The 112,096-nt window shown below is 61.1% G+C and carries 107 protein-coding genes and 1 pseudogene (1 of these 108 cut by a window edge); 63 read left to right on the top strand and 45 right to left on the bottom strand.

Annotated features, from left to right (window positions below; genetic code table 11):
• The 4 genes from kefC to N4Q37_RS18695 form a co-directional block, all read right to left on the bottom strand.
• On the bottom strand, positions 1-252 hold the 5' end (the start) of the coding sequence (gene kefC, locus N4Q37_RS18710; RefSeq protein WP_260961016.1) for a glutathione-regulated potassium-efflux system protein KefC. 1,575 nt of this gene lie to the left of the window's left edge; 252 of the gene's 1,827 nt are visible here — the first part of the coding sequence; its start codon is at positions 250-252; its stop codon lies off the left edge, out of view.
• 1 nt (position 253) lies between these two features.
• Positions 254-775, bottom strand: a complete 522-nt coding sequence (gene kefF / locus N4Q37_RS18705; protein WP_260961015.1) for a glutathione-regulated potassium-efflux system oxidoreductase KefF — start codon at positions 773-775, stop codon at positions 254-256.
• A 93-nt stretch (positions 776-868) separates the two neighbouring features.
• Positions 869-2,215, bottom strand: a complete 1,347-nt coding sequence (locus N4Q37_RS18700) for a sensor histidine kinase (RefSeq protein ID WP_260961014.1) — start codon at positions 2,213-2,215, stop codon at positions 869-871.
• The gene (locus tag N4Q37_RS18695) at positions 2,212-2,922 is read right to left on the bottom strand and encodes a response regulator (RefSeq protein WP_260961013.1); all 711 of its coding nucleotides are present in this window, start codon (positions 2,920-2,922) and stop codon (positions 2,212-2,214) included. Before N4Q37_RS18695 ends, N4Q37_RS18700 begins: the two co-directional genes overlap by 4 nt.
• A gap of 248 nt (positions 2,923-3,170) precedes the next feature.
• On the opposite strand from N4Q37_RS18695, the gene N4Q37_RS18690 reads away from it, so the two are divergent.
• Both N4Q37_RS18690 and N4Q37_RS18685 read left to right on the top strand, forming a co-directional pair.
• On the top strand, positions 3,171-3,947 hold the full coding sequence (locus tag N4Q37_RS18690; RefSeq protein WP_260961012.1) for an MlaA family lipoprotein: 777 nt from the start codon (positions 3,171-3,173) through the stop codon (positions 3,945-3,947).
• A complete protein-coding gene (locus N4Q37_RS18685; RefSeq protein WP_260961011.1) occupies positions 3,940-4,176 on the top strand; it encodes a hypothetical protein in 237 nt (78 codons plus the stop codon). The genes N4Q37_RS18690 and N4Q37_RS18685 overlap by 8 nt, the downstream gene beginning before the upstream one ends.
• A 56-nt stretch (positions 4,177-4,232) precedes the next feature.
• Here N4Q37_RS18685 and N4Q37_RS18680 read toward each other — a convergent pair whose 3' ends face one another.
• Complete coding sequence (locus N4Q37_RS18680; RefSeq protein ID WP_260961010.1) at positions 4,233-4,697, bottom strand: Lrp/AsnC family transcriptional regulator; 465 nt, start codon at positions 4,695-4,697, stop codon at positions 4,233-4,235.
• Positions 4,698-4,816: 119 nt separating this feature from the next.
• On the opposite strand from N4Q37_RS18680, the gene N4Q37_RS18675 reads away from it, so the two are divergent.
• The 4 genes from N4Q37_RS18675 (at position 4,817) to N4Q37_RS18660 (ending at position 7,267) form a co-directional block, all read left to right on the top strand.
• Positions 4,817-5,554, top strand: a complete 738-nt coding sequence (locus N4Q37_RS18675; protein ID WP_260961008.1) for an AzlC family ABC transporter permease — start codon at positions 4,817-4,819, stop codon at positions 5,552-5,554.
• Positions 5,551-5,853, top strand: a complete 303-nt coding sequence (locus tag N4Q37_RS18670) for an AzlD family protein (protein WP_260961006.1) — start codon at positions 5,551-5,553, stop codon at positions 5,851-5,853. The genes N4Q37_RS18675 and N4Q37_RS18670 overlap by 4 nt, the downstream gene beginning before the upstream one ends.
• Before the next feature lie 19 nt (positions 5,854-5,872).
• A complete protein-coding gene (locus N4Q37_RS18665; RefSeq protein ID WP_260961005.1) occupies positions 5,873-6,676 on the top strand; it encodes an alpha/beta fold hydrolase in 804 nt (267 codons plus the stop codon).
• Between the two features lie 111 nt (positions 6,677-6,787).
• The gene (locus N4Q37_RS18660) at positions 6,788-7,267 is read left to right on the top strand and encodes a VOC family protein (protein WP_260961004.1); all 480 of its coding nucleotides are present in this window, start codon (positions 6,788-6,790) and stop codon (positions 7,265-7,267) included.
• A 63-nt stretch (positions 7,268-7,330) separates the two neighbouring features.
• Here the strand turns inward: N4Q37_RS18660 and N4Q37_RS18655 are convergent, their stop codons facing one another.
• The gene (locus N4Q37_RS18655) at positions 7,331-7,732 is read right to left on the bottom strand and encodes a RidA family protein (RefSeq protein ID WP_260961003.1); all 402 of its coding nucleotides are present in this window, start codon (positions 7,730-7,732) and stop codon (positions 7,331-7,333) included.
• A gap of 134 nt (positions 7,733-7,866) precedes the next feature.
• Between N4Q37_RS18655 and N4Q37_RS18650 the strand changes: the two genes are divergently transcribed.
• From N4Q37_RS18650 to N4Q37_RS18640, 3 genes are all read left to right on the top strand, one after another.
• Complete coding sequence (locus N4Q37_RS18650; RefSeq protein WP_260961002.1) at positions 7,867-8,793, top strand: LysR family transcriptional regulator; 927 nt, start codon at positions 7,867-7,869, stop codon at positions 8,791-8,793.
• Between the two features lie 52 nt (positions 8,794-8,845).
• Positions 8,846-9,589, top strand: a complete 744-nt coding sequence (locus N4Q37_RS18645) for a CPBP family intramembrane glutamic endopeptidase (RefSeq protein WP_260961001.1) — start codon at positions 8,846-8,848, stop codon at positions 9,587-9,589.
• A gap of 63 nt (positions 9,590-9,652) precedes the next feature.
• The gene (locus N4Q37_RS18640) at positions 9,653-10,042 is read left to right on the top strand and encodes a GFA family protein (RefSeq protein ID WP_260961000.1); all 390 of its coding nucleotides are present in this window, start codon (positions 9,653-9,655) and stop codon (positions 10,040-10,042) included.
• Positions 10,043-10,047: 5 nt separating this feature from the next.
• On the opposite strand, the gene N4Q37_RS18635 is transcribed toward N4Q37_RS18640, so the two are convergent.
• Complete coding sequence (locus N4Q37_RS18635; protein WP_260960999.1) at positions 10,048-11,508, bottom strand: aldehyde dehydrogenase family protein; 1,461 nt, start codon at positions 11,506-11,508, stop codon at positions 10,048-10,050.
• A gap of 506 nt (positions 11,509-12,014) precedes the next feature.
• On the opposite strand from N4Q37_RS18635, the gene N4Q37_RS18630 reads away from it, so the two are divergent.
• From N4Q37_RS18630 to N4Q37_RS18575, 12 genes are all read left to right on the top strand, one after another.
• A complete protein-coding gene (locus N4Q37_RS18630) occupies positions 12,015-12,683 on the top strand; it encodes a haloacid dehalogenase type II (protein WP_260960998.1) in 669 nt (222 codons plus the stop codon).
• Positions 12,684-12,718: 35 nt separating this feature from the next.
• Positions 12,719-13,993: an NAD(P)/FAD-dependent oxidoreductase gene (locus N4Q37_RS18625; protein ID WP_260960996.1), complete on the top strand. Its 1,275-nt coding sequence runs from the start codon at positions 12,719-12,721 to the stop codon at positions 13,991-13,993.
• 86 nt (positions 13,994-14,079) lie between these two features.
• On the top strand, positions 14,080-15,723 hold the full coding sequence (locus N4Q37_RS18620; protein ID WP_260960995.1) for an ABC transporter substrate-binding protein: 1,644 nt from the start codon (positions 14,080-14,082) through the stop codon (positions 15,721-15,723).
• 107 nt (positions 15,724-15,830) lie between these two features.
• A complete protein-coding gene (locus N4Q37_RS18615; protein WP_260960994.1) occupies positions 15,831-16,787 on the top strand; it encodes an ABC transporter permease in 957 nt (318 codons plus the stop codon).
• Complete coding sequence (locus tag N4Q37_RS18610; protein WP_260960993.1) at positions 16,784-17,662, top strand: ABC transporter permease; 879 nt, start codon at positions 16,784-16,786, stop codon at positions 17,660-17,662. The genes N4Q37_RS18615 and N4Q37_RS18610 overlap by 4 nt, the downstream gene beginning before the upstream one ends.
• A 1-nt stretch (position 17,663) precedes the next feature.
• Entirely contained in the window at positions 17,664-19,508 is a 1,845-nt protein-coding gene (locus N4Q37_RS18605) for an ABC transporter ATP-binding protein (RefSeq protein ID WP_260960992.1), read from the top strand.
• On the top strand, positions 19,505-19,813 hold the full coding sequence (locus N4Q37_RS18600; RefSeq protein WP_260960991.1) for a (2Fe-2S)-binding protein: 309 nt from the start codon (positions 19,505-19,507) through the stop codon (positions 19,811-19,813). The genes N4Q37_RS18605 and N4Q37_RS18600 overlap by 4 nt, the downstream gene beginning before the upstream one ends.
• The gene (locus tag N4Q37_RS18595) at positions 19,795-21,186 is read left to right on the top strand and encodes an FAD/NAD(P)-dependent oxidoreductase (RefSeq protein WP_260960990.1); all 1,392 of its coding nucleotides are present in this window, start codon (positions 19,795-19,797) and stop codon (positions 21,184-21,186) included. The genes N4Q37_RS18600 and N4Q37_RS18595 overlap by 19 nt, the downstream gene beginning before the upstream one ends.
• Positions 21,183-22,349, top strand: coding sequence for an NAD(P)/FAD-dependent oxidoreductase (locus N4Q37_RS18590; protein WP_260960989.1), 1,167 nt, complete (start codon positions 21,183-21,185; stop codon positions 22,347-22,349). The genes N4Q37_RS18595 and N4Q37_RS18590 overlap by 4 nt, the downstream gene beginning before the upstream one ends.
• Positions 22,346-23,503, top strand: a complete 1,158-nt coding sequence (gene argE, locus N4Q37_RS18585; RefSeq protein WP_260960988.1) for an acetylornithine deacetylase — start codon at positions 22,346-22,348, stop codon at positions 23,501-23,503. The genes N4Q37_RS18590 and argE overlap by 4 nt, the downstream gene beginning before the upstream one ends.
• Before the next feature lie 290 nt (positions 23,504-23,793).
• A complete protein-coding gene (locus N4Q37_RS18580) occupies positions 23,794-25,251 on the top strand; it encodes an NAD-dependent succinate-semialdehyde dehydrogenase (RefSeq protein WP_260960987.1) in 1,458 nt (485 codons plus the stop codon).
• Positions 25,252-25,291: 40 nt separating this feature from the next.
• On the top strand, positions 25,292-26,371 hold the full coding sequence (locus tag N4Q37_RS18575) for a tartrate dehydrogenase (RefSeq protein ID WP_260960986.1): 1,080 nt from the start codon (positions 25,292-25,294) through the stop codon (positions 26,369-26,371).
• Positions 26,372-26,550: 179 nt separating this feature from the next.
• Here N4Q37_RS18575 and N4Q37_RS18570 read toward each other — a convergent pair whose 3' ends face one another.
• The 5 genes from N4Q37_RS18570 to N4Q37_RS18550 all read right to left on the bottom strand — a co-directional run bounded on the left by N4Q37_RS18570 (position 26,551) and on the right by N4Q37_RS18550 (position 31,565).
• Positions 26,551-27,258 carry a cupin domain-containing protein gene (locus N4Q37_RS18570; RefSeq protein WP_260960985.1) on the bottom strand — a complete coding sequence of 236 codons (708 nt, stop codon included), beginning with the start codon at positions 27,256-27,258 and terminating at the stop codon, positions 26,551-26,553.
• Positions 27,259-27,283: 25 nt separating this feature from the next.
• Positions 27,284-28,141 (bottom strand): GNAT family N-acetyltransferase, encoded by an 858-nt coding sequence (locus N4Q37_RS18565; RefSeq protein WP_260960984.1) that lies wholly within the window; start codon positions 28,139-28,141, stop codon positions 27,284-27,286.
• 254 nt (positions 28,142-28,395) lie between these two features.
• Positions 28,396-29,481, bottom strand: a complete 1,086-nt coding sequence (locus tag N4Q37_RS18560; RefSeq protein ID WP_260960983.1) for a DUF6161 domain-containing protein — start codon at positions 29,479-29,481, stop codon at positions 28,396-28,398.
• Positions 29,478-30,563 (bottom strand): hypothetical protein, encoded by a 1,086-nt coding sequence (locus tag N4Q37_RS18555; protein WP_260960982.1) that lies wholly within the window; start codon positions 30,561-30,563, stop codon positions 29,478-29,480. The genes N4Q37_RS18560 and N4Q37_RS18555 overlap by 4 nt, the downstream gene beginning before the upstream one ends.
• Before the next feature lie 75 nt (positions 30,564-30,638).
• The gene (locus tag N4Q37_RS18550; RefSeq protein ID WP_260960981.1) at positions 30,639-31,565 is read right to left on the bottom strand and encodes a 2-hydroxyacid dehydrogenase; all 927 of its coding nucleotides are present in this window, start codon (positions 31,563-31,565) and stop codon (positions 30,639-30,641) included.
• 198 nt (positions 31,566-31,763) lie between these two features.
• Between N4Q37_RS18550 and gabT the strand changes: the two genes are divergently transcribed.
• From gabT to N4Q37_RS18535, 3 genes are all read left to right on the top strand, one after another.
• On the top strand, positions 31,764-33,056 hold the full coding sequence (gene gabT, locus N4Q37_RS18545; protein ID WP_260960980.1) for a 4-aminobutyrate--2-oxoglutarate transaminase: 1,293 nt from the start codon (positions 31,764-31,766) through the stop codon (positions 33,054-33,056).
• A 64-nt stretch (positions 33,057-33,120) separates the two neighbouring features.
• Positions 33,121-33,777 carry a 2-haloalkanoic acid dehalogenase gene (locus N4Q37_RS18540; protein WP_260960978.1) on the top strand — a complete coding sequence of 219 codons (657 nt, stop codon included), beginning with the start codon at positions 33,121-33,123 and terminating at the stop codon, positions 33,775-33,777.
• A 45-nt stretch (positions 33,778-33,822) separates the two neighbouring features.
• Positions 33,823-34,311, top strand: a complete 489-nt coding sequence (locus tag N4Q37_RS18535; protein WP_003203167.1) for an Lrp/AsnC family transcriptional regulator — start codon at positions 33,823-33,825, stop codon at positions 34,309-34,311.
• Positions 34,312-34,462: 151 nt separating this feature from the next.
• Here the strand turns inward: N4Q37_RS18535 and N4Q37_RS18530 are convergent, their stop codons facing one another.
• Together N4Q37_RS18530 and N4Q37_RS18525 are read right to left on the bottom strand one after the other, a co-directional pair.
• Positions 34,463-35,416 (bottom strand): alpha/beta fold hydrolase, encoded by a 954-nt coding sequence (locus N4Q37_RS18530; RefSeq protein ID WP_260960976.1) that lies wholly within the window; start codon positions 35,414-35,416, stop codon positions 34,463-34,465.
• A gap of 237 nt (positions 35,417-35,653) precedes the next feature.
• A complete protein-coding gene (locus N4Q37_RS18525; protein WP_024777905.1) occupies positions 35,654-35,833 on the bottom strand; it encodes a PA1571 family protein in 180 nt (59 codons plus the stop codon).
• Between the two features lie 245 nt (positions 35,834-36,078).
• On the opposite strand from N4Q37_RS18525, the gene N4Q37_RS18520 reads away from it, so the two are divergent.
• Positions 36,079-37,860: an ABC transporter transmembrane domain-containing protein gene (locus N4Q37_RS18520; protein WP_260960975.1), complete on the top strand. Its 1,782-nt coding sequence runs from the start codon at positions 36,079-36,081 to the stop codon at positions 37,858-37,860.
• Between the two features lie 109 nt (positions 37,861-37,969).
• Here the strand turns inward: N4Q37_RS18520 and N4Q37_RS18515 are convergent, their stop codons facing one another.
• Positions 37,970-39,898: a transglycosylase SLT domain-containing protein gene (locus N4Q37_RS18515; RefSeq protein WP_260960974.1), complete on the bottom strand. Its 1,929-nt coding sequence runs from the start codon at positions 39,896-39,898 to the stop codon at positions 37,970-37,972.
• A gap of 213 nt (positions 39,899-40,111) precedes the next feature.
• Here N4Q37_RS18515 and N4Q37_RS18510 point away from each other — a divergent pair, with 213 nt between their 5' ends.
• Positions 40,112-42,028, top strand: coding sequence for an ATP-binding cassette domain-containing protein (locus N4Q37_RS18510; protein ID WP_260960973.1), 1,917 nt, complete (start codon positions 40,112-40,114; stop codon positions 42,026-42,028).
• Positions 42,029-42,040: 12 nt separating this feature from the next.
• Here the strand turns inward: N4Q37_RS18510 and N4Q37_RS18505 are convergent, their stop codons facing one another.
• Positions 42,041-42,481 (bottom strand): universal stress protein, encoded by a 441-nt coding sequence (locus tag N4Q37_RS18505; protein WP_260960972.1) that lies wholly within the window; start codon positions 42,479-42,481, stop codon positions 42,041-42,043.
• A 102-nt stretch (positions 42,482-42,583) separates the two neighbouring features.
• On the opposite strand from N4Q37_RS18505, the gene N4Q37_RS18500 reads away from it, so the two are divergent.
• The 7 genes from N4Q37_RS18500 (at position 42,584) to N4Q37_RS18470 (ending at position 51,007) form a co-directional block, all read left to right on the top strand.
• Positions 42,584-43,021: a hypothetical protein gene (locus N4Q37_RS18500; RefSeq protein WP_260960970.1), complete on the top strand. Its 438-nt coding sequence runs from the start codon at positions 42,584-42,586 to the stop codon at positions 43,019-43,021.
• 511 nt (positions 43,022-43,532) lie between these two features.
• Positions 43,533-45,680, top strand: coding sequence for a fatty acid oxidation complex subunit alpha FadB (gene fadB / locus N4Q37_RS18495; RefSeq protein WP_260960968.1), 2,148 nt, complete (start codon positions 43,533-43,535; stop codon positions 45,678-45,680).
• 30 nt (positions 45,681-45,710) lie between these two features.
• On the top strand, positions 45,711-46,886 hold the full coding sequence (gene fadA / locus N4Q37_RS18490; RefSeq protein WP_260960966.1) for an acetyl-CoA C-acyltransferase FadA: 1,176 nt from the start codon (positions 45,711-45,713) through the stop codon (positions 46,884-46,886).
• A 99-nt stretch (positions 46,887-46,985) separates the two neighbouring features.
• Complete coding sequence (locus N4Q37_RS18485) at positions 46,986-47,222, top strand: DUF1653 domain-containing protein (protein WP_025212748.1); 237 nt, start codon at positions 46,986-46,988, stop codon at positions 47,220-47,222.
• Positions 47,223-47,337: 115 nt separating this feature from the next.
• On the top strand, positions 47,338-49,947 hold the full coding sequence (topA, locus tag N4Q37_RS18480) for a type I DNA topoisomerase (protein ID WP_260960964.1): 2,610 nt from the start codon (positions 47,338-47,340) through the stop codon (positions 49,945-49,947).
• 195 nt (positions 49,948-50,142) lie between these two features.
• Entirely contained in the window at positions 50,143-50,667 is a 525-nt protein-coding gene (locus N4Q37_RS18475; protein WP_260960963.1) for a DUF6586 family protein, read from the top strand.
• Between the two features lie 106 nt (positions 50,668-50,773).
• The gene (locus tag N4Q37_RS18470; protein WP_047227208.1) at positions 50,774-51,007 is read left to right on the top strand and encodes a hypothetical protein; all 234 of its coding nucleotides are present in this window, start codon (positions 50,774-50,776) and stop codon (positions 51,005-51,007) included.
• A gap of 74 nt (positions 51,008-51,081) precedes the next feature.
• Here N4Q37_RS18470 and sulA read toward each other — a convergent pair whose 3' ends face one another.
• Both sulA and lexA read right to left on the bottom strand, forming a co-directional pair.
• A complete protein-coding gene (gene sulA, locus N4Q37_RS18465; RefSeq protein ID WP_260960962.1) occupies positions 51,082-51,555 on the bottom strand; it encodes an SOS-induced cell division inhibitor SulA in 474 nt (157 codons plus the stop codon).
• 10 nt (positions 51,556-51,565) lie between these two features.
• Positions 51,566-52,174 (bottom strand): transcriptional repressor LexA, encoded by a 609-nt coding sequence (gene lexA, locus N4Q37_RS18460; RefSeq protein WP_260960961.1) that lies wholly within the window; start codon positions 52,172-52,174, stop codon positions 51,566-51,568.
• Between the two features lie 241 nt (positions 52,175-52,415).
• Between lexA and N4Q37_RS18455 the strand changes: the two genes are divergently transcribed.
• Both N4Q37_RS18455 and nagZ read left to right on the top strand, forming a co-directional pair.
• Positions 52,416-53,123, top strand: a complete 708-nt coding sequence (locus N4Q37_RS18455) for a TetR/AcrR family transcriptional regulator (protein WP_260960960.1) — start codon at positions 52,416-52,418, stop codon at positions 53,121-53,123.
• Between the two features lie 182 nt (positions 53,124-53,305).
• Positions 53,306-54,304, top strand: a complete 999-nt coding sequence (gene nagZ, locus N4Q37_RS18450) for a beta-N-acetylhexosaminidase (RefSeq protein WP_260961030.1) — start codon at positions 53,306-53,308, stop codon at positions 54,302-54,304.
• Between the two features lie 96 nt (positions 54,305-54,400).
• On the opposite strand, the gene N4Q37_RS18445 is transcribed toward nagZ, so the two are convergent.
• The 3 genes from N4Q37_RS18445 to mfd are packed head-to-tail and all read right to left on the bottom strand — an operon-like array spanning position 54,401 to position 61,132.
• The gene (locus tag N4Q37_RS18445; protein ID WP_260960959.1) at positions 54,401-57,094 is read right to left on the bottom strand and encodes a DEAD/DEAH box helicase; all 2,694 of its coding nucleotides are present in this window, start codon (positions 57,092-57,094) and stop codon (positions 54,401-54,403) included.
• 11 nt (positions 57,095-57,105) lie between these two features.
• Positions 57,106-57,672, bottom strand: coding sequence for a peptidoglycan binding protein CsiV (locus tag N4Q37_RS18440; protein WP_260960958.1), 567 nt, complete (start codon positions 57,670-57,672; stop codon positions 57,106-57,108).
• Positions 57,673-57,682: 10 nt separating this feature from the next.
• Positions 57,683-61,132 carry a transcription-repair coupling factor gene (gene mfd / locus N4Q37_RS18435; RefSeq protein ID WP_260960957.1) on the bottom strand — a complete coding sequence of 1,150 codons (3,450 nt, stop codon included), beginning with the start codon at positions 61,130-61,132 and terminating at the stop codon, positions 57,683-57,685.
• Between the two features lie 169 nt (positions 61,133-61,301).
• Here mfd and N4Q37_RS18430 point away from each other — a divergent pair, with 169 nt between their 5' ends.
• Positions 61,302-62,765 (top strand): glyceraldehyde-3-phosphate dehydrogenase, encoded by a 1,464-nt coding sequence (locus N4Q37_RS18430; protein ID WP_260960956.1) that lies wholly within the window; start codon positions 61,302-61,304, stop codon positions 62,763-62,765.
• 83 nt (positions 62,766-62,848) lie between these two features.
• Here N4Q37_RS18430 and tcuC read toward each other — a convergent pair whose 3' ends face one another.
• The gene (gene tcuC, locus N4Q37_RS18425) at positions 62,849-64,147 is read right to left on the bottom strand and encodes an MFS transporter (RefSeq protein ID WP_260960955.1); all 1,299 of its coding nucleotides are present in this window, start codon (positions 64,145-64,147) and stop codon (positions 62,849-62,851) included.
• Between the two features lie 29 nt (positions 64,148-64,176).
• On the opposite strand from tcuC, the gene N4Q37_RS18420 reads away from it, so the two are divergent.
• The 3 genes from N4Q37_RS18420 (at position 64,177) to sthA (ending at position 67,111) form a co-directional block, all read left to right on the top strand.
• On the top strand, positions 64,177-64,395 hold the full coding sequence (locus N4Q37_RS18420; protein ID WP_260960954.1) for a hypothetical protein: 219 nt from the start codon (positions 64,177-64,179) through the stop codon (positions 64,393-64,395).
• 68 nt (positions 64,396-64,463) lie between these two features.
• The gene (locus N4Q37_RS18415; protein WP_260960953.1) at positions 64,464-65,453 is read left to right on the top strand and encodes an FAD:protein FMN transferase; all 990 of its coding nucleotides are present in this window, start codon (positions 64,464-64,466) and stop codon (positions 65,451-65,453) included.
• 263 nt (positions 65,454-65,716) lie between these two features.
• Complete coding sequence (sthA, locus tag N4Q37_RS18410; RefSeq protein WP_260960952.1) at positions 65,717-67,111, top strand: Si-specific NAD(P)(+) transhydrogenase; 1,395 nt, start codon at positions 65,717-65,719, stop codon at positions 67,109-67,111.
• A 42-nt stretch (positions 67,112-67,153) separates the two neighbouring features.
• Here sthA and N4Q37_RS18405 read toward each other — a convergent pair whose 3' ends face one another.
• Both N4Q37_RS18405 and N4Q37_RS18400 read right to left on the bottom strand, forming a co-directional pair.
• Entirely contained in the window at positions 67,154-67,876 is a 723-nt protein-coding gene (locus tag N4Q37_RS18405; RefSeq protein ID WP_260960951.1) for a glycerophosphodiester phosphodiesterase, read from the bottom strand.
• The gene (locus N4Q37_RS18400) at positions 67,873-68,469 is read right to left on the bottom strand and encodes a PilZ domain-containing protein (RefSeq protein ID WP_260960950.1); all 597 of its coding nucleotides are present in this window, start codon (positions 68,467-68,469) and stop codon (positions 67,873-67,875) included. The genes N4Q37_RS18405 and N4Q37_RS18400 overlap by 4 nt, the downstream gene beginning before the upstream one ends.
• Positions 68,470-68,563: 94 nt before the next feature.
• Here N4Q37_RS18400 and N4Q37_RS18395 point away from each other — a divergent pair, with 94 nt between their 5' ends.
• The 3 genes from N4Q37_RS18395 (at position 68,564) to N4Q37_RS18385 (ending at position 71,813) form a co-directional block, all read left to right on the top strand.
• Positions 68,564-69,814 (top strand): lipoprotein-releasing ABC transporter permease subunit, encoded by a 1,251-nt coding sequence (locus N4Q37_RS18395; protein ID WP_260960949.1) that lies wholly within the window; start codon positions 68,564-68,566, stop codon positions 69,812-69,814.
• Positions 69,815-69,821: 7 nt separating this feature from the next.
• Positions 69,822-70,505, top strand: a complete 684-nt coding sequence (lolD, locus tag N4Q37_RS18390; RefSeq protein ID WP_260960948.1) for a lipoprotein-releasing ABC transporter ATP-binding protein LolD — start codon at positions 69,822-69,824, stop codon at positions 70,503-70,505.
• A gap of 63 nt (positions 70,506-70,568) precedes the next feature.
• The gene (locus N4Q37_RS18385; RefSeq protein WP_260960946.1) at positions 70,569-71,813 is read left to right on the top strand and encodes a lipoprotein-releasing ABC transporter permease subunit; all 1,245 of its coding nucleotides are present in this window, start codon (positions 70,569-70,571) and stop codon (positions 71,811-71,813) included.
• Between the two features lie 104 nt (positions 71,814-71,917).
• On the opposite strand, the gene N4Q37_RS18380 is transcribed toward N4Q37_RS18385, so the two are convergent.
• Both N4Q37_RS18380 and N4Q37_RS18375 read right to left on the bottom strand, forming a co-directional pair.
• A complete protein-coding gene (locus N4Q37_RS18380) occupies positions 71,918-73,270 on the bottom strand; it encodes a heavy metal sensor histidine kinase (RefSeq protein WP_260960945.1) in 1,353 nt (450 codons plus the stop codon).
• Positions 73,267-73,947 (bottom strand): heavy metal response regulator transcription factor, encoded by a 681-nt coding sequence (locus N4Q37_RS18375; protein ID WP_260960943.1) that lies wholly within the window; start codon positions 73,945-73,947, stop codon positions 73,267-73,269. Before N4Q37_RS18375 ends, N4Q37_RS18380 begins: the two co-directional genes overlap by 4 nt.
• A 157-nt stretch (positions 73,948-74,104) precedes the next feature.
• Between N4Q37_RS18375 and N4Q37_RS18370 the strand changes: the two genes are divergently transcribed.
• Positions 74,105-74,686 carry a cupredoxin domain-containing protein gene (locus N4Q37_RS18370; RefSeq protein ID WP_260960942.1) on the top strand — a complete coding sequence of 194 codons (582 nt, stop codon included), beginning with the start codon at positions 74,105-74,107 and terminating at the stop codon, positions 74,684-74,686.
• Positions 74,687-74,747: 61 nt separating this feature from the next.
• Positions 74,748-75,578, top strand: coding sequence for an NADPH-dependent 7-cyano-7-deazaguanine reductase QueF (queF, locus tag N4Q37_RS18365; protein ID WP_260960941.1), 831 nt, complete (start codon positions 74,748-74,750; stop codon positions 75,576-75,578).
• 94 nt (positions 75,579-75,672) lie between these two features.
• On the opposite strand, the gene N4Q37_RS18360 is transcribed toward queF, so the two are convergent.
• Entirely contained in the window at positions 75,673-75,939 is a 267-nt protein-coding gene (locus N4Q37_RS18360; RefSeq protein WP_260960940.1) for a DUF4404 family protein, read from the bottom strand.
• Between the two features lie 109 nt (positions 75,940-76,048).
• Positions 76,049-76,669, bottom strand: coding sequence for an HAD family phosphatase (locus N4Q37_RS18355; protein ID WP_260960939.1), 621 nt, complete (start codon positions 76,667-76,669; stop codon positions 76,049-76,051).
• Between the two features lie 201 nt (positions 76,670-76,870).
• On the opposite strand from N4Q37_RS18355, the gene N4Q37_RS18350 reads away from it, so the two are divergent.
• The 3 genes from N4Q37_RS18350 (at position 76,871) to rssC (ending at position 79,560) form a co-directional block, all read left to right on the top strand.
• The gene (locus N4Q37_RS18350; protein ID WP_260960938.1) at positions 76,871-77,560 is read left to right on the top strand and encodes an MlaA family lipoprotein; all 690 of its coding nucleotides are present in this window, start codon (positions 76,871-76,873) and stop codon (positions 77,558-77,560) included.
• 336 nt (positions 77,561-77,896) lie between these two features.
• Positions 77,897-79,078: a two-component system response regulator RssB gene (rssB, locus tag N4Q37_RS18345; protein ID WP_260960937.1), complete on the top strand. Its 1,182-nt coding sequence runs from the start codon at positions 77,897-77,899 to the stop codon at positions 79,076-79,078.
• A complete protein-coding gene (gene rssC, locus N4Q37_RS18340; RefSeq protein ID WP_260960936.1) occupies positions 79,078-79,560 on the top strand; it encodes an anti-sigma factor antagonist RssC in 483 nt (160 codons plus the stop codon). Before rssB ends, rssC begins: the two co-directional genes overlap by 1 nt.
• 119 nt (positions 79,561-79,679) lie before the next feature.
• On the opposite strand, the gene tal is transcribed toward rssC, so the two are convergent.
• From tal to N4Q37_RS18295, 9 genes and pseudogenes are all read right to left on the bottom strand, one after another.
• Positions 79,680-80,606, bottom strand: a complete 927-nt coding sequence (gene tal, locus N4Q37_RS18335; RefSeq protein ID WP_260960935.1) for a transaldolase — start codon at positions 80,604-80,606, stop codon at positions 79,680-79,682.
• 176 nt (positions 80,607-80,782) lie between these two features.
• Positions 80,783-81,778: a tRNA dihydrouridine(20/20a) synthase DusA gene (gene dusA, locus N4Q37_RS18330; RefSeq protein ID WP_260960934.1), complete on the bottom strand. Its 996-nt coding sequence runs from the start codon at positions 81,776-81,778 to the stop codon at positions 80,783-80,785.
• Between the two features lie 128 nt (positions 81,779-81,906).
• Entirely contained in the window at positions 81,907-82,506 is a 600-nt protein-coding gene (locus N4Q37_RS18325; protein WP_260960933.1) for a putative adenosine monophosphate-protein transferase Fic, read from the bottom strand.
• Positions 82,506-82,676, bottom strand: coding sequence for a YhfG family protein (locus N4Q37_RS18320; RefSeq protein ID WP_260960932.1), 171 nt, complete (start codon positions 82,674-82,676; stop codon positions 82,506-82,508). The genes N4Q37_RS18325 and N4Q37_RS18320 overlap by 1 nt, the downstream gene beginning before the upstream one ends.
• Before the next feature lie 164 nt (positions 82,677-82,840).
• A pseudogene (locus N4Q37_RS18315) lies at positions 82,841-83,026 on the bottom strand (BrnA antitoxin family protein); the annotation flags it as partial.
• 241 nt (positions 83,027-83,267) lie between these two features.
• Positions 83,268-84,014: an SDR family oxidoreductase gene (locus N4Q37_RS18310; RefSeq protein WP_260960931.1), complete on the bottom strand. Its 747-nt coding sequence runs from the start codon at positions 84,012-84,014 to the stop codon at positions 83,268-83,270.
• A gap of 114 nt (positions 84,015-84,128) precedes the next feature.
• Positions 84,129-84,617: a hypothetical protein gene (locus tag N4Q37_RS18305; protein ID WP_260960930.1), complete on the bottom strand. Its 489-nt coding sequence runs from the start codon at positions 84,615-84,617 to the stop codon at positions 84,129-84,131.
• 237 nt (positions 84,618-84,854) lie between these two features.
• On the bottom strand, positions 84,855-86,345 hold the full coding sequence (locus N4Q37_RS18300) for a cytosine permease (protein WP_260960929.1): 1,491 nt from the start codon (positions 86,343-86,345) through the stop codon (positions 84,855-84,857).
• Complete coding sequence (locus N4Q37_RS18295) at positions 86,342-86,563, bottom strand: hypothetical protein (RefSeq protein WP_260960928.1); 222 nt, start codon at positions 86,561-86,563, stop codon at positions 86,342-86,344. The genes N4Q37_RS18300 and N4Q37_RS18295 overlap by 4 nt, the downstream gene beginning before the upstream one ends.
• A gap of 503 nt (positions 86,564-87,066) precedes the next feature.
• On the opposite strand from N4Q37_RS18295, the gene N4Q37_RS18290 reads away from it, so the two are divergent.
• The gene (locus tag N4Q37_RS18290) at positions 87,067-88,047 is read left to right on the top strand and encodes a helix-turn-helix domain-containing protein (RefSeq protein WP_260960926.1); all 981 of its coding nucleotides are present in this window, start codon (positions 87,067-87,069) and stop codon (positions 88,045-88,047) included.
• 83 nt (positions 88,048-88,130) lie between these two features.
• Here N4Q37_RS18290 and N4Q37_RS18285 read toward each other — a convergent pair whose 3' ends face one another.
• The gene (locus N4Q37_RS18285; RefSeq protein ID WP_260960925.1) at positions 88,131-89,012 is read right to left on the bottom strand and encodes an NAD(P)-binding domain-containing protein; all 882 of its coding nucleotides are present in this window, start codon (positions 89,010-89,012) and stop codon (positions 88,131-88,133) included.
• A 193-nt stretch (positions 89,013-89,205) separates the two neighbouring features.
• Here N4Q37_RS18285 and N4Q37_RS18280 point away from each other — a divergent pair, with 193 nt between their 5' ends.
• The 5 genes from N4Q37_RS18280 to N4Q37_RS18260 all read left to right on the top strand — a co-directional run bounded on the left by N4Q37_RS18280 (position 89,206) and on the right by N4Q37_RS18260 (position 92,742).
• Positions 89,206-89,652 carry a cupin domain-containing protein gene (locus N4Q37_RS18280; RefSeq protein WP_260960924.1) on the top strand — a complete coding sequence of 149 codons (447 nt, stop codon included), beginning with the start codon at positions 89,206-89,208 and terminating at the stop codon, positions 89,650-89,652.
• Between the two features lie 33 nt (positions 89,653-89,685).
• A complete protein-coding gene (locus N4Q37_RS18275) occupies positions 89,686-90,366 on the top strand; it encodes a type 1 glutamine amidotransferase domain-containing protein (protein WP_260960923.1) in 681 nt (226 codons plus the stop codon).
• A 42-nt stretch (positions 90,367-90,408) separates the two neighbouring features.
• Positions 90,409-91,200 (top strand): acetoacetate decarboxylase family protein, encoded by a 792-nt coding sequence (locus N4Q37_RS18270; protein ID WP_260960922.1) that lies wholly within the window; start codon positions 90,409-90,411, stop codon positions 91,198-91,200.
• A gap of 392 nt (positions 91,201-91,592) precedes the next feature.
• Complete coding sequence (locus N4Q37_RS18265) at positions 91,593-91,886, top strand: metal-sensing transcriptional repressor (protein ID WP_260960921.1); 294 nt, start codon at positions 91,593-91,595, stop codon at positions 91,884-91,886.
• 7 nt (positions 91,887-91,893) lie between these two features.
• Positions 91,894-92,742: a nickel/cobalt efflux protein RcnA gene (locus tag N4Q37_RS18260; RefSeq protein WP_260960920.1), complete on the top strand. Its 849-nt coding sequence runs from the start codon at positions 91,894-91,896 to the stop codon at positions 92,740-92,742.
• Between the two features lie 46 nt (positions 92,743-92,788).
• On the opposite strand, the gene chrA is transcribed toward N4Q37_RS18260, so the two are convergent.
• The gene (chrA, locus tag N4Q37_RS18255; protein ID WP_390897943.1) at positions 92,789-94,147 is read right to left on the bottom strand and encodes a chromate efflux transporter; all 1,359 of its coding nucleotides are present in this window, start codon (positions 94,145-94,147) and stop codon (positions 92,789-92,791) included.
• Positions 94,148-94,224: 77 nt separating this feature from the next.
• Positions 94,225-95,151 carry a LysR substrate-binding domain-containing protein gene (locus N4Q37_RS18250; protein WP_260960919.1) on the bottom strand — a complete coding sequence of 309 codons (927 nt, stop codon included), beginning with the start codon at positions 95,149-95,151 and terminating at the stop codon, positions 94,225-94,227.
• A 181-nt stretch (positions 95,152-95,332) separates the two neighbouring features.
• Here N4Q37_RS18250 and N4Q37_RS18245 point away from each other — a divergent pair, with 181 nt between their 5' ends.
• From N4Q37_RS18245 to N4Q37_RS18235, 3 genes are all read left to right on the top strand, one after another.
• On the top strand, positions 95,333-96,628 hold the full coding sequence (locus N4Q37_RS18245) for a dicarboxylate/amino acid:cation symporter (protein WP_260960918.1): 1,296 nt from the start codon (positions 95,333-95,335) through the stop codon (positions 96,626-96,628).
• Positions 96,629-96,638: 10 nt separating this feature from the next.
• Positions 96,639-98,156 carry an aspartate/glutamate racemase family protein gene (locus N4Q37_RS18240; RefSeq protein WP_260960917.1) on the top strand — a complete coding sequence of 506 codons (1,518 nt, stop codon included), beginning with the start codon at positions 96,639-96,641 and terminating at the stop codon, positions 98,154-98,156.
• A gap of 187 nt (positions 98,157-98,343) precedes the next feature.
• Entirely contained in the window at positions 98,344-99,393 is a 1,050-nt protein-coding gene (locus N4Q37_RS18235) for an NAD(P)-dependent alcohol dehydrogenase (RefSeq protein WP_260960916.1), read from the top strand.
• A 122-nt stretch (positions 99,394-99,515) separates the two neighbouring features.
• Here N4Q37_RS18235 and N4Q37_RS18230 read toward each other — a convergent pair whose 3' ends face one another.
• The gene (locus N4Q37_RS18230; RefSeq protein ID WP_260960914.1) at positions 99,516-100,004 is read right to left on the bottom strand and encodes a hypothetical protein; all 489 of its coding nucleotides are present in this window, start codon (positions 100,002-100,004) and stop codon (positions 99,516-99,518) included.
• A gap of 410 nt (positions 100,005-100,414) precedes the next feature.
• On the opposite strand from N4Q37_RS18230, the gene N4Q37_RS18225 reads away from it, so the two are divergent.
• From N4Q37_RS18225 to N4Q37_RS18215, 3 genes are all read left to right on the top strand, one after another.
• On the top strand, positions 100,415-101,986 hold the full coding sequence (locus N4Q37_RS18225) for a sensor domain-containing diguanylate cyclase (protein ID WP_260960913.1): 1,572 nt from the start codon (positions 100,415-100,417) through the stop codon (positions 101,984-101,986).
• Between the two features lie 162 nt (positions 101,987-102,148).
• Entirely contained in the window at positions 102,149-102,970 is an 822-nt protein-coding gene (locus N4Q37_RS18220) for an arylamine N-acetyltransferase family protein (protein WP_260960912.1), read from the top strand.
• A gap of 135 nt (positions 102,971-103,105) precedes the next feature.
• Positions 103,106-104,626, top strand: a complete 1,521-nt coding sequence (locus N4Q37_RS18215; RefSeq protein ID WP_260960911.1) for a nucleobase:cation symporter-2 family protein — start codon at positions 103,106-103,108, stop codon at positions 104,624-104,626.
• A gap of 75 nt (positions 104,627-104,701) precedes the next feature.
• On the opposite strand, the gene N4Q37_RS18210 is transcribed toward N4Q37_RS18215, so the two are convergent.
• Positions 104,702-105,052, bottom strand: a complete 351-nt coding sequence (locus N4Q37_RS18210; RefSeq protein ID WP_260960910.1) for a hypothetical protein — start codon at positions 105,050-105,052, stop codon at positions 104,702-104,704.
• 259 nt (positions 105,053-105,311) lie between these two features.
• On the opposite strand from N4Q37_RS18210, the gene N4Q37_RS18205 reads away from it, so the two are divergent.
• Complete coding sequence (locus tag N4Q37_RS18205; protein ID WP_260960909.1) at positions 105,312-106,130, top strand: shikimate 5-dehydrogenase; 819 nt, start codon at positions 105,312-105,314, stop codon at positions 106,128-106,130.
• Positions 106,131-106,137: 7 nt separating this feature from the next.
• On the opposite strand, the gene N4Q37_RS18200 is transcribed toward N4Q37_RS18205, so the two are convergent.
• A complete protein-coding gene (locus tag N4Q37_RS18200; RefSeq protein ID WP_260960908.1) occupies positions 106,138-106,782 on the bottom strand; it encodes a YceH family protein in 645 nt (214 codons plus the stop codon).
• 129 nt (positions 106,783-106,911) lie between these two features.
• On the opposite strand from N4Q37_RS18200, the gene N4Q37_RS18195 reads away from it, so the two are divergent.
• On the top strand, positions 106,912-107,421 hold the full coding sequence (locus tag N4Q37_RS18195; RefSeq protein ID WP_260960907.1) for a DUF1993 domain-containing protein: 510 nt from the start codon (positions 106,912-106,914) through the stop codon (positions 107,419-107,421).
• 91 nt (positions 107,422-107,512) lie between these two features.
• Here N4Q37_RS18195 and sstT read toward each other — a convergent pair whose 3' ends face one another.
• Positions 107,513-108,745 (bottom strand): serine/threonine transporter SstT, encoded by a 1,233-nt coding sequence (gene sstT, locus N4Q37_RS18190; RefSeq protein ID WP_260960906.1) that lies wholly within the window; start codon positions 108,743-108,745, stop codon positions 107,513-107,515.
• A gap of 282 nt (positions 108,746-109,027) precedes the next feature.
• Here sstT and N4Q37_RS18185 point away from each other — a divergent pair, with 282 nt between their 5' ends.
• Complete coding sequence (locus tag N4Q37_RS18185; RefSeq protein WP_260960904.1) at positions 109,028-110,188, top strand: MFS transporter; 1,161 nt, start codon at positions 109,028-109,030, stop codon at positions 110,186-110,188.
• Here the strand turns inward: N4Q37_RS18185 and nhaR are convergent.
• Complete coding sequence (gene nhaR / locus N4Q37_RS18180) at positions 110,185-111,081, bottom strand: transcriptional activator NhaR (protein ID WP_260960902.1); 897 nt, start codon at positions 111,079-111,081, stop codon at positions 110,185-110,187. The two genes, N4Q37_RS18185 and nhaR, sit on opposite strands and share 4 nt — an antisense overlap.
• Before the next feature lie 148 nt (positions 111,082-111,229).
• Here nhaR and N4Q37_RS18175 point away from each other — a divergent pair, with 148 nt between their 5' ends.
• Entirely contained in the window at positions 111,230-111,979 is a 750-nt protein-coding gene (locus N4Q37_RS18175; RefSeq protein WP_260960901.1) for a TerC family protein, read from the top strand.
• The last annotated feature ends 117 nt before the right edge of the window (positions 111,980-112,096 follow it).

Raw genomic sequence — 112,096 nt, 5'->3', positions numbered from 1 at the left:
GCGACGTAACGCCCAAAGCCGATTGGGATCGAGCTCGAGCCCGATGATGAACAGCATCAGCACCACGCCGATTTCGGCGAATTCCAGAATGGCTTTTACATCGGTCACCAGCTTCAGCCCCCACGGGCCGATTGCGCACCCGGCGAGGAGGTAGCCCAGTACCGGGCCCAGGCCGAACCTGACGGCAATCGGCACGATCAATGCCGCCGAGCCCAGGTAGGTGAGCATTTCAATCAGGCTATGCGTCTCCATATCAATCTTCCTTCCAGGAGGCCAGGCGGGCGCGATAGTGTTCGATTTGTGCTTGTTGGGTTTGCGACTCAGCGGCATAGGCGCCGTGGACGACGACCGGGCCCAGCCAGCGCATGCGGCAATAGACAGCCGTTGCGTGGAGGGGCTGGGCCAACACGGAGAAGCCCGGATGGGCGCCGATCTCGAAATGGTCCGGCTCGCCACCCGTGGTGACGGCCCACAGCAGGCTCTTGTCCTTCAGTACCGTGGCACCTCTGCCGTATGCCCAGCCATGGGTGAACACCTTGTCGATCCATAATTTCAGCAGGGGCGGCATGCTGTACCAGTACATCGGGTGCTGGAGGACGACCAGGTGTGCCTGCTCGACGGCGCGCTGTTCGGCTTCGACGTCGATGTCAAAGTCCGGGTAGAGATCGTAGAGGGAGCGTACGACCACGTCCGGAAGGCTGGAGGCCCGCTCGAGCATCTGCTGGTTGACCCGCGATTGGTCGGGGTAGGGGTGGGCGTAAACAATCAGGATCATCGGGGCAATTCCGGGTCCAGGCCGAAAGGCCGGACATCCTACCGAGGAAGGCAGAGGTTGTTTAGGTTTTGTTTGCCAACGGGCCCAGGGTGGTCAGTTCAGTGGCAGCGAAACCCTGGCTTCCAAGCCGCCATCGCGCCGATTACCGAGGGTCAGCGTCCCACCGTGCTCGAGCACGGTCGCCCGTGCCGCCGACAGGCCCAGCCCGACGCCACCGGTGTTCTTGTTGCGTGAGCCTTCGAGACGAAAGAACGGGGTGAAGACTTGTTCGTGATATCTGGCCTCGATGCCCGGGCCCCGGTCCAGAATACGGATTTCAACATGATCGCCCCAGGCCTTGAGCTGAACACTGGGTTGCGCGCCATATTTGATCGCGTTGTCGATCAGGTTCACCAACGCTCGCTTGAGCCCGATGGGGCGGCCTGTGTAAACGAAGCGTGGGGCGCCATCGAAGGCAACCTCGCTGCCGGCGTCCTTGAAATCATCGATGATGGTGTGCAGTAGCTCGGCCAGGTCGAAGGCGGTGGCATGTTCGAGCCGCGCATCGTCGCGAAAGAATTCCAGGGCCGAATTGACCATCGCCTGCATCTCGTCCACGTCCCTGAACAACCGGGATTGCTGCTCGGTGTCCTCGATGAATTCCCCGCGCAGGCGCATACGGGTCAACGGCGCGCGCAGATCATGGGAGATGGCGGCGAGCATCTGTGTGCGATCTTCTATGAAGTGCTTGAGCTGGGCCTGCATGGCATTGAAGGCGAGAATGGCCTGGCGGATTTCGTAGGGGCCGATGACCGGAATGGGCGGTGCCTTGTGGTCCACGCCGAAACGCCTGGCGCCTTCGGCAAAACGCTCCAGCGGCGCGGCCAGGTGCCGCGTGGCGACCAGTGCGACGACAAATGCCGACAGCAGTATCAGCGCGATGATGATCAGGTTGCGCTCCCATTCCTCCAGGCCCCAGTTGCGCGCGGGCAGGGAGAACATCACCCATGAGTGATCGGTCAACTCGATCATCGCGGCGTAGCGTCCGCCGGGCTGGTCGGCGGGCCAATCGCTCGGTTCATAGCCTTCTATCCTCGCGTCGAGCCTGCCCAGTTGCTGGCGCAGCAGGGTTGCGCCGTCGCTGTATTCCGGATCGTCGACCACCGGTAACCGGGCGTCTTCATGGTGCCGCAACCATTGCGTGCTGAAGATCTGGTCGCTGGCCGCCCTGGCAATGGCCGGCCGTTGTTCGGGCGCCACGGAGTCGATGATGCGGGTGATGGCGGCGATTTTTTCGATCAGGCCGGTTTCCATCAGGGGCGGGCGGGCCCAGGCTCCAGCCAGCAGGCTGAACAGCGCATTCAGGGCCAGCAGCGTCAGCATGGCAACCAGCGTGGTCAGGGCGATCCAGCGCGCCAGGGTATCCCAAGGGCGGCGGGTGCCTGGACGCTTCGGCTTCATCGCTTCACCACATGGGGACTGAAGAGGTAGCCGCCGTTGCGAACGGTGCGGATCATGGACGCGCCGCTGATGTCGGTTTCCAGTTTGCGGCGCAACCGGCTGACCTGGACATCGATGCTCCGGTCAAATGCATCGCAAGTCTCGCCACGGGCCATGTCCAGCAACTGCTGACGGCTGAGCACCCGGCGCGGGTGTTCAACAAACACCAGCAGCAATTCGAACTCACCGGAGGACAGCGGAATCATGACTTTCTCCGGTGAGCGCAGCTCGCGGCGGGCGACGTCCAGTTGCCAGTCTTCGAACTCCAGGATCAGGCGGGCGTTGTCGTTCAAGGTGCCGTTGGCTTCACCGGTACGCCTGAGGACGGCACGTACCCGGGCCAGCAGTTCCCGTGCGTCGAACGGCTTGGTCAGGTAGTCGTCCGCCCCCAGTTCCAGGCCTACGACGCGGTCACTCAATTCACCCATGGCGGTGAGCATGATGATGCCCACCGTGTGCTCGGCACGCAGCCGCTGGCAAAGCACCAGGCCATTGTCGCCGGGCAGCATGACGTCGAGGATGATGAGATCCGGCAGGCGACGTTCCACCGCTTGCCAGAGGGCGTTTCCGTCGGCAGCCACATCGACGCTGTAGCCATGTTGCTCGAGGAATTTGCGCAAGAGGGCGAGGACTTCGAGGTCATCGTCCACCAGTATCAGATGGCTCACAGTGGGCACGTCGGGTCATGAATACGGGGATCGATACTAGGGGCAATCCATGCCCCGAGTCATATATTTCAATCCTGCAATAAAGTTGCCGGCGGGCAATGTTGCGGAAATCTTCGGGCAAGAAAACCGCGGCAGGATTGCGCCGATGTCAGTCAGCCTGCGAACAGAGTGCCCTCGCCACGGGTGCGTATTGGGTTCCAACAGGCCATTCAGGTAGCACTCCCTCCATTCCTTCGAGACAGCCCCTTATGCCGCTCACCGATCCCGCTGCGCTTCGCGTTCGTCATTCTCTGGCCATCATGCTCGCAGCACTCGCCAGCGGCTGTGCCAGCACGCCCGCTGCAAAACCCGACAGTTGCGAACGTGCTCCATACACCGTTTACGATCCTGCGCAACCCATCAACCGCGGCATCTTCGCCTTCAACCGAACCGTAGACGACTACGCTTTGGCCCCCATCGCCCGTGGCTATCGCCATCTTCCGGAGGCCGTGCAGGCCGGCATGCATAACTTCGTGGCGAACTTCGGCGAGCCCAAGGTGTTCATCAACGACCTGCTGCAAGGCAATGGGCAGCGTTCGGTCAACACCCTGGGACGTTTCGTCATCAACACCACGGCCGGCATCGTCGGGTTGATCGATGTGTCGGGCAAACTTGGCATCGAGCGCCACAAGGCTGATTTCGGCCAGACCTTCGGCGTCTGGAACATCGCCCCGGGGCCGACGGTGGAACTGCCGTTGCTGGGGACGGCCAACCTGAGGGACGCCAGCGGCAAGGTGATCAGTTTCGTGGTCGACCCGTTTGGCGGCGACAGCAGCACCGTCGACACCCTGGGCACGATCAATACCGTGGGCGGCATCGTCGATGGCCGCGCCCAGGCGCTGCCGCTGACCGACCAGTTGCGGACCCAGCCGGATTACTACGTGTCCCTGCGCGATGCGGTGGCGCAGCAGCGCGCCGATTTTGTCGCGCAAGGCAAGCTGGGGGCAGTGACTCCCCAATGCCAGGGAGGGCAGGCCGATGACTAACGATGCCTTGATTCTGCGGCGAAGAATGAGGGCGCTCAGTCGGGGTGGTCTGCAGTGTCGTGAGGTTGAGCTACGGTTGGCGGAGGATGGCCATCATGTGGTGCTCAGTCGATACGTCGAACGCTACCACCATGAGCAAGGCGGTGAGTGCGTCATCCAGCAGCATCAGGTGTCGATGACGCACCTGATTCGCTGGATGATGGAGCAGGGGGAACGGGTGAAGGCATAGTCGTGGTGATCCGCCACCACGGCTTTTCAGTCAGCGGCGTCCGATCTCCCATGAGGTCAAATCGGTAACTCGGTCGTCAGCTTGATCTTCTGCATCGGGATTTCAGTCTTCAAGTTCTGGACCCCCTTGATGCGCGCCAGATGCTTGATCTGGAACTGCCGGTAAGCCTCCAGATCGGATGCCACTACGCGCAGCAAGAAATCGCAGTCACCCGCCATCAAATGACACTCCAGTACCTGCGGCAGCTCACGCACGGCATCGGTGAAGCGGTCCACCGTCTCTTCGTCCTGGCCGGTCAACCACACGCGTACGAACAGTGTGATGGCCGCATCCACCTTCAGCGGATTGACCAGGGCGACATAACGCTCGATGACGCCGGCTTCTTCCAACAGGCGCACGCGTCTCAGGCAAGGTGAGGGCGAAAGACCGACCTGTCTGGCCAGTTCAAGATTCTGCAAGCGACCGTCGCGTTGCAGGGCTCGCAGGATCCGGCGATCGATTGCATCGAGATTCAAGGGCATTAGATTCTGCTGCTTCTTTGATAAATGGCATCTGATGCTAATTGTTCTCCTGGTCATCCTGAGTTAGCAATCAAATTCTACCGAAGTGCTGGAATAATCAGCCTCTCTGGAGGTGGCTGATGACCGAACACAATCTGACGCTGTCGGCGACTGTCGGCAGTACACGAAAAAATGAACTGATGCGCGGTGCCAAAGCCGCTCGCCCCGTGTTGCTGGGTTTCGTGCCGTTCGCATTGGTGCTGGGAGCGCAGGCGTCGCAGAAAGGCTTGCGGGTATTTGAAGTGGCGCTGATGACCGGACTGAATTTTGGCGGCGGTTCGGAGTTTGCCGCCATAGAGATCTGGGCTTCGCCGCCGCAGGTGTGGGTGATTGTAGCTATGACGTTGCTGGTCAACAGCAGGCACTTGCTCATGGGGGCGACACTGGCCCCTTACCTGAAGCACCTTCCCCTGAAAAAAGCGTTGCCGTCGTTGTTTTTCATGTGCGACGAAAGCTGGGCCATGGGCCTGGACGATGCACAGCGCAACAGGGATCACCTCGGTCAGCCGCGTTTCAGCCTGGCCTATTACTTGGGGTTATCGCTGTGCCTGTGGCTGACCTGGATCATCTTCACGACCCTGGGCGCCGCTATCGGGCCCGTGCTGGGCGACCTTCATACCTACGGTTTCGACATGGCCTTTGCCGCGGTATTCCTGGTGCTGCTTCGTGGTATGTGGCGCGGCGTCCGGGCTGCGCTGCCCTGGTTGTTCAGCCTCCTGACCGCTGCGTTGTTTTACCGGCTGATCCCGGGTGGCTGGTACGTGCTTGCGGGTACTTCGGCCGGGTTGGTCACCGCTTATCTGTGGGCGAAATCATGATCGATCACCTGGTTTTGCTGACGATCGTGGCAATGGCGACTGTCACCTGGTTGACCCGGGTGCTGGGGTTCATCGTTCTGCGCAACCGCGTCATGAGTCCGGTGATGCACGAAGTGCTGCAGGCGGCGCCCGGGTGCGTGCTGATTGCCGTCATCGCCCCCAAGTTCGCCGACGGCAGCCCCGCGGACCTGATCGCCCTGGCGCTGATACTGTTCGCTGCCACGCGTTTTTCTATCCTGCCTGTCGTGCTGCTGGCCGTCGTCGCGACAGGTGCCCTGCGTTTTCTTCTGGCGGGCTGAAATGCCCGGCGAGGTTCCGATGCACCCACCTGTCAGTACCGAAACCCTCTGGATCGATACGCCCCATGGGCGTCTGTTCAGTTGCCGCTGGATCCCCGGCGTCGCGAGCGATAAGGCGCGAGTACCTATCGTGCTGTTCCATGATTCCTTGGGCTGTGTTGCGTTATGGCGCGATTTCCCCCAACGGCTGTGCCAGGTCACGGGACGTGAAGTGATTGCCTATGATCGCCTCGGTTTCGGGCGTTCCGATGTGTATCCCGGCCAGTTACCGCTGCACTTTATCCGCGACGAAGCCGAGCGTTTCTTTGCTTGCGTGAAGGCGGCATTGCAGATTGAGCGCTTTATCGTGTTGGGGCACAGCGTTGGCGGGGCGATGGCGGCAACGTGTGCCTCTGTGTTCGCGCAAAGTTGTACGGCGTTGATCACGCTTTCAGCGCAGGCGTTTGTCGAGGACCGGACGTTGCAAGGGATCCGTGTCGCGCAGGTACATTTCCAGCAGCCGGGGCAGTTGGAGCGCCTTGAGAAATACCATGGCGATAAAGCGTCCTGGGTGTTGTCCGCCTGGACGGGCACCTGGCTTTCCCAGGATTTCCAGGGCTGGAACATTGAGCATGGGGTCGACGTGATCCACTGCCCGGTGCTCGCCGTCCACGGCCAGCATGATGAATACGGATCGGCCCTGCATCCGATGCGCATTGCCAGGCTCGCGGGTGGCCGGGGTGACTGCTTGATCCTGGAAGACTGTTACCACAACCCGCATCGAGAGGCGCCGGAAACCGTGCTTGGGGCGATTGTCGATTATCTCGACACAGTCGCTCGATAGTCGCGCCGGGCCGGAGCGTCTTGTCAGCGTGAAGGGCCGTTCATCACTCGATCGATGCTGGAAAAAGTGCGCTGCTAGACTGCACCGACCAATCCCTCTCGGAGAAGCCGGATGAATAACAAGAACAGGATCTGTCTCTGGTACGAAGGCGATGCCCTGGAGGCGGCACAGTTCTACGCCGCGACGTTTCCGGACAGTGCGGTACAAGCCGTTCACCACGCGCCTGGCGACTATCCGTCGGGCAAGGAAGGCGATGTGTTAACGGTGGAGTTCACGGTGATGGGCATCCCCTGCATCGGGTTGAACGGCGGGCCGGTGTTCAAGCACAACGAGTCCTTCTCGTTCCAGGTGTCCACCGAGGACCAGGCCGAAACGGACCGTTACTGGAACGCGATTGTCGGTAATGGCGGTGAGGAAAGTGTCTGCGGCTGGTGCAAGGACAAGTGGGGGCTGTCTTGGCAGATCAGCCCGCGTGTCCTGACTGACGCCGTCGCGAGCCCCGACAAAGCCGCCGCCAAGCGGGCATTCGAGGCCATGATGCAGATGACGAAGATCGATATCGCAGCGATTGAAGCGGCGCTGAAAGGCTAGCTGGCCGGCGACTGTTCCATCGCTATCGCGAGCAAGCCCGCTCGCGATAGCGCCAGCACTGACTCACCGCACAGCGTCAGGCAACCTGGCAATTACCTTGATCTCGAACTGAAACCCATACAACCACGTCACCCCCACCGCCGTCAGCGTCGGGTGCGGTGCGTTGCCCCAGAATTCAGGCACCACTTTCCAGATGGTCTCGAATTTCGATTCGGGATCGACCATGAAAACGGTGACGTCCACCACATCGTCAAAGGTGCAGTCGGCAGCGGCGAGAATCGCCTCCAGGTTTGTAAACGCGCGCCGCACCTGAACCTCCAGATCGGGTTCCGGTGAACCGTCGTCGGTGCTGCCGACTTGGCCCGAGACGAACAAAAAACCATTGGAACGGATCGCGGGCGAATATCGATTGCGCTCGTAAAGCGCCTGGCGTCCGGGTGGGAAAACTACATCGCGCGGTGTCATGGGAACCTCCATCGGGAATCAGTGGGAAATCAACAATGAAGTCACTCTAGGGGCTTGTGTCCGAGCGATAAACGAGCAACCTTGGCGATCACTGTTTGTGAAATCCAAACAATCTGATCGATCACGGAGCTGCAATGGATCGTTTTGATGCGATGCAGGCATTTGCCCGGGTGGTGGAAGCGGGCAGCTTCACCAAGGCCGCCGAGACCCTGCACATGAGCAAGACCACCGTGACCCAACTGGTGCAGCAGTTGGAGGCGCGCCTGCGGGTCAAGCTGCTCAACCGCACGACACGCAAGGTCAACGTCACCGCCCAGGGTGCAGTCTATTACCAACGGGTGTTGCGTTTGCTCGCCGACATGGAGGATGCCGAAACCAGCCTGTCCGATGCCCAGGCCCTGCCCAGGGGACGGTTGCGGGTAGACGTCCCGAGCCCGCTGGCCGCCCTGATCCTGGTGCCGGCGCTACCGACCTTCCACGAGCGATACCCGGACATCCAGATCGACATGGGCGTCAGCGATCGCATCGTCGACATCATCGATGAAAGCGTCGATTGCGTGGTGCGTGGCGGTGAGCTGACGGATCAGTCGCTGATCGCCCGGCGCATCGGTGACCTTGAGCTGGGCGTCTTCGCGGCGCCGAGCTACCTGGCACGCGTCGGCATTCCCGCGTATCCACGCGACCTTGAAGACTCCCAGCACCGCATCGTCGGCTTCCTGTGGGCCCGTACTGGCAAAGCCGTGCCCTATGCCATGCACAACGACAATGAACACCTGCACATCAATGGCCGTTACGCCCTGGCCGTCGACGACGGTAACGCCTATCTCGCGGCGGGCCTGGCGGGGCTGGGGGTGCTTTGGCTACCCAAGTACATGTCCCGGCCCCACGAAGCGAAAGGCGAGTTGGTGCCGCTTTTTCAAACGTGGCGCATAGACCCGATGCCGCTCTACCTGGCGTACCCGCCAAACCGGCACATCAGCGCCCGGTTGAGGGTGTTCATAGAATGGCTGGTGGAACTGATGGCGCAACATGCGCCCGTCGCAGACCGCCGAGCTTTGTAAGTTGCCGGGACACCGTTGCGCATACTGACTTTCGATACCCAAGGAATGCCGAATGATCGCCGAAGGACTCGCTGTATTGCTGGACTATGCTCTTTACCTGTTACCGGGCCTCATCCTCCTGGGCCTCTGGTTCGGCTTGACGCCGAAGAGCCAGGTCGGATTGCGCATCGCGATCCTGATCCTGGCGTTCGTGCTGATGCGCGACGCAATGACGCCACTGCGCATGTGGTTGCTCAGTGACGACATGCAGATCGGCTTCCTGGCCAATCCGTTCCTGCTGGCTTCACTGGGAGGGTTGTCGCTGGCGTTGGTCGCGCTGATCTCGCGCCTGTCACCGGAGTTGTGGCAGCTTGTCGTTGTGTGCAAGGGCAACCGACTGGTTGGACTGATCCTGGGTATCGTCGCGGGATGCTTGATCGGTTTGCCCTTGCGGCTTTACCAAGGTGTCGAAGCGGGCATCATTCCAGGCTACTGGACCTGGCTGGCGGGCATGGCGGTACTGGCCTATGGCGCCAACGCGCTGGAGGAAGTGCTGTTTCGTGGATTGCTGCAAGGTTATCTGGAGCAGCACGTCAGCGCACTGCGGGCGGCGTTGTCCAGTGCCGTGGCGTTTTCGGCGTGCCATACGTTCCTGGCGCTGAGCGTCACCCAACTCGGTTGGCCCGTCCTGCTGTTCACCCTGGTCGAAGGGCTGGCGTGCGGACTCATTCGCATGCGTTATGGGGTCGTGGCGTCGACTGCCGCCCATGGGACTGCGATATTGCTGATTGCAGTGCCGCTGGTGGGGAGTCAGTAAGTTAAACCAGCAGCGACGAGGACGGTCGAAGGCTCATATCGCTCGATTGCAGAGGAGACACCCATGGACCGATTCACCGGCGGCTGCCTGTGCGGCAACGTTCGCTTCGAAGCTTCGGGGCGCCCGTACCGAGTCGGCCTTTGCCACTGCCTCGATTGTCGCAAGCACCATGGCGCACTTTTTTACGCGGCGGCCATGTTCCCCCAGGACGCGGTGAAGATCGAAGGCGAAACCCGTGACTACGCCGGCCGTTTCTTTTGCCCTCGCTGCGGCTCTCCGGTCTTTGCCCGCAGCGGTGACGAGATCGAAGTGAACCTGGGAAGCCTGGATGCCCCTGACCAATTGCTGCCTACCTACGAATGCTGGACCGTGCGTCGCGAGGCCTGGCTGCCGCCATTTCCGTTGACGCGATACGAGCATGATCGTGAAACGAAAGGTCGGTTCGAGGAGTAGGGCGATCAGCCAAACCCGACAATCGCCTTGACCTCGGTGTACTCCTCAAACCCATGGGCACCGAACTCCCGGCCATTGCCTGAGCGCTTGTAACCACCGAACGGCGCCAACGGGTTCCACGCTGGATAGTTCAACAGCACCTGTCCGGCGCGGATGCGCGAGGCCACGGCGCGTACTGCTTCGAGGTCCTGGCCCTGCACATGGGCACTGAGGCCGTAGACGGTGTCGTTCGCGATGGAGATGGCTTCTTCCACTGTGTCATAAGGGATGAGGCACAGCACCGGTCCGAAGATCTCCTCCTGGGCAATGTTCATGGCGTTGTCGACGTCCGAGAAAATGGTCGGTCGGGTGTAAAAACCTTTCTCGAAACCTTGCAGGCGTCCTGGTCCGCCACAGATCAGTTTTGCACCCTCAGCCAGGCCCATCTCGATCATGGCCTGCACGCGATCGAACTGAGCTTTGTTGGCGATAGGGCCGAGTACGGTTTTTTCCGATTGTGGATCTCCAACGACGATGGCGTTGGCCGTCGCGGCGGCCAACGCTTCGACTTCCGCCAGTCTGTTGCGGGGCACGATCATCCGGGTCGGCGCACTGCATGACTGGCCGACGTTACGGAACGCAGACATCACGCCGGGCGGTACGGCCTTGGCGAAGTCAGTGTCTGGCAGCAGCACATTCGGCGACTTGCCGCCCAGCTCCTGGGTGACGCGTTTAGCCGTGGGGGCGGCTGCCTGGGCTACCAGGGCCCCCGCACGGTTGGAGCCGGTGATGGAGATCATGTCGATATCGGGGTGTGCTGCCATGGCTGCACCGACTTCGACACCGCTGCCGTTCACCAGGTTGAACACGCCTGGTGGAAGGCCGGCGTCATGCAGCAGTTGGGCGAACAGCAAGGCGCTCAGTGGCGAGAGTTCGCTGGGTTTGAGCACCACGGTGCAGCCGGCAGCAATCGCCGGGGCGACTTTGGCGGTGATCTGGTAAAGCGGCCAGTTCCACGGTGTGATCAGCCCGCATACGCCGATGGGCTCGCGCTGGATGGCCGTGCCGTTTTCGACCTTCCGGAAGCTATAGGTAGACAGCAGGTCACGGGCGACCCGGACATGCTCGGCCGCCAGCGGCACCTGCATGGCCCGCGCGAAGCCGATGGCTGCGCCCATCTCCAGGGAGAGCACCTGGGCCAGTTGTTCTTTTCGTTCAAGAATCAGTTCATGGATCTTGTCCAGTACCTGTGCGCGGGACGCGGCCGGGGTCGCGGACCAGCCGGGAAACGCTGCCCGCGCCGCCGCCACTGCCCGGTCGACGTCCACAGAGGACCCTTGGGCGACTTCGGCGACAATTTCCTCGGTGGCCGGGTTGACCACCGGCAGCGTGGTCGGATGCGTTGGAGACGACCACGCACCATTGATGTAGAGCTGCTGCAAGGTCTGTGGGTCGGCGCGGTAGCTATTAGTCGATTGGGTTGTCATGCAACGGGCTCCCATAGAGCAGGTGAGGGCATTGCCAGCAGCGGATCGTGATGCTGTGTCTGCTCAATAAACTAACAAAGCGGTCCCACAGGGATGTGCCGTTCTTGAGGTTGGCAAAGGAGAATCTGCTGAATCTGGCGGGCTAACGGGGCGAAACGTGCGTTGGGGATCAGTTGTGGCGAGGGAGAGTTGCAAGCCTGAAACGACCGCCCTCCCTGCGCAGATTCTGCCGAAAATCAGTCCTTGCACAGCCGTTTGGCGCACCATAACTGCCCGCAAACCCACTGAAACAGGGGCGCAACGCCCGTGTCTGGAGCATCCCGCAAAGTCTGCTGAGGGAACCCTGCAAAACGGTGGTTTGTACCAAGCTGCCGCTATTTTTAACGGATTATCCACGGTCTCATGGTGTTGTAATGAAAACGTGGATGCAGCGTTGTGCCGGTGCTTCACGATGGTCTCAATGCTTGCCTCGTTCATGCTTTCAACAACAATTAAGGACCGCACTCATGAGCTTTCTTCGACCCAAGTACATCACCTTCGACTGCTACGGCACGTTGACCAACTTCCAGATGGGAAACATGACCCGTGAGCTGTTCGCCGATCGTGTCGGTGCCGGGCAGATGGATCAGTTCGTCAAGGATTTTGCCGCTTATCGCCTGGATCAGGTGATGGGCGACTGGCGTCCCTATGATGAAATCATCAAGACGTCCCTGGCCCGTGTCTGCAAGCGCTGGGGTGTTGAATACCGGGGCGAAGGCCAGCTCTATTACGACGCCGTGCCGACCTGGGGCCCTCACGCCGATGTACCGGCGGGCCTGTCGAAAATCGCCGACAAGATTCCCCTGGTGATTCTCTCCAATGCGATGGACGAGCAGATCATGTCCAACGTCGACAAGCTCGGCGCGCCTTTCCATAAAGTCTTCACCGCCCAACAGGCCCAGGCCTACAAGCCACGCCTGGCCGCCTTCGAGTTCATGCTCGATAGCCTCGGTTGCGGGCCGGAAGACTTGTTGCACGTATCGTCCAGCTTCCGCTACGACCTGATGTCCGCTCACGACATGAAGATCAAGAACAAGGCCTTCGTCGCCCGTGGTCACGAACAGCCAGGGAACGCGATCTACGGCTACCACCAGATCCCCGACATCGGTGGCCTGGCTGGCCTGGTCGGTCTCTGAGGCACGCGCGCTCTTCAAGGTGAAAGGGGTTAGACATGGGCAGTGAGTCCTATTGGCTCGATACCGCGCCGGCCTTCACCGGTGCCCAACTCGGCGGGTTGCCGGGGCAGGTCGATGTCGCCATCGTCGGCGGCGGTTTCACCGGCCTGGCCGCGGCGCGTGCGCTGGCCTTGAAGGGCGCCAGCGTGGCGGTGCTGGAAGCGGGCAGGGTGATTGGCGAAGCCTCGGGGCGCAACGGTGGGCATTGCAGTACCGGCGTCGCCCAGGATTACGCGGCGCTCACCGCCAGCCTCGGTGCCGACAGGGCGCGGGCGTATTACCAGGCGTATGAAAGTGCCGTGCAAAGCGTGGTCTCGCTGGTGGAGCAGGAACGGATTGCCTGCGACCTCAAGCGCAACGGTAAGCTCAAGCTGGCCGCCAAGCCGATGCATTACGAAGGGTTGGCACGCACCTGTGAATTGATCCGCCGGGAGGTGGACGCCGAGGTCGAGTTGCTGTCGGCCGAGCAGACCCGCCGGGAGGTCCATTCAGCCCAGTTCCACGGCGGTCTGTTGCAACGCAATGGCGTGCAGATGCACATCGGACGTTTTGGTGTCGGCCTGGCCGAGGCGGCGGCTCGCCACGGTGCGTTGATTTTCCAGGGCGTGACGGTGAAGGACTGGAAGGCCAGCGCCGGTGGCTATCAGGTCAACACCAGCAAAGGATCGCTGCATGCTTCGCAGATCCTGTTGGCAACCGGTGCGTGCCAGCAGGGCGGCCTGGGTTGGTATCGGCGGCGAATCGTACCGGTGGGCAGTTTTGTGATCGCCACCGAAGTGCTGTCGCCCGAGCTGATCGACAGCCTGCTGCCGGCGCGACGCTCGTACGTCACCAGCCGCATGATCGGCAATTACTTTCGCCTGACGCCGGACAACCGCCTGCTGTTTGGCGGCCGCGCACGGTTTGCCATGTCCGACAGCGTTTCCGACGCCAAGAGCGGCAAGGTGCTGCAAGCGGCGATGGTGCAGATGTTCCCGCAGTTGGCGAGCACCCGGATCGACTATTGCTGGGGCGGCCTGGTGGACATGACGTCCGACCGCCTGCCTCGGGCGGGCCAGCATGGCGGGGTCTTTCATTCCATGGGCTACAGCGGCCATGGCGTGCAGATGTCGGTGCACATGGGCCAGGTCATGGCCCAGGTCATGGCCGGCAAGGTCGAGGCCAACCCTTGGCGCGAACTGGACTGGCCGGCCATTCCCGGGCATTTCGGCAAGCCCTGGTTCCTGCCGCTGGTCGGTGCGTATTACCGCCTGCAGGACTACCTGCATTGAGTTTCAAGGTGTTGTTTGGCGTTACAACCACGTTGCGTTAACCGCACGTCATCGAGCCCTATCATTTTCCGAAAGGTAGAACTGACATGAGTGACAATAAAAACGGCATCAAAGACCAGTTGATCACCGGTACAGAAAGTCTGCGTGTTTTCGAAGGGCTCAATCGCGGCATGTCCCGCCGCCATGCACTGCAAATGCTCGGCCTGGCGGGTGTGGCCGCGGCGGGTGCCGGCAGCCTGTTCGGCGCCGCTGGCAAGCTGCTGGCTGACGACACCGTCAGCCCCGGCAAAGGCAAGCCCGGCGGGCGCATTCGCGTTGCCGGCATCTCCAGTTCCACCGCCGATACGTTGGACCCGGCCAAGGGCTCGTCGTCCACGGACTACGTGCGCCACTACATGTTCTACAACGGCCTGACCCGCTTCGACAGCCAGATGGTGCCGCAACTGGAACTGGCCGAACGCATCGACACCACCGACGCCACGCTCTGGGTGATCACCCTGCGCAAGGAAGTGACCTTTCACAACGGCAAGGGCCTGACCGCCGCCGACGTGGTGTTCTCGTTGTTGCGGCACAAGGACCCGATCACCGGTTCCAAGGTCCTGCCGCTGGCGGAGCAGTTTGCCGAGGTCAAGGCCAATGGCACCCATGAAGTGCAGATCCGCTTGAGTGGCCCGAATGCCGAGCTGCCCTCGATTCTTGCCGTTTCCCACTTGTTGATCGTTCCCGAAGGCACCAGCGACTTCAGCCAGGGCATCGGCACGGGCCCGTTCAAGGTCAAGGAATTCAAACCTGGGGTGCGTTCCGTTGGTGCGCGCAACACTAACTACTGGAAACCTGGCCTGCCATATCTGGATGAAATCGAATTCATCGGCATCGGTGACGAACCGTCGCGGGTCAACGCGTTGCTGTCGGGCGATGTGCAGATCATCAACGAGGTCAACCCACGCTCGACCACCCGTATCAAGGACAGCACCACCCATCGCGTGGTGGATTCTCCGTCGGGCAACTACACCGACCTGATCATCCGCCAGGACCAGATGCCCGGTCAGAACCCGGACTTCACCCTGGCCATGAAGCTGCTGCTGGACCGGGAACAGGTCAAGTCGGCGATCTTTCGTGGCTTTGCCAGGGTCGGCAACGACCACCCGATTGCCCCCGGTGCACGTTTCTATAATGCCGAGCTGCCACAACGGGCCTACGATCCGGAAAAGGCCAAGTTCCTGCTCAAGAAGGCCGGCATGGAAAGCATCAACATGCCGGTGATGTGCTCGCCGGCCGCTACCGGTTCGGTGGACGTCGCCGTGCTGTTGCAACAATCGGCCAAGGAGGCGGGGCTCAAGCTCAACGTCAACCGGCTGCCCAGCGACGGCTATTGGTCCAACCACTGGGCCAAGCACCCGCTGAGCTTCGGCAACATCAACCCTCGGCCCAACGCCGACATGCTGTTCTCGCAGTTTTTCCAGTCCACGGCACCGTGGAATGAGTCTGGTTGGAAAAACGATCAGTTCGACCAACTGCTGATCCAGGCCCGGGGCGAGACCGACGATGCCAAGCGCGGCCAGATGTACGCCGACATGCAGACCCTGGTGCATGATCACAGTGGCATCGGCATCCCGGTGTTCATCAGCAACATCGATGGCGTCGACCAGCGCGTCAAAGGCTACGGCACCAATCCGCTGGGCGGCTTCATGGGCTACATGTTCGCCGAGCAAGTCTGGCTTGAAGCGTGATGAGCGCGGTCTGTGGGACCAAAGCGTGCTCGCGATGCCGGCCACGCGGTCTGACTGCAAGGCCGCGTCCTCGTTCATCGTGAGTACATGGCACAAGGGGTAGGGTGATGAACAGCAACACAGTGTGGTTGATCGGACGCCGCGTGGGCGCCGCGATCGTGACCTTGTTGATTGTGTCGATGGTGGTCTTCGCCATCACGGCGGTACTGCCTGGAGACGCGGCGCAACAGTCCCTCGGACAATTCGCCATGCCGGAACAGGTGGCCGCCCTGCGGGTGAAGATGGGTCTGGATCAGCCCGGTGTGTTGCGCTATCTGCATTGGTTGACGAGCCTGCTCAGCGGTGACTTGGGCGTGTCGGTGTCCAACGCCGTGCCGGTCACCGAGTTGATGGCCGGAAGGGTGCCCAACACCCTGATGCTGGCGGCCGCCACGGCGCTGGTGTCGGTGCCGGTGGCGCTGGTTCTGGGCATCGGCTCGGCGATGGGGCGTGGGGGGCGAATCGACGGTTTCCTGAGCTTTGTCACCCTGACGATGGTGGCGGTGCCGGAGTTCCTGGTCGCCACCCTGGCGGTGCTGATTTTCGCGGTGAACCTGGGCTGGCTTTCCGCGTTGTCCTATTCCAGCGAGATCACCTCGCCGCTGCAATTCATGCGCACCTACGCCTTGCCGGTGATGACGCTGTGCTGCGTGATCGTCGCGCAGATGGCGCGCATGACCCGGGCGGCGGTGATCGATCAACTCGACAGCCCCTACGTGGAAATGGCCCGTCTCAAAGGCGTGAGTCCGATGCGGGTGGTGCTGCGCCATGCGTTGCCCAACGCCATTGGACCGATTGCCAATGCCATCGCCTTGAGCCTGTCCTACCTGTTGGGTGGGGTGGTGATCGTCGAGACGATATTCAACTATCCCGGGATCGCCAGCCTGATGGTCGATGCCGTGACCAACCGCGACATGGCACTGGTCCAGGCGTGCACCATGCTGTTCTGCACGGCGTACCTGACGTTGGTGTTGATCGCCGACCTGTGCGCGATCCTGTCCAATCCGAGGCTGAGAAACCAATGAACAATCTCATTGTGAAATCCCCGCCTGCGGCCCCTGACCTGGCCTATGGCAAGGTTTCCCCCCACAGGACGTCCTGGCTCGGCCTGGTCGGCGCCGCGATGTGCCTGTTCTGGTTGCTGATCGCGATCTTCGGCCCGTGGCTGGCACCGCACCCGGTAGGGGAAGTGGTCTCCGACAACGTTTTTGACAGTCTCAGCGCCGCGTATCCGTTGGGTACCGATTACCTGGGCCGCGACATGCTCAGCCGTATTCTCATCGGTGCGCAGTTCACCGTGGGCCTGGCGTTGGTGGCGGCGGTGCTGGCCAGCAGCCTGGGTACCACTTGCGCGTTGCTCTCGGTGGTTTCGCCCAAATGGCTGGACGAGTTGATCAGCCGCCTGATGGACGCGTTCATTTCGATTCCGAGCAAGATGCTGGCGCTGATCATGGTTTCGGCGTTCGGCTCGTCGGTGACCTTGCTGATCTGCACGGCGGTGCTCAGCTTCATGCCCGGCGCCTTCCGGATCGCCCGCAGCATGGCGGTGAACATCGAAGCCCTGGAGTACGTGCAAGTGGCCCGCACCCGTGGCGAGCGCCGCCTGTACATCGCCTGTGTGGAGATTCTGCCGAACATGCTCAACCCGGTGCTGGCCGACCTGGGCCTGCGCTTTGGCTTTATCGTCTTGCTGCTCAGCGGCATGAGTTTCCTCGGCCTGGGCGTGCAACCGCCGGACGCCGACCTCGGTTCGCTGGTGCGGGAAAACATCGGCGGCCTCAACCAGGGCGCACCGGCCATCGTGATTCCGGCGCTGGCCATTGGCACTCTGACCATTGGCGTCAATCTGTTCATCGACCGCTTGTCTTCGCGGCGCAACCGACGCAAGGGAGGCCATTGAGATGAGCCAGTTGATTCGAGTCGAGAACCTTCGTGTGGTCGCCTGTGGCGAGCGCCGCGAGGTGGAGATCGTCAAGGGGGTGAGTTTTTCCCTGGAGAAAGGCGAGGTGCTGGCACTGATCGGCGAGTCCGGCTCCGGCAAGACCACCATTGCCCTGGCGCTGCTGGGTTACGCCCGGCGCGGTTGTCGCCTGGCCGGCGGCGTGGTGCAGGTCGGCGAGCACGACATGCTGGCCCTCAGCGAAGGCGAGTTGCAGGGATTGCGCGGTAATCGAGTGTCGTACATCGCCCAGAGTGCCGCCGCCGCGTTCAACTCGGCGAAAAAACTCATCGACCAAGTGGTGGAGGGCGCGTTGATCCATGGCCTGGGCAGCCGCGCCATGCTCGAAGCCAAGGCCATCGAGTTGTTCCGCGACCTGGCGCTGCCGGACCCCGAACGCATTGGCCAGCGTTATCCTCACCAGGTCTCCGGCGGGCAATTGCAGCGGGTGATGGCGGCCATGGCGCTGATCAGCGATCCGCTGCTGGTGGTGCTCGACGAGCCGACCACGGCCCTGGACGTGACCACCCAGATCGACGTACTGCGCGCTTTCAAGCGTGTGGTGCGCGAGCGTGGCGCGACGGCGGTCTACGTGTCCCATGACCTGGCCGTGGTGGCGCAAATGGCCGACCAGATCGTCGTGCTCAATGGCGGCCAGATTTTCGAGCATAGCGCCACCGCGCGGCTGCTCAAGGACCCGTCGCACACCTACACCCGCAGCCTGTTGGCGGCGGCACGGCCCGACACGACGATTCGTCCGCCGTGCGGCGTGGCCGAGGACACGCCACTGTTGACCATCCAGGGCATGACTGCCGGCTATGGCAACAAGACTCCGCGAGGCCTGCCGGCGATTCCTGTGCTGGAAGACATCGACCTGACGGTGCGCCGGGGCCAGGCCATCGGTGTGATCGGCGAGTCGGGCTCGGGTAAGTCGACCCTGGCGCGCGTCGTGGCCGGGCTGTTGCCGCCGGCACTCGGTGGGCTGACGTTCGATGGCCATCCGCTGGGCGGCAGTCTGTCCGAGCGCACCGACGAACAGTTCCGGCGTATCCAGATGGTGTTCCAGAATGCTGACACCGCGCTCAACCCCATGCACAGCATCAGCACCCTCCTGAGCCGGCCGTTGAAGATGTATTTCGGCCTCAAGGGCGCTGCCTTGCGCGAGCGTATCGGTGAGCTGCTCGACCTGGTGCGCTTGCCCCGGGACATCGCCGAACGCCGCCCGAGCGAACTTTCCGGTGGGCAAAAGCAGCGGGTCAACCTGGCTCGCGCGCTGGCGGCCAAGCCGGACCTGATCCTCTGCGATGAAGTCACTTCGGCGCTGGACACCGTGGTCGGCGCGGCGATTCTCGAACTGCTGCGCGACCTGCGCCAGCAACTGGGGGTGTCCTACCTGTTCATCAGCCACGACATCTCCACGGTGCGGGCGCTGTGCGATGACATCGTGGTGATGTACAGCGGCCACATGGTCCAGTCGGGCAAGCGCCAAGCCTTTGCCCAGGCGCCGTTCCATCCCTACACCGAGCTGTTGATCCATTCGGTGCCGGAGCTGCGTCAGGGCTGGCTGGAAAGCTGCGGGACGACGACGTGCGGCACGCTCCCGCCGTTGGCCGACAACGCCCAGGTGCCGGGGTTGTGCACGTTCCTCAATCGTTGCCCGGTGCGCGTCGACGGGGTGTGCAATCGCACCGCCCCGCCCCGGCGAACCCTCGACGGCGGCAGCGAAGTGCTCTGTCACCGCGACGGCGCCGAACTGCTCAAGCACCAACAGGATTCAAACAGCATGATCGTGGGAGCCTACGCATGAATGCGCGTTTCGTGAGGCTGGCCGAACAGGGCCGGCCTGTCGTCAAGTTGAAAGTCGATGGCGTGCCTGTCGAGGCGTTGAAGGGCGACACGCTGATGGTTGCGTTGCTGACCCATGGTCCGGTGTTGCGCCAGTCGGAGTTCGATCCGGGCAGTCGTGCCGGTTTCTGCCTGATGGGCGCCTGCCAGGATTGCTGGGTCTGGACCCGCAGCGGCGAGCGCCTGCGGGCCTGCTCCAGCGAAGTACGCGAAGGGCTGGACATCATCACTGAGCAACCGGAGGCGATATGGCCACTGCGCGGCTGAACACATATCGCGTCGCCATCGTCGGCGCCGGGCCGGCGGGTATCCGGTGTGCCCAGACCCTGGTTGCGGCAGGCCTCAAGCCGATCCTGATCGACGAAAACCGTCGCGATGGCGGACAGATCTACCGACGCCAACCCGAAGGCTTCACCCGTGACTACGCCACGCTGTACGGCACCGAGGCCGACAAGGCCCGCGACCTGCACGAGAGCTTCGACCGCCTGCGCCCGCAGATCGACTACCGTCCGGACACCCTGGTGTGGAACCTGACGCCGGGGCAATTATGCTGCGTCTGCCAGGGCCGGCATTCGACGGTGGATTACGACGCGCTGGTCCTGTGCACCGGCGCCAGCGACCGCCTGATGCCCGTCGAGGGTTGGCAGTTGGGCGGCACCTACAGCCTCGGCGGGGCGCAGATCGCGTTGAAGGCCCAGGCGGTTTCCATCGGCCACCGCGTGGTGTTCATGGGCAGCGGGCCGTTGCTGTACCTGGTCGCCAGCCAATACCTCAAGGCCGGCGCCAACGTCGCGGCGGTGCTGGACACTTCGTCGCTGAGCCAGCGCATCAAGGCCTTGCCCAAACTCATGGCCCGTCCCGGGCTGTTGTTCACCGGCCTGAGACTGTTGGCGCAGCTGTACCGGGCAAAAGTGGCGGTGCACCTGGGGATTTCGCCGCTGAACATCCTGGGCGAGGCGACCTCGGGCGTCAGCGGCGTGCGGGTGCGTGGCGCGAGCGGGGAGACGTTGACGGTGGCGTGCGACGCGGTGGCGCTGGGTTATCACCTGCGCCCGGAAACCCAACTGGCCGACCTGGCGGGTTGTCGCATGCGCTTCGACGAGGCGTCGGGCCAATGGTGGCTGGACACGGACGAGTATGGGCGAACCTCGGTCGGCGGTGTGTATGCCGCGGGAGACGGTTCGAAGATCCGTGGCGCCGATGCCGCCGAGCAGGCCGGGCGCCTGGTCGCCTTGGCGCTGCTCGGCGATCTGCAACAGCCCGTGGATGCCGCGCTGGTTGCCGGGCAACGCCAGGCGCTCAAGGTCATGGACCGATTCCGCCTCGGTCTGGCCCAGGCATTTCCCTGGCCCGCCGCACAAGCCAAGGCCCTGCCGGACGAGGCCATTGTTTGCCGGTGCGAGATGATCACGGCTGGCGAGTTGCGCCGCACCGTCAGCGAAAAGGGCGCCTGCGAAGTCAACCGGGCCAAGGCGTTCAGCCGGGTCGGCATGGGCCGCTGCCAGGGCCGTTATTGCTCCCAGGCCGGCGCCGAGGTTATCGCCGCGGCGGCCGGCGTCGATGTCCAGGAGGTGGGACGACAACGCGGCCAGGCGCCGGTCAAGCCGCTTTCGATGCTGACTCAGGAGGTGGCGCCATGACGGTCGAAAAAGCCGATGTGGTGATTGTGGGTGGAGGCTTGATGGGTTCGGCGGCTGCATTTTTCCTGCGCCGACGCGGCCGCTCGGTGATCCTGCTGGAGCGCGACCAGATCGGGCAGTACGCCAGCGGCGTGAACTTCGGCAACGTGCGGCGCCAGGGGCGGTTTCTCGGGCAGCTGGAACTGGCGAACCGCTCCTGGGCCTTGTGGAAGCGCTTGCCGGAACTGATCGACGACGACCTGGAGTTCATCGCCAGCGGGCACATGCGTGTGTGTTATCGCGAGGATGAGATCCCGGAGCTTGAAGCCTATGCGGCGGCCCCGGAAGCGGCGCAGCTGGATTTGCAGATCTACCGCGGCAGCGAGCTGCACGCGCGTTTTCCGTTTCTCGGCAAGGACGTCAAGGGCGGCTCCTATGCGCCTCACGACGGTCACGCCAACCCGCGCCTGGCGGCCCCGGCCTTTGCCCGCGCGGCGCGGCGGCTTGGTGCACGCATCGAAGAGCGCACGGAAGTGGCCGACGTGCAGAAAGCCAACGGCGGCGAATTCAGCATCAGCACCACCGATGGTCGCCAGTTCAGCGCCGCCCAACTGCTGATCACCGCCGGCGCCTGGGGCCAGAAGCTCTCGGCGCAGTTCGGTGAGCCCGTGCCACTGGAGGCCAACGGCCCGCAAATGGCGGTCACCGAACCGGTGCCTTATGCCTTGCCAACCGTCATCGGCGTGTATACCAGGATCCCCGAGGAAGTGATCTATTTTCGCCAGATTCCCCGGGGCAACATCATCATTGGCGGCGGCTACCGCTGCAAACCGGACATGCTCAACCGCCGGGCTTATGTCGAGCCGCGCAGCACCCTCAACCAGTTGGAGCAGATGCGGCGCCTGCTGCCGGGTGTCGGCAACCTGAACATCATCCGCGTGTGGAGCGGCATCGAAGGCTACTTGTCCGACTCCCTGCCGATCATGGGGGCCAGCGGCAATGTCGACGGTCTGTACTATGCGTTCGGCTTCAGCGGCCACGGCTTCCAGCTTGGTCCGGGCGTGGGCGATGTCATGGCCGAACTGATCAGCACCGGCAGCACCGGCACGCTGATCGAGCCGTTCTCCATTCGTCGGTTCGCCTCTTCAGCCGAATCAGCCGAAAAACGGAGCAAAGCCTCATGAAGCCCCGTGTGCTAGCCATTTTCGAACGCCTGCTGGCGTTTGAAACGGTCTCTTCGGAGTCGAACCTGCCCTTGATCGAGTATGTGCGCGAGTTGCTGTCGAGCAAGGGCATCGAGTCGTTGATCGTCAAGGATGAAAACGGCAAGAAGGCCAACCTGTTCGCCAGTACCGGGCCGCGTGAAAGGCCTGGGATCCTGCTGTCCGGACACACCGACGTAGTGCCGGCGGCGGGGCAGGCCTGGACCGTCCCGGCGTTCCAGGCGACGTTGCGGGACGGGCGGATTTACGGGCGTGGCAGCTGTGACATGAAAGGCTTCATCGCGATTGCCCTCGACGCCATGCTCGACGCTGCCGAACATGCCCTGTCCCGACCGCTGCAACTGGCGCTGTCCCACGACGAAGAGATCGGTTGCGTGGGGGTGCGCCGTTTGCTCGACGTGCTGCACCTGGCGCCGATCCGGCCATTTTTGTGCGTGATCGGCGAGCCGACCAACATGCAGTTCGTGCTTGGCCACAAGGGCAAGGGGTCCTATCGCACCTACTGCCGTGGCCTGGAAGCACATTCGTCCCTGGCGCCGCGCTCGGTCAATGCGATCCACGTGGCCTGCGACTTCATCACGGCGCTGCGCCAGAGCCAGCAGCAGTTGCAGGAGCAGGGTGCCCAGGACGCCGATTACGACGTGCCTTACAGCACGGTGCATGTCGGGCAGATCGTCGGCGGCAAGGCGCTGAACATCGTGCCGAACCTGTGCACGCTTGATTTCGAAGTGCGCAACTTGCCGGCCGATGACCTGGGCCTGTTCCTGGAGCAACTGCGCGAGCGTGCCGAAGCCATTGTGCGCGAGGCGAAAAAACTCTCCAGCGTGGCGGACATCGAGGTCCAGACCCTGAACGTCTATCCCGGTCTCGACACCCACCCCAGCGTCGAGGCCGTGCGTTTTCTGAAAAACTTCGCCGCCCCGGACACCGGCACCGCCAAGGTCTCCTTCGGCACCGAGGGAGGCCTGTTCAAGCAACGCCTGGACGTCCCCGTCGTGGTCTGCGGCCCGGGCTCCATCGAACAGGCGCACAAGCCCGACGAGTTCATTGAAGTCAGCCAGATGGACGCGGCGGAACGGTTTCTGGAAGGGTTGCTCGGCTCCCTGAAAATCTAAGCCATACACAGAAAAAATGTGGGAGCACACCTGTGGGAGCACAGCTTGCTCGCGATGAACGATGACACGGTCTTGATCGATGTCGCCTGATCCACCGTCATCGCGAGCAAGCTTTGCTCCCACAGTGCTCAGTGCTCAGTGCTCAGTGTTCAGTGTTTGGTCGGGGGGCTCGGTAGAGCCTGCCGTCCCACCTCGAAACTTCAGCATCCAACACTGCCCCAACCCCGCTTTCAGCATCCTGCCCCGTGGCATCTCCCTAGACTGGAGCTACCTCGGAACAGGACGCGACCATGCTCAAGACTCAATTGAAAGACCCCAGCCTGCTGGCGGAGCGGGCGTACATCGACGGGCAGTGGGTGGCGGCGGACGATGCAGCCACCCTCGACGTCATAGATCCGGCCACCGGCCAGGTGCTGGCCCGTGTACCCGCGATGCAAGGCGTGGAAACCCGGCGTGCCATCGAGGCCGCCGAGCGCGCCTGGCCAGCATGGCGCGCGCGTCCGGCGGCGGAGCGGGCAACGCTGTTGGAGCGCTGGTATCAGGCCATGATGGACAACCTCGACGACCTCGCGCTGATCATGACCTGTGAACAGGGCAAGCCGTTGAGCGAAGCCAAGGGCGAAATCCGCTATGGCGCCGGTTTCGCCAAATGGTTCGCCGAAGAGGCCCGGCGGATCTACGGCGACACCATCCCCACGCCCAGCGGCGACCGACGCCTGCTCACGCTCAAGCAACCGGTGGGTGTCTGCGCCGCCATCACACCGTGGAATTTTCCCAACGCGATGATCACCCGCAAATGCGCCCCGGCCCTGGCGGCGGGCTGTCCGGTGATCGTCAAGCCGTCTGACCTGACGCCCTTGTCCGCCTTGGCGCTGGCGGTGCTGGCCGAGCGGGTCGGGATTCCCGCCGGGGTGTTCAACGTCGTGACCGGGCTGCCCGCCGGCATCGGCGAAGAACTGACCGGCAACCCGACGGTGCGCAAAATCTCCTTTACCGGCTCAACGGCGGTCGGTCGACTGCTGATGCGCCAGAGCGCCGAGCACATCAAGCGTTTGAGCCTGGAACTGGGCGGCAACGCACCGTTCATCGTATTTGACGACGCGGACCTGGAGCAGGCCGTGGCGGGCGTCATGCTCAGCAAGTTTCGCAACGCCGGCCAGACCTGCGTCTGCGCCAACCGCATCCTGGTGCAGGATGGCATCTACGAGCGCTTTGCCGAGCGATTGGTGGAGGAGGTGGGCAAGCTCAAGGTGGGCAATGGCCTGGAGGCCAACGTGACGATCGGTCCGTTGATCAATCCCGCGGCGGTGAGCAAGGTCGCCCGGCACATCGACGATGCCTTGAACCAGGGCGCGCACCTGCTCTGTGGCGGTGTCCCGGAAGGCGACAATCAGTTCGTGCAACCCACGGTACTGGGCGAGGCCCACGCCGGGATGTTGCTGGCCAGCGAAGAAACCTTCGGCCCCGTTGCCCCGTTGATGCGCTTCACTACCGAAGAGCAGGCCTTGTCCCTGGCCAATGCCACGCCGTATGGCCTGGGCGCTTATTACTTCACCCAGGACCTGCGCCGTTCATGGCGTTTCGGCGAGGCGCTGGAGTTCGGCATGGTCGGTCTCAACACCGGCATCATCTCCATGGAGGTCGCGCCGTTCGGCGGCATCAAGCAATCGGGGCTTGGGCGCGAGGGCAGCAAGTACGGCCTGGATGAATACCTTGAAGTCAAAGCCTTTCACATCGGTGGGCTGTGATGCGGCCATCGTTTGAACGCACATTTGGGAGCCACGCTTGATGAGCAAACCATTTCGAATAGCCGCTATCGCCGGCGATGGCATCGGCAAGGAAGTCCTGCCGGAGGGGCTGCGGGTGCTGGAGCAGGCCGCGAAAAAGTGGCAGTTGTCGCTGGACATCGAAGTGCTCGATTGGGCCCATTGCGATTACTACTTGGAACACGGGCAGATGATGCCCTCCGACTGGTTCGAGCAGCTCAAGGGCTTTGACGCGATCTACTTCGGCGCCGTGGGCTGGCCGGACAAGGTTGCGGATCACATTTCCCTGTGGGGGTCGCTGCTCAAGTTCCGCCGCGACTTCGACCAGTATGTGAACATTCGCCCGGTGCGGCTGTTTCCGGGCGTGCCCTGCCCTTTGGCCGGGCGTAAGGTGGGGGACATCGATTTCGTCGTGATCCGCGAAAACACCGAGGGCGAATATTCTTCGGTTGGCGGCAAGATGTTCGAAGGCACCGAGCATGAATTCGTGCTCCAGGAGTCGGTGTTCACCCGGCGTGGCGTCGACCGGATCCTCAAGTTCGCCTTCGACCTGGCCCAGACCCGCCCGCGCAAGCGTCTGACGTCGGCGACCAAATCCAACGGGATCTCCATCAGCATGCCGTACTGGGACGAGCGCACGGCGCTGATGGCAGAGCAGTACCCGCAGGTGAAATGGGACAAGCAGCACATCGACATTTTGTGCGCCCGTTTCGTCCTGCAGCCTGATCGTTTTGACGTGGTGGTGGCGTCGAACCTGTTCGGCGACATTCTCTCCGACCTCGGCCCGGCCTGCGCCGGCACCATCGGCATCGCACCATCGGCCAACCTCGACCCGCAACGACGGTTTCCGTCGCTATTCGAGCCGGTGCATGGCTCGGCCCCTGATATCTATGGGCAGAACATCGCCAACCCGATTGCGATGATCTGGTCAGGTGCCTTGATGCTCGATTTCCTGGGGAACGGGGATGAGCGTTATCGGGCGGCCCATGACGGGATTCTCAAGGCCATCGAGCGGATAATTACCGAAGGGCCAATCACACCGGACCTAGGCGGGCAGGGCTCGACCCAGGACGTCGGCGGGGCTATTGCAGCGGCGCTTTGAAGCCAGGGGTTACTACAGTCCTTTTTGCCCGCTCACACTGCGGGCTTTTTTTGCATGGTCGGTTGTGGGAGCGGGCTTGCTCGCGAAAGCGGTGGGTCAGTTGGAGGTGATGTTGATGTTGATGGTGCCGACGCCATCGCGAGCGTGCTCGCGATGGTGGTGCTACTACCTGAATCCAACTACCTGACGGCGTAGAACTTGCGCACGTAGACGCTGCTCTTCCAGGCACAACGCGCATGCAGAGGAACGAATACCGTGTCGCCCGTGTTGACCATCAGGTCGCTGCCGTCGGCTGTCTGCAAGGTGACGCTGCCTTCGATCAGGTGCATCAATTCATGCAGCTTGTGGGGCCGGGCCCTGCGGGTGTAGGGGGTCGAATCCCAGACACCGATACGCAGGTCAGTCGCTTGCTCGACGAACAGGTTGTACGAACGACACTGCGGCGCCGGGCTGATCAGAATCTCGGCGTCGGGGGCGGCGGAAGGAGAGAGCAGGGTGTGCGACGGCAGCGCGGTGAGCCCGGGGTTGCTCGCTTCGACGGGTTGGGTGTCGGCACAGAAGGCCCATAGTGACTCGGGTTTAGCGTCGACCTCCACCGCCATGCCGCGGGCAATGACGGCGCTTTCACCGGGTTTGAGCTGGAGCGTCTGCTCCTGGCTGCGCAGGGTGACGGCCCCGGCATGCACCACGATCATTTCGCTGAAAGGATAGCGATCGACGCGGGTCTGGCCGCTCATCTTGACCACGCCGGCAGCCATGCCATCCTCCCCGGCATAGGCGATCAGTCGGTCGAACGGATCGTTGGCGCCCAACGAGGCCAGGATGAAAGTCGTGGCGGCAGGACTGCCATCGGCGTGGGCCAGGAGCACCGCAGTAGGTTCAGGCATGAAGGTGACTCTCCAGAAATGTATGTTAGCCAATGGCTTGGGTCACCAGCGCGAACTGTTGCACCGCGCCAGTGGCTTCAGGGGGGGCGCCGAGTGCCATCTGGGCGACGGTGTCGATTTGCTTGAGCCCGGCTTCTTCCAGAAAGGCCGCCAGGTCGCTGTCGGAAGGGATATCGATGCGCACGAAAGTATCCGGCACCCGGGTCAGCAGCTCTGCGATCATGTGCCGAGCCTGCTCCGGCGTTTGCGCAACGACCGGGCCAATGCTGCGACCACGCCCGAATGGGCGCAGCATGGCAAAGCCGCACAGGTGGCCGTTCTGCTCTATCACTACAGCATGCTCGACGATATCGAACAGGTCGTTCAGCACGGCGCTTCGATCCAGGCCGCTTCCGGCATTGGCCAGTTCGATCAGCTCGGCCTGATCGGCTTCGCTCAGCGGCCGGCAGCGTTCGCCCGCAGACAACGGCTGTGGTGCAAGCGACAGTGCCTGTCCCTGATGTTGCTGGATATGCCCGAAATCGACGAAGCCCTGACTGGCATACAACGGCGCACCGGCCAGCGTCGCGTTGAGAATGGCAGTGCGCGACCCGCAGGCCTCGATCGCCAGTTCCATCAGCTTGCGACCGATCCCCTGGCCCTGGTATTCGTCATCGACGATTACCAGGCCAATGGTGGCATAGCGTCCCTGGGTGCAAGTGAAAGCCGTCCCGATCAGCCGGCCCTGGTCCTCCACGACGAAGCCCTGGGCGACGCGCTGCAACATCGCCCAGTCTTCCAGGCGATGAGGCCATTTCAACTGCACGGACAAGGCATGGGCCGAAGGAACGTCGGCGGCGGTCATGGCGCGATAAAAATAGAGGGGGCGTTGCGAACTGGACATGGCGAATCACCATTGGAAAGGCACTTGATTGGACGGCTTTTTAGGCGTTGCAAGTGGTTGTATCTCACCTGAAACGAGGCCTGGCAAGGGGCTTCAATGGATTCGGCAGGTTTGGCAAGCAACGACGTCGGCGACCACATTTCTTGCTCGAAACGACGACTTGACCAGCAGTAAATACCGGGCCATGAGTCATGGCCCGGCCCGCTACGAGCAGTACATCACCGGGTTGGGCGGGCTGCTTTTCAGGTGCACAGTCAGGTCTTCTTGAAGGTGGAGAGCAGGTCGGTCAACCCTGGCATGGTCGGCCCCGACTCGTTGGAGATCAGCCCGGTCTCCGAACGACTGAACAAGGATTGGAGGATGATTTTCCTCGACTCCTCGTCAACTTGCGTGTCCTGGCTGAGCGTCAGGTACAGGTGCGTAAGTTGCTCGCGTTCTTCGGCGTCACGTTGCAAGTGAAATGCACTGAAAATCAACCGGGACAGTGTCTTGGCAGTGAAGGCCAGGGTCGACAGAAGTGCCACGAAAATGAGCGCGCCCTCCACCTGGTTGAGGGCAATCGGCGTGCGATCGCCACTCAACCAGATGTTGAAGGAGGTCCACAGGCTGATGACAGAAAAGAACAGGGTGATGCCGAGGATGCCCGTCCAGATGTAGCCACGTGTCTGGTGTTCATTGGCCTTTCTTGCCCAATACGTCGCCGGGCCTTCCAGTCGCAGCTTTTCCTGATAAGTGGCTTCCAGGGTGGCGAGACGCCCTGTCCAGGCCTCTTCTTCGGTTTCCTGCCAGTTGGCAAAGTCATCCATTTCCTTTCTGGCTTTCTTTACCAGCCGGGCTTTTGCCTTGAAGAAATTTGAATGGATGTCACGCAATATCGCGGTTTCCGAAGCGGAGCGCTGGGTGAGCGTACTGCGTGACGGAAGCTTGAACTCGTAGGCCGCCAGGTACCCGGTGAGGTCGTTGAAGGAGTGGAGCTTGTCACTCTTGTTCAGAAAGGTCGCGTCGTAAAAGCCATTGGCAACCTCGGGTTCGGTCGAATGAATCTCCAGCCACTTCAGCGTGGCGGCCGATCCGCGATAGACCCAGACCTCAGAAAGCTTTTCTTCCGGTGCTTCTTCGTAGATGTAGTCAAACTCTTCGGTCTTCAGCTCATACTCAAAAATCGCGAGGGTGCTGCTGATGTTCTCCAACGCTTGATGGCGCTCGAATCTTTCGTTCTTGAGTTCCTTGGCGGTGGCCTTCCAGAAAGACAGTTCCTCCCGGATGAATTCGTTCCGTTCGGTGGAGGTGGCAAAGTCGAAGTGTTCGCCACTCAAGGCGCTCAGGCGATAGGTTGTCATTGCGGACCCGACAAAGAGACATTCAAGGCGTGGATATACAGGTCATCCGCGTCAATGGCGCGCAAACTGACGAGGATCAGCGACAGGTAGAAGTAGCCAAATAGAAAAATCCACGTGGCAGCGACAATGCTCCGGCTGTCCGAAAATATGCTGTTCACGCGCGACGCCACGTTCCCGTGGGCGTTGTTGTTTCGTGCCGCGTACAGGATGCCGAACACCAGGAACTCCAATCGCTGACTTTCCCCGGACAACGAGGGCGCTTGCATCTTGGGCTTGCCGAGGTTGTCGAACTGGTCAATGGCGGGTATCCGGACAAGGATTTTTTTGATCTCCTTTCCAAGCGCGTGGGTGATTTTCCGGGACTTTTCGCTGTCGGTTATTCCGTAGCTGACGTCCGTTTTGTCCGGGGTCTCGCTGAGGGTGCACAACGCCGAATAGGCTTGGCCAAAGGTCCAGTAGAAGTGGTTGAACATCACTGGGAATTTGCTTTTGAAGGTTTTGTATGAAGACGAAATATGGATTTTTCTTATCTGGTTCGCTTTCGTCGTGTCGAGCTCGTTGTGTTTCTCGATCGCCATGCCCTTGAGGATGTAAGAAGCGACGAAATGGAGGGTCTTGTCGGGCAGGCGTCCGATGAAGTCCAGGGTAATGTCTGCGGGCGTGCTGGAAGCGGCGGCCAAGCTTGCGTCCGGCGGCAATGCGATGTTCGCCTGCATGAACTTGTTGATTTCGGCCAGGGATTTTTCAATGGCTTTGGAGTCGCCAAGACTTTCCGCATTGCCGGACGACTTCATATACAGATCGTTGTAGCAGCTGTTCGTCGCGGTCCATAGGTAAGTAAACGCCATGTCCGGTCTGCGTGGGAGACAGGAGTAGCTGTCAATAAGGGCCGTGGCCGCGATGTAGGGGATCTTGTGGGGGTCGAGTGCCCAGCTGACTGGATTCAAGTAGTTGAACCGAGTGAACCAGGCGAGTGCGGCGTGATCGTTGGGCAACAGATTTTTTTCATGGGCTTCACGGGTGTAAGCGGTTACAAGCGTGTGAAGTGCCACCAATCGCTGTGTCCTGGTCGTTTGCTTCATGCATGCTGGTCCTTCAGATGGCTTGAAGGCCGGATGCTATCATTTTGCTATGTCCCTACGGTAGCAGCGGTTTCTTCAATAATTGCGTGCCCGATCCACCAAGCCCAGCATCGCCTCACCCCGTTGATGCCGGCGGATATTCTCCAGCAACACACCAAACGCGCTTTCGGGCTGGGTCATCGCTGCGATATGCGGGGTCAGCAGGATCTGCGGGTGATGCCAGAACGGGTGCTCCGGCGCTGCCGGTTCCTGTTCCAGCACGTCGAGCACGGCGGCGCTGAGTTGGCCGTCGGCGAGTGCTTCAAGCAGGTCTGCCTCCACCAGATGCCCGCCGCGGCCCATGTTGACCAACGCCGCGCCCCTGGGCAGGTACTGGAACAGTTGCCGATTGAGAATCCCCCGGGTCTGTTCGGTCAGTGGCAGGACGCACACCACGATGTCGCACTGACCAAGAAAGGCCGGCAGTTGTTTGTCACCGGCGAAGCACGCCACGGCGTCAATGCGATGCTCGCTGCGAGCCCAGCCCGACAAGGTGAACCCAAAGGTCTTCAAAGTGGCGAGTATCTGCCGCGCTTGCAAACCCAGGCCCATGACGCCGATCCGGCGTTGCGCCGCGGGCACCAGCCGGTGCGCCTGCCAGCGGCGCGCGGTCTGTTGCTGGCGATAACGCAACATGTCCCGGTGCAGGCTGAGCACGGCGAAACTGGCGTATTCGCACATGCCTTGGCTGATGCCGGGGTCGAGCAGGCGCACGACTGGTAACGTCGGCGGCAAACGGCTGAGGTCGAGTTGATCCACTCCCGCCGACAAGGCAAACAGCACTTGCAGGTTCGGCAGCAATGTTTCGAGGTCATCCGGTGCCTGCCAGGCTGCCAGGTAGCGAACGTCCTTCGGGTCGCCCATGTCCGGCCAGGCGCGCCATGGGATATCCGGCGCCTGTTCGGCGAACAGCCGCCGCCAGTGTTCGCCGCGTACCGGGTCAGCTTTATAGAGCAGTGCCATGGGTCATTTCTCGCCGGGGATTTGAGGAGCATCAAGCATGCCTCAACGGCTCTGGAGGATTCTGCTGTTTGCCGGGGTGTAAACAGTCGATCCGGATTTCTCGACGGCTAAGTTCGGCGTAGACCTTCGCGTCGAACCCTTAACCTGTGGACACACCGCAACCGCTTTTGGGTGCGAGGCTCACGACGGGAAATGCCAATGAACAGTAAAGTCGAAGAAACCCCCAGCCTGCTGCGTCAGCGTGATCGATTCGTGCCCCGTGGCCTGGTCACCGCGCACCCGCTGGTGATCGACCGCGCCCAAGGGGCGCAGTTGTGGGATGTGGACGGTAAGCGTTACCTGGACTTCGTCGGCGGTATCGGTGTGTTGAACATCGGCCACAATCACCCCAAGGTGGTCGCGGCGGTGCAGGCTCAACTGCAGAAAGTCTCCCATGCCTGTTTCCAGGTCGTGGCCTACCAGCCTTACCTGGACCTGGCCCAGCGCCTGTGCGAAATGATCGGCGGCCAGCAGGCCTATAAAGCGGCGTTCTTCACCTCCGGCGCCGAAGCGGTGGAAAACGCCGTGAAGATTGCCCGGGCCCACACTCATCGTTCGGCGGTGATCGCCTTTCGCGGCGGTTTCCATGGCCGCACCTTGCTCGGCACCACGTTGACCGGGATGAGCCAGCCCTACAAACAGAATTTCGGCCCGTTCGCGCCGGAGGTTTTCCATACGCCCTACCCGAACGCTTATCGCGGCGTCACCAGCGCGATGGCGCTCCAGGCACTGGACGAGCTGCTGGCCACGCAAGTGGCGCCGGAGCGCGTCGCGGCGATCATCATCGAGCCGGTGCAGGGCGACGGCGGTTTTCTTGCGGCCCCTGCCGAGTTCTTGCAGGGCCTGCGGGCACTGACCGAAAAGCATGGCATTGTGTTGATTCTCGATGAGATCCAGACCGGTTTCGGGCGCACCGGCAAATGGTTCGGTTTCCAGCACGCCGGCATCCAGCCGGATCTCGTCACAGTCGCCAAGAGCCTGGCCGGTGGCTTGCCCTTGTCTGGTGTGGTCGGCAAGGCCGAGATCATGGACGCGCCGCTGCCTGGCGGGTTGGGGGGCACTTACGGCGGTAACGCACTGTCCTGCGCGGCGGCGCTGGCGGTGATCGAAGCCTACGAGCAGGAACATCTACTGGCCCGTGGCGACGTCCTGGGTGAACGCCTGCGCCAGGGCCTGCTGCGCCTGCAAAGCCGTTACCCGCAGATCGGCGATGTGCGCGGCAGCGGTTTCATGCTGGCGATTGAGTTGATCAAGCCTGACGAGGCGCGCACCCCGGATGCCGATCTCAACCAGCGCCTGATCGATGAAGCCCGGGCCGGTGGCTTGCTGGTGATCAAGTGCGGGGTGTACCGCAACGTCCTGCGCTTCCTGGCGCCGCTGGTGACCAGCGAGGCGCAGATCGACGAAGCGTTGCAGATTCTCGACGCCGCCCTGGCACGCGTTTTGGGCTGATGCCTCAAGGGCTGTGGCGGTGTATGGAGCGTTGAACGATGGGACATCATCGGAGGTTGCACAGATGAGGCTGACTGAATATCAGGCGTTGTTGATCGACTGCGATGAGGTCCTGGTGGATCGGGACTCCGGCGTCTGGGCGGCATTGCAGCCGCTGTTGGAGAACCATGGCGAGTCGCCGGACAAGGCGCAGGTGCTGGCCGAGTTCGACCAGGTGCTGCAAGCGTTGTACCCGCGCTTCGGCGAATTGGGCTTCAGCGGCTTGCTGTGTTTCGCCCATCGCCAATTGGCCGAGCGCTGGCAATTCAAGGCCAGTTGGGAGGAGGGTATGACGTTCTCACGGTCGGCCGCCGGCTGGTCGTTGTTCGAGGATGCCCCGGGGGCGATGCTCTACCTGCGCAAGTTCTATCGCCTGCTGGTACTCGGTGATCGCGATGCCGAGGATCGAGGGGTGTTGTGCGAGCGTTTGGGCATCGAGCCGGACGATTTCATTTCGCGGGCGAGCGACCCATTGCAGGACCGCGAGTGGCTGGCGGCGAACAAGCTTGAGGCCGAAGCTATTCTTCAGATAACCCGTCCCGGTGCCGGTACTCGCAGGGTAGGGGCGGTTTGCCTGATCTGCCGCAACCTCGACACGCCGCCCCAGCCGTGCGCGGCAGACTACTGCATCAACAGCATGGCGGACCTGGTGGCTCAGCATCAGTTGTCTTTACGTCGCTGATTTTGTTAGAAGATCGTCCTAAGAACGGCAGGCAAGAGGTATGCGATGGAAGGTTTAGCGAAACTGGACCGGATCGACATCAGCATTTTGGTAGAGCTGCAAAAAGATGGCCGCATGACCAACGTCAGCCTGGCCGACGCGGTGGGCTTGTCCGCCAGCCCATGTCTGCAACGGGTCAAACGGTTGGAGTCGCTAGGGTACATCTCCAGCTACAAGGCCCATCTGAACCTGGCCAAGATCACCGATTCGGTAACGGTCTTCACCGAGGTCACCTTGAGCGACCACAAACGCGAGGACTTCGCCAAGTTCGAATCCAACATCCGCCTGGTTGATGAAGTGCTCGAATGCCACCTGATCAGTGGTGGCTATGACTACCTGGTGCGCTTCATGACCCGCAGCATCCAGGATTACCAGGACGTGATGGAAAGCTTGCTGGACAAGAACATCGGCATTTCCAAGTACTTCAGCTACATCGTCATCAAGTCGCCGGTACGCAAGGACGAGATTCCGCTGCGCAAGTTGTTGCGGCACTAAACCCCTGCCCCTCTGAAAACAAATGTGGACGCGAGGGTGAGCCGCGACCTTGCATCCAGCCCGGCCCCTCTGGGCGAGCTTGCTCGCGATGACAACGGTACATTCACCACCGCCTTCGCGAGCAAGCCCACTCCCATCAGGAATCAGGCTGTCATTCCTTGAGGAACGTCAGCAGATCCTGATTCAACCGTTCCTTGTGCGTTTCGGTCAAACCATGGGGCGCGCCGGGATAGACGATCAGTCGCGCACCCTTGATCAGCGCCGCCGAGGCCCGACCGGAAGCATCGATCGGCACGATCTGGTCGTCGTCGCCATGGATCACCAGGGTCGGCACATCGAACTTCTTCAAGTCGCCACGGAAATCGGTGGCCGAGAATGCAGCGATCGAGTCATAGGTATTCTTGCTGCCACCTTGCATGCCCTGGGCCCAGAAGGACTGGATCAAACCCTGGGACGGCTTGGCGCCCTTGCGGTTGTAGCCGTAGAAGGGGCCGGAGGCGATGTCCAGGTAAAGCTGCGAGCGGTTCTCCAGGGACCCCTTGCGCAAGCCGTCGAACACTGCCATCGGGAGGCCGCCGGGGTTGGTGTCGGTCTTGAGCATCAACGGCGGCACCGAGGACACCAGCACGGCTTTCTTCACCCGAGCGGTGCCGTGGCGACCGATGTAGCGGGCCACTTCACCGCCGCCGGTCGAGAACCCCACCAGGGTTACGTCCTTCAGGTCCAGCGCTTCGATGACCGCCGCCAGGTCATCGGCGTAGTGGTCCATGTCGTTGCCTTCCCAAGGCTGACTGGAACGGCCGTGGCCGCGACGGTCATGGGCAATGACGCGATAACCCTTGGAGGCGAGGAACATCATCTGCGCTTCCCAGCTGTCGGAGTTCAATGGCCAGCCGTGGCTGAAGGTCACGACCTGGCCATTACGCGGGCCCCAGTCCTTGTAGTAGAGCTGCACGCCATCCCGGGTGGTGATGTAGCTGGCAGACTGGACCACGCTGCCCACGGCGGAGACGCTGGCATCGGCCTGGACCGGCGAAGCGGCTTCGGCGCTGAGGGTTGCCAGGGCCAATGCGGTGACGGCCAGGGTGCGTTTGAATGTGTTCATCGTTGCTCTCTCCATAAGGTTGGTTTGTTCTGCGGCGACCTGTTCGATCGCGTTGGTGGGCAGATTAGAGAGAGGGGTGGGGATCGAGAACTGCATGATATCGATAGCAACTATAGGGATAACAGATACCTGGGTTATTTCGTCCAATCATGAGCCGTAGCGCGAAACACCGTGGCGAGGGGGCTTGAGGCACAAAAAACCCGACATCGAGGTCGGGTCCAATGAAGACGGGTTGTGTCACTTTTGTTCGGCAGGCTTGACCAGTCGCTTTTCCAGTTCGCTGCAGGCTTTCTGGATCATCTCTTCGGTGATCGGTACTTCGCGCCCTTGGGCATCGATGAACGAGCAGCCCAGGGACTGGTCCGGTTGCGTGCGGATCACTTGAATCTTGTCGTCGCTGCTATGTTGCAAGGACATGGCCTGTCTCCTCATCAGGTTGTGTGCCCACTTTAATGTCGCCAGGTGACCGAGCCATGACATTCCCTGTAGGTTCATGACGACACCTCCACTCAATCAGAAACACAGTTGCGTTTCCAGCCAGACTTTAGACCGATAACATCTACCCGCTAGTCGATGTGGTCATATTTAACCTGACTCATTCTGATTCAACAGGGTTGCGCCGTGCTTGGCGCTGCCGATCACTTTCCCCGTTGCATGACCGGATGCCATTGATGCTTTCTGCCCAACATCGCCGTGCCCTACGCCTGGCCAGCGGCTTTCTCGCTCCTTACCGCAAACAGGTTGTCGGCGCCTTGCTGGCCCTGGTTGTCACAGCCGGTATTACCTTGTCCATGGGCCAAGGCATCCGGTTGTTGGTGGACCAAGGCTTCATGACTCGCTCTGTGCACTTGCTCAACCAGTCCATCGGCCTGTTCATGCTGCTGGTGTTGGGATTGGCCATCGGTACCTTTTCCCGCTTTTACTTGGTGTCCTGGATTGGCGAGCGGGTGGTGGCCGATATCCGCCGGCAGGTGTTCAATCACCTGGTGTACCTGCATCCGGGGTTCTACGAGGACAACCGCAGTTCGGAAATCCAGTCGCGCCTGACCGCCGACACCACGTTGTTGCAGTCCGTGATCGGTTCGTCGTTGTCGTTGTTCTTGCGCAACGCCTTGATGGTGCTGGGCGGCATCGTGCTGTTGTTCGTCACCAACCCCAAGCTCACCAGCATCGTGGTCGTTGCCTTGCCGCTGGTGCTGGCGCCGATTCTGGTCTTCGGCCGTCGGGTGCGCAGTTTGTCACGCCAGAGCCAGGACCGGATTGCCGACGTGGGCAGCTACGTCTCCGAGACCCTCGGCCAGATCAAGACCGTGCAGGCCTACAACCATCAGGTTCAGGATGAGCGCCGTTTTGCCGTCACCGTGGAGCAAGCCTTCGACACCGCCCGCAAGCGCATCGCCCAGCGAGCGTGGCTGATTACCCTGGTGATCGTGCTGGTGCTGGGTGCGGTGGGCGTGATGCTGTGGGTCGGAGGCATGGACGTGATCGCCGGGCGCATCTCCGGCGGCGAGCTGGCGGCCTTCGTGTTCTACAGCCTGATCGTCGGCAGTGCCTTCGGCACCTTGAGCGAAGTCATCGGCGAACTGCAACGGGCCGCCGGTGCGGCCGAGCGGATTGCCGAATTGTTGCGTTCGCAGAACATCATCCAGCCGCCGACCTCGGGCCTGGTGACCTTGCCTGCGCGAGTGCGGGGAGACTTGCGCCTGGAGGGCGTGCGTTTTTCCTATCCGTCACGACCGGACAGCTTCGCCGTCGACGGCCTGGACCTGACCGTCAAGGCGGGAGAAACCCTTGCGCTGGTCGGGCCATCCGGTGCGGGCAAATCGACGGTGTACGATTTGCTGCTGCGCTTCTATGACCCGGCGCAAGGGCGGATTCTCATCGACGAGGTGCCGCTGACCCAACTCGATCCCTTGGACCTGCGCCGGCACTTCGCCCTGGTTTCGCAGAACCCGGCGCTGTTTTTCGGAACGGTCGAGGAAAACATCCGCTACGGCAATCCCGATGCTACCGCCGAACAGGTGCGCGAAGCCGCCCGGATCGCTCATGCCCACGACTTCATCGAAAAAATGCCCGGCGGTTACCAGACCCACCTGGGTGATGGTGGTCTGGGCCTGTCCGGCGGTCAGCGCCAACGGCTGGCCATCGCCCGCGCGCTGCTGGTGGACGCGCCGATCCTGCTGCTGGACGAAGCCACCAGTGCTCTCGACGCACAAAGCGAACACCTGATCCAGCAAGCTCTGCCCAACCTGATGAAAAACCGCACCACCCTGGTCATCGCCCATCGCTTGGCCACGGTGAAAAACGCCGACCGGATCGCAGTGATGGACCAGGGCAAGGTGGTGGCCGTGGGCACTCACCAGGAACTGGTCGCCAGCAATGCGCTGTATGCGCGGTTGGCGGCGTTGCAGTTCAATACTGACCGAGAATCGGCAGTCGACTGAAGGTCTGTGGGAGCCCTGTGGGAGCATTGATCAACTAGCCGACCAAAAAAATGCCCCTATCATTCGCTAGGGGCATTTTTTTCTTTCAGCAATAGCTAGCCGCTAACCCTCACTGATCATCAAAGTACCGCTCATGCCAGTCCACCAACGGTTGCGGCGAGTTGAGTTTCTGGCCGTAGATCACCGAGTATGACAACACGTTCTGCACGTATTGGCGGGTTTCGTCGAAGGGGATGCTTTCGACCCAGACGTCGAAGCTCAGGTGATCGGCGCCCCGCAGCCATTGGCGTACGCGACCGGGACCGGCGTTGTAGGCCGCCGAGGCCAGGACGCGGTTGCCGTTGAACTGGCTATGGACCTGGCTCAGGTAAGCGGCGCCGAGCTGGATGTTCTTGTCCGGGTCCAGCACCTGTTTCGGCGAGGCCAGTGGGATACTGAATTTGCGTGCGGTTTCCTTGGCGGTGCCGGGCATCAGCTGCATCAGGCCGGCGGCACCGACACCGGAGCGGGCGTCATCCATGAAGGCGCTTTCCTGACGGGTAATGGCGAACGCCCAACTTGGATGCAAGCCGCGGATCTTGGCTTCGCGCACCAGGGTGTCGCGATGGGCCATCGGGAAGCGGATATCCAGGTCATCCCAGTACTTGGCCTGGCTGATGGTTCGAATGGCCGGGAAATACCATTTCAGGTCATAGGCCAGCTTCGCCTGGGCAACCATTTCGTCGCGGTTGAAGTGACGGCTGACGTGATACCACTCGCGACGGCCCTCGACGATTTCCCCGCGGGCATGGAACTCAAGCGCACGACGCACGCCCGGTGTGTTGCGGACCTTATTGATCAACGCCTGGCTCATCACCAGCGGCTTATTGGCGAGCGAATAAGGGGATTGGGCGCGGTCGGCGGCCAGGAAGCCATAGAAGTCCCGCTCACGGGCCAGATGCTTGTAGAGCGTCAGCGCCTCGGGGTTCTGCGGTTGCGCCAACTCCAGCGTGCGGGCCTGCCAATAACGCCAGCGGTTGGTGCTGGACAGCGATTCGGGCAGGCGTCGGGTCAGTTGGTAGGCATCGTCCCAGCGAGCCAGGCGCAGCAGCAGGCGCAGGCGCCATTCGGAAACGGTATCGTCGCGCAGTTCCGGGTCGTATTTTGTCATCACGTCCAGGGCACGGCTGTCGAAGCGCTTGGCCAGGGCCAGGCCGATTTCCCGGGCAATCGCAACTTTTTCATCCCGGGAAAAATGCATGGTGCTGGCGTAGCCGTCCAGCAGCGTCATCGCTTGTTCCGGATCCTGGCGAGCCAGGCGGCGCAGGCCGAGGCTGACGATATCGGACATGGGCTCATCGGCCGGATTGAAGCGTGAGGGCTGGTTGAGCAGTTCGGGTTTTTGCGCTACGTCCACCAGCAATTTGCCGCGAGGGGCGAGGGTGGTCAGGCCGCTGACCAGGCTGTTGGCCAGGGGATAGTTGCGAGCCTGGGCGGCCAGCTTGGCCCGTTCCCAGCGCTTCTGTTCGGTCAGTTGGCCCTGGCTGGCCCAGAGACCGAACAATGCATCGCACGCCTGTGGCTGGGATTTGCCGGTGAGCCACAGCTTTTCGGTATTGGCATAGCCTTCGGCCTTCAGGCCATGGTTGAGCTGGTATTGCGCGTTGAGGCAGTCCAGCTCGGTGAAATTGAGCTTGGGGTCGTAATACTTGACGAAGGTGTCCCAGTCGCCGCGCTCGGTCAGCCACCGCAGCCAGCGTAGCTTCATCCAGTTGGCTTGGGGCAGGTCGCCGTGCTCGGCGAGGAATTGCTCGATTTCGGTGTTGCTGGCGCTCTTGAGGCGGGCGGTCAGTTCGTCGTAGGCCAGGTACGGCTCCAGCGGATAATCGCGCAGGGCCTGGCTGTAGCGCAAATAGGGGCCTGAATCGCCCTTGGCCAAGGCGCGCTTGGCCTCGTCGTAGTATTGGCGCTGAGTGGAGATATCCACCGCCTGAGCGGACTGGACGGCAGTGGCACATACAAAAAGACAAGACAAAACACTGAAAAGGCGACTGCTCATGATGCGTCCGGGCAGAAAAAACATGACAAGCCCAAGGCAAAACCCAGGGTAACTGTCTGTAGCTTAGCCTTTTGCCAGCAGCCGGCGAAAGCTTTGCAGGGCCGTCAGTGCAAGTTCGCAACATTTGTTGTGCAGAGTGCTTCGGCGACGAAATTGACGGCCTCCTGGTGCTGCATCTCAGGTAGAATGCGCGCCCGGTTTTTGGAGAAGCTCATGACCCTGCTCAAATTCAGCGATGTGTCCCTTGCGTTCGGCGCCATGCCGTTGTTGGACAAGGTGTCCTGGCAGATCGCCCGTGGTGAGCGGGTGTGCATCATCGGCCGCAACGGCACTGGTAAATCCAGCATGATGAAGCTGGTCAAGGGTGACCAGAAGCCCGACGACGGCTCGGTCTGGCGTGCGCCCGGCCTGAAGATCGGTGAATTGCCCCAGGAACTGCCGGCAGCCGACGAGCGGACCGTGTTCGACGTGGTCGCCGAAGGCCTGGACGGTGTCGGCGCACTGCTGGCCGAATATCACCACTTGAGCCAGAACATCGTCACCGATGCCGACCTGGACAAGCTGATGCATGTCCAGCACGACCTCGAAGCCCGCGATGGCTGGCGCTTGCAGCAATTGGTCGACAGCACCCTGAGTCGCCTGCAGCTGCCGGCCGACAAGACCCTCGCCGAGTTGTCCGGTGGCTGGCGTCGCCGGGTCCTGCTGGCCCAGGCCCTGGTGTCCGAGCCGGACCTGCTGCTGCTCGACGAACCGACCAACCACTTGGACATCGGCGCCATCGCCTGGCTTGAAGAAGCCCTGAAGGACTTTCAGGGGGCCGTGCTGTTCATCACTCACGACCGTTCCTTCCTGCAAAACCTGGCAACGCGCATCCTCGAGCTGGATCGTGGCGGCCTGATCGACTGGAACGGCGACTACGCCAGCTTCCTGGTACACAAGGAAGCCGTGCTGGCGGCGGAAGAAACCGCCAACGCCTTGTTCGACAAGCGCCTGGCCCAGGAAGAAGTCTGGATCCGCCAGGGCATCAAGGCCCGACGTACCCGTAACGAAGGTCGCGTGCGGGCCCTCAAGGCCCTGCGGGTGGAGCGCAGCGAGCGCCGTGAGCGCACCGGCAAGGCCAATATCCAACTGGAAACGGCGGAAAAATCCGGCAAGCAGGTCATGGTGCTGGAGAACGTCAGCTTCGCCCACCCGGACGGCCCGTTGCTGGTCAAGAATTTCTCCATGGTCCTGCAACGCGGTGACCGCATCGGCCTGCTCGGCGCCAACGGCACCGGCAAGACGACCCTGCTCAAGCTGATGCTTGGCGGCCTGGTGCCGACCAGTGGCACGGTGGAGGAGGGCACGAAGATCGATGTCGCTTACTTTGACCAGTTGCGCCATCAATTGGACCTGGAAAAGACCGTGATCGATAACGTGGCCGAGGGTCGCGATTTCATCGAGATCGATGGTCAGAGCCGCCATGTACTGAGCTACCTGGGCGACTTCCTGTTCAGCCCGCAGCGTGCCCGTACGCCGGTCAAGGCGCTGTCCGGCGGCGAGCGCGCCCGTCTGTTGCTGGCCAAGCTGTTCAGCAAACCGGCCAACCTGCTGGTGCTCGACGAACCGACCAACGACCTCGACGTAGAAACCCTTGAGCTGCTCGAAGAGGTGCTGCTGACATTCAGCGGAACGGTGTTGATGGTCAGCCACGACCGGGCGTTCCTCGATAACGTGGTCACCAGCACGCTGGTGTTCGAAGGCGAAGGCTTGGTTCGCGAGTACGTCGGTGGTTATCAGGACTGGCTGCGCCAGGGTGGTTCGCCGCGCCTCTTGGGCGTGACCGAGAGCAAATCCGGCAAGGCTGACCTGAACTCGGCGGTGGTCAAGGCCGAGCCCGCTCCAGTTGCCGCCGCCGCTCCGGCACCGACGAAGAAAAAGCTCAGCTACAAGCTACAGCGCGAGCTGGAGGCACTGCCGGGCGAGATCGACGCGAAGGAAGCGCAGATCGCCGGGGTGGAGTCTGAAATGGCTGACCCGGGCTTCTACCAGCGGCCCGCCGCCGAAACCGCCAAGGTCATCGCGCACCTGGAACAGCTGCAGGCCGAGCTGGATGCCCTGGTGGAGCGTTGGGCCGAGCTGGACGCCTGATCCGCGCAACCGTTACGTGCGCTTGACCAGGTGCACCGCCAGGACATCGCAAGGGGCGCCGTGCAGTACGTCGTTGGCGGTCGAGCCCAGCAGCAGCGCCAGGCCGTGTCGGCCATGACTGCCCACCACGATCAGGTCGCATCCCTGTTTCTTGGCCAGGTCATGGATCTCCTGGCGCGGCTGGCCATAGGTCAGGTGGCTGTTGTCCTTTTTCAGCGCCGGGTACTTGGCAATCAATCGTTCGAGGCGTTCCTTGGCCTGGTCGAATTGCTGCTGTTGCAGTTGAGAAAGATCCATCGGCACATCGCCGCCAAAGGCCATGGCCATCGGCTCGACGATATGCACCAGCGATAGTTTGGTTTCCCGGCTTTCGCACAGGGCGAGGGCGCGTTTGACGACGGGATCGCATTCTTCAGTGAGGTCGACGGCAACCAGGATGTGTTCGTAGTACATGGAAAGCACTCCAGAGAATTGCGATACGGTAAGTATGGCTGGTTTCAAGCGCATTGACGGCGATGCAGGTCAATGGACTCATCAGAAGCGGGGAGTACGAATATGACGGTCTGGATAGTGCTGTCAATCCTGTTGGTGGTCCTGAGTCCATTGGCATGGTTGCGTCCATCCCGTGTGCAGAACGGTCGCATGGCCTTGCGCCTGGAGGCGCGACGCCTGGGTCTGGCCATGCAATTGGCCCCTCAGGAGTGGCCGCACTGGCTTGGCCAGCCGGCGCCAAGCCCGTGCGCTCAGTACCATCGGCCTAGGCGAGGCAGTCAACCGGCTTGCTGGAGCTACTGGCAAACGGCGCCGGGCGTCTGGGTCAATCAGTGGCGCGAAGCCTGCCAGGATCAGTCGTTGCTCAATCATTTCGAAAAATTGCCGGCCAATGTCTACAAAGTCGAGGCTGATCGGCAAATGATCGCCTTGTATTGGGGCGAAAAAGGCGAGTCCAGTGTGTTGCAGGCCATTGCCGACGTGCTCAAGGCGCTGGCCTAGTACGCTGGGCTGGGTCGCTGAAGCACGCATAAAAAAGCCCGACAGTCTCATCGGGCGGGTTGGCCAGGCAGGCCGGTAATCGATCTCATCTCAGGGCGTGCGTTCGTGACGTCCCTTCTCCTGTCTTCAATCGCGTTCCTGACAGCGTAGTCGGTCGGATCCGACGTGCCCGCAATTAGGGCGACTTTTCTAAATATTGATCCTATGAATAGGTGCTCATGCGGCGCCGTGTTGCGGACCCGCACGGTACGGAAAATGACCGCGAAGTCGCGTTCATGCCGGTGTTTAGGGCGATTGACAATTGTCGGAAATTCCGTGAAGGTGACGTACCCAAATCAAACGGGCGTATGAATTGAGCGTTTGTATGTTCAGAACGTTCCTACAGACCCCGACTATCGCGTTGACGGGTGTGCCTGGCGGATTGGCGTAGCATCGACGGTAACGTCCATGTCGAACCAGCAGCCAGCGTTCAGCGTGTACTGTTCAGCTTCCATATCGTGGAGATCAGTTGATGATTTACGAAGGTAAAGCCATCACGGTTAAGGCTCTTGAAAGTGGCATCGTCGAACTGAAATTCGACCTCAAGGGTGAGTCCGTCAACAAGTTCAACCGTCTAACCCTGAATGAGCTGCGTCAGGCCGTGGACACTATCAAGGCAGATGCTTCGATCAAGGGTGTGATCGTCAGCAGTGGCAAGGACGTGTTCATCGTCGGTGCCGACATCACCGAATTCGTCGACAACTTCAAGCTGCCCGATGCCGAACTGATCGCTGGCAACCTCGAAGCGAACCGTATTTTCAGCGACTTCGAAGACCTCAACGTGCCGACCGTGGCGGCCATCAACGGCATCGCCCTGGGCGGCGGCCTGGAAATGTGCCTGGCGGCGGATTTCCGCGTCATGTCCAGCGCAGCCAAGATCGGCTTGCCGGAAGTCAAACTGGGCATCTACCCAGGCTTCGGTGGCACCGTGCGCCTGCCGCGCCTGATCGGTGTCGACAACGCCATCGAGTGGATTGCCGCCGGCAAGGAAAACCGTGCCGAAGACGCCCTGAAAGTGGGCGCGGTGGATGCCGTGGTTGAACCTGGCAAGCTCCAGGAAGCGGCGCTTGCAACCATCAAGCGTGCCATCAGCGGCGAGTTCGACTACAAGGCCAAGCGCCAGCCGAAGCTGGAAAAGCTCAAGCTCAACGCCATCGAACAGATGATGGCCTTCGAGACCGCCAAGGGTTTCGTGGCCGGTCAGGCTGGCCCGAACTATCCGGCGCCGGTCGAAGCGATCAAGACCATCCAGAAAGCCGCGAACTTCGGTCGCGACAAGGCTCTGGAAGCTGAAGCCGCCGGCTTCGTCAAGCTGGCCAAGACCTCGGCCGCCCAGAGCCTGATCGGTCTGTTCCTCAACGACCAGGAACTGAAGAAAAAGGCCAAGGCCTATGACGAAATCGCCAGCGACGTGAAGCAGGCCGCCGTGCTCGGCGCCGGCATCATGGGCGGTGGTATCGCCTACCAGTCGGCGTCCAAGGGCACGCCGATCCTGATGAAGGACATCAACGAACACGGGATCGAGCAGGGTCTGGCCGAAGCCGCCAAGCTGCTGGTTGGTCGCGTCGACAAGGGGCGCATGACCGCGGCGAAAATGGCCGAAGTGCTCAATGGCATTCGTCCGACCCTGTCCTATGGCGATTTCGGCCATGTCGACCTGGTGGTCGAAGCGGTTGTCGAGAACCCGAAGGTCAAGCAGGCGGTACTGGCTGAAGTTGAAGGCCAGGTCAAGGAAGGCACGATCCTCGCCTCGAACACCTCGACCATTTCCATTTCGCTGCTGGCCAAGGCCCTCAAGCATCCGGAAAACTTCGTAGGCATGCACTTTTTCAACCCGGTGCACATGATGCCGCTGGTGGAAGTGATTCGTGGCGAGAAGTCCAGCGAACAAGCGATTGCCACCACCGTGGCCTACGCCAAGAAGATGGGCAAGAACCCGATCGTCGTCAACGACTGCCCGGGCTTCCTGGTCAATCGCGTGCTGTTTCCGTACTTCGGCGGTTTCGCCAAGCTGGTCAGCGCCGGCGTGGACTTCGTGCGCATCGACAAGGTCATGGAGAAATTCGGCTGGCCGATGGGCCCGGCGTATCTGATGGACGTGGTCGGTATCGACACCGGTCACCACGGTCGTGACGTCATGGCCGAAGGCTTCCCGGACCGCATGAAGGACGACCGTCGTTCGGCTGTCGACGTGCTTTACGAAGCCAAGCGCCTGGGCCAGAAGAACGGCAAGGGTTTCTATGCCTATGAGGCCGACAAGCGCGGCAAGCAGAAGAAAGTGGCCGATCCGTCGGTGCTGGAAGTGCTCAAGCCGATCGTCTACGAGCAGCGCGAAGTCACCGACGAGGACATCATCAACTGGATGATGATCCCGTTGTGCCTCGAAACCGTGCGCTGCCTGGAAGATGGCGTTGTCGAGACCGCTGCCGAAGCCGACATGGGGCTGGTCTACGGTATCGGTTTCCCTCCATTCCGTGGCGGTGCGCTGCGCTACATCGATTCGATCGGGGTAGCCGAGTTCGTCGCCCTGGCTGACCAGTACGCCGATCTGGGCGCGCTGTACCACCCGACCGCGAAGCTGCGCGAGATGGCCAAGAAAGGCCAGAGCTTCTTCGGTTAAGCGCCCAACGACTAGAGCGAGAGAACATTTATGAGCTTGAATCCTAGAGACGTCGTGATTGTCGACTTCGGTCGTACGCCGATGGGCCGCTCCAAGGGCGGCATGCACCGCAACACCCGCGCCGAGGACATGTCGGCGCACCTGATCAGCAAACTGCTGGAACGTAACGTCAAGGTCAACCCGAACGAGGTCGAGGATGTGATCTGGGGCTGTGTGAACCAGACCCTGGAGCAGGGCTGGAATATCGCCCGCATGGCCTCGTTGATGACCCAGATCCCTCACACGGCGGCCGGCCAGACCGTCAGCCGTCTGTGCGGTTCGTCCATGAGCGCGCTGCACACGGCCGCCCAGGCGATCATGACCGGCAACGGTGATGTGTTCGTCGTGGGTGGGGTCGAGCACATGGGCCACGTGAGCATGATGCACGGCGTCGATCCGAACCCGCACATGTCCCTGTACGCGGCGAAAGCCTCGGGCATGATGGGCTTGACCGCGGAAATGCTCGGCAAGATGCACGGCATCAGCCGTGAACAGCAGGACGCCTTTGGCATGCGCTCCCACCAGCTCGCCCACAAGGCGACCGTGGAAGGCAAGTTCAAGGACGAGATCATCCCGATGCAGGGCTACGACGAGAATGGCTTCCTGAAGCTGTTCGACTACGACGAAACGATTCGTCCGGAAACCACCCTGGAAAGCCTGGCGACCCTCAAGCCAGCCTTCAATCCAAAAGGTGGCACCGTGACAGCCGGTACCTCGTCGCAGATCACCGACGGTGCATCGTGCATGATCGTGATGTCGGCCCAGCGTGCCCAGGACCTGGGCATCCAGCCAATGGCGGTGATCCGCTCGATGGCCGTGGCGGGTGTGGACCCGGCGATCATGGGTTATGGTCCGGTACCGGCCACGCAGAAAGCCTTGAAGCGCGCAGGCCTGGGCATCACCGATATCGACTTCTTCGAGCTCAACGAAGCGTTCGCCGCACAGGCCTTGCCCGTGCTGAAAGATCTGAAAGTGCTCGACAAGATGGACGAGAAGGTTAACCTGCACGGCGGCGCGATCGCTCTGGGCCATCCGTTCGGTTGCTCCGGTGCGCGTATCTCCGGCACGCTGCTCAACGTCATGAAGCAGAACGGCGGTACATTTGGCGTGTCCACCATGTGCATTGGCCTTGGCCAAGGCATCGCCACTGTCTTCGAACGCCTCTAAGCGTTGCGTTGATGGAAGCCGGGGCCAAGTGCCCCGGTTTTTGTTTTTGCGGGGCTGTTTTGTTTTTATTTTGAAAAAAATTTGAGAGAGGGCCGAAGCATGCCGATACAACCTGGGCTCTACCAGCATTACAAAGGTCCGCAGTACCGTGTATTCAGCATTGCGCGGCATTCCGAGACCGAGGAAGAGGTGGTCTTTTATCAAGCCCTGTATGGCGATTACGGCTTTTGGGTACGCCCCCTGAGCATGTTCCAGGAGTCCGTCGAGGTTGACGGGGAACAGGTCCCGCGCTTTGCTTTGGTGCAGGCCGAAGAGAGCATTTTTTCCAAGCCTTGAGGCTGGCATATGGGCAACCCTGCGCTTGACCTCACCTTGCAGCCACTATATATAGCGGTGCCGCGTCAGGCGCCAACCGCCTTTCACTTTTTAGAATTCAGGAATTTTCCGATCCATGGGCAAATCGCTGGTCATTGTGGAATCCCCGGCTAAGGCCAAGACCATCAACAAGTATCTGGGCAACCAATACGTGGTGAAGTCGAGTATCGGCCATATCCGAGACCTGCCCACCAGCGGTTCGGCCAGCGCCGGCAAAGAGCCAGCCGTCAAGCGCGGCAAGGCCGCTGCTGAAGCGCCAGCGCTCTCGCCCAAAGAGAAGGCGCGCAAGCAACTGGTGTCGCGCATGGGAGTCGATCCGGACCATGGCTGGAAAGCCAAGTACGAGATCCTGCCGGGCAAGGAAAAGGTCATCGAGGAGCTGCGCCGGCTCGCCAAGGATGCCGACACCATCTATCTCGCGACGGACTTGGACCGCGAAGGGGAAGCCATCGCCTGGCACCTGCGCGAAGCCATTGGTGGGGATGACAGCCGCTACAAGCGCGTGGTGTTCAACGAAATCACCAAGAAGGCCATCCAGGAGGCCTTCTCCGAGCCGGGCGAGTTGGACATCGATCGGGTCAACGCCCAGCAGGCGCGTCGCTTCCTCGACCGCGTGGTGGGTTACATGGTTTCGCCATTGCTGTGGGCCAAGATCGCCCGTGGCCTGTCGGCAGGTCGTGTGCAATCGGTCGCGGTGAAGCTGGTGGTGGAGCGCGAGCGGGAGATCCGTGCGTTCATCCCTGAAGAATATTGGGAAGTGCACGCCGACCTCGGCACCGCCAAGGGTGCCACCGTGCGCTTCGAAGTGGCTCGCGAGAAGGGTGAGGCCTTCAAGCCGCTCAACGAAGCCCAGGCCATGGCGGCGCTGGAGAAGCTCAAGGCCTCCAGCTTCAGTATCGTCAAGCGCGAAGACAAGCCGACCAGCAGCAAACCCTCGGCGCCGTTCATCACGTCCACACTGCAACAGGCGGCGAGTAACCGCCTGGGCTTTGGCGTGAAGAAAACCATGATGATGGCCCAGCGTCTGTACGAGGCCGGTTACATCACCTATATGCGTACCGACTCGACCAACCTCTCGGCCGATGCCGTGGCGATGGCGCGTACCTATATAGAAAGCGAGTTCGGCAAGAAGTACCTGCCAGACACGCCGAACGTCTACAGCAGCAAGGAAGGCGCACAGGAGGCTCACGAAGCGATTCGTCCGTCCGATGCCAACACCGAGCCAAGCAAGCTGTCAGGCATGGAGCGCGACGCGGAACGTCTCTACGAACTGATCTGGCGGCAGTTCCTGGCCTGCCAGATGTTGCCGGCGCAATACCTGTCGACCACGGTCAGCGTCGGTGCCGGTGATTTCGAGCTGCGCGCCAAGGGCCGCATCCTGAAGTTCGACGGTTATACCCGCGTGATGCCGCAGATCACCAAGCCTGGGGACGACGATGTCCTGCCGGATATGGCCCAGGGCGACGTGATGAAGCTGCTCAAGCTTGATCCCACCCAGCACTTTACCAAGCCACCGGCGCGTTATTCCGAGGCCAGCCTGGTCAAGGAAATGGAAAAACGTGGCATCGGTCGCCCTTCGACCTACGCGGCGATTATTTCCACCATCCAGGACCGCGGCTATGTGGCACTGCACAACCGTCGTTTCTACTCGGAAAAAATGGGTGACATCGTTACCGAGCGCTTGTCCGAGAGCTTCTCCAATCTGATGGACTATGGCTTCACCGCCGGGATGGAAGAGCACCTTGATGACGTAGCTCAGGGTGAGCGAGACTGGAAAAACGTCCTGGATGAGTTCTACGGTGACTTCAAGAAAAAGCTCGAAGTGGCCGAAAGTCCGGACAGCGGCATGCGTGCCAACCAGCCGGTCATGACCGACATCCCGTGCCTGACCTGCGGGCGTCCGATGCAGATCCGTACCGCCTCCACTGGTGTATTCCTGGGGTGCTCGGGCTATAGCCTGCCGCCCAAGGAGCGCTGCAAGGCGACGGTCAACCTGGTGCCGGGCGATGAAATCGCGGCAGACGACGAGGGTGAGTCCGAATCCCTGGTGCTGCGCGGCAAGCATCGCTGCCCGATCTGCAGCACGGCCATGGATGCCTACCTGCTGGATGAAAAGCGCAAGCTGCACATCTGCGGCAACAATCCGGATTGCGCCGGTTATGAGATCGAGGAAGGCTCCTACCGCATCAAGGGCTACGAAGGCCCGAGCCTGGAGTGCGACAAGTGTGGCAGTGAGATGCAGCTCAAGACCGGCCGCTTCGGCAAGTTCTTCGGTTGCACCAACCCGACGTGCAAGAACACACGCAAACTGCTCAAGAGCGGTGACGCGGCGCCGCCGAAGATGGACCCGGTGAAAATGCCGGAGCTCAAGTGCGAGAAAGTCGACGACACCTACATTCTGCGCGACGGTGCTTCCGGCTTGTTCCTGGCGGCCAGCCAGTTCCCGAAAAATCGCGAAACCCGTGCACCGTTGGTGCTGGAGATTGTCCCGCACAAGAGCGAGATCGATCCGAAGTATCACTTCCTGTGTGAAGCGCCGCAGAAGGACCCCGAGGGGCGCCCGGCGGTCATTCGCTACAGCCGCAAGACCAAGGAGCAATACGTGCAGACTGAAGTCGACGGCAAGCCGACGGGTTGGAAAGCGTACTACGACGGCGGTAAATGGACGGTCGAAGACAAGCGTTGATTGATGGGACGCTTGCTCACGCTTGATTGATCCGACGCTTCGGGTGCAGGCGTCCCCATAGCCTCAAATGAACAGAAAGGCCGCATGATAGGTTTTCATGCGGCCTTTCTGTTTTTGGCTTGCAGTGGCCTCGGTTGATCCACGACACTGTCGCTCTTGCGTGAAGCTTTTATTTCGTTGGGGGAGGATGCCGCCATGGCCCACGAACTCTATACCCGCACCAACCAGAAGATCTACTTTGCCGGTCTGTCGCTCGAAGCCCTTTCCAGGACCGAAGATGGGCGGGCGCTGAACTCCCCGGCGTTGCTCCAGGCAGGACGCGAAGCGGCGTTGTTTCACCTGTACGGCGCGTTGCTGGGGCTGTGCCATGAAATTGCGGGTTTCTATCGCTTGCCACAGGCCAATGCGCCGCGGGCCGAGCTGTTGTTGACGCGCGAAGTCCTGGAAACCATCGCCATTCCTGAGCTGGCCGAGATGGTTGAGCTGGCGCACAATCCGGAAACCTGGCTGGCCAGATTGTTGGCGGCCCATGCCGCGCTGTTCCAGCCACCGCGTGCCCCGCACAAGCCCAAGGGCGACGTGACCCAGCCACTGATCGTGGCGGTCAATCTGGACGAACCAGAACCTGAGCAGGAGTTGACCCGGGAGGAGTTGGAAAGTTGGCGCCAGAACCTCAAGAGCCTGGCGCTTCGCTTTCGCGAAGGATTGACTGAATGCTGAGTTTTCCGTCGGCCCAGGCGGTTGGTGGATTACGCTTGGTCAAGATCCCGAGCGAAGCCTGACTGATGACTATATAATCCTCGCCTTTCGTGGAGAACAGACTTTTATGCCTACGTCCTTTCTAGAAATTGTCGAACTTCCTGATGGCCGAATCGAGCTGCGAAGGGCTGAGGACGAGGGTTCTCTGGTTACCCTGAACTTTTCCGAAGATGCCAAGGCGTTCCTTCAGGGCCAACACGTTGAGGTCGCCAAGGCGATGCTGAGCGTCGGCGTTCAGATGGCGGGACGGCTGGTTGAAGGCGAATTCAACAAGGAAGAGGGCCCGCGGGTTCTCCATTGATCCCGTCTGTCGGCTTTTTGAAAGACCGTTTCTACTGACCGGCTTCTCTGTCCTGGAGAAGCCTCGTGTTTGTATCAACCCAATCGAATATTCAGGCTTTGTGCGTCCCCGGTGCGGGCGGCGCTGATCAACTGTTGCCGCGCGCTCGTGCTCAGCGGGTTGAGCCAGCTGACCACCGTGTGGCTGCGACCCAGGCGCAATGCCTCACAAGTCAGTTGCAGGGCGCTTTGAGTGCCGCGCGGTTGCAGCAGCAGGATACGCTCACGATTCAGTCCGGCGTCCCGTAGCCAGGCCTGGGTGACGCTGGCCGGTGGTGCAATCAGCGTCAACCAGCGTGCATCCTGATCCTGGCTGAGTTCGCGCAGGATCGGCGCCAACAGGTTCAAGCAGTTCCCGGCCGCACCACGTAACGACAGTTCGCTGAAGGGCTCGGGTTCGACGCCCCAAGGCGATTCGATGACCTCCTTCAAGGCCGGAACCAGCGGCTGGGCCATGAAAGCCTCGAACAGCGGAAGTTGTGTGTGTTGTGGGGTGTAAGGGATCTGCATAACGCCTCCTTTAACGGCGAATGACGCCGACGCTCAAGCCTTCGATGACCAGTTCCTGATCTTTCAGATTCACTTCGATGGGGGCGAACTCGGGGTTTTCAGCGATCAGCCAGACTTTGCTGCCTTCGCGCTTGAAGCGCTTGACGGTGACTTCATCGCCAAGACGCGCCACCACGATCTGGCCGTTGCGGGCTTCGCGAGTGGTGTGGACGGCCAGGAGGTCGCCGTCGAAGATGCCGATGTCCTTCATGCTCATGCCGTGCACGCGAAGCAGGTAATCGGCCCGTGGATGAAAGAACGAAGGGTTGATATTGCAGGACTCCTCGATGTGCTGCTCGGCGAGGATTGGAGCGCCGGCGGCGACCCGGCCAATGATCGGTAGGGTAGTTTCGTCGGCCTTGGCTTCGAAGCCGGGGATGCGAATGCCGCGGGATGCGCCCGGCGTCATTTCGATCGCGCCCTTGCGGGCCAGCGCCTTGAGGTGTTCTTCAGCCGCATTGGGGGACTTGAAGCCCAGCTCCTGAGCGATTTCCGCGCGGGTCGGCGGATAGCCGTTGTCTTCGAGGCAGCGTTTGATGAAGGCCAGAATCTCTGCTTGGCGTGGCGTCAGCTTTAGCATATTGATCGCTCTGTCTTTTTATACAGTGACTGGGATTATATACAGTGAACGCCACTTGGCAATCCTCCTTTTTTCCCTGGCCGCTGGACGGTCGGTCGTGTCGTTGGCGGCGACATGGCTACAGCGTGGGAAAGGTGTGGTTAAATACCTGACCGGGCGTTCGCAAAACGTCCCGGCAGGCTTGACAACTTCCAGGCTGCAAACGTATGTTTCAAACAAGTGTTTGTTAGGCGGAGTAGCCATGGCCCAGTCGGAAACCGTTGAACGCATTCTCGATGCTGCCGAGCAATTGTTCGCGGAAAAAGGTTTCGCCGAAACCTCGTTGCGTCTGATCACCAGCAAGGCCGGCGTGAACCTGGCGGCGGTGAACTATCACTTCGGTTCGAAAAAAGCGTTGATCCAGGCGGTTTTCTCCCGGTTCCTCGGTCCTTTCTGCCTGAGCCTCGATCGCGAGCTGGAGCGGCGCCAGGCCAAGCCCGACGTCAAGCCGAGCCTGGAAGAGCTGCTGGAGATCCTGGTCGAGCAAGCCCTCGTCGTGCAACCGCGCAGCGGCAACGATCTTTCCATTTTCATGCGCCTGCTGGGCCTGGCCTTCAGCCAGAGCCAGGGGCACCTGCGCCGTTACCTGGAAGACATGTACGGCAAGGTGTTCCGCCGCTACATGCTGCTGGTCAACGAGGCGGCGCCACGAATTCCACCCATCGAGTTGTTCTGGCGCGTGCACTTCATGCTCGGTGCCGCCGCGTTCAGCATGTCTGGCATCAAGGCCTTGCGGGCTATTGCCGAAACCGATTTCGGGGTGAACACCTCGATCGAGCAGGTGATGCGCCTGATGGTGCCGTTCCTGGCGGCCGGCATGCGCGCTGAAAGCGGTGTCACCGACGAGGCCATGGCCGCCGCACAGTTGCGTCCCAGAAGTAAAACCGCCCCGGCCCTGGCCAAGGCTTGAGCCCATGGGTGGGCGCAACAGCTTGCATCCGTTAAGCTAGTCGCCCATGCCGACCCTTCTATCGAACCCGTACTCTCTGCAGTGCATAACCACGACTTGCCGGGCTTTGCGCCCTGCGGCGCGGTTATGCCTGGACCGGCGTACGGGTTCTTCGCTACCAAGGAAATAGTATGACTGCTGGCCTGCAAGGCTCGTTGATGGTGGATGTCGCCGGTACCTGGCTGACGGCCGAAGATCGCCACCTGTTGCGTCAGCCCGAAGTGGGCGGCCTGATCATTTTTGCCCGCAATATTGAACATCCGCGTCAGGTAAGGGAACTGAGCGCTTCGATTCGCGCCCTTCGTCCCGACCTCTTGCTGGCGGTCGATCAGGAAGGCGGACGGGTTCAGCGCCTGCGGCAGGGGTTTGTACGGTTGCCGGCCATGCGGGCGATTGCCGACAACCCGAACGCTGAGTACGTGGCCGAACAGTGCGGCTGGATCATGGCTACTGAAGTGCTGGCGGTCGGTCTCGACTTGAGTTTCGCCCCTGTGCTGGACCTCGATTACCAGCGCAGCGCGGTGGTGGGCAGCCGTTCTTTCGAAGGTGATCCCGAGCGTGCGGCGTTGCTGGCCGGCGCTTTCATTCGCGGCATGAATGCTGCCGGGATGGCGGCCACGGGCAAGCATTTTCCGGGGCACGGCTGGGCCGAGGCCGATTCCCACGTAGCCATTCCCCAGGATGAGCGCAGCCTGGAGCAGATCCGCGCCAATGACCTGGTGCCGTTTGCTCGTTTGACCCAGCAGCTCGCCGCTGTCATGCCGGCCCATGTCATTTATCCGCAGGTCGATGCCAGCCCGGCGGGTTTTTCCCGGCGGTGGTTGCAGGACATTCTGCGCGGCGAGTTGCAGTTCGATGGTGTGATTTTCAGTGACGACCTGTCGATGGCCGGCGCCCATGTCGTCGGTGATGCAGCCAGTCGTATCGAGGCGGCCCTGACGGCCGGTTGCGACATGGGCCTGGTCTGCAATGACCGCGCCGCCGCGGAACTGGCGTTGAGCGCCGCCCAGCGCCTGAAGGTCAAGCCTTCGGCGCGGATCGCTCGAATGCGCGGCCGGGCCTTTGCTACCACCGAGTATCGTCAGGATCCACGCTGGCTGGAGGCGCTCGGGGCGTTGAAAGCGGCCCAGTTGATTGATTGAAGGCGATTTGTTGTGCCGCTATCGCGGGCAAGCATTGCCCCCACAGCAGATGGGTGCTGAGCGCCGGCCCCGTGAGCACTCGAGAGTCTCGGTAGATCAGCGCTTTTCCAGCTTGTCTGGCAATGGCGCGAACAGGGCCTCGATGTCTTCGCTCTGCAATTTCCAGTCTCCGGCCACGCGTCCGTCCAGTACGCCGGCCGCCAGGTCGGATTTTTCCTTTTGCAGCAGCTGGATTTTTTCTTCCACCGTGCCTCGGGCAATCAGCTTGTAGACGAACACCGGTTTTTCCTGGCCGATGCGGTAGGCACGGTCGGTGGCCTGGTGTTCCGTGGCCGGGTTCCACCACGGGTCGTAATGGATCACGGTGTCGGCTTCGGTCAGGTTCAAACCTACACCGCCGGCCTTCAGGCTGATCAGAAAGATCTGACGCTTGCCATTCTGGAATTCTTTCACCGGTGTGCGTCGATCCCGGGTCTGGCCGGTCAGGATCGCGTAATCGACACCGCGCTTTTTCAGTTCGTCTTCAATCAACGCCAGCATCGACGTGAACTGGGAAAACAGCAGCACCCGGCGACCTTCTTCGAACAGTTCGTCGAGCATTTCCATCAGGCTGTCGAGTTTGCCCGAAAGGCTGCCTCGGGTGGGCAGGGCGGTGTCGCTGATCAGGCGCAGGTCGCAACACACCTGGCGCAGCTTGAGCAGGGCCTCAAGGATGATGATCTGGCTGCGGGCCACGCCTTTGCGGGTGATTTCGTCACGGACCTTCTTGTCCATCGCCAGGCGCATGGTTTCGTACACGTCCCGCTGGGCGTCGCTGAGTTCGACCCAATGGATGATCTCGGTCTTGGGTGGCAGCTCCGTCGCCACTTGCTCTTTGGTCCTGCGTAGCAGGAAGGGTTTTATCCGACCGTTGAGGTGTTGAAGGCGTACATCACTGCCGCGCTTTTCAATCGGTGCGCGGTAATCGCGATTGAAGCTCTTGACGTCACCCAGCCAGCCCGGCAGCAGGAAGTGGAACAGCGACCACAATTCGCCCAGGTGGTTTTCCAGCGGTGTGCCGGACAGGCACAGCCGCTGGCGGGCATCGAGTTCACGGGCGGCCTGGGCGGCCTTGCTGGTGGGGTTCTTGATGTACTGGGCTTCATCCAGGATCAGTACGTGCAACGGTTGCGCCTTCAGGCGCTCGACATCCTTGGGCAGCAGGGCGTAGGTGGTGAGGACCAGGTCGTAGTCGCCCAGCCGTTCGAAATGCTTCTTGCGTCCGGCACCATACAGCGCCAGCACCTTGAGCTGGGGCGTGAAGTGCGACGCTTCGTCGAGCCAGTTGGGAATCAGGCTGGTGGGCATCACCACCATGCAGGGGCGGTCGAGGCGTCCGGCGTTTTTTTCGCTGAGAATGTGCGCCAGCGTCTGTAGGGTTTTGCCCAGGCCCATGTCGTCCGCAAGGATACCGCCGACTTCCAGCTGCCTGAGGGATTGCATCCAGCTCAGGCCTTCGAGTTGGTAAGGCCGCAGTGTTGCGTTCAAACCTTCGGGCGCGGTGCAGGTGTAGTCCCTGACGTCCCGCAGGCGTTGGGCCAGGCCACGGATGTGTTCGCCGCCTTCCCAGCGCAAGGGCATGTCTTGCAGCGGATTGAGGCGCAAGGCGTCCGCGCTGTTCAGGCGCAGTTTGGTGGTGCCGGGTTCTTGCAGGTAAAACTCGCCGAGGGTTGCCAGCACCGGTTTCAGTCGCCCATACGGCAGGGCCACTTGCTGTGGGCCGAACTCGGAGTTGGGACGGTGCGGCAAGTTGACCAGGATGAGCTCGTCGTCGCGACGCCTGGCCAGGCGTTCCGGGTTGAACAGCTCGATGTGCGAGCGCATCAGGTTCAGCAGGATCGGCAACAGGCTCAGGCGCTCGCCATTGACGATGATTCCCAGTTCCAGGTCGAACCAGTCCCGCTCCGGTGTTTCGTCGACGGTAGCGTACCACTCGTCCACGGCCGTCAGGTCAAAGCCGAAATCCTCGTCGATCTGCAATTCCCAGCCTTGGTCGCGCAGTTTAGGCAGGTCGTTGAGGGTGAAGGTCAGCCAGGCGCTGTCATTGACCATTTCATACAACTCGCCGGCGCTTTCCGGCAGGGCCTTGCTCTGCCGGGTCGCGACCTTGAAGCCGAGGATTCGCAGTTGTTCGCGGTAGGACTGTTCCACGTCCGTATGACGTTTTATCCGCAGCGTCTGGGTTTCCTGGCGAATCAGCACGTCGGTGTTGCGCTGGCCGCTGACGTATTCGTCCAGGTAGCTGAACGACAGGGCGGCACGGTGCTGGATGTAGCGCTGCATCTTGCCGTTACGCGGTTCGAAAGCGCTGAACTCGACGCTCGCCAGCCACAGGCGCGGTACCGGTTGCACGTTGTCCACCAGTACCTGCGGCGGTGCCTTGGGGTTGCGGTTGTCCAGGACCGCCTGGAGTTTCTCCAGCAATTGGGCGTCCTTCTCGGCGGCTGGATAGGCCAGGGTTTCCTGGACTTGCAGCAAGGCCGCGGCGCAATGCTTGCAGTTGATGCGCACGGGGCACGAGCAGGCGGCTTCGAGCAGGATCAGCGTGCCCTTGGCGGACTCTTTCAGGCGGATGGTCTGACGATAAACATTGCCCCCAGAACCTTCGCAACTGGCGACGATGATGCTGTCGCCGGTCTCGACAATCCGCACGCGGTTTTCCAGCGCATAACGTCGCCCACGCTCCAGGCTCTGTTCCTTGAATCGATTGACCCAGGAAGGTGCCAGGGGTTTGCTCAGGGGCGAGGGCATAGGCGCGCCGATCAGTCCGGAATGACTTCAGGTGCCTGCCGTGGCGCAGGCGCGGTCAACGAGGTCATCTTGATCAGCAGGCCGAGGTGGCCGTTGTCGAGAAAGTTCAGCTGGCCGTTCTTGGTGTGGCTTTGCTGTTTGAGGCGCTCGCTGGCAGTGACCAGGCCATTGGTGTTGATCTGGTTGATCCAGAAGTCCGCATCCACGTCGGTGAAACGGCCCAGTTTCAGCGCCAGGGTGCCCTCGATGGGAAACTGGCCGAATTGTTCAGTACCGTCGCTGATGGCGATCTTGCTGGGCTGTTCGCCCAGGGTTTGCTGCCAGGCCTTGTGCATCAGCACGGTGTATTGGCCGCTGGCGTTGAGTTTTTCCACGATGTTGCCCAGCGCGGGTGTGCGCTGGGTGTCGGCGCCGAGGCGGTGCGCGCCGGCGTCCCAATCTTCTGGTGCGGCGCGGCTGATGATCGCCGGCTCCGCGTTCTGCCGCACGAGGATCATTTCAACCTGATACAGGTCGTCGGCAGACGCCAGGGGTGCGACCAGGGTCGTCATCAAGGTCAGTGAGCGAAACAGGCGCATGTGGCGTCCTTCAAGCAGTGGTCGGGGCGAGGCGCTCGAACAGCGCCTCCACGGTATTGAAACGCTCTTGCGAGCGTTCCATGGGCACCATGAACTTGAACATGGTGGCACCTTCGAACTTGTAGCGTTTGGGTTGGCCCTGGATCAGCTTGATCAGCACCAATGGGTCGACCGGCGTCTGGGCCTCGAACTCGATGCGACCGCCGTTGGGGCCGCCGTCGACTTTCTTGATGCCCAGTTGTTCGGCCTTGAGTTTGAGCAGGGTCGTGCGCACCAGGTTCTTGGTCGGCTCCGGCAGCAGGCCGAAGCGGTCGATCATCTCCACCTGCAAATCCTTGAGGCCTTCCTCGTCGGTGGCCGAGGCGATGCGTTTGTAGAGGATCAGCCGCGCGTGGACATCCGGCAGGTAGTCTTCCGGGATCAGCGCCGGCACCCGCAGGTTGATTTCCGGTCCGCCGCCCAGGGGCTGGTCGAGATTCGGTTGTTCGCCCTTGCGGATCGACTTGACCGCCCGTTCGAGCATTTCCATGTACAGCGTGAAGCCGACGGCCTGGATCTGGCCGCTCTGGCCGTCGCCGAGCAATTCGCCGGCGCCACGGATTTCCAGGTCGTTGGTGGCCAGCACGAAACCGGCCCCGAGGTCCTGGGTGTTGGCAATGGCTTCCAGGCGTTTTTCCGCGTCCGGGGTGATCTGCTGGCGCGGCGGCGTCAACAGGTAGGCGTAGGCCTGGTGGTGGCTACGCCCGACCCGACCACGCAACTGGTGCAACTGGGCCAGGCCGAACTTGTCGGCGCGCTCGATGATGATGGTGTTGGCGCTCGGCACGTCGATGCCGGTCTCGATGATGGTCGAGGCGATCAGCACGTTGAAGCGCTTGTGGTAGAAGTCGCTCATCACCTGTTCGAGTTCGCGTTCGCGCATCTGTCCATGACCGATGCCGATACGGGCCTCCGGTACCAGCTCGGCCAGGTCGGCGGCGCATTTCTCGATGGTCTTGACGTCGTTGTGCAGGTAATAGACCTGGCCGCCGCGCAGCAGCTCGCGCAGCAAGGCTTCCTTGACCGTGCTCTTGTTCTGTTCCATGACGAAGGTGCGCACCGACAGGCGACGGGCCGGTGGCGTGGCGATGATCGACAGGTCGCGCATGCCCGACACCGCCATGTTGAGCGTGCGCGGGATCGGCGTGGCAGTCAGGGTGAGGATGTCGACTTCGCTGCGCAGGGCCTTGAGTTGCTCTTTCTGGCGGACGCCAAAACGGTGCTCCTCGTCGATGATCACCAGGCCCAGGTTCTTGATCTTCACATCGTCCTGCAACAACTTGTGCGTGCCGATCACGATATCGATCTTGCCTTCGGCCAGGTCGGCCGCGGCGGCGTTCACTTCCTTGGCGGATTTGAAGCGGCTCATCACTTCCACCGTCACCGGCCAGTCGGCGAAGCGGTCGCGGAAGCTGTTGTAATGCTGTTGGGCGAGCAGGGTGGTCGGCACCAGGATGGCCACCTGCTTGCCACTGTGCACGGCAATGAACGCCGCGCGCATCGCCACTTCGGTCTTGCCGAATCCCACGTCGCCGCACACCAGCCGGTCCATGGGCTTGGGCGCGAGCATGTCGGCGCGCACGGCTTCGATGGCACTCTGCTGGTCGACGGTTTCCTCGAAGGGGAAACCGGCGCTGAAGGTTTCGTAGTCGGCTTTCGGGTCGGCAAAGGCGTGGCCTTCGCGGGCGGCGCGGCGGGCGTAGATGTCGAGCAGCTCGGCGGCCACGTCGCGCACTTGTTCGGCGGCCTTGCGCTTGGCTTTCTGCCAGGTTTCCGAGCCCAGGCGATGCAGCGGGGCCAGGGCGTCGTCGCTGCCGGTGTAGCGCGCAATCAGGTGCAGGTTGGCCACCGGCACGTAGAGCTTGGCGCCCTCGGCGTACTCCAGGGTCAGGAATTCGGCGGTCTGATTGTCGACTTCCAGCGTGGCCAGGCCGAGGTAGCGGCCCACGCCGTGATCGATGTGCACCACTGGCGCGCCTTCGCGCAGTTCAGTGAGGTTCTTGATGACTGCTTCGTTGCTGGCGTCGGCGCGTTTCTCGCGACGGCGGCGCTGCATGACGCGCTGGCCGAACAACGGGCTTTCGGCCACCAGTGCCAAGGCCGGGTCGTCGAGCACCAGCCCTTCGTCCAGCGGGGCGATGGTGATCGCCAGGCGATCCTTGCTGGCGACGAAATCCGGCCAGCTGTCCACCGCTTTGGGTCGCAGCTTCAGCCGTTCGAGTAGCTCCAGCAGTACTTCGCGGCGGCCGGCGGATTCGGCGGTGAACAACACGCGGCCTGGGAACCCGTCGAGGAAGCCGGCCAGCGCCGCCAGGGGTTGCGTGGCCTTGGCTTCGATCGCTAGGTCCGGCAGGGCCTTGGCCGGGAAGCGTTCGCGACCGACGCCGGTTTCCACGTCCTGCTGGCTGGCGACGACTCGCGGCCAGTTCTTGAGGCGGGCGAAGCAGTCTTCCACCGGCAGGAACAGCTCGGCCGGTGGCAATAGCGGCCGGGAAGGGTCGATGCGACGCTCTTCGTAGCGGTTGCGCACGTCGTTCCAGAAGTTTTCCGCCGCCTGCTCGATGCCCGGCAGGGAAAATACCTGGGTGTCCTGGGGCAAGTAGTCGAACAGCGTGGAAGTCTCTTCGAAGAACAGCGGCAGGTAGTACTCGATGCCGGCGGGCGTGATGCCGCTGCTCAGGTCCTGGAAGATCGGACAGCGCCGGAAATCCACATCGAAGCGCTCGCGAAACCGTGCCTTGAAGCGGGTCACGGCGTCTTTTTGCAGCGGGAACTCCTTGGCCGGCAACAGGCGAACCGACGAGACCTTGTCGATGGAGCGCTGGTTTTCCGGGTCGAAGGTGCGCAAGGTCTCGATTTCGTCATCGAACAGGTCGATGCGATAGGGCAGCTTGCTGCCCATCGGGAACAGGTCGATCAATGCGCCACGGACGGCGAATTCGCCGTGTTCGTACACCGTGTCGACGCAGCGATAGCCGCTGGCCTCCAGGCGGGTGCGCATTTGCTCGACATCGAGTTTCTGGCCGACGTCCAGCACCAGGCTGCTGCCAAGCAGGAACTGGGTGGGCGCCAGGCGATGTAGGGCCGTGGTAATCGGCACTACCAAAACGCCATGACTGAGCTCCGGCAACCGATAAAGGCTGGCGATTCGCTGGGAGATGATGTCCTGGTGGGGTGAAAACAGGTCGTAGGGCAGGGTTTCCCAGTCGGGGAAATGCAAGACCGGCAGGTCCGGTGCGAAGAACCCCAGTTCCTGTTCCAGCCGCTCGGCGCCTTGGCTGTCGGCCGTCAGCAGCAGGGTGAAGCGCTTTGCAGCGCTGGCCGCCTCGGCGATGGCCAGGCTCAGGGCGGCACCGGGCAGATTGCCCCAGTGCTGTTTACCTGCCGCGGCAGGGAGATGCGGAAGACGCAGAACGGGCACGGAAGATTGAGCTCCAGCGTTGCGACAAAGTCGACAATTGTAGCGGGGGAAGGGGCCTGCTGTCAGTCGCAGACTGCCTGTGTGGGCAGGAAAAGCCACGGTGCGACAGGCGCGCATTGCTCAGTCGTGGACTCGGCGGCATAATGTAGCCCCTTTTTTCTGTCCCTACATGTGGAAGGTTACCGTGACTCAGAAGCCCGACCAGTGTCTTGGTGAATGGATCGATCGTGAAGCACTCGCCGAAGCGATGATCCCTCTCATCGGTCAGCTCTACCGCAATAACAATGTGGTGAGCTCGATTTTTGGCCGCAGCCTGATCAACCAGTCTGTCATCGCGATCCTCAAAGCCCATCGCTTTGCTCGCCACCGTTCTTCCGACGACAGCGAACTCTCCGTCCACGAAACATTCCCTCTGCTCAAAGCCATGAGCGAGCTCAAGCTCGGCGCGGCTTCGGTGGATCTGGGCAAGTTGGCGTTCAAATTCCGTAGCGAAGGCAATGGCCGCACCGCCGAGCAATTCGTTCGCGAAGAGCTGGCCGATGTGGTGGGTCAGCAGAACGCTGCCGCGCGTAAAGGCACTGACGTGGTCCTGTACGGCTTCGGTCGTATCGGTCGTCTGCTGGCGCGTATCCTGATCGAGAAAACCGGTGGTGGCGACGGCCTGCGCCTGCGCGCCATCGTGGTGCGCAAGGGCGCCGAGAACGATCTGACCAAGCGTGCCAGCCTGCTGCGCCGCGATTCGGTCCATGGTTCGTTCAACGGCACCATCGTCATCGACGAAGAAAACAACACCATCAGTGCCAACGGCAACCTGATCCAGGTGATCTACGCGAAGAGCCCGACCGAGGTGGACTACACCCAGTACGGCATCAAGGACGCCCTGCTGGTGGACAACACCGGTGTATGGCGTGATGCCGACGGCCTGGGCCAGCACCTGGCCTGCCCGGGTATCGACCGCGTCGTGCTGACCGCGCCTGGCAAGGGCAAGCTGAAGAACATCGTTCACGGCATCAACCACGGCGACATCACCGCTGATGACAAGATCGTCTCCGCTGCCTCCTGCACCACCAACGCCATCGTGCCGGTGCTCAAGGCTGTGAACGACAAGTTCGGCATCGTCAACGGTCACGTTGAAACGGTTCACTCGTACACCAACGACCAGAACCTGATCGACAACTTCCACAAGGGCGATCGTCGTGGCCGCAGCGCCGCGCTGAACATGGTCATCACCGAGACCGGCGCTGCTACCGCTGCTGCCAAGGCCCTGCCTGAGCTGGCTGGCAAGCTGACCGGCAACGCGATCCGTGTGCCGACGCCGAACGTGTCGATGGCGATCCTCAACCTGAACCTTGAGAAAGCCACCACTCGCGAAGAGATCAACGAGTACCTGCGCTATATGGCGCTGCACTCGGACCTGCACAAGCAGATCGATTTCGTCAGCTCGCAGGAAGTGGTTTCCACCGACTTCGTGGGCTCGCGCCACGCCGGTGTGGTCGATGCCGAAGCCACCATCACCCAAGATAACCGCGTTGTCCTGTATGTCTGGTACGACAACGAGTTCGGTTACAGCTGCCAGGTGGTTCGCGTGATGGAAGACATGGCCGGTGTAAACCCGCCAGCGTTCCCGCGCTAAGCTTCAGTTGGCTATGAAAACGCCCCGACTTGTCGGGGCGTTTTTTTTTCTGGGTTTTGGGTTGCCCGGGCGATAGCGATCTATCAGGCGCCACCCGCTACGGCGGCCTGCGCCGTCCGCAATTCATGCCGATTCCCCTTGAACAACACCAGGGTCGCGATCAACCCCAGCACTGCGGCACCACTGAGCCAGATCCCCGGTGCCGCCTTGTTGTCCAGCACATGGATCAGGTAGGTGCAAGCTGCCGGGGTAAACCCGCCGAACGTTGCCGTCGCCAGGCTGTAGGCCAGGGAGAAGCCTGTGGTGCGCACCTGGACCGGCATGATTTCCGTCAAGGCCACCACCATGGCACCGTTGTACGATCCGTACAGGAACGATAGCCACAGCTCGACGATCAGCAAATGGCTGAAGCTGGGGTTCGTCACCAGCCAGGACAGTGCCGGGTAGGCGGTCAGGATCGCCAGGACGGTCGCACCGAGCAGCAGGGGTTTGCGTCCGATCTTGTCTGAAAATGCACCCATCACCGGCAGCCAGAAGAAATTCGACAAGCCGATGCACACGGTAACCAGCAATGCATCCAGGTCCGACAGGTTCAATTCGGCCTTGCCGAACGTCGGCGTGTAGGCGGTGATCAGGTAGAAAGACACCGTGGTCATTACCACCAGCGCCATGCCGGCCAAGACGATACCGAAGTTCTGACCAATGGAGCGGGTGATTTCCGACAGGCTAGGGCGATGTTTTCTCGCCTGGAACTCAGGTGTTTCTTCCAGTGAACGACGGATCATGAAAATCGCCGGGACGATCATGCAGCCCACCAGGAACGGTACGCGCCAGCCCCAGTCGCCCATCTGCTGCGGGCTCAACCAATGATTGAGGCCAACCCCCAGCAGGCCGGCGAACACCACGGCAGCTTGCTGGCTGGCGGATTGCCAACTGACAAAGAAGCCCTTGCGTCCTGGTGTGGCGATTTCTGCCAGGTATAGCGACACGCCGCCCAGCTCCACGCCGGCGGAGAAACCTTGCAACAATCGACCCAGCAGCACCAACAAGGGGGCTGCCACGCCGAGGACGGCGTAACCCGGTACGCAGGCGATCAGGATGGTGCCCATGGCCATCAAGGCCAGCGTAATGATCAGGCCTTGGCGACGGCCGTGGCGGTCAATGTAGGCGCCGAGGACAATCGCCCCCAGCGGACGCATCAGGAACCCGGCGCCAAACGTTGCCAGGGACAGCATCAGCGAGGCGAAAGCACTGTCGGTGGGGAAGAACGTCTTGGCGATGGCCGTGGCATAGAAGCCGTAGACCATGAAGTCGAACATCTCCAGGAAATTGCCGCTGACAACGCGAAAAATCGCCTTGCCGTTGCTCGTATTGGAAGACATGTGCAGGTACTCACTCTGGTCAATCTAGTATGAAAACGCCGCGCCTTTGGAATCTTGTGGAAGCTTTGGAAAAACCTTGGAAGAGCCTGGAGGAGCCTGTGGGAGCAAAGCTTGCTCGCGATGCAGGCGACACGGTTCAACTGCAAATCCGCGTCATCGTTCATCGCGAGCAAGCTTTGCTCCCACAGGTTTTCAGGAGTTTCCGTAAGGCCCTCATTGGTCCCCAGCAGGTTTTTTGCGCGCGCTGAAGTTCATAATGGCCGGCGCGGTTTCGAGAGGAGATGAAGATTTGTTAACTGGACGGTGGGGAGCCCTTGTGGCCCTGGTCGGCGTGTTTTCCGGCTGTGGCAACGGCGACACCCTGGAGCGATTCGACGGCCCGACCATGGGCAGTCGGTATTCCATCCAGTACGTCAAGCATCGGACCGGGCCCGCTCCGGCGGCGGTGCAGGCTGAGGTGCAAGGCATCCTTGCCGAAGTCGATCGGCAATTCTCGACCTATCGCAGCGACTCGGACGTCGAGCGTTTCAATGCGCTGGCCGCCAACAGCTGTCAGGTGATGCCGGCGGCAGTCCTGGAGTTGGTCCGCGTGGGTGAGCAGTTGTCGGCCCAGAGTGACGGCTCCTACGACCTGACTGTGGAACCGCTGTTGAACCTGTGGGGGTTCGGTCCGCAATCGCGGGAAGAAAAAGTGCCGGACGCCGAGGCCTTGGCCCTGGTGCGCCAGCGCATTGGCCATGGCCATTTGCGCATTGAGGGCGACCGGTTGTGCAAGGACGCGGCCGTGGAGGTCGACTTCAACAGCATCGCCGCGGGCTACGCCGTCGACCGCATCGCCGCCCGGCTCCAGGCCCTGGGAATCGACAGCTACCTGGCCGAAGCCACCGGAGAGCTCAAGGCGGTCGGGCACAAGCCCGATGGCTCGCCCTGGCGTGTCGCCCTGGAGGAACCCCGGGACGACCGGCAAGTGGCCGAACGGGTTATCGAGGTCAATGGCTACGGGGTTTCGACGTCCGGCGACTACCGTAAATATTTCGAGCAGGACGGCCAACGTTACTCCCACACCTTCGATGCGCGCATCGGTACGCCGGTCCTGCATAACCTGGCGTCCGTCACTGTCATTCATCCTTCGGCGCTGATGGCCGATGGACTGTCAACGCTGTTGCTGATTCTCGGCCCTGAACGGGGTTGGGACTATGCCGAGAAGCATGGCATCGGGGTGTTTTTCGTGCTGCGGGACGGGGGGCGTTTCGTGACTCGTACCAATGATGCGTTTGACCGCATAACCAAGGGGGAAACCCAATGATGACGTTGGGTTGTAGATGACCTGTGGCGAGGGTGAGCATCGAATGGCGCCGATGACAGGCTGCTGAAAGCATAGGTGTGGCGAAATAACGCAGGCAAAACTAGCCTACGACGCGACCAAGGGGTAATGTGCGCGGCGTTGACGCTTCTATAGACTGTGGCCGGGCTCGTGAACCGGCCACAAATTGTTCCTTCATGCCGTGAATCGGCGTGATTTAGCCGTCGGCGCCGCTGTGGTGCCACGGCCTGTTCTGAGGAGTACGCATGGCTGTCTACAACTACGACGTGGTGGTACTGGGCTCCGGCCCGGCGGGTGAAGGCGCGGCAATGAATGCCGCCAAGGCTGGGCGCAAGGTGGCGATGGTCGACAGCCGCCGACAAGTCGGCGGTAACTGCACCCACTTGGGCACCATCCCGTCCAAGGCCCTGCGTCACTCCGTACGGCAGATCATGCAGTTCAACACCAACCCGATGTTCCGGGCCATCGGTGAGCCGCGCTGGTTCTCCTTCCCGGACGTGCTCAAGAGCGCCGAGAAGGTGATCGCCAAGCAAGTGGCCTCGCGTACCGGCTACTATGCTCGCAACCGCGTAGATGTGTTCTTCGGCACCGGCAGCTTCGCCGATGAGCAAACCGTGGAAGTGGTCTGTGGCAATGGCGTGGTCGAGAAGCTGGTGGCCAAGCACATCATCATCGCCACCGGCTCGCGCCCATATCGCCCGGCCGACATCGATTTCAACCATGCGCGCATCTACGACAGCGACACCATCCTGAGCCTGGGCCACACCCCGCGCAAACTCATCGTCTACGGTGCCGGCGTGATCGGTTGTGAATACGCCTCGATCTTCAGTGGCCTGGGTGTATTGGTGGAGTTGGTGGATAACCGTGGCCAGTTGTTGAGCTTCCTGGACTCGGAAATTTCCCAGGCCCTGAGCTATCACTTCAGCAACAACAATATCACCGTGCGTCACAACGAGGACTACGACCGCGTCGAAGGCGTGGACAACGGCGTGATCCTGCACCTCAAGTCCGGCAAGAAGATCAAGGCCGACGCCTTGCTCTGGTGCAACGGCCGTACCGGCAACACCGATACCCTGGGCCTGGAAAACATCGGCGTGAAGGTCAACAGCCGTGGCCAGATCGAAGTCGACGAGAACTACCGCACCTGCGTGCCGAACATCTACGGCGCCGGTGACGTGATCGGTTGGCCGAGCCTGGCCAGTGCCGCCCACGACCAGGGCCGTTCCGCCGCTGGCAGCATCGTCGACAATGGCAGCTGGCGTTTCGTCAACGACGTGCCGACTGGTATCTACACCATTCCGGAGATCAGCTCGATCGGCAAGAACGAGCAGGAACTGACTCAGGCCAAGGTGCCTTATGAAGTGGGCAAGGCCTTCTTCAAGGGCATGGCGCGGGCGCAGATCGCCGGCGAGCCGCAAGGCATGCTGAAGATCCTGTTCCACCGCGAGACCCTGGAAGTGCTGGGCGTGCATTGCTTCGGCTACCAGGCTTCGGAAATTGTGCACATCGGCCAGGCGATCATGAACCAGTCGGGCGAGGCGAACACGTTGAAGTACTTCGTCAACACCACGTTCAACTACCCGACCATGGCCGAAGCCTATCGGGTAGCGGCCTACGACGGGCTCAACCGGCTTTTTTGAGCGGCTCCGGCCGGTGGCCTGAGCCGGCCGGGGAGACCGATTTCAGCCTTTCTCAAGCGTGGCAGTGGCCAAACCGGGAAAGTCTGTAATCAGGCTGTCAGCGCCAAAGTCGGCGAGCCTGCGCATCAGCGCGGGCTCGTTGACCGTCCATACCGACACATGCAGCCCTTGGCGCTGCGCCTTGATCAGGCGTTCCGGCGTGCACAGGGTCCAGTTCAACGCCAGGATCTCGCAGCCATAGCTCTGGGCGACCTTCAACGGGTCGAGCCAGGCGTACTCGGCCACCAGGCCGCGGGAAATGTCCGGCGTCAGCTCCTGGGCCGCCTTGAGCACTTCCCGCGAGCTGGACGTGATGGTGATCTTGTCCAGTAGCCCGAAACGCTGGGCCATTTCACGTATGCCCAGCACGGTGGCGGTGGCGCGGGTGCGCGAGGCACTCTTGACCTCCAGCTGCCAATGCTCGAAATCGCATTTCTCGAACAGCTCCTCCAGGCGCGGGATCGGGCATGGCTTGATCCAGCCCGGGCCACCTTTGCGCGCATCGTAGGTCACCAGCTCGGCGGCGGTGTGTTCGACCACCTTGCCGCGACGGTCGGTGGTGCGTTTGAGTGTCGGGTCGTGGATCACCATCAGCTCGCCGTCCATGGACAGGTGCAGATCCAGTTCGCAACGGCGTACGCCGTGCTTGAGGCATTCCTGAAAACCGGTCAGGGTGTTTTCCGGCGCTTCGCCCTTGGCGCCGCGGTGGCCATAAATGAGGGTCACGGTTGTTCCTTATTGATACCTGATTCGTTCTGTTCCCGGGCCAGGCGCCGTTCTTGCGCCTGTTTTTGCAGGATGTAGCGAGCCAGCAACTGGCGCTGGGCGTCGGTGGGGCGTTCGAACTCGGTGCCGACGTCGTAGCCATCGCCCTTGGGATCGCAATGGGTCACCCTCGCGCGCAGCAACAAGCCGAGGGCCTGCGGCATGAGTACCAGCTTGATCGACAAGTGCGTGCCGACGGCGATGGGTGTGGGAGATTGGAAGTCGATGCCGCCTTCGGAAATGATCACCGGCTGCGGTTCGCCGATTTCGCCGAGCACCGTCAGTGCGATGACCTGGCTGAGCAGGTCGAAGCGTTTGTTCATGGCCTTGAGGTAGGCGGCGATGCTGCGCTCACGCTCGCTGATCTGGCGCAGCAGGTGTTGCGATTCGAATTCGCTCAGGTGCAGTTCGCTGAGCAGATTGAACAATGGAGACGCATCCTGCAACACTTCCTGGCCGGCGGCTTCAGGAATGGAGAGGGGCCGAATTTCCAGTGCGATCGTGTCCTCGATACGGTAGTATTCGCGGCGATCTTCTTCATCTAATGTCGACATGGCGAACCCATGGTAGCGGCGGTGGTCTGAGTGTAAAGCTGGTTTGTGACCCCCGCCACAAGGACGTTTCTTTTCCCTCCGAACAAGCCCCGACATGTTCAGACCTCTCTTCGTATTCATCGGCACGCGTTACACCCGTGCAAAGCGTCGCAATCATTTCGTATCGTTCATTTCCCTGACATCCATCATCGGGCTGGCCCTTGGCGTGGTCGTGATGATCGTCGTGCTGTCGGTGATGAACGGCTTCGACCATGAAATGCGCACCCGCGTACTGGGCATGGTGCCCCACGCGACCCTCGAATCCGGCGAGGCCATCAGCGATTGGCCGAGCCTGGCCGCCAAGGTCAAGCAGAACCGGCAGGTGCTGGCCGTCGCGCCCTTCACCCAGATGCAGGGGCTGCTGACCAACAACGGCAAGGTCTCCAAGGTGTTGCTCAACGGCATCGACCCGGCGCTCGAGCGGCAGGTCTCGATCATCGATAACTTCATGCAGCAGGGTAAGCTCGACGACCTCGCGCCCGGCAGCTTCGGCATCGTCATCGGCGACAAGGCCGCGACCAAGCTGGGCGTGGCCATTGGCGACAAGCTGACCTTCGTCGCGCCGGAAGTCACCGTGACCCCGGGCGGGGTGTTCCCCCGCATGAAACGCTTTACCGTGGTCGGCATCTTTCATGTCGGTGCCGGCGAGCTGGACGGTTACCTGGGCGTTACCAACCTCCAGGACCTGGCGCGCCTGCACCGCTGGAAGCCGGACCAGGTCCAGGGCCTGCGCTTGAAGTTCGACGACCTGTTCCAGGCGCCGCGTGCGGCGTGGAGCATCGCCCAGCAACTCGGCGAGGACCGTTATTACGCCCGGGACTGGACCCGCACCCATGGCAACCTGTATCAGGCGATCCGTATGGAAAAAGCCATGATCGGCCTGTTGCTGCTGCTGATCGTCGCCGTTGCCGCGTTCAACATCATCTCCACGCTGGTGATGGTGGTGAACGACAAGAAAGGCGACATCGCCATCTTGCGCACCCTGGGCGCCACGCCGGGGCAAATCATGCGCATCTTCATGGTCCAGGGCACCGTGATCGGGGTGATCGGCACGTTCGTCGGCGCGCTGGTCGGCATGTTCGCCGCCTTGAATGTCAGCGCCGCGATCGCCGCACTCGAAGGCCTGATCGGGCACAAGTTTCTCAACGCCGACGTGTATTTCATCGACTACCTGCCCTCGCAATTGCAGGCCGATGATGTGTTGATGGTCTGCGGCGCCGCGTTGGTCCTGAGTTTCCTCGCCACCCTGTATCCAGCCTGGCGTGCCGCGCGCACCCAGCCTGCGGAGGCGTTACGTTATGAGTGAGTCGGGCATGAGTGAAAAAGCAATCTTGAGCTGCCGTAACCTGGGCAAATCCTACGAGGAAGGCCCGGAGTCGGTGGTGGTGTTGTCGGGCCTGCAACTGGAATTGCACCCTGGCGAGCGCGTGGCGATCGTCGGCACCTCGGGGTCGGGCAAGAGTACCTTGCTCAACCTGCTGGGCGGCCTCGATACGCCGACCGCCGGCAGTGTCTGGCTGGCGGGCGAGGAGCTCTCGGCGCTGAACGAGAAGGGCCGTGGCCTGCTGCGCAACCGTGCCCTGGGCTTCGTTTACCAGTTTCATCACTTGCTGCCCGAGTTCACCGCGCTAGAGAACGTTTGCATGCCGCTGTTGATTGGTCGCACGGCCATTCCAGAGGCTCGTCAGCGGGCCACGGCGTTGCTGGAGCGGGTAGGACTGGCGCATCGCCTGGAGCACAAGCCGGCCGAGTTGTCCGGTGGCGAGCGCCAGCGCGTGGCGATTGCCCGTGCCCTGGTCAACAAACCTGGCCTGGTGATGCTTGACGAGCCGACCGGTAACCTCGACTCCCATACCGCTCAAGGTATCCAGGACCTGATGCTCGAACTCAGTACGTCGATGCGTACCGCGTTCCTGGTGGTGACCCACGACATGAACCTGGCCCGCCAGATGGACCGCGTCCTGCACTTGCAGGAAGGTTGCCTGACGCCCATCTGACCGACCGAAACCCGGCGCTGGATGCCCGCGCCGGGTCTTTTATTTTCATACGGTGCCCCGCGAATGTTCAGACCGTTATCGATCTTTATCGGCACGCGCTATACCCGCGCCAAGCGGCGCAATCGCTTCGTCTCGTTCATCTCCATGACCTCGATGATCGGCCTCGCCCTGGGTGTGCTGGCGATGATCGTGGTGTTGTCGGTGATGAACGGCTTCCAGCGTGAAATGAGTTCGCGCATCCTCGGCATGGTGCCCCACGCCACAGTCGTCGGCGTCAACCCGATCGACGACTGGCAGCCGGTGGCCGCCGCCGCGCTGAAGAACCCCAAAGTGACCGCCGCCGTGCCGTTTACCGAAATGGAAGGCATGTTGAGCTATAAAGGCTCGATGCAGCCGATCCAGATCAGCGGTGTCGACCCGGCCCAGGAAGGCAAGGTGTCCATTGTCGCTCAACACATCGTCCAGGGTCGTCTCGACGCCTTGAAACCGGGCGAATTTGGCGTGGTGATCGGTGAAATCACCGCGCGCCGCTTCCGCTTGAATGTCGGCGATAAGCTGACCCTGATCGTGCCGGAGATCAGCAACGCACCTGGCGGCATCACGCCGCGGATGCAGCGGCTCAACGTGGTTGGCGTGTTCAAGGTCGGCGCCGAGCTGGATGGTTCCATGGCCCTGATTCACCTGGCCGACGCCGCGCAGATGCAGCATTGGCAGCCGAACCAGGTGCAAAGCGTGCGCCTGGCGGTGAAAGACCTGTACGCCGCGCCGAAGGTCTCCGGTGACATCGCCACGGGCCTCGGCGCCGGCTACAAGGCCGACGACTGGACCCACACCCAGGGTAGCCTGTTCAGCGCGATGAAAATGGAAAAAACCATGATCGGCCTGTTGCTGCTGATGATCGTGGCCGTGGCGGCGTTCAATATCATTGCCACGCTGATCATGGTGGTGAACGACAAGGGCGCGGACATCGCGATCCTGCGCACCATCGGCGCCACGCCGCGGCAGATCATGGCGATCTTCATGGTCCAGGGCACGGTGATCGGCATCGTCGGTACGCTCATCGGTGGTGTGCTGGGGGTGATCGCGGCGTTGAACGTCAGTGAGCTGGTGGGTTGGCTTGAGCGGGTCAGCGGCCAGCACATCTTCAGTTCTGACGTGTATTTCGTCAGCAACCTGCCGTCGGAGCTGCAGCGCGGCGATGTGGTGCTGATCTGCTCGGCCGGGTTCATCCTGAGTTTCCTCGCCACGGTCTATCCGGCGTGGCGCGCGGCGAAGACCGAGCCAGCGCAGGCGTTGCGGTATTCCTGATATGACACAGACCTCTGTGGCAGAAGGGCTTGCTGAAGACTCTTGCGGCGAGGGGACTTAGCGAAATGTCTGTGAGATAAGCTCGTTCGCCACAGGGGGGCGGCTTAATCCCCCTTTGGCAACTCGATCAGGAATCGCGTCCAACCGTCGGCTGATTCACAGCGGATCTGCCCGCCATGGGCGCGGATGATCGAGCGGGTGATGGCCAATCCCAGCCCGGCGTGTTCGCTGCTGCCTTCCCGGCGGGCCGGGTCGGCGCGGTAGAAGCGGTCGAACAGGCGCGGCAGCAAGGTTTCTGGAATGCCTTCGCCGCTGTTCTCCACGCTCACATCCAACCCCTGTGCCCCGTCGTTAATTCGCACCCGCACTTCGCCGCCGTCTGGCGTGAAGCGCAGGGCGTTGTCCAGCAAGTTGGACAGGGCCCGGCGCAGCATGTTGCGGTCGGCCTCGATGTGGCCGGCGCCTTCACGGTGCAAGTGAATCCCGGCGTCTTCGGCCAGCGGTGCAAAAAACTCCAGCAACACGTCCACTTCCTGCGCCAGTTCCAGCGGTTCGCGGTTGGGTGTCAGCAGGCCATGGTCGGCCTTGGCCAGGTACAGCATGTCGTTGACCAGTTGCGCCATCCATTGCAGCTCTTCGAGATTGCTGTGCAATGCCTCGCGATAATCCTCCAGCGAACGGTCGCGGGTGAGGGTGACCTGGGTGTGGGTCAGCAGGTTCGACAGCGGCGTGCGCAGTTCATGGGCGATGTCGGCCGAGAAGGCCGAGAGCCGTTGAAAGGCGTCGTCGAGACGTCCGAGCATGGCGTTGATGCTGTGGGCCAATTCCGCCAGTTCTGCAGGCATTTGCGCTTCGGGCAGGCGGGCGTTCAGCGAACGGGCCGAGACGTTGCCGGCGATGGCGCCCATGCGTCGCAAGGGGCGCAAGCCGCGTCGGGCAGCCCAGGCGCCGAGCAGGGCGGTGCCCAGGGCCGAGAGGCCGACGGTCAGCCAGATCAGGCGCTGCATGCGTTGCAGGAAGTGTTGATGGTGGGTGATGTCCAGCAGCAGCGTCAGTTGCGGTGAGTCCGGGCGATCGGGGTACAGCGGCGCGTTCAGCACGCGGTAATCGGTGTCGGCGTCGCTGATGGTCGACAGGCCAGGGCGCTCGGGCAGTTGCGCCGGAATCCGGACCGAGCTGTCATACCAACGCACGCCGTCGCTGCCTTTGATGCGCAGCGCCAGGTCGGCCTGGCGGCTCAGTTCATCTGCCAGGCGGCCCTGGGCCTGTTCGGCATCGAGGTCTTGCAGGGCGCGACGCAGACCGATCAGCTTGCCTTCCAGCAACTGTTGGTCGAGTTCGATGAAGTGCGTTTCACTGCCATGGCTGAACAGCACCCCGGCCACCAGCGACACCACCGCCGTGCAGGCGGCGAACAGCAGCGCCAACCGGCTGCTCAGGGACCATTGGCCTTTCACAGGCTGCGCTCTTCAAGCACGTAGCCCATACCGCGCACGGTATGGATGAGTTTGTTGGGGAAATCATCGTCAATCTTCAGCCGCAGGCGCCGGATCGCGACTTCGATGACGTTGGTGTCGCTGTCGAAATTCATGTCCCAGACCTGGGAGGCGATCAGCGACTTGGGCAGCACTTCGCCCTGGCGGCGCAGGAGCATTTCCAGCAAGGCGAACTCCTTGGCGGTGAGGTCGATGCGCCGGCCGCTGCGTTCGACGCGGCGGCGGATCAGGTCCAGGCGCAGGTCGGCCAGTTGCAGGCTGGTTTCCTGGGGCGTCGAGCTGCCCCTGCGCAACAGACTGCGTACCCGGGCCAGCAGTTCGGAAAAGGCGAAGGGCTTGACCAGGTAGTCGTCCGCGCCCAGCTCTAACCCGTGCACCCGATCCTGCACCGCATCCCGCGCGGTGAGGAACAGCACGGGCGTATCCAGGCCGGCGGTGCGGACCGCTTGCAGGATTTGCCAGCCGTCGCGCCCGGGCAACATCACGTCGAGGATCAGCAGGGCGTAGTCGCCGCTCAAGGCCATTTGCTGGCCGGTGACGCCATCAGCCACCAGGTCGGCGTTGAACCCGGCTTCGCCCAGGCCCTGGCGCAAGTATTGGCCGGTTTTGGTTTGGTCTTCGACGATCAGCAGTTTCATGGGCGGCTCAAGGCGTGGTTTGGACGTGGGCGTTATACCGTGGCCGGTGCGGCGCTGGCGCAACCTGACAAAGTTGTAATCGAACCGTCAGCCGACTGGCAGGCATACAAGGATAGAGTTTCCCACAAGCTGAATCTTATCCGCTTGGAGTATGGACATGTCGATGGGTAAACGTTTGATCCTGGCCGCTTGTGCGCTGGTCCTCAGTACGCCTTCCTGGGCATCGCCCGGTCATTTCGATTTCGGTGCGCCTGCCCCGGCCGCCAAGGCCAGTCGCAGCATCAATGTGGTGATGGGCGACATGACCTTCGACCCGGGCGCGCTGGATATCAAGGCCGGGGAAACCGTGCGGTTCGTGCTGATCAACAAAGGCCAACTGCTGCACGAGTTCAATCTGGGCAATGCGGCCATGCACGCCGAGCACCAGCAGGAAATGCTGAAGATGCAACAGAGCGGACAACTGACCCCGACTGCGATGAAGCAGGGAATGGGGCCTGGAGCCATGGATCATGACGCGATGGGCGCGGGCTCCGTGGATCATGCGGCCATGGGGCATGCCTCCAAGGATCAGGGGCACGCAGGCATGCGTCACGACGACCCCAACAGCGTGCTGGTGGAGCCGGGCAAGACCGCTGAGCTGACCTGGACCTTCACCAAGGCCACGCGCCTGGAGTTCGCCTGCAATGTGCCGGGTCATTACCAGGCCGGGATGAAGGGCGAGCTGACCGTCAGACAGTAAGCACTCAAAGGCTGCGGCAAAGACTGGTAGAATCCGCTGATTCTTCAGTCAGGTTTCCGTCATGCATCCCGCAGCCGAACATTCGCCGCTGGGTAAATCCAGCGAATACATCGCCACGTACACGCCGTCGTTGCTGTTTCCGATCCCACGCACCGCGAAATGGGCGGAGTTGGGGCTGACGGCCGAGACTCTGCCGTACAAGGGCGTGGACTTCTGGAACTGTTTCGAGCTGTCGTGGCTGCTGCCTTCCGGCAAACCGGTGGTGGCCATCGGCGAATTCGCAATCCCGGCGGACTCGCCGAATATCATCGAATCCAAGTCCTTCAAGCTGTACCTCAACTCCTTGAACCAGACCCCGTTCGCCGATACCGCGAGCCTGGAGGCGGTCTTGCGCCAGGATCTGTCGGCGGCCGCCGGCAAGGCAGTGGGTGTGCGGATCCGCAACCTCAAGGACGTGGAGCGTGAAGGTGTTGTGGCGTTGCCGGGTATCTGCATCGACGACCTGGACATCCGCGTCGATTCCTACGAGCATCCGCGCCCGGAACTGCTGCGTTGCGATGATTCGCGCATCGTCGAGGAAAGCCTGCACAGCCATCTGCTCAAGTCCAATTGCCCGGTGACCAGCCAGCCGGACTGGGGCAGTGTGGCAGTGGAGTATCGCGGCGCGGCCCTGGACCACGTCAGCCTGCTGGCCTACATCGTCAGCTTCCGCCAGCATTCGGATTTTCACGAGCAATGCGTTGAGCGGATCTTTCTCGACCTGCAGCGCTTGCTCAAGCCGGAGAAGTTGACGGTGTATGCGCGTTATGTGCGTCGGGGGGGGCTGGACATCAACCCGTATCGCAGCACCGAAGCGGTGCAGTTGCCGAACCATCGCCTGGTTCGTCAATGATCCCTTTCTCAGGGGATTGCATTTCAAATTGAAGATCAAAAGCCCCGATAGCGGGGCTTTTTGATGTCTGGCCGTTAGGCTTTTCGTATAGAGCCTAGATTCCCATGCTGCCCAAGGCTTGCACGATATTGCGCAGTGTCACGGCAATGGTTGGGTGGTCTACTTCGAAGCGCTCCACAGCCAGGTTCACGCCGTCGACCAGGTTGGTGTCCTGTAGCTGGTCTTCCAGTTGGATCTCAGCCTCGAGTTGAGTCATCAGTTGACGCAGGTTCTCGCGTTCCGGCTCAGACAGCGGCGGATTCTTGTCCAATTGCTCGCGCAGGGTGTCGAGTTGTGCTTGCAGTTCGCGGCGGGCAGGCATGGGCGTACTCCCTTCAGTAATAGGCACAGCCATGGACCGCGACGCCGGGTCAAAAATCCATGGCTTGCCTTAAGAGTAATCCACCCTTACGCAGCCTGCATGATCCCGGTCATGGCTTCTCGCCTTTGAGGCGGCGCAGGCGGATGTCGGCCAGGCAGGTGTCGAGTTCGCTCAGGTGATCGATCACCGAATGCACCCCCAGGCCGAACAATTGCACGGTGGCCTTGGCGCGCTTGATGTCCCGCTGCTGTTGGCTCAGCGCCTGCCACTGGGCCGGCGCCAGGCCGCACAGTGAGCCGCAGGAGGCCAATCCGATGGTCCACAAACCGGCGTTGAGCCCCGATTGCAGCAAACGAGGTTCGCCACTGACCAGTACACAGCCGTCCAGTTGCTGGACGTCCAGTGTCATCAGCGCTTGCCAGCAGGCATGAGGCGCCGGCCAAGAATAATTTGTTGCAGGAAGTTGCGGCGGTTTGATCCAACTGGGCAGCGACGCCGCCAGGCCATGGCTTATGGCGGGCGGCAGTTCGTCCAGCCAGGCGCAGGGAACCCCTTCAAGCTGCAAACGATGCAGGCTGTCCAAGGCCCCGGGCGTCGGTTGCGCAGGATTATCCGGCGCTGTTCCCGGCTGGCGGACGCATGCCCCGAAGTCTACCAGGCACCCGCTAAGGCCAAACAACACGGCCGTCAGGCTGGGAACGGGGAGGGGCAGGGTTTCGGCGCGGGGCATGGGAACGTCCTTGAAATAACCCGCAGCCTAGCGTGCGCCGATGACAGCCCGGTGACAGCGAAATGAAGGTGTCGCCCGAAGAAACGTCCTATAAGGTCGTTTATTTTTCGGTGCTGCCTATCCATGCGTTCCGCTTTATACTACGCACCTTATCGCCCGGGCCCGGCGCCCTTGCCTGAATAATCCAAGGAGTTTTCCCTTATGCGCTGGAGCCATCGTCTAGCTCAGCTGTGTCTTTCCGCCAGCGTCCTGGTGGTTCCGTTCGCTGCCCAGGCCGCCACGGAGGATGACCCTTGGGAGAGCTTCAACCGTCCGATCTTCACCTTCAACGACACCCTCGATACCTATGCGCTCAAGCCGCTGGCCAAGGGTTACCAGTACGTAACGCCGCAATTCCTTGAAGATGGCATCCACAACATGTTCCGCAACATCGGCGATGTGGGCAACCTGGCCAACGATGTGCTGCAAGCCAAGCCGGCCGCCGCCGGCGTCGACACGGCCCGGTTGATCTTCAACACCACGTTCGGCCTGCTGGGTTTCTTCGATGTGGGCACCAAGATGGGCTTGCAGCGTAACGATGAAGATTTCGGCCAGACCCTGGGCTATTGGGGCCTGGGCAGCGGTCCTTACGTGGTGCTGCCATTGTTGGGCCCAAGCACCTTGCGCGATGCGCCGGCCAAGGTCGTCGACAACTACACCGGCCCCTATCCTTACATCGACAACGTCTCGGTGCGTAACTCGATTTTCGGCCTGAACGTCATCGATACCCGCGCCAGCCTGCTGTCTGCAGAGAAGCTGGTGAGCGGCGACAAGTATGTGTTCATCCGCAATGCGTTCCTGCAGAACCGCGAGTTCAAGGTCAAGGACGGTCAGGTCGAAGACGACTTCTGATTTTCGATGTATTGAGTCAGGAAGGCGGCCATGAAGGTCGCCTTTTTGTGATGGAACCGGCGATTTATCCTTCCATTGGGTTACGCCCCGCTCGGTTCTTATAACTCTCTGTACTTTGACAAATTGAAGACCGCAGCGGCTATCCGCATGAGCTTGAAACGCCTGGCGGATGGGAGTACCGTCTGCGCCTTAGAAGGGCACCTCTGATGTAATTGCGTGCAAGGCAAAGGCCTGCAGCCGCTACGACAGAGAGGCTAGAAAGCGAATCCAGTAGTGCGTGCCAGGCTCGACGGCCCCGCCCGCTACGCCAACCTAATTCTGGCGCCGTTTGCCCACATGCCAAAAACCAGTGCCACGCTGCTGATAATCGATGATGACGAAGTGGTGCGAGCCAGTCTCGCAGCCTACTTGGAAGACAGTGGTTTCAGCGTCCTGCAGGCCAGCAATGGCCAACAGGGTCTTCAGGTATTCGAGCAGGAAAAGCCCGACCTGGTCATCTGCGACCTGCGTATGCCGCAGATGGGCGGACTTGAACTCATTCGCCAGGTCACCGAGATCTCCTCGCAGACCCCCGTCATCGTGGTTTCCGGCGCTGGCGTGATGAATGACGCCGTCGAGGCCTTGCGCCTGGGCGCGGCGGACTACCTGATCAAGCCCCTCGAAGACCTGGCCGTGCTCGAGCACTCCGTGCGCCGGGCGCTGGACCGTTCGCGCCTGTTGGTGGAAAACCAGCGTTACCGCGAAAAGCTGGAAACCGCCAATCGTGAGCTCGAAGCCAGCCTGAACCTGTTGCAGGAAGACCAGAACGCCGGACGCCAGGTGCAGATGAACATGCTGCCGGTCAGTCCGTGGACGGCTGATGGCTTTCGATTTGCCCATCAGATCATCCCGTCGTTGTACCTGTCGGGGGATTTTGTCGACTATTTCCGGGTGGATGAGCGCCGGGTCGCGTTCTACCTGGCGGACGTTTCCGGTCACGGCGCGTCGTCGGCATTCGTCACGGTGCTGTTGAAGTTCATGACCACGCGCCTGTTGTTCGAATCCAAGCGCAACGGCACCTTGCCAGAGTTCAAGCCTTCGGAGGTCCTGGGGCATATCAACCGGGGCCTGATCAGTTGTAAGCTGGGTAAACACGTCACCATGGTCGGTGGGGTCATCGACGAGGAGAGCGGTTTGTTGACCTATAGCATCGGCGGCCACCTGCCTTTGCCTGTGTTGTATACACCAGACAGCGTTCGTTACCTGGAAGGGCGTGGTTTGCCGGTGGGCCTGTTCAATGAGGCCGCCTACGAAGATCACGTGCTGGAATTGCCACCGACGTTCAGCCTGACGCTGATGTCTGATGGCATTTTGGACCTTTTGACAGAACCTACACTCAAAGAGAAAGAGGCGGCCTTACCTGAGCGGGTGAGTGCGGCGGGCGGCAGCCTGGAAGGCTTGCGCCAAGTGTTTGGATTAGCCACGCTAGGGGAGATGCCGGATGATATCGCCCTATTGGTGTTGAGCAGGAATCTTTGATGAGTACCGGTAGAATCCAGTTCGCCGAGCAGGACGGCACATTTGTCCTGAAGTTTATCGGTGAAGTTCGCCTGACCCTGTGTTCGGCGTTGGATGCGACTATTGAGCGGATCTTCACCGCACTGAACTTCAGTGCCATCGTGATCGACCTGACCGAAACCCGCAGCATCGACAGCACCACCCTGGGCCTGCTGGCCAAACTGTCGATCCTGTCGCGGCAAAAGGTCGGCCTGTTGCCGACCGTCGTCACCACCCACAGCGACATCACCCGTCTTCTGCAATCGATGGGCTTCGACCAGGTGTTCAACATTGTGGGCGATCCCGTGCCTTGCCCCGAATGCCTGGACGACTTGCCTGATCAGGATCAGTCGGAAGAAGAAGTACGGATCAAAGTGCTCGAAGCCCACAAGATCCTCATGGGGCTCAATGAGTCGAATCGTGAAGCTTTCCATGACCTGGTGAATGCGCTGGAGCGGCCTTGAGTCCTGAGCTTGCATAGCCCTTGAGGCTATCTCGAGCAGGCAAAATCCCCCTGTTTCCCCGTGCATAAAAAAGGGCGACCCCATCAAGGTTCGCCCTTCTCGTATACCGCTGAATCAGCTCAAAGCTTGGCTTGCAGCAACGCCTCCAGTTTTTCCTGGTCCCGAGCGAATTGACGAATACCTTCCGCCAGTTTCTCGGTGGCCATGGCGTCTTCGTTGGACAACCAGCGGAACTGTGCTTCATTGAGGCTCAGGCGCGCTTCCCCGGTTTGCCCCGGTGTGAGTTTGCGCACCAGCTTGCCTTCGTCGGCCGCCAGCTTCTCCAGCAATTCCGGGCTGACGGTCAAGCGATCGCAACCGGCCAATTGCTCGATCTGGTTGAGATTGCGGAAGCTCGCGCCCATGACCACGGTCTTGTAGTCATTGGCTTTGTAATAGTTGTAGATGCGGGTTACCGACTGTACGCCCGGATCATCCGCGCCGGTGTAATCGTTGCCATTGGCTTTTTTGTACCAGTCGTAGATACGGCCCACGAACGGCGAAATCAGGAACACCCCGGCATCGGCGCAGGCTGCGGCCTGGGCAAAGGAGAACAGCAGGGTCAGGTTGCACTGAATGCCTTCGCGCTCCAGTTGCTCGGCGGCACGGATGCCTTCCCAGGTGGAAGCGATCTTGATCAGGACGCGATCACGGCCAACACCGGCCTTGTCGTACAGATCGATCAAGCGATGGGCGCGTTTCAACATGGCGTCGGTGTCGAATGACAGACGGGCATCCACTTCAGTGGAAATGCGCCCCGGAATCACCTTCAGAATCTCTTGCCCGACGGCCACGCCGAAACGGTCGCTGGCCAGGCCCACATCGCCCTTGCAATCCGCCACGCAGGCGTTCAGTTGCTCGGCGTAACCCGCCAGGGCCGAGGCCTTGAGCAGCAGGGAAGGGTTGGTGGTCGCGTCTACGGGTTTGATGCGGGCGATGGCGTCGAAGTCGCCGGTATCGGCCACTACGGTCGTGAATTGCTTGAGTTGTTCCAGCTTGGAAGTCATGAGTGTGCTCTGTCCTATGGGTCTGTTGACATTACCCGAGGGCCGGCAGCCACTCAAGGGCGTGAAGAAGGATCGAAGGTCCCGGTGGCAACAACCTGGAAACGGCTGTTTGAAAGGCCGGGCGGTATCGGTAGATACGATGCCAAAACAGCGCGCGGGTTCAAAGCAAGTGACAGTCAGCGCCCTTCCAGCAACTCCCCAGCCTGATCCAGTAACGCCAACGGGTCCTTGGTCTTGTGGATGTCCACCGACAACAACTGCCTGAACCGCCGCGCCCCCGGAAAACCGGTACCCAGGCCCAGCACATGGCGGGTGATGTGATGCATCGCGCCACCGGCGGCCAGGTGATCGGCGATGTAAGGTCGCAACTGCGCCAGCGCCTCGGCCCGGCTGATGATCGGCGCGGTGCTGCCGAACAGTTGTTGATCCACCTCGGCCAGCAGATACGGGTTGTGATAAGCCTCGCGCCCCAGCATCACGCCGTCGAAGGTTTGCAGGTGTTCATGGCACGCTTCCAGCGTCTTGATCCCGCCGTTGAGCACGATCTCCAGCTCCGGGAAGTCCGCCTTCAAGCGCGCGACCACGTCATAGCGCAGCGGCGGGATGTCGCGATTCTCCTTCGGCGACAACCCCTCCAGAATCGCAATCCGCGCATGCACGGTAAAACTCGTGCACCCAGCGTCACGGACCGTCCCCACGAACTCGCACAACTGCTCGTAGCTGTCCCGCCCATTGATCCCGATCCGATGCTTGACTGTCACCGGAATCGACACCGCATCGCGCATCGCCTTCACACAATCGGCCACCAGCCCTGGATGCCCCATCAGGCAGGCGCCGATCATGTTGTTCTGCACCCGGTCGCTGGGGCAGCCCACGTTGAGGTTGACTTCGTCATAGCCATGCTCCTGAGCCATGCGCGTGCACGCAGCCAGGTCAGCCGGCACACTACCGCCCAGTTGCAGGGCCAGCGGGTGCTCGGACGGGTGATGACGCAGGAAACGTTCGTGGTCGCCGTTGAGCAATGCGCCGGTGGTGACCATTTCGGTGTAGAGCAGGGCGTGCTTGGAGAGGATGCGTAGGAAGAAGCGGCAGTGGTGGTCGGTCCAATCCATCATCGGCGCCACGCTGAAGCGGCGGGAGATGGGTTGTGGCGGATTTTTTTGTAAAGACATGGAGGGTCTGGATGCAAATTGCGGGGATACGCAGTTTATCAGGTATGGGTTGGCATGCGTTGGGCTGATCTCGCCCTGTGTTTCGAAGTAAACCGGTGGTTAAGGTTCGTGGGGGTGGAATCGCACGGTCAACTTTGAATCGCCTGCCCAATGCACTTCTCAAAAACCTGCTCCATAGGCCCCATGACGCAGTTGTAAGCCGCTATATTGGCAAGAATCCACTCGTCCTTCTCAATCCCCCACCAACTGATCTCAAATCCCGCGTTCATGATCAGGTGTTCAAAGAGAATGCGCTGGGCGCGACCGTTGCCTTCGCGGAAGGGGTGTATGACGTTGATGTCGGAATAGGCTTCGGCAACGGCAATGATCAGCTCTGCCCGGTCCATCCCTTCGAACCAGTTGGCCGCCGCCATGGAGGCGAAGACCTTGCTGGCCTCTTTCTCCATGTACTCGGGTTGGCAGAAGCGCGTGGCTTGTTTGGACATGCCCACGGTTCGCAGTTCTCCGGCCCATTCGAACAGGTCCGAGAACAGCATCCGATGAATGTTTTGCAGATAAGCCAGGCTGTAGGGAGGAGGGGTGAATTCGACGTGGTCTGCCGCGATGGCCGAGAGTTGTTGTTCGGCTTCGCTTAGGGTCGGTTCGTCACGGATATCGAGTTTGTTGCGAAGGACCGTGGAGCCGGGGTAGCAATAGGCGTCTTCGCCGACTCCATACTTGTCAGGCATCAGCGGCAGGTCTTGGCAAACGCCTTCAAGACCTCTTCACGCGTCGGCATTTTGCACTCGCCATCCGCCAGGGTCATCTTGAAGCCTTCCAGGCGCAGGCTGGCGGCGTAGTTGGACCGACGTGTCCGGGCGGCGTAGGCCTTTTTGGTTTCAAGGCTGATATTGCCCATGGGGGCTGGACCTCAAGTCGCGCTGGGTGGGTTTGCGGATTATAGCCCATCGTGTAGGCATGGCCTATTTCGTGGCCGGAATATACGGTCCTTCACGTTAGAGTGGGTTATACCAGCTACGCTGCGTTTGACCGTTTGGGGGGCACTTTTTAGCTGCCGTGTCATTCAGATATCAGGGCCTGGCGCAGCAGATCGTTGATGATGGCTTGATATCCGGTACCCGCGCTTTCGGCGTGCTCACGAACAGACTTGATTACGTCGTCATCAAGCATGATGGTGATGCAGGTTTTGCCTTTTCTGCTTGAAATCGGGCCACGCTTGGCTGTGCTGAAGTCGTACTCTTGCTTCATAGGTCAATCCCCAGGTGTTACGTAGTTTCATTTTTGAAGCTATTGTTGTGCTGTTGGTTGGGGCTCACCATACGTTGGAATCTTCGACCTTGCCAAAGCGCAGAGCACTTATTGGTTTCGGGATTTGAATCAGCGCGCCGCTGGTGAAGGTACGCCGGAACTGACTGAGTGTTGCCAGCTTTCCAGCAGCGCTATCCGGACATACGAAGGAAGCTCTGACTGGGAGGAGAATGCCATCCGCTCATTGCGCAAGAAATCCGCCATCGATGACAAACTCCGCGCCAGTCGCAAAACGTGACTCATCTGAAGCCAGGAAGAGAGCCATGTTCGCGATGTCGATTGCTTCTCCCAGAAAGCCGATAGGGTGCAGTCTGCGCAATCGTTCCAGTTCGACAGGGTCGTTGCCTACCATTGGTGTGGTGATGTATCCAGGATGGATGCTGTTGACTCGGATTCGATAGCCTTGGCGTCCGGCATGCAGTGCCGCGGATTTGGTGAGGTTGCGAATGGCTCCTTTTCCGGCACAGTAGGCCGCATATTCAGGATGACCCACGATGCCTTCGATCGAAGACAGGTTGATGATCGATCCGCCTCTTTCCCGTAAATATCTGAACGCCAGTTTCATGCCAAGGAAAGTCCCATGAAGGTTGACCGACAGTTCCTTGTTCCAATCATTGAAACTCATGGTTTCCACGTTGCCGGCTACTGCTATGCCGGCGCTGTTCATGACGATATCGACGCTACCGAATTGCGCCAACGCTGCTGTAAACGCTGCATCCCACTGACCTTCATCCCGAACGTCCAGGCGACAGAACAGTGCTGTGGCTCCTGAGGCCCGAATCGTTTCCAGCACAGATCCGGCTTTTGTCTCGTCGATGTCACAAATGATGATCCCGGCGCCTTCATCTGCGAATCGAATGGCACTGGCCGCGCCGATGCCAGACGCGGCGCCGGAAATCAGCGCCACTTTTCCTCCAAGTCTTTTCATTTTCACTTCCTCAGCACCGTATGGATGAACTGAGGCAACCTTACCTGGCCGAGATTTTTGCGCCCTAGCCAATATCGGCAATGGAAGTGTCAAGGCGCGGGCGGAGAGGCGGGTTTAACGTTTCATGGCCAGTTTGGCGGCTTGTTGTGCCTGGGCAGCAGACAGGGTTCCGTTCTTGGTCAGTTTTTCCAGGGCGGCGCTCGCTGTCACCAGGCTGGCGGTGAGTGTCGAGAGTGTCGCTTGCAGCGCGCCGACTTTCGCCTGCTTGGTTTCCGGGGACATGCTTTGATCAGCCATGAGTGCCTGCATTTCTGACTGCTTTTCTTCGATCTTCTGCTTCAACTCCCGAATCATTTTCAGGATCTTCTGCGCCTGGTCAGGCAACCCACTTTCTTCAATGTCTTTGTTGGTATTGGTGGCGCGTTCATTCGCGGCTTTTTGAAGTCCGACACCGGACAGCGATACTTTTACCCCCTCAACCTGTGTACCGGTAGACGATTTTTCCGCAGGCGCCTGCGCCACTTCATCCATCGACTTCTTGGGTTCTACGCTGATTGTGGAGAGTGGCTGGACACCGGAGAGCTGGGCATTGAGGGTAATCATGTTTAATCCTTGGAGGATGGAATATTCGAACGTTATCGGCGTGTTCTTTAATATGCTCAGGTTTTTGCCGGGAAAGAATTGTTAAAAGCTGTAATTCTCAAAGGGCATTTTTAATGGAGAGTGAACGAAATCTGGGAACCGAGGGCGTAGGGGGAGGGGGCTGTCCTCCTTGATGCCTGAGCCTGGCCGCCCAAGGCGGGGTGCGTGACGCGCCCCCCCCCCGATGTCTCTGGACCGTCAGAGGCTGACTCTCAAGGCTCCAGGCTTTGGCTGGGAATCCAGTGTCGGTTGGCTCAAGACAAGAGTGCGTGCGTAATGACCTTTGTCAAGAGGAACCAGGATCATACGGGCCGCCAGATAATACGCCAGTCCGGAAATGGCAATCACCGGTATGGAGGCGCCGAAGTATCGGAAAGATTCACTCATCGCCACGGTTACGGGGTTATACATGGCGAGGTATCCCGCTACTGCACCGATGCTGATAACCACGGCCGTCCAGTTGACCCCGCCCCAATAGGCGTAATGACTGTTGTGAGTGGCAAACAGACTGGGTGCGTCGAGCTGTTCACGTCTCAATATGAAATAGTCCACCAGGGTAATGCCCGAGATGCCCACGAACATCACGCCGTTATAGGACAACCAGCTCATCACGTTGGATAACAACCATTCGGTTTCGAACGCGAAGTACAGGCCTGGCAACAGCAATAAGGCGAGAAGCAACTCCCACCTCAAGCGTGCGAAGAACTTCACTTGCTGGATCGAGACTCCCGCCAGATAGATCATCACTACCATGGTGGCGATATTCGCAGTCAGCACGATGGTCATTATGATCGAGCCGAATATCGGCCCACCCACGGCGATCATCCAGATTGTCGGATCATAGGTGCCGGCGCTGATGGCGGCGAGGGCGGCGACAGTGGAAACAAACGCGGCACCGAGAATGCCTACGCCGATAATGGACGGCCCCATGACATGATTCTTATGTTTGACCAGACGAGTAAGGCCGCCCATGACTGGCCACCAGGTCATGGCGTTGGAGACGCCAAACTCAACGGCCAGCGCCAGCCCCTGGACGGGATCGTGGGAGAGCATCTGGTCGGCTGGTAGCTGGTTGTGCCACAGGTTTTCCAGACCGAATCTATGCACGAGGATGCCGAACATCACCAAGGTGATCAGCATGTGCAAAGGCCCGATAAAACCGTTGAGGCGTTCGAACAGCTTCGGACCCTTGCTCGCGATTATCCAGACCAGGAGTAGCGCCGCCAGCGCGACGCCAATCACCAGGTGCTCATGGGAATCCCCTGTTACCTGGCTGCCGGTGATGGTGGCCGCTACGTTCGCGGCACCTCTGGCAGTAAGCGCTTCCACCACGTAGGACCAACCGATCAACGTGGCCAGCAGCCCGAACAGCGGAATGACGATGCCGCGGTAGCCGAACGAAGGTTTGGCGGTGTCGATGGGGTCGGTGCCGTATTTGAAACTCGGGACGCCGGAGGCCAGCGACACCAACGCCATGCCGATGATCAGACCGATGGTGTAGCCCATCACCCCCAGTCGCCAATCGCCTACGAACGGCAGGTAACTGCCGATCAGGAAGGCCCAGGTCGCCGCGCTGAATGCGCAGCATGTCCACAGGAAGGATCCGTAAGTCTTATAGACCCGACTGCCGGCCAGAACGGGCAATCGACCCGCCAGGGCTTCTTGTTCGACGTTGTTTGAACTGTTCATGCGTTTGCTCCTACAGCCAGCAAGGTACCGACCCACAAGGCAGCACCGAAGAGGATCCACAAAGACGCCTCTCTAACCAGCGATGCTCCACTGCTCCAGCATTCGGAGGAAGTGTGTTCGGCCTGGTTCAGGGCCTCCAGTTGTTTCAACAGATCCATGTTCAAGCTCGCGCTTGTACTCATCATCCCCGTGCTGTGTTCAACGTCGGCTTTGCTCATGTCGTTGCTCTCTGGACGAGTTCTTGCGATGCGTCCGCTTTGTTGTTCTGGAAAAATATTATGGCGACGGTAATCAATGTTTGCGGACGTTGCCGGTTAATGTATCCAGCACCGCCCTAAGTTCCAGCCTACGCCGAGCCGCTGTTACCCCTTATCCATTTTTGGCAATCGATAACGGCGATGGATGACAACCGTCAGGCGTAAAGCGGGCATGCCCACAGGTGTGTCGTTTCTTCTCGAACCGGGCGCGTGCAGTTGAGTAAAAACGCATCAGATTGGGGCGGGTGACCAATTCTTTTTCCAGGTGACGGTGAAGGACTCGGACAAAGACTGGTTATTCTGAGGAGGGCCGTTCCTGGCGATGCATCAAGGCCGCAGACGCTTGAGCATCATCGAGATTTACCCAGCCGCGCTGAAGAGCCCTATGAGGTCTATTACGGTATAAAGATTGCTGAGAAATAAAAGAAATATGTCTCCACCTCACGTACCTCGAGCCTCGCGTCATGCCCATCTCATCTCGTCCACCCGACACTCATTTCCGCTTCCTGGAATCCCATGACGCGTTCGAACATGCCGGTGGCTTGGAGGAGTGGGATGACAACCGATATCACCAACTTGAGAAAAGAGCCCGTTTTCATGGGGCGATAGCCAGCCATTCAATGGCGGGAAAAGTAAAAGTCACTCGTGAGACGATGGAAAGTCCTTACATCGAACAGATTTGCCATGTGCCACTCGACTCCATCGTCATCGTTAACGTAAGGTCCAATGAAGATGTATTACTCAATGGCCGATACGTGAATGGCAATACCTTCCATATTTCTTCCGGTCGGTTGTTTCACTCCGTATCGAAGGCGCCCATCGAGGCCCTGATGCTGACGGTAAAAAAATCTGACTTCCTGGAACAGTTCAGGATCGATGGGCACCTCAACATCGACGCGAAACCCTTCGAGCGTTTTATTCAGCCGTCCTCCGAAACGCAGATCGATTTCGAAAGGAATCTGAAGTTGCATTTGAGCCACGTACAATCGGGTTGGCCGGATGCGTCTGATCATTCGAGCCTGGCCAACGTATTCGCCTGTGTTCAGGAGATTCTGGATTTCGATACCGGTTCTTCCCGTCTCGTGGTGCCGCCGTCCACACGCACGTATATCGTTGAGAAGAGCTGTGAGTTCTTTGCCCGGCACCTGCAGGATGAAAACATTGGCGTGCTAGACCTGTGTAATCATCTGCGAATCAGCCGTAGAACCCTTCAGTACAGCTTTGAAGACGTTCTGGGCATGACACCTCTCAATTACATCAGGTCGGTGCGTCTGAACACGGCCCGCAAACTGCTCGTGCAGTCGCCGTTGGAAACCATCCAGGGCGCGGCGCTCGACGCAGGCTTCAGTCATCTGGGGAGATTTTCGAAGTATTACCAGGAGTTCTTCGGGGAACTGCCCTCCCAGACAGTGGGGCGCCTGGGTGCGCACCGGCACTCGCACTGAGTAGAGCGGTGCTGTGAAAAGGGCTGCTGAGCAGCCCAACGGGAGCAAGCTCCGTCGCCACGGATCAATCACTCCCAAAGCGGTTATTTCTTTACGTTGGCAACCAGATACTGGGCGTTGAAACCCAGTTCACCATGACCGGCGTCTTGGGCAACGGTCAGATCGTCAGCCAATGCCGAAATATGGCTGGCTCGTAGTCCGCTCGCTTTCAGCGCGTCCCGCCACTGGATGACCGCGTCCAGATACACGTTGACCGTCGCCTGGATGGTGCCAAATTCATTCGCTTCAATTTCCTTGATGCTTTTCTGTACTTTGTAGCGCAGCAGATCCAGCATCTTGTCGGCAAACTCAGACAATTGCCCGGCACTCACACCTTGGGTCTTGGCGTAGGCCGCCGCTTCGAGAAAGCCGGCCAGGCCGACAGCGTAGAAACTGCCGGTCATGGCGGCATCGACAATGGGCGGCACGGTCAGGTTTTCCCCGGTGTAGATCGTGCCCTGGGGCGCCATGGGTTTTACCGTTTCCGCGATTTCCTCCCACACGGCCGGAGCACAGGCGTATTGAATTGCCGTGTAGGGGCCGCCGATCAGATCCGGGTACGACGAAATCGCCGCGTTGATGAAGGTGCCGCCGTTGCCTTCGACGATGGCCCGATAGCGCTCGCCATCTTCCGGCATTGCCGTGCTGAGGTTGGCAATGAAGCGGCCGCTCAGGTCGAGCTCAGCAATGTTGTTTTCGATGAGCGCGGCACCGCCGGCGGCACTGCTGATGATCATGATGGTCAGTTCGCTGGCATGCACAGCGTCGACGAAGGAGGGGGCGAGCGTCGCGCCCTTGGCGACCAGGTGGCGCGTGGCTTCAGGACGACCGTCCCATACCGTGACCTTGCGACCTGCCGCGAGCAATGTGCTGGCCAGGCCCGAGCCCATCATGCCGGTGCCTATTACCGTTATTGTTTTAGCCATTTTCAAGTTCCTCATAGATGACGAGACGTGCCCATTGGGTGGTCTACGAGTGAAAACTAAGGGCATAACGACTGGGTCAATAGCCAATTTCGGCAATGGAGCAAGGGCTGACCCAATTGCCAATTCTGGATAGGTGCGACGCAAACCCGGAGGTAGCTTGAGGCCATCGAAACCGGAAATTGCGAGGCCTGAAATGAACACGATCCAGAAACCACAAGACGCCTACGTGCAAGTCGATCAAGTTGAATGGCAGGACTTTCCCGCGCAATTCCACACCGGTGGGGTGAAGTGGAAGTTGCTGCATGTGTCGCCGGAGTTTGGCATCTGGACCGTAATGTTTTTCTGCCCCAATGGCTCGATCCTGATGCCGCACATCCACCACGGTCCCGCTGAAGGCTATGTGTTCGAAGGCATCCTCGAGTTGCGCGGCGGCCCGGAGAATGGCGGTGCGCTGTGCGTCCAGCACGGCTTCCTCTACGAGGCGACCGGCGCCGAGCATGAGGAAACCAAAATGCTCGCGGACACCACGTTCATTCTGCAAATGGTCGGCCCTATCACCTGGCAGCTCCCGGATGGACAGGAGATCAACCAGACCTGGTCCACCGCCCAGGACCTGTGGGACCAGCAGATCGCTGCCTGACATCCACGTTTGCCGATGCCCGGAGCGTCCACGATGAGCATTCTATTTGTACTGACTTCCCACGACGCATTCGGTGATACCGGACGCGAAACCGGCCTATGGCTCGAAGAGTTCCTGGCGCCTTATTACCACTTTATCGATGCCGGCCTGGCGGTGCGCCTGTCCTCGCCTGAAGGTGGCAAAGTCCCGGTGGACCCGGCCTCGGTGGAGGCGTTGAAGGACAGTGCGCTTTATCAGCGCTACGTCTCGGATGCGGTCCTGGCAGAGCGCATGAATTCGACTATCAAACTGTCAGCGGTAGCCGCAGGGGAGGTCAGTGCACTGGTTTATCCCGGTGGGCACGGCCCGTTGTGGGACCTGCGCGACAACCCTGTTTCGGTGGCGCTGATCGAGTCGTTCAGCGCCTCGGGCAAGCCTGTCGCGACCATCTGTCACGCTGGCTGCGCATTGCTGGATGCGCGTAGAAGCGACGGGCGCCCCTTGGTCGACGGGGTTCAGGTCACCGCATTCAGTGACAGCGAAGAAGCCGCCGTCGGTTTGGATAGGGCCGTTCCCTATCTGGTGGAAACCGACATGAAGGCGCTCGGGGCGGTGTATTCGAAGGCCGGCGATTGGGAGAGCCATGTGGTGGTGTCCGGCTCACTGGTGACCGGCCAGAACCCGGCCTCTTCGCTGGGCGTTGCCGATGCTGTGATGAAACTCCTGAAGCGCTGACACACCAGCCCTTCAATAAAGACACTGACAGGAACGACAGTCATGAGCTTTGTGAAAACGAAAGAAGAGCTTCAGGAAATCCAGAGAATTCTTGCTGAAGGTCGTTGCACGATCGAAGCGGTGTCGATTGAGTTCGAAACGACATTCGAGTTTCTGCGGTCGGTGCTGCCGCCCTGTTTCGACCTGCCCGAAACGCCCACCGCCATCGCCAGTGTTTCACGTTGGCAGAGTGAACTGTGCGGCGAGTTCGACTGCGGAATCATTTCCCTCAACTGCCGATACAAGGAACTTGAAGGTACTACCATGCTGGTGCTGATCGTCAGTGGGGACATGCCCGTCACCATTGGTCGCGAGATGTGGGGGGAGGCCAAGAAAACCGGAATTGCCCAGGTCTATCGGGACGGACATCAAGGGTACGGTTTCTGTGAGCGTAACGGTACGCGTCTGATTGAGATCGAGGCCGTGTTCGGCGACGACCTGGGGCCTTCGAGCAGCGAAAGTTATGACTTCGAAATCAAGGCGGTGCCGCACTCTTCAGGCTATGGACTGCAGCACGATCCGATCCTGAACTGCATGAAGAATCAGGAACGTCTTCGGGTGAAGCGTGAAGGCAAGGGCACCCTCAAGCTCAACGGCACGGCGTGGGATCCGCTTGACACTATTCCAGTCGTCTCGGTCGGTATCGCCTGGTACACCGAAGGCGAGTCGACCTGGACGGTCCCGCGCCTGGACGTCCTGCCCGATCGGGAGGTTTACCTGCCTTTCGTCTACGGCCAGAAATTCGACGACTTCCGTCTGTTCCGTAAGCCGGCACGCTTTCAGAACGGTCAGTAAGGGTACGCTCTGTTCTTCAGTCATGAGGTCTGAAGGACATTTTTGACGCCTGGAAGGTTGATGTCGGCCCGTTCCCTTGGCTGACTGACATCCATCTGAAAGGCGTTTTTTTTCATCAAGGCCACTGGCCGTTGCAGACGCGCACCGATCAGCGCAACGAAGCGCCCATTACGAGCGAATCTCCAGCCGCGTGCTCCGTTCCTTGCCAGCGGCACCGACCAATAATCCCGCTCCAACTCGTCCGCCCCCGCACTCTGCGGCAACCAGGCCACAACGCGTCGTGAAAAAGAATAAGCTCCCGCCTTGATTCACTATGAGAACGGGCTTCGTTGAAGTTGCTTGCATCCCCCTGGGGGGATAGGATGGCGACGTCAATCCACCGAGGCCAAGTCATGAGTGAGCACACTCACGAACACCCCCATCCCCACCAGACCCATCCGGCAATCATCAAGCGCCTCAAGCGCGCGGACGGTCATTTGCGCAGCATCATCGCGATGATCGAAGAGGGTCGTGATTGCGTGGACATCGCCCAGCAATTGCACGCGGTGGAAAAAGCCGTGTGCCAGGCCAAGCGGACGTTGATCCAGGATCACATCGATCACTGTCTGGAGGACACCGTTTCGGCGCTGGACAGGGGCGAGCGCGCGCCGCTGGAAGCTTTCAAGCAAATCACCAAATATCTCTAGGCCCGACATGCCCGATTTCGCTGAACTGCTGCAACAAGGGGGCGCTCACGCCTGGCTGTATTTTCCCAGTGCGATCCTGCTGGGGGCCTTGCATGGCCTTGAGCCGGGGCATTCAAAAACCATGATGGCGGCATTTATCGTGGCCGTTCGTGGCTCGGTCAAACAGGCCGTGTTGTTGGGGCTTGCCGCTACGCTTTCCCACACCGCTGTGGTGTGGCTGGTCGCTATCGGGGGCATGTACCTCGGCCAGGGGTTGGATGCGCGGACCAGCGAGCCGTATTTCCAACTGGCGTCTGCGCTGCTGATCATCACGATTGCCCTGTGGATGCTCTGGCGTACCTGGCGTGGCGAGCGGATGTTCGGGCTCGAACACGATCATCATGACCATCACCATGGACATGACCACCACGGGCATGATCACCACCACGATCATGCACATCCAACCCACAGCGGCCTGCAATTGGCGCTGGAGGGCTACCAGGATGCCCATGAGCGCGCCCACGCAGACGATATTCGCAAGCGCTTCCACAACCGCCAGGTCACCACCGGCCAGATCGTCATGTTTGGCCTGACGGGTGGGCTGATTCCTTGCCCGGCGGCCATCACCGTCCTGTTGCTGTGCTTGCAGGTCAAGGAAGTCGCCCTGGGTGGCATGCTCGTGCTGTGTTTCAGCATCGGTCTGGCGATCACCCTGGTTACCGTGGGTGCGGCGGCGGCCATTGGTGCGAAGCAGGCTTCCAACCGTTGGCCCTGGCTGGGCACTGTTGCTCGGCGTGCGCCTTACCTGTCCAGCGTATTGATCATCGCCGTCGGTGTGTATGTGGGCGTGCACGGCTGGATCGGTTTGAACCCATGAAGCGAACGGGTAGGCACAGACGGTGTGCCTGCCCGAGACGCTCGTTCTAACGCAACAAGTGCACCAGCAACCCCACGAGTGCACACCCCGCCAGCACCTGGATGACCCCGCGCTTGTAGCGCAGCAACGCAATCGCGGCGGCCAGGGCGATCAGCGCCGAAGGCCAGTCGAGCGCGCCGCTGAAACCTTTGGGCCACAGCACGTGGTAGCCGAAGAAAAACGCCAGGTTGAGGATCACCCCGACCACTGCGGCGGTAATCGCCGTCAGCGGGGCGGTGAACTTGAGCTCGTTGTGGGTCGACTCCACCAACGGGCCGCCCGCCAGGATGAACAGGAACGAAGGCAGGAAGGTGAACCAGGTCACCAGGGTTGCCGCGACGGCGCCGGCCAGGAACAGCTGGTCGGCGCCGAACACCTGCGAAACATAAGCCCCGACGAAGCCGACGAATGCCACCACCATGATCAGCGGGCCGGGGGTGGTTTCTCCCAACGCCAGGCCGTCGATCATTTGCGTCGGGGTCAGCCAGCCATAGTGGCCGACCGCGCCCTGGTAAACATACGGCAGCACCGCATAGGCACCGCCGAAAGTCAGCAGGGCGGCCTTGGTGAAGAACCAACCCATCTGGGTCAAGGTGCCGTGCCAGCCGAACAGCGCGGTCAGCACGCCCATGGGCAAGGCCCACAGCAGCACGCCGATCACCGTCAGCAGCGCAAGCTTCAGCCAATGGAAGCGGGCGTGGGCGGGTGAGGGCGTGTCGTCATCGATCAAGGCCGGGCCGAAGGATTGACTGGCGGCGCTGTGGCCGCCGACCTGGAATTTTTCCGGTGCCAGCCGCCCGCCCACGTAACCGATCAGCGCCGCACTCAGTACGATCAGCGGGAACGGTACGTTGAAGGCGAAGATCGCAGCGAAGGACGCCGCCGCGATGGCCCATAACCAGTTGTTCTTCAGGGCCCGCGAGCCGATCCGGTGCGCGGCCTGCACGACGATCGCCGTCACGGCCGGCTTGATGCCATAGAAGAGACCGGCCACCACCGGGACTTCACCGAAGGCGATGTACATCCAGGACAAGGCGATCAGGATGAACAACGACGGCAGCACGAACAGCCCCCCGGCGATCAGGCCGCCCCAGGTGCGATGCATCAGCCAGCCAATGTAGGTTGCCAATTGCTGGGCTTCCGGCCCTGGCAGCAACATGCAGTAATTGAGGGCGTGCAGGAAGCGTCGTTCGGAAATCCAGCGTCGGCGCTCCACCAATTCCTGGTGCATGATCGAAATCTGCCCTGCCGGCCCGCCGAAGCTGATGAAGCCGAGCTTCAACCAGAACCAGAAGGCTTCGCGCAAGCTGATGGGGGCGGGCTTCGACTGACCCGCGCCTGTCGATGACTCGCAAGCCATACTCATGGGTGTTCCTCTTTTCATGAAGGCGATGAGTGGGGTTGTCGATGTCGACTCGCGACCCAATGCGTTGTTCGGTGAGGCTAACCCGCTGCGGCAGGTAAACGCAATGAAGCCCCTTCGAGGGTTTTCCAGAGTTTGCGCATCGTCGGGTTACGGTTGGCGATCGCGCAGTACGAACGTATCTCCAGTCGCGTGCTCCATTGTTCATCGCCGGCCCTGACCAGCAACCCGCGCTCCAGCTCGTCCGCCACCGCGCTTTGTGGCAACCAGGCCACGCCATAGCCTTCGATGGCCATGCGCATCAGCAACATCGCCATATCGGCTTCGTAACAGCGTTGCAACGCCGTGGGGGCAGGGCCGTTCTTGATGACGATGTCGGCGACGCGGCCCAGGAACGTGGTGGCGGTGTAGGCGAGGTAGGGCACCGGTTTGCCGGAGCGCCCCGGCAGGCGGAACAGCGGCTCGCCCTTGTGGTTGGGCGCGCACAGGGGAATGAACGCATCGTGGCCGAGGACCAGGCTGCCGAAACGCGCGGCGTCCAGCAGGATCGGGGCGAGCGGGTGGTGGTAGACCATCATCAAGTCGCAACTGCCTTCCTCCAGGGCGATGACGGCGTCGTGAATGTTGGCCGCCACCACCCGGGCGTTGAATTGCTCGTTGTTTTGCTGAAACTGGCTGAGCCATTTCGGCAGGAAGGTCATCGAGAGGCTGTGGCCGGCGGTGATCTGGATCGACCGTCCGGGCATCCGCTCCACATCGCGCAAGGTCGAACGCAATCTCAACAGGCCCGCGAGGGTCTCCCGGCTCTCATCGCAGAAGGTTACGCCGGCGGCTGTGAGTTGGACGGGGTAGGTGCCGCGATCCACCAGCTTGACCCCCACCCAGTCCTCCAGGGAGCGGATGCGCCGCGACAGGGCCGATTGCGTCACGCAGCGCACTTCGGCGGCGCGGGAAAAGTTTTTACATTCGGCAATCGCCAGCAGGTCGTCCAACCATTTGAGTTGCATCTCGATTCTCCTGCGATGAGAACGCCATCTTACTGCGCAAGCTCCCGGCCCAGCGCGGCTTTTCGGTAACTATTCCAAAAGCGCATGGGGCTAGCCGGATTACTCATCATCCCCGCCGAGCCGCTCCTTAGAATCGATCCTGCCAAGTAAAAAACTCCAAGAACTACTTGAGGATCGCATCGTGAAAAAGAATAAGCTCCCGCGTCGAATTGCCTTGGGCATTGCCCTCGGTGTGCTGGTGGGTTGGGCGTGTCACCATTTCGCAGGGAGCGAACAAAGTGCCAAGGAGATAGCGGCTTATTTCTCGATGGTCACCGACATTTTCCTGCGCATGATCAAGATGATCATCGCGCCGCTGGTGTTCGCGACGCTGGTGGGAGGGATCGCCAGCATGGGCAATTCCCGCTCCGTGGGCCGGATCGGTGCCCGCGCCATGGCCTGGTTCGTGACCGCTTCTGTGGTTTCGCTGCTGATCGGCATGGGGTTGGTGAACCTGTTTCAACCCGGTGCCGGGCTGAACCTGGACGTGGCCCAGCACGCAACGGCGACCGTGCCGGTCAATACCGGCGACTTCAGCCTCAAGGCGTTTATCGGCCACGTGTTCCCGCGCAGCATTGCCGAGGCGATGGCCAATAACGAAATCCTGCAGATCGTGGTGTTCTCGCTGTTCTTCGGTTTTGCACTAGCGGGCGTAAAGCGGGCGGGCTACACCCGGATAACGGACGGCATCGACGAGTTGGCCAAGGTGATGTTCAAGATCACCGACTACGTGATGGCCTTCGCGCCGATTGGCGTGTTTGCCGCCATTGCCTCCGCCATCACCACCCAGGGGCTCGGCTTGCTGGTGGATTACGGCAAGCTGATCGCCGAGTTCTATTTGGGGATCCTGATCCTCTGGGCGTTGTTGTTCGGGGCCGGCTACCTGTTTCTCGGCCGCTCGGTCCTGCACCTGGGCAAGCTCATTCGCGAACCGATCCTGCTGGCGTTTTCCACGGCCAGCAGCGAGTCGGCCTACCCGAAAACCATTGAAGCGCTGGAGAAGTTCGGTGCGCCCAAACGCGTGTCCAGCTTCGTGTTGCCCCTGGGTTATTCGTTCAACCTGGACGGCTCGATGATGTACCAGGCATTCGCCATCCTGTTCATCGCCCAGGCCTACAACATTGACCTGAGTTTCACTCAACAAATGCTGATTCTCCTGACGCTGATGGTCACCAGCAAAGGCATGGCCGGTGTCGCGCGGGCCTCGGTGGTCGTGGTCGCGGCGACGTTGCCCATGTTCAATCTGCCCGAGGCGGGGCTGCTGTTGATCATCGGCATCGACCAGTTCCTGGACATGGCGCGCACCGCCACCAACGTGGTGGGTAACAGCATCGCGACGGCCGTGGTCGCCCGATCCGAGCCGCACGAGGAACCTGCCGAGGACATTGACGCACCTGCACCCGTTCGGTCCCGAACCGAAGCGGTTGCGGCGATGTGAGGAGTCGGTCATGAAGATGAAGGCGAAGCCGGGCGAACAGGCCAGCGTGGTTCGCAAACTGGGCATTGTCGGTGGGCTGGGGTCGCTGGCCGGCGGTGATCTGTTCTACAAGTTGGTCAAGTCCCGGGCGGTGCTCGAAGATCAGGGGCGCTACCATTTCCTGTTCGAGCAGCATCCGTTCAAGGATGTGCTGCTGCCCCTGGACAAGGACGCGAGCATGACGTCGCGCAAGTTCTACGTGTTCCAGGTGTGCAAGTCCTTCGAGGACAGTGGTTTCGATGCGGTGATGCTGCCGTGCTTCGCCAGCCAGACCTTCCGGGCGGAGATCGAGCAGGAACTGGGCATCGTGGTGCTGGACATGATGGCCGCGCTGACCCGGCACGTCCGCCTTAGCGTCCAGCCGGGGGCGACGTTGGGGGTGATCGCTTCCGACTTCGTGCGCCATTGCGGGTTGTTCGAGAAACATTTGGGCCAGGATTTCAAGCTTGTCTACCCTGACGTGCCCACCCAGGCCGGGTTGATGGAGGCGGTGTACGGCGTCAACGGCATCAAGGACGGTCATCTGCAAGGCGTGCCGCTGGAGGCGGTCTACCAGGCCTGCCTCTCGCTGCAAGCCCAGGAGGCGACGGTGATCCTGCCCGGGATGACCGAGCTGTCCCTCGTTTGTGCGCACTTGCAGCGGCGTGGAGTGACCGTGCTGGACATCAACGAGATCTACGCCGATTTCGCCACGCTGGACCAGGCCCAGCCCCGGTCGCTGCCGTTCAAGCTGGGCATCGTCGGCGGCGTCGGGCCGGCGGCGACAGTGGACTTCATGGCCAAGGTGGTGGCGAACACGCCGGCGGGCAAGGACCAGGACCACATCAAGCTGGTGGTCGAGCAGAACCCGCAGATACCGGACCGCACGGCCAGCCTGGTGCGCGATGAAACCGATCCGACGATGGCGATGTACGCCACCTGCAAGCGTCTCGAAAGCGCGGGGGCCAATGCCATCGCGATCCCTTGCAACACCGCCCATGCGTTCGTCGAGCGCATCCAGGCGCACCTGCGGGTGCCCATCGTCAACATGCTGAACGAGACCGTGGAGTGGATCCTCCACGCTTACGGCCCGGGCAAGGCAATCGGCCTGCTGGCGACTTCCGGCACGGTGCAGAGCCAGGTCTATCACCAGGCGGCCCGACGCGCCGGGTTGCAGATCCTGACACCGGGCGTGGATTACCAGGCAATGATCATGGACGCCATCTATGGGCCGAGGGGGATCAAGGCCGGTTTCACCGAAGGGCTTTGCAAGGAGCAATTGCTGCTGGCGGCCGAGCATTTGTGCGAGCTGGGCGCGGATGTGCTGATCCTCGGATGCACGGAACTGCCCCTGGTGCTCGAACACTGCGCGGCGTTCGAGATCAACGGGCACCGTGTGGCGCTTGTCGACCCGACGAAGATCCTGGCGATGAAGTGTGTTGCGTTGGCGCAAAGGCACAGCTGTGTGGGAGCAAGGCGTGCCCGCGATGAAGTTGATGCGGTTTCCTGAGGGCCGAGGTGCTTGCATCGCGAGCAAGCTTTGCTGCCACAGTTAATCCATGTCCGATGACGAATCAAACCGCCTTGGTCTGCGAAGGGGGCACAGGATCAGGCAAGAATCACGCGGGAATGTGCTACCGGCCAGCCGCGCGGCCGCTGGAAAATGAGTGCATTCCCACCCTGCCAGGAGTCTTCTCATGCAAGTCCGAGCGTACGGCGCCCACGCGGGCGACAAGCCCCTAGAACCCCTGCAAATCAACCGTCGTGCCCCCGGCGCCCATGATGTCCAGATCGACATCGCCTACTGTGGCATCTGCCACTCGGACCTGCACCAGGTGCGTGCCGAATGGGCGGGCACACAGTTTCCTTGTGTGCCGGGCCATGAAATCGTCGGCCGGGTTTCAGCGGTTGGCGCCCACGTCGTGGATTTCAAGGCTGGCGATCTGGTTGGCGTCGGTTGCATCGTGGACAGCTGCAAGCACTGCGACGACTGCGAAAGCGGCCTGGAAAACTACTGTGACAGCATGATCGGCACCTACAACTTTCCGACCCCGGACGAACCAGGCTGGACCTTGGGCGGTTATTCGCAAAACATCGTGGTGCACGAGCGCTACGTGTTGCGCATCCGCCACCCTGAAGCGCAACTGGCCGCCGTCGCGCCGCTGCTGTGCGCGGGCATCACCACTTATTCGCCCCTGCGGCACTGGAACGCCGGGCCGGGCAAGAAAATCGGCGTGGTCGGCATCGGTGGCCTGGGCCACATGGGCATCAAGCTCGCCCATGCGATGGGGGCTCACGTCGTGGCGTTCACCACCTCCGAATCCAAGCGCGAGGCGGCTCGGCAACTGGGTGCCGATGAGGTGGTGGTGTCGCGCAATGCCGAGGAAATGGCGGCCCACACCAAGAGCTTCGACTTGATCCTCAACACCGTGGCCGCGCCCCACGATCTCGACGCCTTGCTGGTGCTGCTCAAGCGCGACGGCACGATGACGCTGGTGGGCGCTCCGGCGACCCCGCACTCATCGCCCAATGTCTTCAACCTGATCATGAAGCGGCGCACCGTCGCCGGATCGATGATCGGTGGCATTCCTGAAACCCAGGAGATGCTGGATTTCTGTGCGCGGCACGGCATCGTTTCCGACATCGAATTGGTACGCGCCGACCAGATCAACGAGGCCTACGAGCGCATGCTCAAGGGTGACGTCAAGTATCGCTTCGTGATCGATAACGCCACCCTGGCGGGCTGAATACCGCTCCTCCCACTGCTCGCGAAAGCGCTCGGCCAGCGGCACTGATGCTTGAAGGTGCCGACGCCTTTGCGAGCAGGCTTGCACACGAAGGGAAACCTTTCGAGGTCGCCCTTGTTGCGTCAGAGCCCCAGGCCTTCTTCCACCAATGAAAGCAGGGCGTCTTCGTCCAGGACGAGGGGGGTGGGGCGCGGTTGTCCGGTCGTTTGCGGCGCCTGGATATGCCACAGCGATTCACCGTGCTCCCCGACCGTGCGCACGAGGCGGCGTAGCTGTTCTTTGAGGTGAACTTCGATGCAGCCTTCTCCTTCGGCGCAAAAACGGGCGATGGGGTCGAGTTCGATGCGCCGATGGTTGCCTTCGATCACCAATTGATCGATGGCGTAGTGGTAGGAAGAACCGCTGCTATGGCGTTCGAACACGTGGGTAGGGTTGTGCCGGATGTCCAGGCCGGCCTCGCAGACCGGTGCCAGCCAGGTCTCGATCTGCCGGTACAGTTCGTAGACCTGGGCGGGCCAGTGTTCGATGGCCAGGTCGGCGCAATGGTCGGTATCGGCCGGGGTCCGCTGGGCTTGTCGCAGTTTCGCCGCCAATTGGTCTGCCTTGCTCATGTCGATTTTCCTTGTCGTGATAATGGGCTTGAGCTTAGCCGAAGGGGTGGGATGTTCACTTGCGCTGGATCATCTGACGGACCTGGCGCGAGTCAGCGGCGCTCTGTTCGGGTCGGGCCCCTGGCGGTTCAAGCTCGATGGTTTGGGCAGGGCCATGAACCTCGTCAGTTCGCATGGGGAATGAGCCGTTCCATTTCTGTTGCGTCGTTGAGCCATGGCGAGGGGACCATTTGCGCAGCTGGCGAAGGCCGATTTTCAGGCCGTTTGGGCGGTTTTTTTGGATCCACTCAAACCACCCATCGACTCGGTGGCACGCGCAAATTGCTGCCCCACAAACGGTAGGCTAAGCTCTCGAATATTGGAGGGTTTTGAGCGAATTCGCTCATGTTTTGCCCTCCTCAGGAACTGGCTTGCCTATCCCCATCCACGATCCGCTCCATCCCCCCGGCGGTGCCCTGAAACGCTTACCTCTGCTCAAGGCTGCGGTGACGTTTATCGCGGCGGTCTGCCTGTGCCTCTGTGGTTTGCTCTACCTGCAACTCGACCAGTCCCGACACCAGGACCTGGCATCGGCCCGTGTCGCTTCGGTGAACCTGACCCAGGCCATGGCCCAACAGGCCCAGGACACCTTCCTCCAGGCGGACCTGGTCCTGGCCAGCCTGGCCGATTGGATCCAGGCCGATGGTTTTGGCCCGGTGATGCAGCCGCGCATGCACAACACCTTTGCCCGGCGTGTGCAATCGCTCGAGCAACTGCATGGCTTGTTCCTGTTCGACAAGCATGGCCATTGGGTGGTGACCTCGTTCGACAATCTGATCAGGGGCGCCGGAGTAGCGGATCGCGAGTATTTTACTTTCCATCAGCAGAACGCTTCCTTGATCGCCCATATCGGGCCGGCGATCCGCAGTCGGCAGGATGGCGAATGGATCATCCCGATTTCCCGGCGCGTGAATGATAAGGACGGCAACTTCCAGGGCGTGTTGATGGCCGGGATCAAGATGGCGTACTTCGATCAGTTCTTCAGAAGCTTCAGCCTCGACGACAAAAGTGAAATGACCTTGGCCTTGGCCGACGGGACGCTGCTGGCCCGCCGACCTTTCGATGAGGCCCGGATCGGTTCGCAGCTGGCTGAGGAGCATATTTTCAAGCATGACACGGTCGTCGGTCAGGGTGGTGACGCCGTGATTCGTTCTGCGGTCGACGGGATTGTCAGGTTATACGGTCATCGGCATTTACAGGCCTACCCGCTGGTGGTCACTGCGGCGATGTCCGAGGAAGCGATCCTGGCAGGCTGGTCTGGCAGGGCTTTGCAATCCAGCCTGATCGTGGCCCTGGTGGTCCTGGGCATTTGTCTGTTCGGCTGGGTATTCACTCGCCAGGTACGCAACAGCGAGCGGATCGAGGCCGATTTGCGCAAGGCCCAGGAAGCGTTGGAGCTGATCGCCACCCATGACAGCCTGACCGGGCTGGCGAACCGGCGACTGTTCGAGCGGGCCCTGGACATCGAGTTCGGCCGAGGCGCTCGTCAGCACAGCCCGCTGAGCCTGGTCATGGTCGATATCGATTTCTTCAAGCGTTACAACGATACCTACGGGCATGTCGCCGGGGATCATTGCCTGGCGCAAGTGGCCCAGGTACTCAAGGATTGCTGTCACCGAAAGGCTGATCTGGCGGTGCGTTATGGCGGCGAAGAATTCGCGGTGCTACTGCCTGATACCAACCTGAACGGGGCGATGGCGCTGGCCGAACAGATCCGTCATCGGGTTATCGACAAGCACATCGTCCACTCCGGCTCGTCTACCGGCTACTTGACGGTGAGCCTGGGTTGCTACGCCTTCGTGCCCAGCAGCCTGGACAGCATCGAGGTGTTCATCCAGCGGGCCGACGCCGCCCTGTATCAAGCCAAGCACAACGGCCGTAACCGTGTGGCGGCCTTGTCGATGCAAGACGGACTGGACGCGCTGGAGCGCTCGGATCGTTGAGATCGGTTGGAATCATTGGCGAGGGGTGACGGCAGGGCGTCGCTGAAGACAGGGCCGTTGGAAGCCCGGGCCATTATTGTCTGGTGCGGGGAAATGCCTTATACCAGCCTGAACGCAGCGCGCGTCTCCAGCAGCGTTGCACCGGACCGGAAAGGACACCCCATGGACACGTTCCAACTGAGCGATTCGAAGCGCTATCTGCAGCGCCTGGGCTTCGATGACAAACCCGCGCCGACCCTCGACACCCTGCATCGGCTTCAACAGCGCCACACGGCCGAGTTTCCGTTCGAGACCCTCTCGACATTGCTGCGCCAACCGGTGCCCATCGACCTGGCATCGGTCGAGCGCAAAGTCTTCGAACAGGGGCGCGGTGGTTATTGTTATGAGCTCAATCAGTTGTTCCTGGCCTTGCTGCAGGAGCTGGGCTTCGAGGCGCGAGGCATCACCGGCCGCGTGGTGATGAATGCCCCCGAGGGCACCTGGGCCGCGCGTACTCATCGCCTGAGCCTGGTGACGTTCGATGGCGTGCGCTACATCACCGACGTCGGCTTCGGTGGCATGGTGCCCACCGCCCCGTTGCTGCTGGACAGTCGCGATGCCCAATTCACCCCCCACGAACCCTATCGGATCGACGTCCAGGAAAACGGCTATCTGCTGCGTGCCAACGTCGCCGGCGAATGGCGGCCGATGTACCTGTTCGACCTGCAACGCCAGGAGGACATCGACTACACCCTCGGCAACTGGTACGTCAGCAACCACCCGGAATCTCCGTTCATGGGCCGGCTGATGGTGGCTCGCACGGGGGACAAGTTACGCAAGACGCTCAACGGCAACAGCTACGCCGTGCACCGGTTCGGCCAGGAGAGCGAGCGACGGACCCTCACCGACGCCGATGAGCTGATTGATTTGCTGGAACAGGAGTTCGACCTGCGCGTTCCGCCGCGGGAACTCTTGCGCCCCGCTGTGATGGAGTTGCTGGGCTAAGGAGGGCTTGCGGGGCGAGAGTCGGTTAGGTCTTTTCTGAAGTGGTGCGCAATAAATTGTATACAGTTCTATGGACATTTGTTCTTAGTTTTGAATACAGTGTGCCCATAACAAAAACCAGGGAAGCTCCGAACCATGAAAACGCCCCATGTTTCACTCCCACGACCCGAGGACGAAAACCTTGGCGTCGGCGCGAATATGGCTTACGGCCTGCAGCATGTGTTGACCATGTACGGTGGCATTGTCGCGGTGCCGTTGATCATCGGCCAGGCGGCCGGGCTGACACCGGCGGATATCGGCCTGTTGATCGCCGCGTCGTTGTTTGCAGGCGGGTTGGCGACACTGTTGCAGACCCTCGGCCTGCCGTTCTTTGGCTGTCAGCTACCGCTGGTCCAGGGCGTTTCGTTCTCGGGTGTCGCGACCATGGTGGCGATTGTCGGCACAGACGGGGAAGGGGGCATGCAGGCCATCCTTGGCGCGGTGATCGCCGCCTCTCTGATCGGCTTGCTGATCACGCCGGTATTCTCGCGCATCACCCGATTCTTTCCGCCGCTGGTCACGGGCATCGTGATCACCACCATCGGCCTGACGCTCATGCCCGTGGCCGCGCGTTGGGCGATGGGCGGCAACAGTCATGCCAGCGATTTCGGCAGCATGGCGAACATAGGCCTGGCCGCCCTGACCCTGGTGTTGGTGTTGCTGCTGAGCAAGTTGGGCAGCGCAAGCATTTCCCGGTTATCGATCCTGCTGGCCATGGTCGTCGGGACGATCATTGCCGTGTTCCTTGGCATGGCGGATTTTTCCGCTGTCAGCCAAGGCCCGATGTTCGGCTTCCCGACGCCGTTTCACTTCGGCATGCCGACCTTCCACATCGCCGCGATCCTTTCCATGTGCATCGTGATCATGGTGACCCTGGTGGAAACGTCCGCCGATATCCTGGCAGTGGGCGAGATCATCGACACCAAGGTCGACTCCCGGCGCCTGGGCAATGGCCTGCGGGCCGACATGCTGTCGAGCATGATCGCGCCGATCTTTGGTTCCTTTACCCAGAGTGCCTTTGCCCAGAACGTCGGGCTGGTGGCCGTGACAGGGATCAAGAGCCGTTTCGTGGTGGCCACCGGCGGAGTGTTCCTGGTGGTACTTGGCCTGCTGCCGTTCATGGGCCGGGTGATCGCCGCCGTACCGGCTTCGGTCCTGGGCGGCGCCGGTATCGTGCTGTTCGGCACCGTGGCCGCCAGCGGTATCCGCACGCTGTCGAAAGTTGACTACCGCAACAACGTCAACCTGATCATCGTGGCCACCTCCATTGGCTTTGGCATGATCCCCATTGCCGCGCCGAACTTCTACGATCACTTCCCGAGCTGGTTCGCGACCATTTTCCATTCGGGCATCAGTTCTTCGGCCATCATGGCCATAGCGCTGAACCTGGCGTTCAACCATTTCACCCGGGGCAACTCCGACCAGCAGTCAGTCTTCGCCGCGGGCACCGAGCGGGTGTTGCGCTACCAGGACCTGGCGGCATTGCGCGAAGGTGATTATTTCAGTGACGGCAAACTGCACGACTGCGATGGCAATGAGGTTCCGGTGGTGGCGGAGCCGTTTCATGCACCGGTAGAGCATGAAACGGTACGATTCAAAAGCAGTGAGCACGTCTGAAGGTCCACTCACGAACTGACATAAAAAAACCTGTGATCATCGATCACAGGTTTTTTGTGGTGCTCCGGCAGCGGATTACCAGCGACCGTAGTGACCCCGAGGCGGGCCATAGTAGTAGCCCCGTGGTGGCCCGTAATACACCGGAGCCGGGCGATAGTAGATCGGCTGTTCCACATACACCGGCGGTGGCTGGTAGTAGACCGGTGGGGGTTGCTGCACATAGACCGGCTGCGGTTGGACGTAGACCGGTTGCTGCACGTACACCGGCCGATCGCGGTTGATGATGGCCGAACCGACGATGGCCGAACCGACGATGGCACCAAACACGGCGGGCCCCTCCCAACCACCATGACCGTGGGCGGATGCCTGGCCGGTGACCGCGAGTGCCCCCGTGAGCAGGGCAATGATGGGAAGTTTACGCTTCATGGCTGTTCCTCGTTTCGGCCCCGGCGCCTGTGGTCTGCGGCAGACCCGTTGAGGGGGGCGGGGATACTTGCTCTGACAGCGATTTTTCCAGAATTTACCGTGCCGTTGGGTAAATATTGTGTAAGGTCTGTACCGCTTTCGTTGCCGTATGGCCGGTGCCCGCCGGGCTGGAAGTCGCGCCTGGCCTGGCCCCACCATCGAATTAAACCGGGCAGGAGGGTGATTCCGTCTGTCCGAAAGTCAATGCAAGGAGACCTGCATGCAGATCAATCCCAACAAAGACACTCAATTGTGCATGTCGCTGTCGGGGCGCCCGGGAAACTTCGGCCTGCGCTTTCATAACCACCTTTACGAGCAACTGGGGCTGAATTTCTACTACAAGGCGTTCAGCAGCCAGGACTTGCCCGGTGCCGTGGGCGGTATCCGGGCCTTGGGTATCCGTGGCTGTGGCGTGTCGATGCCGTTCAAGGAGGCTTGTATTGCCCTGGTCGATGAGTTGGACCCTTCTGCCGCGGCGATCCAATCCATCAACACCATCGTCAACACCCAGGGGCATCTGAAAGCCTACAACACCGACTACATCGCCATCGCCCAGTTGCTGCAAACCCACGCGGTGCCCAAGGCTTCCACGTTTGCCCTGCGTGGCAGCGGCGGCATGGCCAAGGCGGTGGCCAGCGCCTTGCGCGACGGCGGGTATCCGAACGGTTTGATCGTGGCACGCAACGAAGCCACCGGGCGTGCCCTGGCCGAGTCCCTGGGCTACGCCTGGCAGGCTGAGTTGGGTGATCGTCGGCCGCAGATGTTGATCAATGTCACGCCGATCGGCATGAGCGGCGGCCCGGAAGCCGATCAGTTGGCGTTCGAGCCCGCGGCCATCGCAGCGGCCGAGACCGTGTTCGATGTCGTGGCGGTGCCGTCGCAAACGCCCCTGATCGTGCGCGCCCAGGCCGAAGGCAAACGGGTCATCACCGGCCTGGAAGTCATTGCGATCCAGGCCTTGGAGCAGTTCGTGCTTTACACCGGCGTGCGCCCCAGCCTGGAACAGTTCGAAAAAGCCGTGGCCTTCGCCCGCGCCTGAAGGGGCGTTACTCCAGCCGGGCCAGCCGTTCCTCCAGTGCCGCGATCCGTGCCTCGAGTTCCTCGATACGCTCCAGCGAAACACCGCCAGTGCCACGTTCCACGGGTTGCTGGCGCGCGGCGAGAATCGCCTCGATGTCCGCCGGGTCGCCCATGGCATGAACATAGCGGTCTTCGCGCTGGCCGGCCTGGCGCGGCACCAGCAGCGCCAGGCCACGGGCAATCAGGCGCTCCAGCTGATGCAGTACTTGTTCGGTGTCTTCGAAATCGTGCATCCGGCCGCTGCGGGTCAGCAGTTCATTGATGGTTTGCGGGCCGCGCAGGAACAGCAGTCCCATCAGGACCACCTGGGCCGGCACCAGCTCCAGGGCCTTGTCGAGCCGATGTTCCCAACGGTCGGCGCGGCTGCCCATCACCAGTTTGGTAAAGCCACGACCTTCCAGCGCCCGCAGGCTCTGCCCGACCTGGCCGGGGTTGAGGTTCATCACCGGTTCACGGCTGGTTTTCTGGTTGCAGGCCAGGACCAGGGCGTTGAGGGTCAGCGGGTAGGTTTCGGGGTTGGTGGCCTGCTTTTCGACCAGCGCGCCGAGGATGCGGATTTCCGTGCTGCTGAGCCGGGGTTCTTCAGCCTGGCTTTGTTCGTCGATGCTCATCGCGCGTTCCCTATGCTGTGGAGGTCGCCTAGCCTAATCCTTGCGCAATAAAAGACAAGCCGTGCAACGAGCGTGGCTATAATCGCTCCCGTTTGATTCATTCTTTCCTGCCACCTGCATGAGATCGCCATGACCATTTCCCTGTACGCCGCCTCCGTCCCGGTTTTCAAGCAGATGCTCAACGCGTTGAGCGACGTTCTGAACAAGGCCGAAGCCCACGCCACTGCGAAAAACATCGACCCGAACGCGTTCCTGCAAGCCCGCCTGTACCCGGACATGTTCCCGCTGGTACGCCAGGTGCAGATCGCCGTGGACTTCGCCAAAGGCGTGTCAGCACGCCTGGCCGAGATCGAAGTGCCAAAATACGACGACAGCGAGACCACCTTCGCCGAGTTGCAAGCCCTGATCACTAAAGTGCTGGCATTCATCGAGGGCATCCGCCCTGAGCAGATCGATGGCAAGGAAGGCATCGAGATCGTCACCCGTCCGGGCACGCCGAAGGAAAAACGCTTCAGCGGCCAGAACTACCTGCTGACCTACGGCCTGCCGCAGTTCTTCTTCCACGTCACCACTGCCTACGCATTGCTGCGCCACAACGGCGTGGAAGTGGGCAAGCGCGACTACATGGGCGCGTTCTAACTCGCAATCACAAAAAAGCCCGGGACGGTTTGGGCCGTTCCCGGGCTTTTTTGTAGTTGTCAGATCCTCGGCGGATTTGCCACCGTCGTCGTTACGCCATACGCGCCAGCTTCTCTTCCTCACCCAGGCAAGCCGCGGCGGTGAACAGCACATCGGTGGACGAATTCAATGCGGTCTCCGCCGAGTCTTGCAGGACGCCGATGATGAACCCGACGGCAACCACCTGCATGGCGATCTCGCTGGGAATGCCGAACAGGCTGCACGCCAGGGGAATCAGCAACAGCGAACCGCCGGCCACCCCGGAAGCGCCGCAGGCGCAGATGGCTGCGACGACGCTCAGCAGCACGGCGGTCGGCACGTCCACCGAAATACCCAGGGTGCTCACGGCGGCCAGGGTCAGGACGGTGATGGTGATGGCCGCGCCAGCCATGTTGATGGTCGCGCCCAGTGGGATCGACACCGAATAGGTGTCTTCGTGCAGGCCCAGGCGTTTGCTCAGTTCCAGGTTAACCGGGATGTTCGCCGCCGAACTGCGGGTGAAGAACGCGGTGATCCCGCTCTCGCGCAGGCAGGTGAACACCAGCGGGTAAGGGTTGCGACGCAGCTTCCAGAACACGATGAGCGGGTTGACCACCACGGCCACGAACAGCATGCAGCCGATCAGGACGGTGAGCAGGTGCAAATAGCTGAGCAGGGCTTCAAAACCGGAAGCGGCCAGGGTCGAGGCCACCAGCCCGAAGATCCCCAACGGGGCGAAACTGATCACCAGTCGCACGATGACGGTCACGCCCTCGGACAGGTCGCCGAGTACGCTGCGCGTGGTGTTGCCAGCATGGCGAATGGCGATGCCCATGCCGATGGCCCAGGCGAGGATGCCGATGAAGTTGCCGTCGATCAGCGCCCGGACCGGGTTGTCCACCACGCTGAGCAACAGGCTTTGCAGCACTTCACTGATGCCACCGGGGGCGGTGACGGCAACGTCTTGGGTCGACAGCACCAGGCTGGACGGGAACAGCGTACTGGCGACGACCGCCACCACCGCCGCGGCGAACGTGCCCAGCAGGTAGAGGAACAGGATCGGTCGGATGTGGGTTTCCTGGCCGTGCTTGTGGTTGGCGATCGACGCCATGACCAGGACGAACACCAGGATCGGTGCCACGGCCTTGAGGGCGGACACGAAGACCTTGCCGATGAAGGCGGTGGACTTCGCCAGGTCGGGCACCAGCCAGGCCAGGGCAATGCCGGCGATCAGGCCGATCACGATGCGTGTCACCAGGCCGGTGCGTTTGAGGCGGTGCAAAAGGGCAGGGGAAGAAGCAGTCATAGCGGCATCTCTGATTTTATTGTGTGCGACGGTCGACGACTCAGGGCAACAAGCGGGCAGGCCACAGGAGCGGACCGAGGGAAAGTACGGCGTTTGCAGGCCGCGGACTTTAGCACAGCCGGTAAAAAATCTGACGGACCTGTACTAGGCCGTCACCCTTATCCGGGTCATCGCATGCGTTTGTATGCCGCGCGCATTCTGGTAGGCTTTGTCCCTCTCACCTTCTTTCCTCCAGCGGGCTATTCGGCTAGCGCTGGTGTCGTCGTTTTGCTGGAGTTCTGCATGTTGTTGCCCATTTTCCTGTTGTCGGCCGCCGGCTTTACCGTGCTGACCACGGAATTCGTCATCGTTGGCCTGTTGCCCGCCATCGCCCGCGACCTGCAGGTCAGCATTCCCCAGGCCGGGCTGCTGGTGACTTTGTTCGCATTCACCGTGGCGGCGTTCGGGCCGTTCCTGACCGCCTGGTTCGCGCGTGTAGAACGTCGCAAGTTGTTTATCCGTTTGCTGGTGATGTTCGGCCTGGCCAACTTGCTGGCGGCATTCGCCCCCAACATTTGGGTGATGGGCATTGCACGGCTGATCCCGGCCTTGGGCTTGCCAGTGTTCTGGGCGCTGGCCAGTGAAACGGCAGTGGACATCGTCGGGCCGCAACACGCCGGGCGGGCCATCGCCCGGATCGGCTTTGGCATCGTCTGCGCGACGGTGTTCGGCATTCCCGTGGGCACGCTGATCAGCGATGCGTTCGGCTGGCGCAGCGCTTTTGCGGTCCTGGCGATCATCGCTTTCGCCAAGGCGTTGCTGCTGTTCATCTATCTACCCAAGACCCAACTGCACCACCAGCAGGTGAGCCTGCGCTCGCAGTTCAAGATCCTGCGCAACCCGTTGATGCAAGGCCATGTGCTGCTGTCGATCCTGGTGTTCAGCGGCATGTTCACCGCCTACACCTACCTGGCGGATATCCTCGAGCGCCTGGCCGGGTTCGACGGCACCTTGGTCGGTTGGTGCCTGATGGGCTTTGGCGCCGTGGGGCTGTTGGGCAACTCCCTGGGTGGTCGGGCGGTGGACCGGCATCCTTTGATCGCGTCGATGGTGTTCTGCCTGTTCATGGTCGGCGGCATGGTGGCGTTGGTGCCGAACATCCACTCGATCCTCGGCCTGACGGTGGCGCTGGGCGTCTGGGGGGTGACCCAGGCGGCCTTGTTCCTGGTCAGTCACGTGCGCCTGATGAAGGCGGCCCCGCACGCGCCTGCTTTTGCCGCTTCGCTGAACATCGCTGGCGGGAACCTGGGCATTGGCCTGGGGGCAATGATCGGTGGGCGGGTCATCGATACCCTGGGCCTGGGCAGCGTCGGTTTTGCCGCCGCCGGCCTCATTGTGGTGTCGATCTTGCTGGCGTTGTGGCTGATGACCTTCAACCCCAATGTCGCCTGTGCCGACAGTTAACCGTTGAACAGCTCGCGGCGCGCGCCTTCGGCAATCGCGACGATGCCTGGGTGGCTGACCTTGCGCTCCACGGAAATGGCGTAAAAAGATTCGCTCACCGCGTCGGTCTGGCCGATAAGCTGCACGCCATACTGGCGCTCGACTTCTTCGGCAATCACGCTCGGACCGATGAATATCCCGCTGCCTGATTGGCCAAAAGCCTGCATCAATGCGCTGTCGTCGAATTCGCCGACGATCCGCGGCTGGATCTGCTGTTCGGCGAACCAGCGTTGCAGGCGGCTGCGCACCACGGTTTCCGGCCCGGGGATCAGCAACGGGGCATCCTGCAACCCATGGGGAAAATCCTCCCCGTAGCGTTCGGCCAGCGCAGCGGTGGCGAAGAAGCTGATCCCGCATTCCCCCAGTTTCTGGCTGTAGCCCTTGATGTCCAGGTGGCTGGGCATCGGGCTGTCGGAGATCACCAGGTCCAGGCGCTGGATCGCCAGGTCCGCCAGTAGCCGTTCGAGTTTGTCCTCGCGGCAGGTGATGCGCAGCGGTTCGCTCAACTCCATGGTCGGTGCCAGCAGGCGATAGACGATGGACTTGGGCACGACATCCGCCACTCCGACCCGGAACAGGGTTTGCTGCTCATTGGGCTGGGCCCGCAGCATCAGTTCCAGTTCGCCGCCCAACTGAAACATGTGTTCGGCATAGGGCAGCGTTTGGCGACCGGCTTCGGTCAGTTCCAACTGCCGTCCGACGCGGCGAAACAACTTGATGTGATAGGTCTGTTCGAACAGAGAGATCTGCCCGCTGATGGTCTGGGGAGTGAGGTTCAGCTGCTCGCAGGCCCTCACGATGCTGCCGGTTTTCGCCACCACCCAGAAGTAATGCAATTGTCGGTAATTGAGCATGGGTTCACACAACTTCGTAAAAAACGAAGTATAACCGCTGAAAATACGAATTTTACTGAAGTGTGCTCGTCTCTAGAATGCGTTGCGATGCGGGCTACCGAATCCGCCCTATTAGCTTTCCAACCTCTTATCGAGTCAGGACCGACCCATGGATTATCTTTTACAACTCGCCGCCAGCCCCACCGCGTGGATCGCCTTGGCGACCCTGGTCGTCATGGAAATCGTGCTGGGTATCGATAACCTGATCTTCATTTCCATCCTGACCAACAAGCTGCCCGAACAGCATCGCGCCAAGGCGCGGCGGATCGGCATTGGCATGGCGTTGATCCTGCGCCTGGGCTTGTTGAGCACCATTGCCTTCATTGTGCAACTGACTGAACCGGTCATCGAAATACTCGGCCAGGCGTTCTCGTGGAAAGACATGATCCTGATTGCCGGCGGTCTGTTCCTGCTCTGGAAAGCCACCACCGAGATTCACCACAGCATGGATCCTTCCCCGGATGATCCGAAATCGGCCTCGTCTGGCGTGACCCTGGGTTTTGCCGCCGCCATCGGGCAGATCCTGATGTTGGACCTGGTGTTCTCCATCGACAGTATCATCACGGCCGTGGGCATGACTGAACACCTGCCGATCATGATCATCGCCGTAGTGGTTTCGGTATTGGTGATGTTGTTGGCGGCCGAGCCACTGGCCAAGTTCATCAACGACAACCCGACGGTGGTCATGTTGGCCCTGGGCTTCTTGATCATGATCGGCATGACGCTGATCGCCGAAGGTTTCGGCGCCCATGTGCCTAAAGGCTATGTCTATGCCGCCATGGCGTTCTCGGCCGCTATCGAGGTATTGAACATGATGGCTCGTCGGGCCCGGCGGAAGGCCCTGGTAACAGAAGCCTGACCTGGTAGTGCTACGAAAGAACCGTCCGGACCCAGTCCGGCCGGTTTAATGAGATGGTCACCCCCACACCCTGCGAGGGCTACGCTTTCGCAGGGTGTTTTGTTTTCGGAGGCCATC

Source organism: Pseudomonas citri, from assembly GCF_025336485.1.
Lineage (GTDB): Bacteria > Pseudomonadota > Gammaproteobacteria > Pseudomonadales > Pseudomonadaceae > Aquipseudomonas > Aquipseudomonas citri.
Note: the sequence above shows the minus strand (reverse complement) of the source record. Positions and strands in the feature narration are given on the sequence as shown.

Excerpts from the sequence above, each read along its gene's own strand:
- N4Q37_RS18310 (WP_260960931.1), bottom strand. The coding sequence starts at position 84,014 with ATGAAAAGACTTGGAGGAAAAGTGGCGCTGATTTCCGGCGCCGCGTCT.
- tcuC (WP_260960955.1), bottom strand. The coding sequence starts at position 64,147 with ATGTCTTCCAATACGAGCAACGGCAAGGCGATTTTTCGCGTTGTCAGC.
- N4Q37_RS18220 (WP_260960912.1), top strand. The coding sequence starts at position 102,149 with ATGGACACGTTCCAACTGAGCGATTCGAAGCGCTATCTGCAGCGCCTG.
- chrA (WP_390897943.1), bottom strand. The coding sequence starts at position 94,147 with ATGAGTATGGCTTGCGAGTCATCGACAGGCGCGGGTCAGTCGAAGCCC.
- N4Q37_RS18260 (WP_260960920.1), top strand. The coding sequence starts at position 91,894 with ATGCCCGATTTCGCTGAACTGCTGCAACAAGGGGGCGCTCACGCCTGG.
- N4Q37_RS18395 (WP_260960949.1), top strand. The coding sequence starts at position 68,564 with ATGTTCAGACCTCTCTTCGTATTCATCGGCACGCGTTACACCCGTGCA.
- N4Q37_RS18700 (WP_260961014.1), bottom strand. The coding sequence starts at position 2,215 with ATGAAGCCGAAGCGTCCAGGCACCCGCCGCCCTTGGGATACCCTGGCG.
- N4Q37_RS18680 (WP_260961010.1), bottom strand. The coding sequence starts at position 4,697 with ATGCCCTTGAATCTCGATGCAATCGATCGCCGGATCCTGCGAGCCCTG.
- N4Q37_RS18560 (WP_260960983.1), bottom strand. The coding sequence starts at position 29,481 with ATGACAACCTATCGCCTGAGCGCCTTGAGTGGCGAACACTTCGACTTT.
- topA (WP_260960964.1), top strand. The coding sequence starts at position 47,338 with ATGGGCAAATCGCTGGTCATTGTGGAATCCCCGGCTAAGGCCAAGACC.
- N4Q37_RS18385 (WP_260960946.1), top strand. The coding sequence starts at position 70,569 with ATGTTCAGACCGTTATCGATCTTTATCGGCACGCGCTATACCCGCGCC.
- nhaR (WP_260960902.1), bottom strand. The coding sequence starts at position 111,081 with ATGCTCAATTACCGACAATTGCATTACTTCTGGGTGGTGGCGAAAACC.
- N4Q37_RS18565 (WP_260960984.1), bottom strand. The coding sequence starts at position 28,141 with ATGTCCAGTTCGCAACGCCCCCTCTATTTTTATCGCGCCATGACCGCC.
- N4Q37_RS18555 (WP_260960982.1), bottom strand. The coding sequence starts at position 30,563 with ATGAAGCAAACGACCAGGACACAGCGATTGGTGGCACTTCACACGCTT.
- N4Q37_RS18685 (WP_260961011.1), top strand. The coding sequence starts at position 3,940 with ATGACTAACGATGCCTTGATTCTGCGGCGAAGAATGAGGGCGCTCAGT.
- N4Q37_RS18470 (WP_047227208.1), top strand. The coding sequence starts at position 50,774 with ATGCCTACGTCCTTTCTAGAAATTGTCGAACTTCCTGATGGCCGAATC.
- sthA (WP_260960952.1), top strand. The coding sequence starts at position 65,717 with ATGGCTGTCTACAACTACGACGTGGTGGTACTGGGCTCCGGCCCGGCG.
- N4Q37_RS18570 (WP_260960985.1), bottom strand. The coding sequence starts at position 27,258 with ATGCCTGAACCTACTGCGGTGCTCCTGGCCCACGCCGATGGCAGTCCT.
- N4Q37_RS18240 (WP_260960917.1), top strand. The coding sequence starts at position 96,639 with ATGAAGATGAAGGCGAAGCCGGGCGAACAGGCCAGCGTGGTTCGCAAA.
- N4Q37_RS18290 (WP_260960926.1), top strand. The coding sequence starts at position 87,067 with ATGCCCATCTCATCTCGTCCACCCGACACTCATTTCCGCTTCCTGGAA.
- N4Q37_RS18375 (WP_260960943.1), bottom strand. The coding sequence starts at position 73,947 with ATGAAACTGCTGATCGTCGAAGACCAAACCAAAACCGGCCAATACTTG.
- fadB (WP_260960968.1), top strand. The coding sequence starts at position 43,533 with ATGATTTACGAAGGTAAAGCCATCACGGTTAAGGCTCTTGAAAGTGGC.
- queF (WP_260960941.1), top strand. The coding sequence starts at position 74,748 with ATGCATCCCGCAGCCGAACATTCGCCGCTGGGTAAATCCAGCGAATAC.
- N4Q37_RS18655 (WP_260961003.1), bottom strand. The coding sequence starts at position 7,732 with ATGACACCGCGCGATGTAGTTTTCCCACCCGGACGCCAGGCGCTTTAC.
- N4Q37_RS18400 (WP_260960950.1), bottom strand. The coding sequence starts at position 68,469 with ATGTCGACATTAGATGAAGAAGATCGCCGCGAATACTACCGTATCGAG.
- N4Q37_RS18185 (WP_260960904.1), top strand. The coding sequence starts at position 109,028 with ATGTTGTTGCCCATTTTCCTGTTGTCGGCCGCCGGCTTTACCGTGCTG.
- N4Q37_RS18200 (WP_260960908.1), bottom strand. The coding sequence starts at position 106,782 with ATGAGCATCGACGAACAAAGCCAGGCTGAAGAACCCCGGCTCAGCAGC.
- N4Q37_RS18530 (WP_260960976.1), bottom strand. The coding sequence starts at position 35,416 with ATGAACACATTCAAACGCACCCTGGCCGTCACCGCATTGGCCCTGGCA.
- N4Q37_RS18430 (WP_260960956.1), top strand. The coding sequence starts at position 61,302 with ATGTGGAAGGTTACCGTGACTCAGAAGCCCGACCAGTGTCTTGGTGAA.
- N4Q37_RS18510 (WP_260960973.1), top strand. The coding sequence starts at position 40,112 with ATGACCCTGCTCAAATTCAGCGATGTGTCCCTTGCGTTCGGCGCCATG.
- N4Q37_RS18620 (WP_260960995.1), top strand. The coding sequence starts at position 14,080 with ATGAGTGACAATAAAAACGGCATCAAAGACCAGTTGATCACCGGTACA.
- N4Q37_RS18635 (WP_260960999.1), bottom strand. The coding sequence starts at position 11,508 with ATGACAACCCAATCGACTAATAGCTACCGCGCCGACCCACAGACCTTG.
- N4Q37_RS18665 (WP_260961005.1), top strand. The coding sequence starts at position 5,873 with ATGCACCCACCTGTCAGTACCGAAACCCTCTGGATCGATACGCCCCAT.
- N4Q37_RS18675 (WP_260961008.1), top strand. The coding sequence starts at position 4,817 with ATGACCGAACACAATCTGACGCTGTCGGCGACTGTCGGCAGTACACGA.
- N4Q37_RS18660 (WP_260961004.1), top strand. The coding sequence starts at position 6,788 with ATGAATAACAAGAACAGGATCTGTCTCTGGTACGAAGGCGATGCCCTG.
- N4Q37_RS18625 (WP_260960996.1), top strand. The coding sequence starts at position 12,719 with ATGGGCAGTGAGTCCTATTGGCTCGATACCGCGCCGGCCTTCACCGGT.
- N4Q37_RS18355 (WP_260960939.1), bottom strand. The coding sequence starts at position 76,669 with ATGCCCCGCGCCGAAACCCTGCCCCTCCCCGTTCCCAGCCTGACGGCC.
- N4Q37_RS18175 (WP_260960901.1), top strand. The coding sequence starts at position 111,230 with ATGGATTATCTTTTACAACTCGCCGCCAGCCCCACCGCGTGGATCGCC.
- N4Q37_RS18670 (WP_260961006.1), top strand. The coding sequence starts at position 5,551 with ATGATCGATCACCTGGTTTTGCTGACGATCGTGGCAATGGCGACTGTC.
- lexA (WP_260960961.1), bottom strand. The coding sequence starts at position 52,174 with ATGCTAAAGCTGACGCCACGCCAAGCAGAGATTCTGGCCTTCATCAAA.
- tal (WP_260960935.1), bottom strand. The coding sequence starts at position 80,606 with ATGACTTCCAAGCTGGAACAACTCAAGCAATTCACGACCGTAGTGGCC.
- N4Q37_RS18590 (WP_260960989.1), top strand. The coding sequence starts at position 21,183 with ATGACGGTCGAAAAAGCCGATGTGGTGATTGTGGGTGGAGGCTTGATG.
- N4Q37_RS18210 (WP_260960910.1), bottom strand. The coding sequence starts at position 105,052 with ATGAAGCGTAAACTTCCCATCATTGCCCTGCTCACGGGGGCACTCGCG.
- N4Q37_RS18305 (WP_260960930.1), bottom strand. The coding sequence starts at position 84,617 with ATGATTACCCTCAATGCCCAGCTCTCCGGTGTCCAGCCACTCTCCACA.
- sulA (WP_260960962.1), bottom strand. The coding sequence starts at position 51,555 with ATGCAGATCCCTTACACCCCACAACACACACAACTTCCGCTGTTCGAG.
- N4Q37_RS18515 (WP_260960974.1), bottom strand. The coding sequence starts at position 39,898 with ATGAGCAGTCGCCTTTTCAGTGTTTTGTCTTGTCTTTTTGTATGTGCC.
- N4Q37_RS18350 (WP_260960938.1), top strand. The coding sequence starts at position 76,871 with ATGCGCTGGAGCCATCGTCTAGCTCAGCTGTGTCTTTCCGCCAGCGTC.
- N4Q37_RS18575 (WP_260960986.1), top strand. The coding sequence starts at position 25,292 with ATGAGCAAACCATTTCGAATAGCCGCTATCGCCGGCGATGGCATCGGC.
- N4Q37_RS18360 (WP_260960940.1), bottom strand. The coding sequence starts at position 75,939 with ATGCCTGCCCGCCGCGAACTGCAAGCACAACTCGACACCCTGCGCGAG.
- N4Q37_RS18640 (WP_260961000.1), top strand. The coding sequence starts at position 9,653 with ATGGACCGATTCACCGGCGGCTGCCTGTGCGGCAACGTTCGCTTCGAA.
- N4Q37_RS18420 (WP_260960954.1), top strand. The coding sequence starts at position 64,177 with ATGAAAACGCCGCGCCTTTGGAATCTTGTGGAAGCTTTGGAAAAACCT.
- N4Q37_RS18370 (WP_260960942.1), top strand. The coding sequence starts at position 74,105 with ATGTCGATGGGTAAACGTTTGATCCTGGCCGCTTGTGCGCTGGTCCTC.
- N4Q37_RS18455 (WP_260960960.1), top strand. The coding sequence starts at position 52,416 with ATGGCCCAGTCGGAAACCGTTGAACGCATTCTCGATGCTGCCGAGCAA.
- N4Q37_RS18610 (WP_260960993.1), top strand. The coding sequence starts at position 16,784 with ATGAACAATCTCATTGTGAAATCCCCGCCTGCGGCCCCTGACCTGGCC.
- lolD (WP_260960948.1), top strand. The coding sequence starts at position 69,822 with ATGAGTGAAAAAGCAATCTTGAGCTGCCGTAACCTGGGCAAATCCTAC.
- N4Q37_RS18645 (WP_260961001.1), top strand. The coding sequence starts at position 8,846 with ATGATCGCCGAAGGACTCGCTGTATTGCTGGACTATGCTCTTTACCTG.
- N4Q37_RS18630 (WP_260960998.1), top strand. The coding sequence starts at position 12,015 with ATGAGCTTTCTTCGACCCAAGTACATCACCTTCGACTGCTACGGCACG.
- rssB (WP_260960937.1), top strand. The coding sequence starts at position 77,897 with ATGCCAAAAACCAGTGCCACGCTGCTGATAATCGATGATGACGAAGTG.
- N4Q37_RS18540 (WP_260960978.1), top strand. The coding sequence starts at position 33,121 with ATGAGGCTGACTGAATATCAGGCGTTGTTGATCGACTGCGATGAGGTC.
- N4Q37_RS18505 (WP_260960972.1), bottom strand. The coding sequence starts at position 42,481 with ATGTACTACGAACACATCCTGGTTGCCGTCGACCTCACTGAAGAATGC.
- N4Q37_RS18195 (WP_260960907.1), top strand. The coding sequence starts at position 106,912 with ATGACCATTTCCCTGTACGCCGCCTCCGTCCCGGTTTTCAAGCAGATG.
- kefF (WP_260961015.1), bottom strand. The coding sequence starts at position 775 with ATGATCCTGATTGTTTACGCCCACCCCTACCCCGACCAATCGCGGGTC.
- N4Q37_RS18235 (WP_260960916.1), top strand. The coding sequence starts at position 98,344 with ATGCAAGTCCGAGCGTACGGCGCCCACGCGGGCGACAAGCCCCTAGAA.
- N4Q37_RS18580 (WP_260960987.1), top strand. The coding sequence starts at position 23,794 with ATGCTCAAGACTCAATTGAAAGACCCCAGCCTGCTGGCGGAGCGGGCG.
- N4Q37_RS18650 (WP_260961002.1), top strand. The coding sequence starts at position 7,867 with ATGGATCGTTTTGATGCGATGCAGGCATTTGCCCGGGTGGTGGAAGCG.
- N4Q37_RS18300 (WP_260960929.1), bottom strand. The coding sequence starts at position 86,345 with ATGAACAGTTCAAACAACGTCGAACAAGAAGCCCTGGCGGGTCGATTG.
- N4Q37_RS18485 (WP_025212748.1), top strand. The coding sequence starts at position 46,986 with ATGCCGATACAACCTGGGCTCTACCAGCATTACAAAGGTCCGCAGTAC.
- N4Q37_RS18320 (WP_260960932.1), bottom strand. The coding sequence starts at position 82,676 with ATGGGCAATATCAGCCTTGAAACCAAAAAGGCCTACGCCGCCCGGACA.
- N4Q37_RS18595 (WP_260960990.1), top strand. The coding sequence starts at position 19,795 with ATGGCCACTGCGCGGCTGAACACATATCGCGTCGCCATCGTCGGCGCC.
- gabT (WP_260960980.1), top strand. The coding sequence starts at position 31,764 with ATGAACAGTAAAGTCGAAGAAACCCCCAGCCTGCTGCGTCAGCGTGAT.
- N4Q37_RS18520 (WP_260960975.1), top strand. The coding sequence starts at position 36,079 with ATGCCATTGATGCTTTCTGCCCAACATCGCCGTGCCCTACGCCTGGCC.
- sstT (WP_260960906.1), bottom strand. The coding sequence starts at position 108,745 with ATGACTGCTTCTTCCCCTGCCCTTTTGCACCGCCTCAAACGCACCGGC.
- N4Q37_RS18615 (WP_260960994.1), top strand. The coding sequence starts at position 15,831 with ATGAACAGCAACACAGTGTGGTTGATCGGACGCCGCGTGGGCGCCGCG.
- N4Q37_RS18280 (WP_260960924.1), top strand. The coding sequence starts at position 89,206 with ATGAACACGATCCAGAAACCACAAGACGCCTACGTGCAAGTCGATCAA.
- N4Q37_RS18535 (WP_003203167.1), top strand. The coding sequence starts at position 33,823 with ATGGAAGGTTTAGCGAAACTGGACCGGATCGACATCAGCATTTTGGTA.
- N4Q37_RS18550 (WP_260960981.1), bottom strand. The coding sequence starts at position 31,565 with ATGGCACTGCTCTATAAAGCTGACCCGGTACGCGGCGAACACTGGCGG.
- N4Q37_RS18600 (WP_260960991.1), top strand. The coding sequence starts at position 19,505 with ATGAATGCGCGTTTCGTGAGGCTGGCCGAACAGGGCCGGCCTGTCGTC.
- N4Q37_RS18605 (WP_260960992.1), top strand. The coding sequence starts at position 17,664 with ATGAGCCAGTTGATTCGAGTCGAGAACCTTCGTGTGGTCGCCTGTGGC.
- N4Q37_RS18205 (WP_260960909.1), top strand. The coding sequence starts at position 105,312 with ATGCAGATCAATCCCAACAAAGACACTCAATTGTGCATGTCGCTGTCG.
- N4Q37_RS18250 (WP_260960919.1), bottom strand. The coding sequence starts at position 95,151 with ATGCAACTCAAATGGTTGGACGACCTGCTGGCGATTGCCGAATGTAAA.
- N4Q37_RS18295 (WP_260960928.1), bottom strand. The coding sequence starts at position 86,563 with ATGAGCAAAGCCGACGTTGAACACAGCACGGGGATGATGAGTACAAGC.
- fadA (WP_260960966.1), top strand. The coding sequence starts at position 45,711 with ATGAGCTTGAATCCTAGAGACGTCGTGATTGTCGACTTCGGTCGTACG.
- N4Q37_RS18525 (WP_024777905.1), bottom strand. The coding sequence starts at position 35,833 with ATGTCCTTGCAACATAGCAGCGACGACAAGATTCAAGTGATCCGCACG.
- N4Q37_RS18230 (WP_260960914.1), bottom strand. The coding sequence starts at position 100,004 with ATGAGCAAGGCAGACCAATTGGCGGCGAAACTGCGACAAGCCCAGCGG.
- rssC (WP_260960936.1), top strand. The coding sequence starts at position 79,078 with ATGAGTACCGGTAGAATCCAGTTCGCCGAGCAGGACGGCACATTTGTC.
- N4Q37_RS18270 (WP_260960922.1), top strand. The coding sequence starts at position 90,409 with ATGAGCTTTGTGAAAACGAAAGAAGAGCTTCAGGAAATCCAGAGAATT.
- N4Q37_RS18440 (WP_260960958.1), bottom strand. The coding sequence starts at position 57,672 with ATGCGCCTGTTTCGCTCACTGACCTTGATGACGACCCTGGTCGCACCC.
- argE (WP_260960988.1), top strand. The coding sequence starts at position 22,346 with ATGAAGCCCCGTGTGCTAGCCATTTTCGAACGCCTGCTGGCGTTTGAA.
- dusA (WP_260960934.1), bottom strand. The coding sequence starts at position 81,778 with ATGTCTTTACAAAAAAATCCGCCACAACCCATCTCCCGCCGCTTCAGC.
- N4Q37_RS18325 (WP_260960933.1), bottom strand. The coding sequence starts at position 82,506 with ATGCCTGACAAGTATGGAGTCGGCGAAGACGCCTATTGCTACCCCGGC.
- N4Q37_RS18500 (WP_260960970.1), top strand. The coding sequence starts at position 42,584 with ATGACGGTCTGGATAGTGCTGTCAATCCTGTTGGTGGTCCTGAGTCCA.
- N4Q37_RS18275 (WP_260960923.1), top strand. The coding sequence starts at position 89,686 with ATGAGCATTCTATTTGTACTGACTTCCCACGACGCATTCGGTGATACC.
- N4Q37_RS18475 (WP_260960963.1), top strand. The coding sequence starts at position 50,143 with ATGGCCCACGAACTCTATACCCGCACCAACCAGAAGATCTACTTTGCC.
- N4Q37_RS18215 (WP_260960911.1), top strand. The coding sequence starts at position 103,106 with ATGAAAACGCCCCATGTTTCACTCCCACGACCCGAGGACGAAAACCTT.
- N4Q37_RS18285 (WP_260960925.1), bottom strand. The coding sequence starts at position 89,012 with ATGGCTAAAACAATAACGGTAATAGGCACCGGCATGATGGGCTCGGGC.
- N4Q37_RS18690 (WP_260961012.1), top strand. The coding sequence starts at position 3,171 with ATGCCGCTCACCGATCCCGCTGCGCTTCGCGTTCGTCATTCTCTGGCC.
- N4Q37_RS18445 (WP_260960959.1), bottom strand. The coding sequence starts at position 57,094 with ATGCCCTCGCCCCTGAGCAAACCCCTGGCACCTTCCTGGGTCAATCGA.
- N4Q37_RS18265 (WP_260960921.1), top strand. The coding sequence starts at position 91,593 with ATGAGTGAGCACACTCACGAACACCCCCATCCCCACCAGACCCATCCG.